The organism is Maribacter sp. IgM3_T14_3 (genome assembly GCF_049603095.1).
In the GTDB taxonomy this organism is placed as follows: Bacteria; Bacteroidota; Bacteroidia; order Flavobacteriales; family Flavobacteriaceae; genus Maribacter.
Genome location: NZ_CP187138.1, coordinates 749,729 through 865,071 on the forward strand (window position 1 = coordinate 749,729; position 115,343 = coordinate 865,071).

The 115,343-nt window shown below is 35.7% G+C and carries 96 protein-coding genes and 5 tRNA genes (2 of these 101 running past the window's edge); 38 read left to right on the forward strand and 63 right to left on the reverse strand.

Annotated elements, in window-relative coordinates:
• Together ACPF9A_RS03470 and bshC are read right to left on the reverse strand one after the other, a co-directional pair.
• Nucleotides 1-848, reverse strand: partial view of an ArnT family glycosyltransferase gene (locus ACPF9A_RS03470; RefSeq protein WP_424001687.1) — the 5' portion only. Its footprint begins 526 nt before the window's first position; only the first 848 of its 1,374 coding nucleotides appear in the window; the start codon lies at nucleotides 846-848; its stop codon lies beyond the left edge, outside the window.
• Nucleotides 849-851: 3 nt separating this feature from the next.
• Complete coding sequence (gene bshC / locus ACPF9A_RS03475) at nucleotides 852-2,456, reverse strand: bacillithiol biosynthesis cysteine-adding enzyme BshC (RefSeq protein ID WP_424001689.1); 1,605 nt, start codon at nucleotides 2,454-2,456, stop codon at nucleotides 852-854.
• Nucleotides 2,457-2,627: 171 nt separating this feature from the next.
• Here bshC and ACPF9A_RS03480 point away from each other — a divergent pair, with 171 nt between their 5' ends.
• The 5 genes from ACPF9A_RS03480 (at nucleotide 2,628) to ACPF9A_RS03500 (ending at nucleotide 10,171) form a co-directional block, all read left to right on the forward strand.
• Nucleotides 2,628-5,081 carry a M14 family metallopeptidase gene (locus ACPF9A_RS03480; protein ID WP_424001691.1) on the forward strand — a complete coding sequence of 818 codons (2,454 nt, stop codon included), beginning with the start codon at nucleotides 2,628-2,630 and terminating at the stop codon, nucleotides 5,079-5,081.
• A gap of 9 nt (nucleotides 5,082-5,090) precedes the next feature.
• Nucleotides 5,091-5,285, forward strand: a complete 195-nt coding sequence (locus ACPF9A_RS03485; protein ID WP_424001693.1) for a DUF4177 domain-containing protein — start codon at nucleotides 5,091-5,093, stop codon at nucleotides 5,283-5,285.
• Between the two features lie 241 nt (nucleotides 5,286-5,526).
• On the forward strand, nucleotides 5,527-7,890 hold the full coding sequence (locus ACPF9A_RS03490) for a DUF2339 domain-containing protein (RefSeq protein ID WP_424001695.1): 2,364 nt from the start codon (nucleotides 5,527-5,529) through the stop codon (nucleotides 7,888-7,890).
• Nucleotides 7,874-9,100, forward strand: a complete 1,227-nt coding sequence (locus ACPF9A_RS03495) for a DUF3999 family protein (RefSeq protein ID WP_424001697.1) — start codon at nucleotides 7,874-7,876, stop codon at nucleotides 9,098-9,100. Before ACPF9A_RS03490 ends, ACPF9A_RS03495 begins: the two co-directional genes overlap by 17 nt.
• Before the next feature lie 114 nt (nucleotides 9,101-9,214).
• Nucleotides 9,215-10,171 carry a lipid A deacylase LpxR family protein gene (locus ACPF9A_RS03500; RefSeq protein ID WP_424001699.1) on the forward strand — a complete coding sequence of 319 codons (957 nt, stop codon included), beginning with the start codon at nucleotides 9,215-9,217 and terminating at the stop codon, nucleotides 10,169-10,171.
• Nucleotides 10,172-10,173: 2 nt separating this feature from the next.
• Here ACPF9A_RS03500 and rimO read toward each other — a convergent pair whose 3' ends face one another.
• Complete coding sequence (gene rimO, locus ACPF9A_RS03505; RefSeq protein ID WP_424001701.1) at nucleotides 10,174-11,478, reverse strand: 30S ribosomal protein S12 methylthiotransferase RimO; 1,305 nt, start codon at nucleotides 11,476-11,478, stop codon at nucleotides 10,174-10,176.
• A gap of 51 nt (nucleotides 11,479-11,529) precedes the next feature.
• Between rimO and ACPF9A_RS03510 the strand changes: the two genes are divergently transcribed.
• Together ACPF9A_RS03510 and ACPF9A_RS03515 are read left to right on the forward strand one after the other, a co-directional pair.
• On the forward strand, nucleotides 11,530-12,717 hold the full coding sequence (locus tag ACPF9A_RS03510) for a serine hydrolase domain-containing protein (RefSeq protein WP_424001703.1): 1,188 nt from the start codon (nucleotides 11,530-11,532) through the stop codon (nucleotides 12,715-12,717).
• Nucleotides 12,718-12,803: 86 nt separating this feature from the next.
• Entirely contained in the window at nucleotides 12,804-13,406 is a 603-nt protein-coding gene (locus ACPF9A_RS03515; RefSeq protein ID WP_424001705.1) for a nitroreductase family protein, read from the forward strand.
• Between the two features lie 12 nt (nucleotides 13,407-13,418).
• On the opposite strand, the gene ACPF9A_RS03520 is transcribed toward ACPF9A_RS03515, so the two are convergent.
• From ACPF9A_RS03520 to ACPF9A_RS03590, 15 genes are all read right to left on the reverse strand, one after another.
• On the reverse strand, nucleotides 13,419-14,264 hold the full coding sequence (locus tag ACPF9A_RS03520) for a metallophosphoesterase (protein WP_424001707.1): 846 nt from the start codon (nucleotides 14,262-14,264) through the stop codon (nucleotides 13,419-13,421).
• 14 nt (nucleotides 14,265-14,278) lie between these two features.
• Nucleotides 14,279-15,958 (reverse strand): amidase family protein, encoded by a 1,680-nt coding sequence (locus tag ACPF9A_RS03525; protein WP_424001709.1) that lies wholly within the window; start codon nucleotides 15,956-15,958, stop codon nucleotides 14,279-14,281.
• An 8-nt stretch (nucleotides 15,959-15,966) separates the two neighbouring features.
• A complete protein-coding gene (locus ACPF9A_RS03530) occupies nucleotides 15,967-16,785 on the reverse strand; it encodes a DUF2911 domain-containing protein (protein ID WP_424001711.1) in 819 nt (272 codons plus the stop codon).
• Nucleotides 16,786-16,844: 59 nt separating this feature from the next.
• Nucleotides 16,845-17,801 (reverse strand): signal recognition particle-docking protein FtsY, encoded by a 957-nt coding sequence (gene ftsY, locus ACPF9A_RS03535; protein ID WP_424001713.1) that lies wholly within the window; start codon nucleotides 17,799-17,801, stop codon nucleotides 16,845-16,847.
• Between the two features lie 86 nt (nucleotides 17,802-17,887).
• Entirely contained in the window at nucleotides 17,888-18,040 is a 153-nt protein-coding gene (locus ACPF9A_RS03540; RefSeq protein ID WP_073245811.1) for a DUF4295 domain-containing protein, read from the reverse strand.
• A 36-nt stretch (nucleotides 18,041-18,076) separates the two neighbouring features.
• The gene (gene rpmG, locus ACPF9A_RS03545) at nucleotides 18,077-18,259 is read right to left on the reverse strand and encodes a 50S ribosomal protein L33 (RefSeq protein ID WP_027067805.1); all 183 of its coding nucleotides are present in this window, start codon (nucleotides 18,257-18,259) and stop codon (nucleotides 18,077-18,079) included.
• A gap of 21 nt (nucleotides 18,260-18,280) precedes the next feature.
• Nucleotides 18,281-18,520, reverse strand: coding sequence for a 50S ribosomal protein L28 (gene rpmB, locus ACPF9A_RS03550; RefSeq protein WP_079512565.1), 240 nt, complete (start codon nucleotides 18,518-18,520; stop codon nucleotides 18,281-18,283).
• Between the two features lie 69 nt (nucleotides 18,521-18,589).
• Nucleotides 18,590-19,840 carry a competence/damage-inducible protein A gene (locus ACPF9A_RS03555; protein ID WP_424001716.1) on the reverse strand — a complete coding sequence of 417 codons (1,251 nt, stop codon included), beginning with the start codon at nucleotides 19,838-19,840 and terminating at the stop codon, nucleotides 18,590-18,592.
• The gene (locus ACPF9A_RS03560) at nucleotides 19,840-20,178 is read right to left on the reverse strand and encodes an Hpt domain-containing protein (protein WP_424001718.1); all 339 of its coding nucleotides are present in this window, start codon (nucleotides 20,176-20,178) and stop codon (nucleotides 19,840-19,842) included. Before ACPF9A_RS03560 ends, ACPF9A_RS03555 begins: the two co-directional genes overlap by 1 nt.
• Nucleotides 20,178-20,789: a fumarylacetoacetate hydrolase family protein gene (locus tag ACPF9A_RS03565; protein WP_424001720.1), complete on the reverse strand. Its 612-nt coding sequence runs from the start codon at nucleotides 20,787-20,789 to the stop codon at nucleotides 20,178-20,180. The genes ACPF9A_RS03560 and ACPF9A_RS03565 overlap by 1 nt, the downstream gene beginning before the upstream one ends.
• Before the next feature lie 7 nt (nucleotides 20,790-20,796).
• Nucleotides 20,797-21,711, reverse strand: a complete 915-nt coding sequence (locus ACPF9A_RS03570; protein WP_424001722.1) for a carboxypeptidase-like regulatory domain-containing protein — start codon at nucleotides 21,709-21,711, stop codon at nucleotides 20,797-20,799.
• Nucleotides 21,712-21,713: 2 nt separating this feature from the next.
• Nucleotides 21,714-22,490, reverse strand: coding sequence for an exonuclease domain-containing protein (locus ACPF9A_RS03575; protein WP_424001724.1), 777 nt, complete (start codon nucleotides 22,488-22,490; stop codon nucleotides 21,714-21,716).
• Between the two features lie 226 nt (nucleotides 22,491-22,716).
• The gene (locus tag ACPF9A_RS03580; protein WP_424001726.1) at nucleotides 22,717-24,075 is read right to left on the reverse strand and encodes a dihydrolipoamide acetyltransferase family protein; all 1,359 of its coding nucleotides are present in this window, start codon (nucleotides 24,073-24,075) and stop codon (nucleotides 22,717-22,719) included.
• Nucleotides 24,076-24,166: 91 nt separating this feature from the next.
• Complete coding sequence (gene recR / locus ACPF9A_RS03585) at nucleotides 24,167-24,787, reverse strand: recombination mediator RecR (protein ID WP_424001728.1); 621 nt, start codon at nucleotides 24,785-24,787, stop codon at nucleotides 24,167-24,169.
• Nucleotides 24,788-24,943: 156 nt separating this feature from the next.
• Nucleotides 24,944-26,254, reverse strand: coding sequence for a M20/M25/M40 family metallo-hydrolase (locus tag ACPF9A_RS03590; RefSeq protein WP_424001730.1), 1,311 nt, complete (start codon nucleotides 26,252-26,254; stop codon nucleotides 24,944-24,946).
• 173 nt (nucleotides 26,255-26,427) lie between these two features.
• Here ACPF9A_RS03590 and ACPF9A_RS03595 point away from each other — a divergent pair, with 173 nt between their 5' ends.
• Entirely contained in the window at nucleotides 26,428-27,915 is a 1,488-nt protein-coding gene (locus tag ACPF9A_RS03595) for a sodium:solute symporter (protein WP_424001732.1), read from the forward strand.
• Here ACPF9A_RS03595 and ACPF9A_RS03600 read toward each other — a convergent pair.
• The 4 genes from ACPF9A_RS03600 to ACPF9A_RS03615 all read right to left on the reverse strand — a co-directional run bounded on the left by ACPF9A_RS03600 (nucleotide 27,912) and on the right by ACPF9A_RS03615 (nucleotide 31,783).
• Nucleotides 27,912-28,271, reverse strand: a complete 360-nt coding sequence (locus ACPF9A_RS03600) for a CoA-binding protein (protein ID WP_424001734.1) — start codon at nucleotides 28,269-28,271, stop codon at nucleotides 27,912-27,914. The two genes, ACPF9A_RS03595 and ACPF9A_RS03600, sit on opposite strands and share 4 nt — an antisense overlap.
• 404 nt (nucleotides 28,272-28,675) lie before the next feature.
• Nucleotides 28,676-29,686 carry a 3-oxoacyl-ACP synthase III family protein gene (locus tag ACPF9A_RS03605; protein ID WP_424001736.1) on the reverse strand — a complete coding sequence of 337 codons (1,011 nt, stop codon included), beginning with the start codon at nucleotides 29,684-29,686 and terminating at the stop codon, nucleotides 28,676-28,678.
• Nucleotides 29,687-29,803: 117 nt separating this feature from the next.
• A complete protein-coding gene (locus ACPF9A_RS03610; RefSeq protein ID WP_424001738.1) occupies nucleotides 29,804-31,114 on the reverse strand; it encodes an ABC1 kinase family protein in 1,311 nt (436 codons plus the stop codon).
• Nucleotides 31,115-31,129: 15 nt separating this feature from the next.
• Nucleotides 31,130-31,783 (reverse strand): TetR family transcriptional regulator C-terminal domain-containing protein, encoded by a 654-nt coding sequence (locus ACPF9A_RS03615; RefSeq protein ID WP_424001740.1) that lies wholly within the window; start codon nucleotides 31,781-31,783, stop codon nucleotides 31,130-31,132.
• A 370-nt stretch (nucleotides 31,784-32,153) separates the two neighbouring features.
• Here ACPF9A_RS03615 and htpG point away from each other — a divergent pair, with 370 nt between their 5' ends.
• From htpG to ACPF9A_RS03640, 5 genes are all read left to right on the forward strand, one after another.
• Nucleotides 32,154-34,040: a molecular chaperone HtpG gene (gene htpG, locus ACPF9A_RS03620; RefSeq protein WP_424001742.1), complete on the forward strand. Its 1,887-nt coding sequence runs from the start codon at nucleotides 32,154-32,156 to the stop codon at nucleotides 34,038-34,040.
• Between the two features lie 96 nt (nucleotides 34,041-34,136).
• Nucleotides 34,137-35,555, forward strand: a complete 1,419-nt coding sequence (locus ACPF9A_RS03625) for a hypothetical protein (protein WP_424001744.1) — start codon at nucleotides 34,137-34,139, stop codon at nucleotides 35,553-35,555.
• Nucleotides 35,556-35,709: 154 nt separating this feature from the next.
• Nucleotides 35,710-36,342 (forward strand): MOSC domain-containing protein, encoded by a 633-nt coding sequence (locus ACPF9A_RS03630; protein ID WP_424001746.1) that lies wholly within the window; start codon nucleotides 35,710-35,712, stop codon nucleotides 36,340-36,342.
• A 19-nt stretch (nucleotides 36,343-36,361) separates the two neighbouring features.
• On the forward strand, nucleotides 36,362-38,155 hold the full coding sequence (locus ACPF9A_RS03635; RefSeq protein ID WP_424001748.1) for a DUF885 domain-containing protein: 1,794 nt from the start codon (nucleotides 36,362-36,364) through the stop codon (nucleotides 38,153-38,155).
• A gap of 18 nt (nucleotides 38,156-38,173) precedes the next feature.
• Nucleotides 38,174-38,533 (forward strand): DoxX family protein, encoded by a 360-nt coding sequence (locus ACPF9A_RS03640; protein WP_424001750.1) that lies wholly within the window; start codon nucleotides 38,174-38,176, stop codon nucleotides 38,531-38,533.
• A gap of 52 nt (nucleotides 38,534-38,585) precedes the next feature.
• Here ACPF9A_RS03640 and ACPF9A_RS03645 read toward each other — a convergent pair whose 3' ends face one another.
• Nucleotides 38,586-39,170: a hypothetical protein gene (locus ACPF9A_RS03645; RefSeq protein ID WP_424001752.1), complete on the reverse strand. Its 585-nt coding sequence runs from the start codon at nucleotides 39,168-39,170 to the stop codon at nucleotides 38,586-38,588.
• 214 nt (nucleotides 39,171-39,384) lie between these two features.
• On the opposite strand from ACPF9A_RS03645, the gene ACPF9A_RS03650 reads away from it, so the two are divergent.
• Entirely contained in the window at nucleotides 39,385-40,257 is an 873-nt protein-coding gene (locus tag ACPF9A_RS03650; RefSeq protein WP_424001754.1) for an AraC family transcriptional regulator, read from the forward strand.
• 158 nt (nucleotides 40,258-40,415) lie between these two features.
• Nucleotides 40,416-40,694 carry a TIGR03643 family protein gene (locus ACPF9A_RS03655; protein WP_424001756.1) on the forward strand — a complete coding sequence of 93 codons (279 nt, stop codon included), beginning with the start codon at nucleotides 40,416-40,418 and terminating at the stop codon, nucleotides 40,692-40,694.
• Here the strand turns inward: ACPF9A_RS03655 and ACPF9A_RS03660 are convergent, their stop codons facing one another.
• The gene (locus ACPF9A_RS03660) at nucleotides 40,695-41,468 is read right to left on the reverse strand and encodes a S1/P1 nuclease (protein ID WP_424001758.1); all 774 of its coding nucleotides are present in this window, start codon (nucleotides 41,466-41,468) and stop codon (nucleotides 40,695-40,697) included.
• Between the two features lie 88 nt (nucleotides 41,469-41,556).
• Between ACPF9A_RS03660 and ACPF9A_RS03665 the strand changes: the two genes are divergently transcribed.
• The 8 genes from ACPF9A_RS03665 to ACPF9A_RS03700 all read left to right on the forward strand — a co-directional run bounded on the left by ACPF9A_RS03665 (nucleotide 41,557) and on the right by ACPF9A_RS03700 (nucleotide 50,572).
• Nucleotides 41,557-43,815 carry a transglycosylase domain-containing protein gene (locus tag ACPF9A_RS03665; RefSeq protein WP_424001760.1) on the forward strand — a complete coding sequence of 753 codons (2,259 nt, stop codon included), beginning with the start codon at nucleotides 41,557-41,559 and terminating at the stop codon, nucleotides 43,813-43,815.
• A gap of 86 nt (nucleotides 43,816-43,901) precedes the next feature.
• Nucleotides 43,902-44,753, forward strand: coding sequence for an SPFH domain-containing protein (locus tag ACPF9A_RS03670; RefSeq protein ID WP_424001762.1), 852 nt, complete (start codon nucleotides 43,902-43,904; stop codon nucleotides 44,751-44,753).
• A 1-nt stretch (nucleotide 44,754) separates the two neighbouring features.
• Nucleotides 44,755-45,261 (forward strand): hypothetical protein, encoded by a 507-nt coding sequence (locus ACPF9A_RS03675; protein ID WP_424001764.1) that lies wholly within the window; start codon nucleotides 44,755-44,757, stop codon nucleotides 45,259-45,261.
• Nucleotides 45,254-45,421, forward strand: a complete 168-nt coding sequence (locus tag ACPF9A_RS03680; protein WP_133688961.1) for an Arc family DNA-binding protein — start codon at nucleotides 45,254-45,256, stop codon at nucleotides 45,419-45,421. The genes ACPF9A_RS03675 and ACPF9A_RS03680 overlap by 8 nt, the downstream gene beginning before the upstream one ends.
• Nucleotides 45,422-45,483: 62 nt before the next feature.
• Nucleotides 45,484-47,682 (forward strand): DUF5916 domain-containing protein, encoded by a 2,199-nt coding sequence (locus tag ACPF9A_RS03685; RefSeq protein ID WP_424001766.1) that lies wholly within the window; start codon nucleotides 45,484-45,486, stop codon nucleotides 47,680-47,682.
• A gap of 1 nt (nucleotide 47,683) precedes the next feature.
• Nucleotides 47,684-48,487 carry a Cof-type HAD-IIB family hydrolase gene (locus ACPF9A_RS03690; RefSeq protein ID WP_424001768.1) on the forward strand — a complete coding sequence of 268 codons (804 nt, stop codon included), beginning with the start codon at nucleotides 47,684-47,686 and terminating at the stop codon, nucleotides 48,485-48,487.
• A gap of 33 nt (nucleotides 48,488-48,520) precedes the next feature.
• Entirely contained in the window at nucleotides 48,521-49,795 is a 1,275-nt protein-coding gene (locus ACPF9A_RS03695) for a DUF819 domain-containing protein (RefSeq protein WP_424001770.1), read from the forward strand.
• An 81-nt stretch (nucleotides 49,796-49,876) separates the two neighbouring features.
• The gene (locus tag ACPF9A_RS03700) at nucleotides 49,877-50,572 is read left to right on the forward strand and encodes a DUF4369 domain-containing protein (RefSeq protein ID WP_424001772.1); all 696 of its coding nucleotides are present in this window, start codon (nucleotides 49,877-49,879) and stop codon (nucleotides 50,570-50,572) included.
• Nucleotides 50,573-50,651: 79 nt separating this feature from the next.
• On the opposite strand, the gene ACPF9A_RS03705 is transcribed toward ACPF9A_RS03700, so the two are convergent.
• The 13 genes from ACPF9A_RS03705 to ACPF9A_RS03765 form a co-directional block, all read right to left on the reverse strand.
• Complete coding sequence (locus ACPF9A_RS03705) at nucleotides 50,652-50,921, reverse strand: hypothetical protein (RefSeq protein WP_424001774.1); 270 nt, start codon at nucleotides 50,919-50,921, stop codon at nucleotides 50,652-50,654.
• Nucleotides 50,922-50,980: 59 nt separating this feature from the next.
• Nucleotides 50,981-51,943, reverse strand: coding sequence for a type I phosphomannose isomerase catalytic subunit (locus ACPF9A_RS03710; RefSeq protein ID WP_424004415.1), 963 nt, complete (start codon nucleotides 51,941-51,943; stop codon nucleotides 50,981-50,983).
• 81 nt (nucleotides 51,944-52,024) lie between these two features.
• Nucleotides 52,025-52,432: a 6-pyruvoyl trahydropterin synthase family protein gene (locus ACPF9A_RS03715; protein ID WP_424001776.1), complete on the reverse strand. Its 408-nt coding sequence runs from the start codon at nucleotides 52,430-52,432 to the stop codon at nucleotides 52,025-52,027.
• Entirely contained in the window at nucleotides 52,432-52,962 is a 531-nt protein-coding gene (gene idi, locus ACPF9A_RS03720) for an isopentenyl-diphosphate Delta-isomerase (RefSeq protein WP_424001778.1), read from the reverse strand. The genes ACPF9A_RS03715 and idi overlap by 1 nt, the downstream gene beginning before the upstream one ends.
• Before the next feature lie 60 nt (nucleotides 52,963-53,022).
• Nucleotides 53,023-53,976 carry a PorP/SprF family type IX secretion system membrane protein gene (locus ACPF9A_RS03725; protein ID WP_424001780.1) on the reverse strand — a complete coding sequence of 318 codons (954 nt, stop codon included), beginning with the start codon at nucleotides 53,974-53,976 and terminating at the stop codon, nucleotides 53,023-53,025.
• Nucleotides 53,977-53,981: 5 nt separating this feature from the next.
• Nucleotides 53,982-56,003, reverse strand: a complete 2,022-nt coding sequence (locus ACPF9A_RS03730; RefSeq protein ID WP_424001782.1) for a gliding motility-associated C-terminal domain-containing protein — start codon at nucleotides 56,001-56,003, stop codon at nucleotides 53,982-53,984.
• Nucleotides 56,004-56,035: 32 nt separating this feature from the next.
• Nucleotides 56,036-64,768 (reverse strand): hypothetical protein, encoded by an 8,733-nt coding sequence (locus ACPF9A_RS03735; protein WP_424001784.1) that lies wholly within the window; start codon nucleotides 64,766-64,768, stop codon nucleotides 56,036-56,038.
• A 750-nt stretch (nucleotides 64,769-65,518) separates the two neighbouring features.
• Nucleotides 65,519-66,490 carry a right-handed parallel beta-helix repeat-containing protein gene (locus ACPF9A_RS03740; protein ID WP_424004417.1) on the reverse strand — a complete coding sequence of 324 codons (972 nt, stop codon included), beginning with the start codon at nucleotides 66,488-66,490 and terminating at the stop codon, nucleotides 65,519-65,521.
• Nucleotides 66,487-68,280 (reverse strand): SdrD B-like domain-containing protein, encoded by a 1,794-nt coding sequence (locus ACPF9A_RS03745; RefSeq protein ID WP_424001786.1) that lies wholly within the window; start codon nucleotides 68,278-68,280, stop codon nucleotides 66,487-66,489. Before ACPF9A_RS03745 ends, ACPF9A_RS03740 begins: the two co-directional genes overlap by 4 nt.
• Before the next feature lie 276 nt (nucleotides 68,281-68,556).
• Entirely contained in the window at nucleotides 68,557-69,147 is a 591-nt protein-coding gene (locus tag ACPF9A_RS03750; RefSeq protein WP_424001788.1) for a Calx-beta domain-containing protein, read from the reverse strand.
• 275 nt (nucleotides 69,148-69,422) lie between these two features.
• Nucleotides 69,423-71,363, reverse strand: a complete 1,941-nt coding sequence (locus tag ACPF9A_RS03755) for an OmpA family protein (protein ID WP_424001789.1) — start codon at nucleotides 71,361-71,363, stop codon at nucleotides 69,423-69,425.
• A 15-nt stretch (nucleotides 71,364-71,378) separates the two neighbouring features.
• The gene (locus tag ACPF9A_RS03760; protein ID WP_424001792.1) at nucleotides 71,379-72,332 is read right to left on the reverse strand and encodes a PorP/SprF family type IX secretion system membrane protein; all 954 of its coding nucleotides are present in this window, start codon (nucleotides 72,330-72,332) and stop codon (nucleotides 71,379-71,381) included.
• A gap of 11 nt (nucleotides 72,333-72,343) precedes the next feature.
• Nucleotides 72,344-76,747 carry an Ig-like domain-containing protein gene (locus ACPF9A_RS03765; RefSeq protein WP_424001794.1) on the reverse strand — a complete coding sequence of 1,468 codons (4,404 nt, stop codon included), beginning with the start codon at nucleotides 76,745-76,747 and terminating at the stop codon, nucleotides 72,344-72,346.
• Nucleotides 76,748-77,124: 377 nt separating this feature from the next.
• On the opposite strand from ACPF9A_RS03765, the gene ACPF9A_RS03770 reads away from it, so the two are divergent.
• Nucleotides 77,125-78,714, forward strand: coding sequence for a peptide chain release factor 3 (locus ACPF9A_RS03770; protein ID WP_424001796.1), 1,590 nt, complete (start codon nucleotides 77,125-77,127; stop codon nucleotides 78,712-78,714).
• A gap of 32 nt (nucleotides 78,715-78,746) precedes the next feature.
• Here the strand turns inward: ACPF9A_RS03770 and ACPF9A_RS03775 are convergent, their stop codons facing one another.
• The 25 genes from ACPF9A_RS03775 to ACPF9A_RS03895 form a co-directional block, all read right to left on the reverse strand.
• The gene (locus ACPF9A_RS03775) at nucleotides 78,747-79,061 is read right to left on the reverse strand and encodes a DUF3467 domain-containing protein (RefSeq protein WP_424001798.1); all 315 of its coding nucleotides are present in this window, start codon (nucleotides 79,059-79,061) and stop codon (nucleotides 78,747-78,749) included.
• Between the two features lie 56 nt (nucleotides 79,062-79,117).
• Nucleotides 79,118-83,416 (reverse strand): DNA-directed RNA polymerase subunit beta', encoded by a 4,299-nt coding sequence (gene rpoC, locus ACPF9A_RS03780; protein WP_424001800.1) that lies wholly within the window; start codon nucleotides 83,414-83,416, stop codon nucleotides 79,118-79,120.
• A 62-nt stretch (nucleotides 83,417-83,478) separates the two neighbouring features.
• Nucleotides 83,479-87,288, reverse strand: a complete 3,810-nt coding sequence (gene rpoB / locus ACPF9A_RS03785) for a DNA-directed RNA polymerase subunit beta (protein WP_424001802.1) — start codon at nucleotides 87,286-87,288, stop codon at nucleotides 83,479-83,481.
• A gap of 132 nt (nucleotides 87,289-87,420) precedes the next feature.
• Nucleotides 87,421-87,798: a 50S ribosomal protein L7/L12 gene (rplL, locus tag ACPF9A_RS03790; RefSeq protein WP_424001804.1), complete on the reverse strand. Its 378-nt coding sequence runs from the start codon at nucleotides 87,796-87,798 to the stop codon at nucleotides 87,421-87,423.
• A 51-nt stretch (nucleotides 87,799-87,849) separates the two neighbouring features.
• The gene (gene rplJ, locus ACPF9A_RS03795) at nucleotides 87,850-88,365 is read right to left on the reverse strand and encodes a 50S ribosomal protein L10 (protein ID WP_133688830.1); all 516 of its coding nucleotides are present in this window, start codon (nucleotides 88,363-88,365) and stop codon (nucleotides 87,850-87,852) included.
• Nucleotides 88,366-88,390: 25 nt separating this feature from the next.
• Entirely contained in the window at nucleotides 88,391-89,080 is a 690-nt protein-coding gene (gene rplA, locus ACPF9A_RS03800) for a 50S ribosomal protein L1 (protein ID WP_424001806.1), read from the reverse strand.
• Between the two features lie 18 nt (nucleotides 89,081-89,098).
• Nucleotides 89,099-89,536, reverse strand: coding sequence for a 50S ribosomal protein L11 (gene rplK / locus ACPF9A_RS03805; protein WP_133688828.1), 438 nt, complete (start codon nucleotides 89,534-89,536; stop codon nucleotides 89,099-89,101).
• Between the two features lie 78 nt (nucleotides 89,537-89,614).
• The gene (gene nusG, locus ACPF9A_RS03810; RefSeq protein ID WP_133688827.1) at nucleotides 89,615-90,166 is read right to left on the reverse strand and encodes a transcription termination/antitermination protein NusG; all 552 of its coding nucleotides are present in this window, start codon (nucleotides 90,164-90,166) and stop codon (nucleotides 89,615-89,617) included.
• Between the two features lie 8 nt (nucleotides 90,167-90,174).
• Nucleotides 90,175-90,363 (reverse strand): preprotein translocase subunit SecE, encoded by a 189-nt coding sequence (gene secE, locus ACPF9A_RS03815; RefSeq protein WP_133688826.1) that lies wholly within the window; start codon nucleotides 90,361-90,363, stop codon nucleotides 90,175-90,177.
• 57 nt (nucleotides 90,364-90,420) lie between these two features.
• A tRNA-Trp gene (locus ACPF9A_RS03820) sits at nucleotides 90,421-90,493 on the reverse strand.
• A gap of 98 nt (nucleotides 90,494-90,591) precedes the next feature.
• Nucleotides 90,592-91,779, reverse strand: coding sequence for an elongation factor Tu (tuf, locus tag ACPF9A_RS03825; RefSeq protein ID WP_424001809.1), 1,188 nt, complete (start codon nucleotides 91,777-91,779; stop codon nucleotides 90,592-90,594).
• Nucleotides 91,780-91,834: 55 nt separating this feature from the next.
• Nucleotides 91,835-91,906 (reverse strand) — tRNA-Thr (locus ACPF9A_RS03830).
• Nucleotides 91,907-91,978: 72 nt separating this feature from the next.
• A tRNA-Gly gene (locus tag ACPF9A_RS03835) sits at nucleotides 91,979-92,051 on the reverse strand.
• Between the two features lie 47 nt (nucleotides 92,052-92,098).
• Nucleotides 92,099-92,180 (reverse strand) — tRNA-Tyr (locus tag ACPF9A_RS03840).
• 27 nt (nucleotides 92,181-92,207) lie between these two features.
• Nucleotides 92,208-92,281: transfer RNA gene (locus tag ACPF9A_RS03845), tRNA-Thr, on the reverse strand.
• A gap of 104 nt (nucleotides 92,282-92,385) precedes the next feature.
• Nucleotides 92,386-92,688, reverse strand: a complete 303-nt coding sequence (gene hpf, locus ACPF9A_RS03850) for a ribosome hibernation-promoting factor, HPF/YfiA family (RefSeq protein ID WP_424001811.1) — start codon at nucleotides 92,686-92,688, stop codon at nucleotides 92,386-92,388.
• Between the two features lie 48 nt (nucleotides 92,689-92,736).
• Nucleotides 92,737-93,627: a tyrosine-type recombinase/integrase gene (locus ACPF9A_RS03855; RefSeq protein ID WP_424001813.1), complete on the reverse strand. Its 891-nt coding sequence runs from the start codon at nucleotides 93,625-93,627 to the stop codon at nucleotides 92,737-92,739.
• A 90-nt stretch (nucleotides 93,628-93,717) separates the two neighbouring features.
• Nucleotides 93,718-93,912, reverse strand: coding sequence for a 30S ribosomal protein S21 (rpsU, locus tag ACPF9A_RS03860; protein ID WP_027067859.1), 195 nt, complete (start codon nucleotides 93,910-93,912; stop codon nucleotides 93,718-93,720).
• A 100-nt stretch (nucleotides 93,913-94,012) separates the two neighbouring features.
• Nucleotides 94,013-95,182, reverse strand: a complete 1,170-nt coding sequence (locus ACPF9A_RS03865) for an acyl-CoA dehydrogenase family protein (protein WP_424001816.1) — start codon at nucleotides 95,180-95,182, stop codon at nucleotides 94,013-94,015.
• A 10-nt stretch (nucleotides 95,183-95,192) separates the two neighbouring features.
• A complete protein-coding gene (locus tag ACPF9A_RS03870) occupies nucleotides 95,193-96,071 on the reverse strand; it encodes a ComEA family DNA-binding protein (protein WP_424001818.1) in 879 nt (292 codons plus the stop codon).
• Nucleotides 96,072-96,080: 9 nt separating this feature from the next.
• On the reverse strand, nucleotides 96,081-97,769 hold the full coding sequence (locus tag ACPF9A_RS03875) for an alanine/glycine:cation symporter family protein (protein ID WP_424001820.1): 1,689 nt from the start codon (nucleotides 97,767-97,769) through the stop codon (nucleotides 96,081-96,083).
• Between the two features lie 88 nt (nucleotides 97,770-97,857).
• Complete coding sequence (locus ACPF9A_RS03880; RefSeq protein ID WP_424001822.1) at nucleotides 97,858-98,865, reverse strand: potassium channel family protein; 1,008 nt, start codon at nucleotides 98,863-98,865, stop codon at nucleotides 97,858-97,860.
• A gap of 3 nt (nucleotides 98,866-98,868) precedes the next feature.
• Entirely contained in the window at nucleotides 98,869-99,096 is a 228-nt protein-coding gene (locus ACPF9A_RS03885) for a PspC domain-containing protein (protein ID WP_424001824.1), read from the reverse strand.
• A gap of 11 nt (nucleotides 99,097-99,107) precedes the next feature.
• On the reverse strand, nucleotides 99,108-100,385 hold the full coding sequence (locus tag ACPF9A_RS03890; RefSeq protein WP_424001826.1) for a DUF2851 family protein: 1,278 nt from the start codon (nucleotides 100,383-100,385) through the stop codon (nucleotides 99,108-99,110).
• Between the two features lie 56 nt (nucleotides 100,386-100,441).
• Nucleotides 100,442-100,750 (reverse strand): rhodanese-like domain-containing protein, encoded by a 309-nt coding sequence (locus ACPF9A_RS03895; RefSeq protein ID WP_424001828.1) that lies wholly within the window; start codon nucleotides 100,748-100,750, stop codon nucleotides 100,442-100,444.
• A gap of 139 nt (nucleotides 100,751-100,889) precedes the next feature.
• On the opposite strand from ACPF9A_RS03895, the gene ACPF9A_RS03900 reads away from it, so the two are divergent.
• The 14 genes from ACPF9A_RS03900 (at nucleotide 100,890) to ACPF9A_RS03965 (ending at nucleotide 114,191) form a co-directional block, all read left to right on the forward strand.
• The gene (locus ACPF9A_RS03900; protein WP_424001830.1) at nucleotides 100,890-101,336 is read left to right on the forward strand and encodes a MarR family winged helix-turn-helix transcriptional regulator; all 447 of its coding nucleotides are present in this window, start codon (nucleotides 100,890-100,892) and stop codon (nucleotides 101,334-101,336) included.
• A 9-nt stretch (nucleotides 101,337-101,345) separates the two neighbouring features.
• Nucleotides 101,346-101,978, forward strand: coding sequence for an NAD(P)H-dependent oxidoreductase (locus ACPF9A_RS03905; RefSeq protein ID WP_424001832.1), 633 nt, complete (start codon nucleotides 101,346-101,348; stop codon nucleotides 101,976-101,978).
• A 29-nt stretch (nucleotides 101,979-102,007) separates the two neighbouring features.
• Nucleotides 102,008-102,589 (forward strand): YceI family protein, encoded by a 582-nt coding sequence (locus ACPF9A_RS03910; protein WP_424001834.1) that lies wholly within the window; start codon nucleotides 102,008-102,010, stop codon nucleotides 102,587-102,589.
• Between the two features lie 253 nt (nucleotides 102,590-102,842).
• Nucleotides 102,843-104,240: an anthranilate synthase component I family protein gene (locus ACPF9A_RS03915; RefSeq protein WP_424001835.1), complete on the forward strand. Its 1,398-nt coding sequence runs from the start codon at nucleotides 102,843-102,845 to the stop codon at nucleotides 104,238-104,240.
• A gap of 1 nt (nucleotide 104,241) precedes the next feature.
• A complete protein-coding gene (locus ACPF9A_RS03920; protein WP_424001837.1) occupies nucleotides 104,242-104,811 on the forward strand; it encodes an anthranilate synthase component II in 570 nt (189 codons plus the stop codon).
• A gap of 72 nt (nucleotides 104,812-104,883) precedes the next feature.
• Nucleotides 104,884-105,879, forward strand: a complete 996-nt coding sequence (gene trpD, locus ACPF9A_RS03925) for an anthranilate phosphoribosyltransferase (protein WP_424001839.1) — start codon at nucleotides 104,884-104,886, stop codon at nucleotides 105,877-105,879.
• 50 nt (nucleotides 105,880-105,929) lie between these two features.
• On the forward strand, nucleotides 105,930-106,715 hold the full coding sequence (gene trpC / locus ACPF9A_RS03930; RefSeq protein ID WP_424001841.1) for an indole-3-glycerol phosphate synthase TrpC: 786 nt from the start codon (nucleotides 105,930-105,932) through the stop codon (nucleotides 106,713-106,715).
• Entirely contained in the window at nucleotides 106,715-107,350 is a 636-nt protein-coding gene (locus tag ACPF9A_RS03935; RefSeq protein WP_424001843.1) for a phosphoribosylanthranilate isomerase, read from the forward strand. Before trpC ends, ACPF9A_RS03935 begins: the two co-directional genes overlap by 1 nt.
• 67 nt (nucleotides 107,351-107,417) lie before the next feature.
• A complete protein-coding gene (trpB, locus tag ACPF9A_RS03940; protein ID WP_424001845.1) occupies nucleotides 107,418-108,635 on the forward strand; it encodes a tryptophan synthase subunit beta in 1,218 nt (405 codons plus the stop codon).
• A 6-nt stretch (nucleotides 108,636-108,641) separates the two neighbouring features.
• Entirely contained in the window at nucleotides 108,642-109,406 is a 765-nt protein-coding gene (gene trpA, locus ACPF9A_RS03945; protein ID WP_424001847.1) for a tryptophan synthase subunit alpha, read from the forward strand.
• Between the two features lies 1 nt (nucleotide 109,407).
• The gene (locus ACPF9A_RS03950) at nucleotides 109,408-109,638 is read left to right on the forward strand and encodes a hypothetical protein (protein ID WP_424001849.1); all 231 of its coding nucleotides are present in this window, start codon (nucleotides 109,408-109,410) and stop codon (nucleotides 109,636-109,638) included.
• 273 nt (nucleotides 109,639-109,911) lie between these two features.
• Nucleotides 109,912-111,405, forward strand: coding sequence for a M20/M25/M40 family metallo-hydrolase (locus tag ACPF9A_RS03955; RefSeq protein ID WP_424001851.1), 1,494 nt, complete (start codon nucleotides 109,912-109,914; stop codon nucleotides 111,403-111,405).
• 103 nt (nucleotides 111,406-111,508) lie between these two features.
• Nucleotides 111,509-111,949 (forward strand): hypothetical protein, encoded by a 441-nt coding sequence (locus ACPF9A_RS03960; RefSeq protein WP_424001853.1) that lies wholly within the window; start codon nucleotides 111,509-111,511, stop codon nucleotides 111,947-111,949.
• Between the two features lie 157 nt (nucleotides 111,950-112,106).
• Nucleotides 112,107-114,191, forward strand: a complete 2,085-nt coding sequence (locus ACPF9A_RS03965) for a hypothetical protein (RefSeq protein WP_424001855.1) — start codon at nucleotides 112,107-112,109, stop codon at nucleotides 114,189-114,191.
• A gap of 72 nt (nucleotides 114,192-114,263) precedes the next feature.
• On the opposite strand, the gene ACPF9A_RS03970 is transcribed toward ACPF9A_RS03965, so the two are convergent.
• Nucleotides 114,264-115,343, reverse strand: partial view of a phosphoenolpyruvate carboxylase gene (locus ACPF9A_RS03970; RefSeq protein ID WP_424001857.1) — the final stretch only. Its footprint extends 1,467 nt past the window's final position; the window shows 1,080 of its 2,547 coding nt (coding positions 1,468-2,547); its start codon lies beyond the right edge, outside the window — the gene reads right to left on this strand; the stop codon is at nucleotides 114,264-114,266.

The following is a 115,343-nucleotide window of genomic DNA, read 5'->3' on the forward strand; positions in this document are numbered from 1 at the left end:
AGCCAATGTAATTTCTGCTTATTTAAACTTACGAATTTTGAGAAGTAGCCAATACCGACAGCTAGAAGTATAGGAAACAACAAAGCAAACAATGCTTTCCCATAAATTAAAATCGGCAGTAATGAAAATCCTGATTCAGCTTCTTCTGTTCCTATTTTCTCTTCAATACTAGACGCTAAGAAAGATTGAAATTCATCAGGACCCAATAACCAATATGCATGGCGACCAATTAATAGAACGGACACAAAAACTGACAACAATATTTTTGGGTTTAATATTATTGCTCTTAACTCTTCATCCCACAAAGCAACTACCGCGAAGGTTACCAGAAAAAATGCATAATTGTATTTCGCCATTATCCCTACTCCTGCTACAAAACCAAGCAACAGAAAATTTAGAATCGATTTTCGCTGCACCAAAAGCTGTATAATATAAAAAGAAGTGACAACGCATAAACACAGTAAACTGGTATGCGAAAGCCTTCGGAAGGTAAAGTCAATATACACAGGTATGAAGACCAATGCCAAAACAGCCAATTTAGAGATATCAGCGTCTTTAATTCTTATCCTAGAAAATCGATGCAGCATTAGTAATGTACCCGCGAATAATAGTCCCCTAAGAATAGAAAATGCTATTTTGCCTACACCAAATATAGAATTGAAACCATATTGTAACCAGGTATAAAGTGGTGGTTGATCATCATAACCCCAGCGAAGCCACTGCGAATAATACGCCTGTTCAGCATCTTCTAACTCTAAAGCACTTTTAAAAAATGTAATTAAGGTTATGGCTAAAAACGATAAAAAAGCAAGTAAGGTTATCTTATTAAGAGATACGTTCTTGCCCATCGTTTACTTTTGAGTAATTACAGTAAAGCTTAAATCTAACGGATTTAAGGCTTCAAATAACATTGGCACTAAGTCTTCGCCATAAGCCAAGTAAAACTCAGAAAAATTTAACTGACGCTCTTGAAGCGACTGGTTAGGGAAAATTTCATTCTGCAGCTCTGTCATTCGAACTACATGATCTTTTAATTTTCTTTTCTGAGCTTGTAATAATCTCTTCTCTAAAGCATTTAAGCCTTTTTTCTGCTTTACCTCTTGGGCTTTTACGGCACCTAAAAATGACTTATCGGTCTTTTCTGTAAGAGCATATAAATTTTTAAATTGCTCTTCTAGCAATTTCTTTTGTGGAGAAAAATCGATATCGATATTAGAAATTTCTCGAATCTTTTTATTGATTAGGCTGTTCTGCTTTAAAAATATGTCGGACTTTGAAATATTCATTCGCTCTAGCTTTTCAGCTTGCTTCTCGGTAATGATCAAAGCTGAATTTCTAACCAATAAAATTGGAAAAGGAACATTCATAGCTTCAAAAGCTGCCTTTAACTCTAACCAATACGCAATCTCTCCGCCTCCGCCTATATAACATAAGTTAGGCAAAATTACTTCTTGGTATAATGGTCTTGCAATTACATTAGGCGAAAACCGCTCTGGGTGAGCATTCATCTCTTCTACCAATGCTGCTTTAGTGAAAGAAATACTGGTATCATTGACTATATAGTGCTCCTTACTTTCTATTATTCTTTCACGAATTCCATCTTTTAAATAGAAATAATTGATTTCTCTCGGATTTACCTGCACCGGATAATCAGATGAAATTTGTTCTATTTCTTTAATGGTTTCTGATACTTTCTCGAACGCAGTTTGTTCAAAAATATCTTTCTTCATATACGGTATAAGCGTCTTTTTCAAGTCGATATCATCACCGTCAACAATAACCAATCCGTAATCTTTAAAAATTTCGTTTGCTAAAAACCGGATTGCATCCGTTAGGTTATCATGCTTCAGATATGCATTTTCAAACAATTCTTTTAACTTTTTAGCATTGTTACTGTCGCCAATGGTTTTAGAGTATAATGCAAAAACTTCCTCCAATCCTTCCGTAGGCAAATGCCCAACAGCACCAGATGCCTCTTTATTCCATTGAAATTTTAATCCCTTGAAATTAAAATAATTGATTTCGTCAAAATCATGATCTTCTGTCGCCATCCAATATATAGGCACAAAATTACTAGCTGGATATTGCTTTTTTAACTGCTTCGTTAAATTAATGGTAGAGATAATCTTGTATAAAAAGTATAGCGGACCTGTAAACAGATTTAACTGATGCCCTGTAACTATAGTAAACGTATTCTTTTCTTTTAACAGCTTAATATTAGCCGCCGTACCTTTAGAGGTATCGGTATTTTTATATTGATTCTGCATTGAAGAATACAATACATCTCGTTGATCTTGAGTAAAATGAGCACCTTTCTCTTCAATCTGTCCTTTAAATCCGTCAATATCGGGAAACCGATTGTATAAGGTGTTAAGCTTGGGATCCTTTGCAGTATAATCGCAAATTAATTTCGAAAAATAGCCTGTTTTTTCTAGGGGTAAACAATCAATATCCATATAAAAAGTAAATACTTGGTAAATATAAAACCCTTTCGTTTTACATTTCCTAAATATAAGTTAATTACCCGTAGTATTAAAGACCCATTTACTCGGTGAAATACATAGCAAATGGAAGTCATTTTGCATTTATTTTAATAGATTTGACTCACTCAGAACACAAATAACTATATGAAACTAATTCTACGAACCGCATTACTTTTTATCCCATTGTTAAGTTTGGCTCAATTAAAATCTCCGTCGGAGTTTTTAGGCTATGAACTAGGAACACAATTTACAAGACATCATGAAGTTGTTGATTACTATCAATATTTAGCAGATGCCGAGCCGCAACGTATGACGCTTATTGAATATGGTAAAACCAATGAACGCAGACCGCTTATACTGGCTACCATTTCTACAAAACAAAATATGCAAAACCTCGATACTATTCGAGAAGAGCACATGAAGGACTTAAATGGAGAAGGCTCGCCAGATAAAGCTATTGTATGGCTTAGCTATAATGTTCATGGTAATGAAAGTGTGAGTACCGAAGCTTCAATGCAAACCATATATGATCTTTTTACCAGCAAAAGCAGTTACTTAGAAAATACCGTGGTATTGATTGATCCTTGTATTAACCCAGATGGTAGAGATCGTTATGTAAACTGGTATAACCAGTTTAAAAATTCTCCAAACCAGGTTGATCCTAATAGTAAGGAACACCATGAAAACTGGTGGAGCGGGCGTAGTAATCATTACATGTTCGATTTAAATAGAGATTGGGCGTGGCTTACACAAGTTGAAAGTCAGCAACGTTTAAAGCAGTTTAATAAATGGTTGCCTCATGTACACGTAGATTTTCATGAGCAAGGTGTAGATAACCCTTATTACTTTGCACCTGCTGCAGAACCTTTTCATGAAGTAATAACCGATTTTCAAAGGGAATTTCAAGAAACTATTGGCAAGAACCACGCAAAATATTTTGACGAAAATGGCTGGTTTTATTTTACAAAAGAAGTATTTGATCTTCTTTACCCAAGTTATGGTGATACCTACCCAACCTATAATGGTGGTATTGGTATGACCTATGAGCAAGGTGGTAGTGGTCGTGCCGGTTTAGGCATTATTACTAGTATTGGAGATACGCTTACGTTAAAAGATAGAATTTCTCATCATCTAACAACTGGTCTGTCTACCGTAGAAGTTGCTTCTAAAAATGTTACTAAGTTAAACGATGAGTTCAAGAAATTTTACTTGAATAAAAATTTTAAATACAATAGTTACGTGCTGAATGGCAACCCAGATAAATTAGCTGCTTTAGCTAGTTTATTGGACAAACATGAAATTGAATATCAAGCAGGCACGAATGCCACTGTTAAAGGACACAGCTATACAACCGGTAAGGCTGGTTCAATAAAAAGTAGCGATAAAAGTTTGGTAATTTCATCAAATCAACCAAAAAGTACATTGGTTAAAGTGTTGTTCGAACCTATGGCGAAACTTAGCGATTCTGTTACTTATGACATTACAGCATGGTCTTTACCTTATGCGTACGGATTAGATGCTATCGCCAGTGAAAGCCTTATAAGTAAAACCTACCCGCCACATAACGGTACTGAATATGGAGTTTTAAAACCAGACAGTTACGCTTATTTATCAGACTGGAATAGCATGAAAGATGCTAGGTTCTTGGCTGAATTACTACGTAACAAAGTACGCGTTCGTTATGCGCACAAACCATTTACTTTAGATGGTATCTCTCATGAGCGCGGTACTTTGATTATTACAAAGAGTGATAATAAGCAGTTGAAAAATTTTAACGATATACTTAGAACAGCATCTGTAAATCATTCTAAAAACCTCATTTCGACAAACACAGGCTTTGTTGAAAGTGGAAAAGATTTTGGTTCTGGCTATGTTGATGTTATTCAAAGTTTGAACATTGCAGTGCTTTCTGGGGAGCCTACTTCTACGCTACGTTTTGGTGAAGTATGGAACTTTTTTGAACAGCAATTAGATTACCCTATTACTGTATTGGATGAAGATTATTTCGGCAAGGTAGACTTAAGCACCTACGATGTTTTAATTTTACCTGACGGATGGGGATATAACAGCTTTCTATCTACTCACATTAAAGAAAAAATAAAAGATTGGGTGAAGCAAGGCGGAAAACTAATTGTTATGGGTGGTGCAATTGATGCTTTAACTTCATCAGACAAAGATTTCGCACTTAAAGAAAAAGAAATTAAAAAAGATTCTACCAATACCATCGAATCTTTTGAAATATCTGAAAGAGAACAGATCAAATCTGCCATTACAGGCGCTATTTTTAAAGCGACCGTCGATAATACAAATCCGCTAGCTTACGGTTACAGCGATACTTACTTCACGTTAAAACTTGGCGTGCAATCATATAAATATCTAGAAAATGGTAGCGCTGTTTATTTAAGTGAAGGCGCCAACAAACCTGTTTCTGGTTTTGCCGGTAGCGAAGCACAAAAGAAAATTGCAGAAACCCTTATTTTCGGTACCGAAGAAATGGGTCGTGGACAAGTAATATACATGGTAGACAACCCGCTATTTAGAGGTTTTTGGGAGAACGGAAAGCTGTTTTTCGCTAACGCTTTATTCATGGTTAAATAAAAAAATAGTATGAAAGAATATAAAGTTGAAACGCTCATTTTTCGTTCTAAATTAACTTTTGATAGGAATTATTTAGCGAATTCATCAAATAAAGCGATTCAAGAAAAATTGAACGAATACGCGAAAAATGGATGGCGATTGGTATCTACCAACACTACAGAATATAGTATGGATATGTATGTTTATTTATATTTTGAAAAGTAAATAACTTCGGTACAAGACCGCTGAGCATTGAATTGAAAATTTAATTGGGATTTCGACACCAGCGTCTGAGCATTTAAATCTCGTTTATCGAGTAAATTTATCCTAAAATATATCCTTGAAACAGTTAAAATCGTTTCGGGGATATTTTATTTTATGGGTTCGCTATTTTTTTTCCAACATATTTAGATCTTTTGCGTTTAAATTAGAAGACCCTAACCTGTTAGGGTAAAAACCACCACCAATGCCAAACAATCAAGACCAAATAAATAATCTGATGCAGAAGTTAGAACTGCTTTTAAGAAAGCAGCAAGACTTTAATATTGAGGTTAATGAAATTAGAAGGGATATTCAGATTCTTAGAAATACCCAGGCGATAAAATTCAACGAAGAGACTACCAATCAAACAACTAAACCTCAAGAAGTAATTGTTGAAAAAGAAGCTGTTGTTGTCGATACAGTAGTAGAAATGGATACTGCCGCTACTACACCAATAGAAATTGACTCTGTACAAGAAGAACCCAAAATAATTTCTGAGAAGAAAATAAGTCTAGCAAAAGGTAAATCTAATCTTGAGAAATTTATTGGTGAAAATCTAATCAATAAAATTGGGATACTTATTACCGTAATTGGTGTTGGGATTGGTGCAAAGTACTCTATCGAAAATAATTTAATAAGTCCGCTAACCAGAATTATACTTGGGTATTTAGTAGGTATTAGCTTATTAGGATTCGGATTTAAGCTCAAAGCAAAATACCAAAGTTACAGTGCCGTGCTCGTAAGTGGTGCTTTGGCTATACTCTATTTCTTAACTTATATCGCTTATGACCTTTACGGATTATTCCCGCAGATGGTAGCGTTTGGTATTATGCTATTATTTACCGTTTTCGGTGTCGTAGCCGCACTTAATTACAATAAACAGATTATTGCACATATTGGTCTGGTCGGTGCTTATGCCGTACCTTTTCTGCTGAGTAATGATTCAGGTAATGTTACTGCACTATTTAGTTATATCGCCTTAATTAATATCGGTCTTTTGGTTATTTCCTTTAAGAAATACTGGAAAGCGCTTTATTACGTAGCCTTTGCTTTTACCTGGCTAATTTATGGCTCTTGGTATGTGCTCTCAAGTTCTAATGAAGATTTTACCATAGGCTTTACATTTTTAGCCCTATTCTTTTCTCTTTTCTATGCTACGTTTTTAGCGTTTAAATTAATAAAATCTGAAAAATTCCAAGTTGCCGATATTGTTCTGATTATGCTAAATTCTTTCATTTTTTACGGCTTTGGTATTGCCTGGCTTTATGATTATGAAGGTGGAGAATTTTATCTAGGTTTATTTACCCTCCTAAATGCAGTCATTCATTTTGCTATAACTGTAATTATATTCAAAAGAAAATTAGCTGATCGAAAGCTATTCTTTTTAACCTCTGGGTTTGTACTTACATTTATTACTATAGCCGTACCTGTTCAATTAGATGGTAATTGGGTAACACTATTTTGGGCTTTCGAAGCCGCCCTACTGTTTTGGATCGGGCGTACCAAAAAAGTAAAATTCTATGAATACCTTTCATATATACTAGTTGTATTGGCTTTCTTGAGCTTGACGATGGACTGGGCAGCAAGGTACTCGTATATGAATACCACAGATGAATGGAGCCTATTATTAAACACTACCTTCTTAACATCTATCCTTTGCGTTGCTGTCTTCGGATTCATGAATTATATTCAATCAAAATTCAACGCTGAAAAACCTTCTGTGGTTCAAAAATTAATGACAATTGGCATTCCTGCCTTATTTGTGGGTACCCTTTTCTTTGCCTTCTATCTTGAAATTGAACAGTACTGGACCAATGCTTTTCAAGCATCTAAAATAGACTTAACAGGTACTGATGGTTATTATCCAGATTTCAACTATAATCTTAAAGACCTTGAGGCTATTTGGTTAATACTTTATACCATGTTTTTCATTAGTGCTTTAAGCTTCATAAACATCATAAAAGTTAAAAACAAAGTTTTAGGAATTGTAGCCCTCGGTTCTGCTCTTTTAATAACTTTAATCTTTTTAACTAACGGACTCTATACGTTAAGTGAACTGCGTGAAAATTTCCTTACCCAAGAGCTTTCAGAATATTATAATATTGGGGCATATAACATATACATGCGCTATATCTCCTTTGCATTTCTGGCGTTTTTACTCTTCGCCATTTACAAATTAGCGAAACAAGAGTACATAAAAATCAATTATAAAATTCCGTTCGAGATTCTAATGCACACCGCAATTATATGGGTAACAAGTAGCGAGTTATTAAATTGGATGGATATTTCTGGGTCTGAACAATCTTATAAACTAGGACTTAGTATTCTTTGGGGATTCTATGCTCTTTTACTTATCGCTTTAGGCATTTGGAAAAAGAAAAAATACTTACGTATTGGCGCAATTGTGCTATTCTCCATCACGCTAATTAAGTTGTTTTTCTATGATATTTCATCACTGAATACTATTTCTAAGACCATCGTATTTGTATCGTTGGGTGTCTTATTATTGATTATTTCATTTCTTTACAACAAATACAAACACATTATTACAGATGAAACTAAACCATAGTCTTCTAACCATAATTGCATTTTTTACAATCACATTTTGCTTCGGACAGATGGATTCCTATTCTAAAAAAATAGAGTTAAAAGGAATAGATAGTCTTTGGCACGCTATCGAAATACCCAATGTCGTATTTGAAGATGTAAATACTAACATGAGCGATATTCGTGTGTATGGGGTTACCGCAACAGATACTATTGAAGCGCCATACCTGCATAAAGTTTCTAAAGCTGAAAATGCGAATTCTGAAATAGCGTTCAATTTATTAAATAGTGTTAATAATTCTAAAGGCTATTTCTACACTTACGAACTACCTAAGAGCGAAACTATTAATGAGATTCTATTGAACATTCAAGATCTTAATTTTAATTGGGAAGTTACCCTTGAAGGCAGTCAACAGCAGAAAGAGTGGTTCACTATTCTAGAAGATTATCGTATTCTATCTATTAATAATGACCAAACAAATTATTCATTTACCACATTAAAGTTTCCTGAAGCAAGCTTTAGATATTACAGAGTACTGATAAAAAGTGCCGAAAAACCGAATCTAACATCAGTAAACATTGTTAAAAAGGCAAAAAAAGCTGCGGAGTATCGTGATTATGATGTACAATCGTTTACCGTTTCTCAAGAAGACAAGAAAACCATTTTAGATGTTGATTTACAAAACCGTGTACCCCTCAACTTATTAGAACTAACTGTTGATGACAACATCGATTACTACAGATCCATCTCTATTCAATATTTAGTTGATAGTGTAAAAACTGAAAAAGGATACTTTAAAAATTTCAGCCCCTTAGCAACAAGAACACTTTCTTCTCTAGAAGATAATAGCTTTCAATTACCTGGCACACTAGCACAAAATCTGCGTATTATTATCTTAAATAACGATAACCAACCTTTAAAAATTTCTGATATAAAACTCAAAGGTTATGTGCATACCTTAACTACACGTTTTATTCAACCTGCTAACTATTATCTTGTCTACGGAAAACAATATGCGAACTCCCCTAATTATGATATTTCAAAAACTACAGTTTCTTTACCAAAGAATATTACAAAACTAGACTTTGGCAGCGTAGTAGAAATACCCAAACCAGAAACTGAAATAACCAATCCTATTTTCGAAAATAAATGGTGGTTGTGGGTAATTATGGGCGTAGTAATCGCTTTACTAGGCTATTTCACTATTGGAATGATGAAGAAGGAGCTTTAGTTTAACTAAAACTTCCATTCATTCTAAAAACTTTATCTAAACTTTTAGCGCCTATTATTTAACACTCACTAAAACAATTTAAAACCTTCATAAGATTTCATCGTAAGTAGTGTAATGAAAAATTACATTCTAATTCTATTCGTGGTACCTACGGTTCTTTTAAGCCAAAAAATAGACAATCTTGCCTCCTTCAGAGACATGGGCAGTGAAAGCTATTTCCGATTTAATTATGACAATGATTTTTTCGCTGCATCAGATAAAAATTACACTCAAGGCTATAGTTTTGAATATGCGAATCGAAGCTTAGCCAAGAATCCGGTAAATTATCTTTTCATTAAACCAAAGACCAGCTACTTCACATACGGATTGTCATTAGAACACATCGGCTATACTCCCAGCGATTTTGTTAGTCCCAATATTCAAATTGATGATAGACCCTATGCTGCTGCTATATACATTAAGAGTTTTGCTATTGCAACAGACACCATTTCTAAATCAAGATTATCTCAATCGTTAAGTATCGGACTAATTGGTCCCGGTGCTTTTGGCAGAGAAATGCAAACAGCAATTCATAAATTAATAGAAAATAAAACTCCCGGTGGATGGGACAATCAAATTCAGAACGATTTAGTCTTGAACTATAAAATCGGCTATGAGAAACAGATTTTCAATTATAAAAATTTAGGAAATATACAAGCAATAACTTCGCTACAAGTAGGGACCTTATTTACAAATACATCTTTCGGATTTAATTCTACTGTGGGACTATTAGACAATCCGTTTTCTAGAAATGGCACATATTCGAAATTTAAATTTTATGCTTTTGCACAGCCCACAGTTAATGTAGTTGGTTTTGATGCCACCTTGCAAGGAGGCATTTTTACCAATGATAATCCATATACCATTTCTTCGAAAAATATAGAAAGGTTAACCGCACAAATCGACTACGGACTCATACTTAAATACAGAAAACTGTATTTAGAATATACGCTAACAACGATTACAAAAGAATTTACTTCTGGTAATTCTGCCCATTGGGGCGGTTTTAAAGCAGGATTTCTATTTAATTAAACCTACACAACCGGTTCACCATAAAGGTCGAAGTCAGCCGCTTCAGTAATCTTAATATTTACAAACTCACCTTGCTTCACATAATGCTTAGCTGCATCTATTAAAACCTCGTTATCAACATCTGGAGAATCGAATTCCGTTCTGCCAACAAAGTAGTTACCCTCTTTACGATCTATAATACAACGAAAGGTCTTCCCTACTTTCTTCTGGTTCAATTCCCAAGAAATTTGAGATTGAATTTCCATGATAATATTGGCACGTTCTTGTTTTACCTCTTCTGGCACATCATCTTCTAATGAATATGCATGTGTATTTTCTTCATGACTATAGGTAAAGCAACCTAAACGCTCAAAACGCATGGCAACTACCCAGTTTTTAAGAATCTCGAAATCTTCTTCAGTTTCACCAGGGTAACCAACGATTAACGTAGTTCTAATAGTCATTTCTGGTACTGCAGCTCTAAATTCCTTAAGTAATTTGGTTGTTTTAGCTTCAGTTGTACCACGACGCATACTTTTAAGAATACGGTCAGATATATGCTGTAAAGGAATATCTAAATAGTTACAAACCTTTGGCTCTCTATTCATTACATCTAATACATCCATCGGAAAACCTGCAGGAAATGCGTAGTGTAAACGTATCCATTCTATACCTTCAACCTTTACCAAAGCTTCTAAAAGCTCGGCAAGATTTCTTTTCTTATATAGATCCAAACCATAATAAGTAAGATCTTGTGCAATTAAAATAAGCTCTTTAACACCTTTGGCCGCTAACTTTTCAGCTTCGGTTACCAAATTTTCAATCGGAGTACTTTTATGCTTTCCGCGCATTATAGGGATAGCACAGAAAGAACAAGGTCTATCACAACCTTCCGCAATTTTTAAATAGGCATAATTTTTAGGTGTGGTCGTTAAACGCTCACCTATCAACTCATGCTTATAATCTGCCCCTAGTGCCTTCAACAAACCCGGTAACTCACTTGTACCAAAGTATTCATCTACATTCGGAATCTCTTTTTGCAAATCTGGTTTGTAACGTTCACTTAAGCAACCTGTCACAAAAACTTTATCTACGATACCATCTTCTTTCTTTTGAACATATTCTAAAATGGTATTTACACTTTCTTCTTTTGCATTTGCAATAAAGCCACAAGTGTTAATAACAACTATGTTTCCTTCTTCTTCATGTACAACTTCTTTGTTGTTAGCCTTTAACTGGCCCATGAGTACTTCAGAATCATAAACATTCTTTGAACAACCTAGTGTTACTACGTTGATTTTGTTCTTCTTAAGAGTTTTTGTCCTCATAATTTAAATTGGGGTGCAAAAATACGATTTGGGTATTTAAAAACGTTAGATATGGACAAATTTACCTGTAATCTTTATTCGATTACAGTTTATCAATACCCAAATCTTAAATTAACCATGAAATTCTCCCAATATTTCAGCCTGCTTGCCCTATTATCAATTTTTGTTTCATGCTCAAGTGATTCTGAACCTACATCAGAAACTGGCAAAAGTGGAACACCGCCGGCAGTGGCACCGATACCAAGTACACCGTATTTTCCGCCCATTTCTAGAGCTAATGAATGGGAAACTATTTCTATGGAAAACCTAGGATGGAACGAAGACCAAGTAAGCAACTTGTATTTTTTCTTAGAAAACAACAACACTGATGCTTTTATCATTCTTAAAAATGGTAGAATGGTTATTGAAAAATACTTCGGCGATTTTAAGTCTGATGATAATCATGCATGGAATTCAGCCGGAAAAAATTTAACCGCTATGCTTACCGGTATTGCTCAAGAAGAAGAATTCTTAAAAATTACAGATTCTACTTCCAATTATTTGGGTGAAGGTTGGTCGAACATGCCGTTAGAGCAAGAGTACAACATTACCATTAAAAATCAATTGACCATGACTACCGGTCTTGATTATACCGTCGATAGTATTTTTTGTACAGACCCAGAATGTCTATCATATTTAAATGACCCTAGTTCTTTTTGGTATTATCATAATGCACCATATACGTTATTAGATGATGTAATTGCCAATGCTACCGATACTGATTTCAATTCATATTTCTCTTCAAAAATAAAAGAACCTATTGGCATGCAAGGTTTATTTATAAAAGTTGGTTACAACAATATATTCTATAGTTCTGCCAGAAGCATGGCCCGCTTCGGAATTTTGAACTTGAACCAAGGTAATTGGGACGGGACTTCGATTCTTTCTGATCAGAGCTATTTTAATGCTATGACAAATAGTTCTCAAGACTTAAATCTTTCTTACGGATATTTATATTGGTTAAATGGCAAAAGTAGTTTTAGACTTCCTAATTCTGTCGAAGAGTTTATGGGTAGTTTAGTTCCTAACGCCCCTGCAGATATGTATGCCGGACTCGGGTTAAACGATCAAAAACTTTATATGGTACCTAGCTTAGATTTGGTAGTGGTTCGTATGGGTGACGCTAGTAACGAAGAGCTTTTAGGGCCGTCTAATTTCGATAATGAACTTTGGGGATTGATTAATGCCATCATAGAATAGAACTTTCTTTTCTTTTTTAGCAACATCTTCTATTACTGGTGATTTTTAGAAAATAAGTATCCTTATTTTTGCATAAAATTATTAGGATGGATTTTAGAAGTATTGCCGAAAAAAGATACACTACCAAAAAGTTTGATGGGTCTAAGAAAATTTCTAATCCGCAGATCGACGACTTAAAACATATTTTAAAATTAAGTCCGTCTTCCATCAATAGCCAACCATGGTTATTTTCTTTTGTTTCTCATAAAGAAACAAAAGACGCTTTGGCAGAAGCTTCATTCTTCAATGCTCCGAAAATTAAAGATGCCAGTCATTTGGTAGTTTTTAGTGTTAAAGATAATCTTGAGCAATTTGAACGTCATGTAGAAAAAAACTTATCTGAAGGTTCGGTTAATTTTTACAAGCAATTTGTAAAAGAGCAACCTAAAGAAAAAACGATCAACTGGCTATCTCAGCAAGTATACATTACTCTTGGGTTCTTTTTAGCGGCTTGCGCGTCTATGGAAATAGATTCTACACCTATGGAAGGTATTGAGCCTGATAAGTATAAGGATATTCTAAAAATCGAAGATCACAAAGTCCTTTTCTCTGTTGCAATTGGATATCGTGATGCTGAAGATGGTAACCAGCCAGAATTAATAGGAAAATCTAGATTATCGGCTGAAGAGGTTATTCAGTCTATTGACTAATTCCGTAATTTATTAAACTTCTTTTGCCAATTCAAATACTGTAATTTCTGGCCTTACATTAAAACGTACTTGACGCAAACAACCCAAGGCACTATTGATATATAGGGTTCTGCCATCTTTTAAATCTTTAATACCAGCATCATAATTTTTATTTTTTACCGGTAATATCAATGCAGGCAGAAAAGGTGGTTTTACCTGTCCGCCATGGGTATGACCAGAGAGTATCCAACCTTTAAAATTATTCCAGACAGGCAGATCGCAAACATCTGGATTGTGACATAGGGCAATATTTGCTTTCTCGGGATTGTATTTTGCCGTAGCTTTTTCAGGATAAAAATTACTTCCCCAGAAATCGTCCATCCCTATAAAATTGAGTCCGTTTATTTCTACAGCATCATTTCGCAACATCGTCACACCCACATCTTCTAGGCTCTTCGTAATTTTTTGTGCCACATCGGCTTCAACAAAATCAATTCCGTAGTCATGATTTCCTAATATGCCAATGGTACCTAAAGTACCTTTAACCACATATTTAAGCACCTCTTGTAATTGATTTATTTGCTCATTATTTTCATAGGTTACATAGTCGCCCGTATATACCACAAAATCAGGTTGTAATTCTTGTGCTTCTTTAAATGACTCTATGATGTATTGATAATCGAAAGAATTACCAATGTGCACATCGCTTATTTGCATTACCGTTTTACCGACAAGATGATCGGGCAAATTTTTAAGGGGCATTTTTAAATGTACAAACTGCATCCAAAAAGGTTCTATTTGCCAACTATATAATCCCGTCAATACACCCAAACCAGTTACCCACCGAAAAGTCTTTTTTACAAAGCTTCGTCTTTTCATCTTAACAGGTTAATTTAATTCTGATAGTCTGCAGATATGACCCTTTTTGGAAATTTATCTTCATAAGATTTTCCTATACGTAATAGGTTAGCTTCTGAATATGGCTTTCCAATAAAGGTTAAACTTATAGGCTCGCCAGATGTTTTATATCCCATAGGTATTGTCAGAGCAGGATATTTAGCAACTGCAGCGTAACCAGCATGGTAATTATTAATCGATAAAACAGCATCTAGCTTGTACTTATCCATCGCTGTATCGAAGAAAGTTTGTCCATTTTTTTCAAGATTAGATTTTATTTCTTCCAATTGGGCAATTGTGGTAGTATCTGATAATATACCTTCAAACAATGCTTGCCCATAAGGAATTCTAACCAACGAATCTGCAATATTAAATGTCACCACATCTTTAATTGAAGTAATTTTTACTAACTCGGGATCGGTATTTTCTTTTAGATATTTCTTTAAATCATTTCGCATGTCAATGTTCAAAATGCTAAGAAATCCATCCATAGAAACCTCTGGTGGGGTAAATTCGATAATTGTTGTGCCAGCTTCTTTTAAATCTTCAACGGTATTTTTATAAATACTGTCGGTCTCCATCAGCTCTTTTATAGCCCCTAATCGCATTTCTGAAAAAGGTGTTGGGTGTAAGTATGAGGATAATATTCCCGGATAAACATCTTCTACAGAAGCCGAGTCTAACTCATCATAACCTAGCATGGCAGAAAGTAAAATAGCATTGTCCTTTACATTTTTAGTCATTGGCCCAGGTGTATCTAAGGTGCTTGAAATAGGCACAATACCCGATCTACTCAATACCCCAATAGTCGGCTTTAAACCTACAACAGAGTTTTGACTGCTTGGTGATAAAATAGAACCTGAAGTTTCTGTACCTACTGCAGCAACGGCATAATTGGCAGCTACCGAAGTACCACTACCTGAACTAGAACCGCCTGTTTCAAATATTCTTCGCCCGTACGGATTTAGAGTTTGACCACCATAAGCACTATACCCTACCGGGCAACCTGAACATAAAAAATATGCCCATTCACTTAAATTGACCTTACCTAAAATCAAAGCACCGTTATGTTTTAATTGCTGAACGATAAACGAATCATCAACTTCATTATCCATTAACGCAATTGAACCTGCAGTGGTTTTCATACCCAAGGTATTGATATTGTCTTTCAACAAAATAGGCATACCAAATATAGGGTGTTGAATTTGAGCGGTTACCCCCATTTCGTTCTGCTTATCTAGTTCTCGTGCTTGCGCTACTACATCTTTATTAAGAGCAATTACAGTATTTAAAGTAGTAGCATTATTCAACTCATATTTATAAATACGGTATAAATAAAACAGCACCAGATTTTCATAGGTTAACCTGCCCTCCTTAATATGATTTCTTATAACCAAAATGTCTTGTTCCAAAATCATAGGAAGCAGTTCTTTATATGCTGCTTCTGTCAGTTTAGAAACCTCTTCGTATAAAGGTGTAAATACTTCATTTTTATCTAACACCTTCGATTGAATCAACTTGTACTGCATACGACCATTTTCATGGTCTGCATTCGCAGCAACTTCTATAGAATCGTTATATGGGGTCCAAAGAATTACTTCCTCCTTTTTTGCGTCTTGCTCATTTTTGCAAGCACTTAACATGATGACGACTAATAATAAAAGATGCTTTTTCATACGGTTATTTATTTTTTACGAAGGGTTTTCCAATTGCTAATAGAATTCAGATTTAGGCGAACAAATTCATCTTTGCCCTCTATTTCAGCCAACTTCAAAGATATTTCAGCTGCTGTAATAGCTTCATTATATCTCAATAAATCTGCTAAAATCAATGATTTCACTCTATAAAAATAGTAAGTATTACCTGAATTTTTAATGGCCTCTTCAACATACCCAAGAGCTTTGTCTTGATGAATACCCTGCTCTTGATAATATCGTGCAATTTCGTAATAGGTTTGTGCTGTGGGTGAGTTAGCTAGTCTTTCATCAATCTGCAGTTGCATTATTGACTTGGTATCAAAAGACATAGGAACGGACACTTGCGTTGTTCCCCAATTTAAATTCATTACTGTACCGTTATGATCAAGACCATCGAAAGAAATCAAAAAACTTTCTTGAAAATCTAGGGTTTGCGTAGGTACGACCAGAATACGTAAAGCATCTTCATCTGGATTGTAATTTGTGCGACCATCGCCCCAATGTGTAGTGTTATTATGAAAGATAACTTGCCACTCCTTCTCTTCTGGAAAAGCATATAAAGCATATGTACCTTTTGAGAGTAGTTGATCGGCAATTAAAACATCGTTGCTAAATGTAATCTTGGTAGATTCATTGGCACCTACACGCCATATACGACCATAAGGAACCAAACCAGATTCGCCACTTTTACGCTTACCAAACAACGCACGACCCTTTGCAGATGGTCTTGAATATTCGACCGTAATCTTTGACAACCCTACTTCTTGCTCGACCTTAGAAAACGGACTAGCTTTTGGGTGGTTCATTTGCCCCCAACTAATAGTGCATAGTAAAAGAGGGAATATGAACCAGTAGTGCCTCAATTTTAAATTTTAAAGAATGAATCTACAAACTCGTGTTTATTGAATACCTGTAAATCTTCAATACCCTCGCCAACACCAATATACTTTACCGGTATTTTAAACTGATCAGAAATACCTATAACCACACCGCCTTTAGCAGTACCGTCTAATTTTGTGATAGCCAAAGCTGTTACCTCGGTCGCTTTTGTAAATTGTTTTGCTTGCTCGAATGCATTTTGACCCGTAGAACCATCTAGCACCAACAATACCTCATGCGGAGTGTCATCTACTACTTTCTGCATTACACGTTTTACCTTGGTCAGCTCATTCATTAAATTGACCTTGTTATGTAATCTACCAGCGGTATCTATAATTACAACATCTGCATCTTGTGTAACGGCAGAACTCAACGTGTCAAAAGCTACAGATGCAGGATCACTACCCATTTGTTGCTTTACTATAGGTACATCTACACGATCTGCCCATACTTGTAATTGATCAATTGCCGCTGCCCTAAATGTATCGGCCGCACCCAAAACAACTTTTAATCCTTGGTTTTTAAATCGATATGCCAATTTACCGATAGTGGTTGTTTTACCAACCCCGTTTACCCCAACCACCATAATTACATATGGTTTTTTGCCTTTAGGTATTTGAAGATCTATATCGTCTGTAGTATTGGTTTCAGATAAAAGACCTGCTATTTCTTCTCTTAGTATAGCATTCAGCTCATCGGTACCCACATATTTATCGCGCGATACCCTTGCCTCTATTCTTTTGATAATTTTTAAAGTAGTATCTACCCCTACATCTGAAGAAACTAAGACTTCTTCAAGATTATCTAGTACGTCATCATCTACTTTAGACTTGCCGGCAACAGCCTTTCCTAACTTAGAAAAGAAGCTGGATTTTGTTTTTTCTAAACCTTTATCTAAGGTTTCCTTCTTTTGAGAAGAAAATATTTTTTTAAATAAGCTCATTGTTCATCATATGGTTATTCAAATATAAAAATTAAAAAGCCCCTTTCGTAGGAAAGGGGCTTAATAACTACTAAAAGTAATTTTTCTTATTTCTTGGCAATCCAAGCATCAACCATTTCTGGTGCCATTACTTGCTCAACAAAAACGTAAGCACCTGATTTTGGTGACTTAACCATTTTTATTGCCTTTGTCAATCTTTTAGAACTTGTTTGTAAACTTGCTACGGTCTTCTTAGCCATGACTTATTTTTTTAGTGATTTTCTTAGAAGAAAAATCTATTTAATTTCTTTATGAAGGGTCATTCTCTTAAGAATAGGATTGAATTTTTTAATTTCCAATCTCTCAGGAGTGTTCTTCTTATTCTTGGTAGTGATATATCTTGAAGTACCTGGTTGACCAGATTCTTTATGCTCAGTGCATTCTAATATAACTTGTATTCTATTACCTTTCTTTGCCATCTTATCGCTCTATTTTCCAGATTACTTAATAACTAATCCTTTTGCTTTTGCTTCTTTCAAAACAGCAGATATCCCTTTTTTATTGATACTTTTTAAAGCTCTTGTAGAAACTTTAAGTGTTATCCAACGGTCTTCCTCTGGAATGTAAAAACGTTTTTTAGATAGATTTACATCAAATCTTCTTCTAGTTTTATTAATTGAAAACGATACGTTGTTTCCAAACATCGCCTTCTTACCCGTAATTTCACAAACTTTTGACATCGTACTGACTTTTTCTTTTAAACAGGGTGCAAATTTATATCTTTTTTATCGTTCCAACAACAATAAACATCACATTTTTAAAATTTCTTTTTGAAGCAACTCAAAAGCCTTATTTACAGACTTTTCCACAACCCTCTCACGAGTGCTTCCCATTTGAAATTCTTGTACAATTTTCGTCTTCGGTCCATCTATTGCAATAAATACTGTTCCTACCTTGGCATTTGAATCGCCTTTTGTAGGTCCTGCATTACCTGTTGTGGCTATTGCAAAATCGGTTTTCATCAATTCCTTTGCACCTTTTGCCATTGCTGTTGCCACTTCAGAACTTACTACAGAATGTTGCTCTATTAATTCTTTAGGCACCTTAAGCACGTTTATTTTAGCTTCGGTGGCATAACTGACCACCGTACCTTTAAAGTAGTTTGAGGCACCAGGAATCGATGTTATTCTTTCCGCAATTTTACCTCCCGTAAAACTTTCGGCAGTGGATAGCGTTAAATTTTTATCTGTCAATAATTTCGCGACAATTTCTTCTAAACTTTCATCATCTTCTAGTCCGTAAACAATATCCCTTATCAACGGATATAATTTATCAGACTCGGCATTCATGGCAGCTGCCAATTCATCATAATTAGGTCCTTTACCCGATAATCGCAACCGTACCTTACCCAAATTAGGTAAGTATGCCAATTTAATGTTAGAAGGTAAATTATCTTCCCAAGCCTCAATTCGAGCGGCAATTGCACTCTCACCTAAACCATAGGTTATTATCGTTCTATGAATAATATGTGGTCTTTTATAATAAACTGCCAATTTAGGAATTACAGATTCCGTCATAAGGTACTTCATCTCAAAAGGCACGCCAGGCATTGAAATGAATGTTACTTCATTTTGTCTGATCAGCATACCAGGTGCAGTACCGTTCGCATTATGTAAAACCTCGGCCTTACTTGGTACCAAAGCCTGCATTCTATTAATATCTGATATTGGGGTGTTGCTTATATATTTAGCAAACAGTTCTTCTACATGCGCCAATACTTCTGCATTCTCAATTAGTTCGTCATTGAAGAATTCGCACAGTGTGTGTTTGGTGATATCATCTTTCGTCGGACCCAGACCACCTGTAATTAAAACAACATCTACACGTTCTGATGCATCTTTAAAAGCCTTTAAGATATGTTCGCGGTCATCTTGAATCGAAGTAATCTGATATACCGAAATACCAATTTTATTCAGCTCTTTACCTATAAATGCGGAATTCGTATCAATAACTTGACCGATGAGAATTTCATCGCCAATGGTAATTATTTCGGCTAGCATTATAAGTGAAAATCGTTTTTTAACTCTGCTACAACCTGGTTGATATCAGTCTTGAGCAATGGAAATCTTTTCTCTATCTCAGCCATATTAGCCTCTTGCTTACCCAAAGTTTCTAGCTCTAAAGCTATGGCGCGGGTTTGCTCCATTCCGAGTAAATCTACATTTGGCTTAATCTTATGTGCAAGTTTACACACTTGATCATGGTCTTTTTCTAGCAGGGCTTTTTCTAAAGCTTCTAAATCTTCAGGTACTTCTTCCAAAAAAACAGCAATAACAGAATTTATAAAATCCTGATCACCTTCTGCCATCTCATTAATCTTATCCAGGTTATAAATCATTATTTAATTTTTAAGGTAAAAAGCTCTCTATTTTCCAAACTACCTGTAAGATAGTCATTTGGACTTATTTTGCCAACACCGGCAGGTGTTCCAGTAAAAATAATATCTCCTTTTTTCAACATAAAGAACGTTGAAACATAGGCGATTATTTCATCTATCTTCCAAAGCATAAAACTGGTATTGCCTTCTTGAACAACCTCATCATTCTTTAACAACTTAAAATTAAGATTATTGACATCTTTAAAATCTGTCTTTGGCAACCACTCGCCTATTACCGCGGCACCATCAAAACCTTTGGCTTTCTCCCAAGGCAGACCCTTCTCTTTTAATTTAGACTGTACATCTCTTGCTGTAAAATCTATTCCCAGACCAATCTCATCATAATAGGTAGGTGCAAATTCTTGGCTAATATGTTTGCCTACTTTTTTGATTTTTACCAAAACCTCAACTTCATAATGTACATCATTTGAGAATTCGGGAATATAAAAATCTTGCTGTTTTGGCAAAACAGAAGAATCTGGTTTTATAAAAACTACCGGTTCTTCGGGTCTTTCGTTCTTAAGTTCATCGATATGCGCAGTGTAATTTCTGCCAATACATATAATCTTCATACTTATTTTATCTTTTATTTGAAAATTTAAGACTTATCGCAGGTATCAAATTCTCATTATTACCTGGTGCTTTAATTGCAAAATCTGTCCATTCGCCCATACCATAAACCATTGTTTTAAAATTCTGGTTTTTTTGATAAACAGCAGCAAATGTAGGTGCAAAACGGTCTTCTACAACGTTCTTGATCGTAATAGCATGTTTATAGGTATTTGTGTACCAGTTATACGGAAGAAATATCCATTCTAACCCCACATATATACCTTCGTCAGGTATTCTAATGTTCATGCTCGATAAGTCGATAGAAACATAATCTTCTGTTTTTGAACTTTCTAATATGATACTTTTTCGAATGATATCGTTACTTGGTTTACGTGTGTCTTTATCTACATCATACAAACGAAGTCTAAATTTTGACGACTCTCTCTTAAACTGACTATTTTGCTGAACGTGAATGGTAATTTTCTCTAAATACTTTTTGGCAGCCCCAATATTCGGGAAGTATAACGCCAATACCCATGGAGTCTCTGCTGACGAAAAACCACTTTTAATACTATACGAACTAACTGGGTTTAACACTTGCGAATTTCCTAAGCTCTGAACAACGACCACCTCTTCAAGCTCAAAAGTTTCCTCTTGCATATATATCTTCTTTTTCTCTTTAATAACCCTCGCCGGCATAATAGTATCTTTGAAACCTAACGCCGATACATGCACATCTCGCTCTAAATAATCTTCGGGAACATCGATGTAAAAATACCCCTCTTCATCACTTGAAGTTCCTTTTAAGGTCTTTAAAAAACTAATATTGGCATACGGTACAGCCGTTTTTGTTTTATCATCATATACATGACCTTCGACCAAAACTTCTTGGGCATGACTTACCCCCATCATCAAAAGAAATATTACTAAACAAATGCGCATTTTTAACCTAATTTATTATTGAGTTTGCTCAGTTTAATTTGAGTAAGAATCTTTTTTGTGTACAATGGAAAATCGGCATTTAGCATCCAACCGAAATACCCTGGTTCATTTTCTAAAACCGCATGAACCTTTTTGCCTTTATGCTTACCAAAAGAGAATACCTCTTCCCCTTCTTCATCCATAGCTATAAAACCTGCGAAATCTACCGATTGCTTTCTTCTTGAGAATTCTGAAAGTTTTTTGATATTATTTTCAAGATCAGGGTATCTATCTAATTGAGAAAGCAATACTTCATACGTAGCATTGGTATCTGCCGCTGCACTATGCGCATCGGTTAAATCTTTATCACAATAGAATTTATAAGCTGCTTCTAACGTACGTTTTTCCATCTTATGAAAAATGGTCTGCACATCTACAGATACCGTATTTTTCATATCGAAATCGATATCTGCACGTAATAATTCTTCTGCCAATAAAGGAATATCAAATCGATCGGAATTGAATCCGCCTAAATCACTATCCTTTATAATCTTATAAATTTCTTTTGAAAGTTCTTTGAAAGTTGGTTCGTTAGCAACCTTTTCATTCGTTATACCATGAACGGCAATTACCTCTTCTGGTATTACCATCTCAGGATTAACTAACCATGTTTTACTCTCTTTATTACCGTTAGGGTAAACTTTTAATATCGCTATTTCTACAATACGATCTTTTGCTACATTGACCCCAGTTGTCTCTAAATCAAAGAAGCAAATAGGTCTGGTAAGCTTTAATTCCATACGTGTTCTACTTTTAACAAAGATACCCTTTCGTTTTTTAGACACATATAATTACTCGCTATTAATTTTTTGCCTCGAAATTTAGAAACTAAAATAATTTCAAAAAATTCAACACAATTAGTATGTTAAAATACTTCTCAAACCTTTATAAACCAATATAATATGCAAAAAAAGTCCGACAACACAAGAAGTATTGTCGGATTTTTAACTATAGATTTTTATACATCTAAATTTCTCGGTTTACATCCCACCCTTCAAGATAGTCGGCTACAGCTTTTGCGAACATACTACCTAAAGCACCGTTTACAACTCTATGATCATAACTGTGCGATAGATACATTTTACTACGAATACCAATAAAATCTCCTTCAGGAGTCTCAATTACTGACGGTATTTTTCTTATAGCACCTAACGCCAAAATACCTACTTGTGGCTGATTAATAATCGGTGTACCAAATACACTACCAAATGTACCTACATTAGTAACGGTATACGTACCTCCCTGAACTTCATCTGGTTTTAAAGCGTTATTTCTTGAACGATCTGCCAAGTCATTTATAACCTTGGCCATGCCTACCAAATTCAGTTGATCTGCATTTTTGATCACAGGAACGATTAAATTACCATCTGGTAACGCAGCCGCCATACCTATATTAATATTCTTCTTTTTAATTACGGTATCGCCATCTACTGAAATATTCATCATCGGATATTTCTTTAACGCCTTAGCTACCGCCTCCATAAAAATTGGAGTAAAAGTAAGTTTTTCACCTTCGCTTTTAAAGAACGCGTCTTTTAGCTTGTTACGCCAATTCACGATATTGGTTACATCAACTTCGATAAAACTTTGAACATGTGCAGATGTAGAAACACTGTCTGTCATATGCTTGGCAATTAATTTGCCCATTCGTGTCATCGGTATAACCTCATCGCCACGAGAAATTGGCATACTAGGTTTTTCGGCCGCAGGTGTTTCTGCTTTAGCAACTGGTGCCGCAGCTACGCTATCTTGCACATCTACTTTAGCAGGTGTAGCAACTTGTTCTACCGGCTTGGTAACTCCGGTTTTAACGAAGCTTAATATATCATCTTTGGTAACCCTACCATCTTTACCTGTACCAGGTATTGTTTCTAACACGTCGAAAGAAATACCCTCTTCTTTAGCTATGTTTTTAACTAACGGAGAATAAAAACGATCAGAGGCCCCACTTAAATGAACATTTGAAGTTTCTGCCCTAGCTTGAGCTACAGCCGATTCAGCTACAGCAACCATTTCTTCAAGAACTGGTTCTTGCTCCTTTTCTTCATTGACCATGTTCGAAACATCTGGTACATCTACATCATCACCAACTTGTATGATGGCCACGGTTTGCCCCACTTTGACAATATCATCAATATTGAAGCATTTTTCAATTAAAATGCCATCTACCTCGCTCGGCACCTCACTATCAACTTTATCTGTAGCAATTTCAAAAATGGCCTCGTCCATTTCAATCGTATCACCTACCTCTTTTAACCATGACGTTAATGTTGCTTCTGCAACACTCTCTCCCATACGTGGTAGTTTCAATTCAAATTTTGGCATATCGATAATTTAAAGCTTGTTTTGTTTATATTTTTTGCAAAAATAATAAAATAAATACCTTTTTATTGACATTTACTTGAAATTCAAAAAACTAATCTTGTCGAAAAGAACCCTCAAACGGCACTCTATTCAATATACTTCTTCCTAAAGTAACCTCATCAGCATATTCTAATTCATCGCCAACAGCTATACCCCTTGCAATTGTAGAGGTTTTTACAGCTAACCCTTCTATTTGTCTATAGATATAAAAATTGGTGGTGTCGCCTTCCATAGTTGAGCTTAATGCAAAAATTAATTCTTTTACGACGCCTTTTCTCACTTTATCTACCAAGGTTCCTATTTTCAAATTCTGAGGACCAATGCCCTCCATAGGTGATATTTTACCCCCAAGCACATGATACTTTCCTCTAAATTGACCTGTATTTTCAATGGCCATAACATCTCTAATATCTTCTACGACACATACTACTGCATCATCTCTTTTAGGGTTGGCACATATTTCGCACATTGTGGTATCTGAAATATTATGGCAATTTTCGCAAAATTGTATTTTACTTCTTAAATCTACCAAAGATGTAGAAAGATTTTCTGTTCGTTGCTCTGGCTGCTTCAATAAATGCAATACCAAACGCAATGCGGTTCGCTTACCGATACCTGGCAACTGCGAAACTTCATATACTGCGTTTTCTAATAATTTTGACGAAAAATCCATAGGCTTAATTCGGTATAAATTTACAACTAAACTTGAAAAGCATACCTCACCCTTTTCACAAAATTATTTAACATTTAAAAAGTTTAGAACATATAATTACTATACAGAAACCATCTTAATCAAGAAGTGTTTTCTATAAATCAGAAAATCTAAAAGTTATTTGTCATGACCAGCTTCGATCACCGTAAGTAATAATGCTAATTTTATGGCTTCTGCTCCATTTTCATTAACCCACCATTCATGAAGTGAATGTGCGCCGCCGCCAACGCCTCCTCTACCAATCGTTATTGCCGGAACACCTAAAGAAATTGGAATGTTACCATTTGTTGACCCTCTGGTAAGACTTGGTTCATACCCAAATAAACTAGTGGTACTAATGGCACGCTGCACTAACGGGGTATCTAACGAGAGTTCTCCAGATGGTCTGTCCCCAATCTTTATTAACTCTAATGAAATTTTATCATCAACTCCGGTATTATTATACTCCTCTAAAGCGGTCTGCATTGATTGTTTAAAAATAGCTTCTACCTCTTTTAATCTGCCACTATCTACTGACCGCATATCAACTTCCATCCAAGATTCAAAAGGAATAGAATTTACAGAAGTACCACCTCCCATTCTACCTATATTAAAACTTGTTTTAGCTCCTTCATCTGTAAATACTTTTGCATTCTCTGTAAATTCTTTTATTGCGAAACCAAGCGCATGATGAGGATTTGCCAACCCAAAAGCTCCCCATGAGTGACCTCCTTTTCCTGTGAATAAAGCTTTATATCTAACTGAACCCAACCCTGCATTATTAACCCTGCCAATAGCACCACCATCAATTGATATCCAAGAGTCTATTTTTACCGCACCATCTCTAAACAAATGCTTAACACCACGTAAATCTCCTAAACCTTCTTCACCCACTGTACCAACGAACCAAACATCTGCCTTGGTTTTTAAATCAGCCTTTTTCATTGCCTTAAAAACAGCAATTAACATAGAGAGCCCTCTGGTGTCATCACCTATACCTGGTGCGAATAGGGTATCTCCTTTCTTCTCTACTGTTACATCTGTACCTTCAGGAAAAACAGTATCTAAATGAGCATCTAAAACAACTATCTTACCACCATCTGTTCCTTTTTTAATTCCAATAACATTACCAACCTCATCTATTGATACGTTTTCTAAACCTGCTTCAATAAACATATTTTTAAACGCTTCTGCTCTTTTAGCTTCCATGAATGGCGGAGCCGGTATTTCGGTCAACTTAATTAAGTCTTTCTCCGTTTCATTTTCAATCGCGTCTATAAACTCAAAAGCACTTTTAATACTTTTATCTTTTAATAGCTTTCCAACCTCTTTGTTAATTTTTTTGTCCGCTATTATACTTTCCTGACCAATCAACACATTACTAACTAATAAACTGATTATTAATAAGGGAAGTAAAGCCCTGTTCTTTAAAAGAAATTCTCGTCGCATGATTAATTTAGTTTAGGATTTATTACTGTAAAAGGTATCAAATTTTAATGGGTAAAGAAATATTCGAATAGATTTTCATTTACTAATTAAAGTATTCTCAATTTAAACTTTAAGATTTTAAGTTATCGCACTACCTCCTGTAACTTTTTGTAATTTGCCGCAAATTTTACACCATGAACGCCTCTCATATTTTAATTTTAATTTCTGGTTACTTTGTTTTGCTTTTGATTATCTCCTATTTCACGGGCAAAAATGATACTAACGAAGATTTCTTTAAGGCCGGTAAGCAGTCGCCATGGTATTTAGTGGCTTTTGGTATGGTGGGTGCGTCTTTATCTGGAGTAACCTTTATTTCTGTACCGGGTTGGGTCGACGCTTCTCAGTTCAGCTACATGCAGGTTGTTTTTGGGTACTTTTTAGGCTACATGGTTACCGCGTTTGTACTTCTTCCTATTTATTACAAACAAAATGTTACTTCAATTTATCAGTATTTAGATGATCGCTTTGGTTTCGTAAGTTATAAAGTGGGCGCTATTTCATTTTTCATCTCTAGAGTTCTTGGTGCTGCATTTCGCTTATTTCTAGTGGCTATCGTTTTACAGCAATTCGTGTTCGATGCCTGGAACGTTCCTTTTGAAATTACCGTAATTCTGTCCATTTTACTTATTTGGATCTATACCTTTAAAGGTGGAATAAAAACAATTGTCTGGACCGACACCTTACAAACCCTATTTATGCTAGTATCTGTAGGGTTATCAATGTATTTTATATTGGATAAAATGGACTGGACCTTCATAGAATTTATAAACTCTGAAGAATTAGGACAGTATAGCAAGACCTTTTTTACTGATGACCTTTCTTCTAAAAACCATTTGGTAAAATCATTTTTAGGCGGAATGTTCATTACTATCTGTATGACGGGACTTGATCAAGACATGATGCAAAAGAACCTGACGTGTAGAAATCTGGGTGAAGCTCAAAAAAATATGGTCAGCTTTAGTATTGTACTAGTAGTGGTCACTTTTGTGTTTATGCTTTTAGGTGCATTGCTTTTTATTTACGCAGATACGCACAACATTTCATTACCACTTATGGACGGAACGCCGAAGTCTGATCTTTTATTTCCTGAAATTGCATTAAACAGTGGCTTAGGCATAACGGTTGCCGTTACGTTTATGCTAGGTTTAATTGCCGCGGCCTACAGTAGCGCAGACAGCGCACTTACCTCGTTAACTACATCATTTTGTGTGGATTTTTTAAACACCGAAAAAAAATCTGAACACCTAGCTAAAAAAACCCGCAGAATTACACACATTGGCATGAGTGTTTTGTTAATTCTAGTGGTCATCTCTTTTAAATATATATTGGATAAAAATGTAATTGATGGATTATTAACGGTAGCCTCATATACCTACGGACCGCTGCTAGGATTATTCTCTTTCGGAATTTTTACCAAACATCAAATAAAAGATAAATATGTTTGGATCGTTGCACTGGTATGTGTATCGATAATTCTCATTTTAGCGAAGTTGCCTACTGAGTATTTAGGTGGTTATATTTTCGGATATGAACTTTTGCCGTTGAATGGTCTGCTAACCTTTGTAGGATTATGGCTCATTCGTAAAAAAAAGACAATCACTAACATTACCGATATCGCCTAATATTGACCAGTACCCAAAAGCACCAAAGTACAAGCAATATCTACTTCTATACCGCTATTCTCCAATAGTTTATAGAACTCCAGATTTTCTGTACCAGGATTAAAAATTACCCTTTTAGGAGCCAAAGAAATTATACTATTATAATATTCTTCTTGTCTTTTTGGATTTATATATAGGGTAATTGTATGAATATCACTAATTTTGTGTAAATTATTGCTGATATTGACTCCTGAAACCTCACCTTCTCTCAATCCATAAGCTAAGGTTTCAACCCCCGAATCAACAAGTCTATGTATCGCTAAATTGCTATATCGATTTGGTTTTAAGGAGGCTCCGAATACTAGGGTCTTTTTCATGATAAAATAATGTTAAATAATATAAATTTTGTAACTAATTAGGCAATATTTCGTCTATTATTAAAGTTAGATACTCTGCGAGTATAAAGATTTTGTTGGTAACGCTATATGTTTATAGTTAATGGTTAGTGTTTAGTATAGCCTATCAGCATTTGAAGCCCGACTTCCAATTCATTTTGGAATGTTCGGGTTTCTTCTTTTAAAAGCTTTTCTAAACCTTTTGTTTACTTTAAATTATATTGAATATGAAATAATTACCTATTTCTAGTAACAATAGAACCGTAATCGCGTCTATTACTTTATATAGGGATATTTAATAATGAAGATTGGTTGGTTTTTTCTTATTGAGTAAAACTATATAGCACCCATAGCCAAAACTATGGGTGCTTTATTTTAGAGTATTATTACCATCTAATGATGACACTGCCCCAGGTAAAACCACTACCAAATGCAGCTAAAACTACTAAGTCTCCACTTTTCACCTTACCTTCTTCCCATGCCTCTGTAAGCGCTATCGGAATAGATGCTGCTGTAGTGTTACCATATTTCGTAATATTATTAAATACCTGGTCATCACTAAGCTGGAATTTCTTTTGAATAAATTGAGATATTCTTAAATTGGCTTGATGCGGAACCAATAAATCAATATCGGTAGCATTCAATTTATTTTTCTCTAAACCTTCTACTATAACCTCACTGAAACGAACAACTGCATTTTTAAATACAAATTGACCATTCATATGCGGATAATAAGATTCGTCATTAGGATCATTATCTTCAATGATATCAGTTACCCATCTATTACCCATACCAGGTGCAATCAAAGAAAGTTCTTCTGCATGCTGACCTTCTGAATGTAAATGAGTCGATAATATACCTTTAGTGTTATCTTCTTCTCTGGTCAAAACTGCCGCACCGGCACCATCACCAAAAATTACAGAAACTCCCCTACCTCGTGTAGTCATATCTAATCCATGAGAGTGAAGTTCCGAACCTATGACAAGTACATTTTTATACATGCCTGTTTTTATATACTGATCTGCAATAGAAATAGCATAGACAAAACCAGAACATTGGTTACGTACATCTAACGCACCAACGGTTTTAATACCTAAATCTCTTTGAACCAATACACCAGGACCAGGGAAATAGTAATCGGGACTCAAAGTAGCAAAGACGATAAAATCAATGTCGTCTTTATCGATACCCGCTCTTTCAATTGCAATTTTTGCAGATTTTACACCCATAGTTGTGGTGGTGTCGCCATCACCCTTAACTACATGTCTTCTTTCTTTTATACCAGTACGTTCTTGGATCCAGGCATCATTTGTTTCCATCACCTTTGACAAATCATCGTTTGTCACTACGTTATCAGGTACATAATGACCTAAGCCAATTATTTTTGAATTATACATAGTAATATTTTAATCCTGAAAAAGCTCAGGTAGAATTAGTGTTGCAATATAAACAACTATTAAGAATTCTATTTGAAAATATAACAATCATCTACTATCAATATGACAGTGGAATAATTAGCTCAAATATTTCTTGAAGTCATTCACTTTAATATTTGCCTTTAAATCATGTAGTAGATTATAAAGACCAAAGAAGGTACGGTTCATATACAAAAAGTGCTTTGAACCTCTATTACCATTCATTTTTCTTATTTGCTTATCAGAAGAAAATTGCTCGCCTAATGCTGCAATTTTACCCCAAAATACCTCGTCGCCGAAATCAAAATCTTCATTATGAAATGGTGATGTAAATAAGCTTAACAATTGATGAAATATAGATTTAAAAAATAATATTTCATCTGGCGAATCAGTAGCCATCAGTATTTCTAGCTCATATAGCTTCTCGGTAAATTTCTCATCATTTGATATTACCTCTGGTCTTGCCAATTCAAAATACGGTACATAAAAGGAATCTGGCACTTCTTTAATACAACCAAAATCAATAGCAATAAGCTCTTCACTACCATTTACCAAGAAATTACCAGGGTGTGGATCGGCATGTACTTTTCTCAACCCATGAATTTGAAACATATAGAAATCCCACAGGGCTTGCCCTAATTTATCGCCTGTAGCTTGAGAGAAACCTGTTTTTGTAAATTCGCTCAGGTGCTTCCCTGTCATCCAGTCCATGGTAATAATACGTGAACTTGATAGTTCGGTATAATATTTAGGAAAAATGATATTCGGTATCACCGAACATGCTTCAGTAATCTCTTTACTTTGTGCTACTTCTAGAATATAGTCTGTCTCTTCGACCAGCTTATTTTCAACTTCTTTAAAATATTTATCTGAATCTTTACCTTTAAGATTGAACATACGAATTGCAATAGGCTTCACAATCGCCAAATCGCTACTTATACTTTGCGCTACACCTGGGTACTGAATTTTTACAGCCAAATTTTTACCGTCTTTGGTAGCTTTATGTACTTGCCCTATACTAGCAGCGTTTATAGAATCTTTATCAAAAGTGTCAAAAACCTCTTCTGGGTATTTGTCTAAATACTTTTTAAATGTTTTTCGAACTAATGGCGCAGATAATGGGGGAACTGAAAACTGAGACAAAGAAAACTTCTCTACATATGCATTTGGCAGTAGATTCTTTTCCATACTTAACATCTGGGCAACTTTAAGCGCACTACCTTTTAACGATTTTAATCCGTCATATATATCTGCGGCATTATCTTCGTTTAATTCATCTTTTGTAGTATTTGGATTGATGATTTTTTTACCTAAATACTTGGCATAATTACCACCAATCTTAGCTCCGGTTTTCACCAGCTTACTTGCACGTTCTATCTTTCCGGTAGGTATTTTATCAAGTGTTTTCAAATCGTAGGGGTTAGATTAGGCAAAAGTTTCTTTGTACAGAAATTTCCCGAAGTCTAGAATATTCTCTAGTGGTGTGTTATCAAATACATCGAAAATAGTGTTTACAGATTTTTCAATAGCAACATCTGTTTTTTCAAAAGCTGCAGAATCATCCGATTTCCAAAAATTCATTAAAAACATAGTCTGTAACCATGCCCCTTCTGAAAACAATTGTGGATTGTGTTTCGTGATTTTTAAATTCTTGTTCGCATTACCATCTGCAATCAAGCCCTTAGAGAACTCTTTAATGTTTTTTCTAAGTCCTTTTAACTGCTCCATATTCTTAAATGAACCAGAAGCACATTCCATTATAAATAAGACGTAACTTCTATTTAGTGTCAATACTTCGAAGAACGTGTAGAAAAATGTAAGCATCTTATCTCTATTGGTAAAATCTTGATATTCTTTATTTTTCTCTATCACACTAACCGTGTTCATATAAAAAGTATCCCAAATTCCATTTTTAACAGAATCTATCGATCCAAAATGAAGATAAAAATCTGATTCTTCAATAGCATTTACTTTACAAAACTTATAGACTGTTTTTGGTACATGCTCGTTCTCTAAAACGTAGTCCATAAACATTGTTATAATCGTCTCTTTCGTTACTTTTTTGGCTTTTGTAGGCATATCAAATTATTTTTATATAAGGTACGATGCAGATTTGATAGTTAGCCGTTTTCATAAAACATTAGCTTTTATTTAGCAAAAACGTGCTATTAAAAAATAGCACGTTTTCAAAACAACCTAACCAATAAATAATCAACATGTGATTATGCTTAAAATTCTTTCTCATAGCACTTTTTCATAATCACACTACAAATATACATTATGTTTAACCTTTTTCAATATTTCATAAACAAAAAGATTTGTTAAACTTTTAAAGGCAGTAAACTGTCAGTTTGTCACATTAAGCTATTGTGGTATTTTTTTTGACCAATAGCAACGAACAATCATTATTAATAATGGCCGCACTAACTGTGGCATAAAAAATATAAAAATGGCAACAGGTAAAATTAATGTGTCCGTAGACAACATATTCCCACTCATCAAGAAGTTCTTGTACAGTGATCATGAAATTTTTTTAAGAGAGTTAATTTCGAATGCAACCGATGCAACCTTAAAGATGAAGCACTTGACCACAATTGGCGAGGCGAAGGTTGAATATGGCAACCCCATTATTGAGGTTAAAATAGATAAAGAAGGAAAGAAACTTCATGTTATTGACCAAGGTCTTGGTATGACAGAAGAAGAAGTTAAAAAGTATATTAATGAAGTGGCGTTTTCTGGCGCTGAAGAGTTTTTGAATAAATATGAAGACTCTGCAAAAGATTCAGGAATTATAGGTCATTTCGGACTTGGATTCTATTCTGCATTTATGGTTGCCCATAAAGTAGAGATTATTACCAAGAGTTATAAAGATGAACCTGCAGTGCAATGGTCTTGTGACGGTTCGCCTGAGTTTATAATGGAACCAGCTGAGAAAGAAACTCGTGGTACAGAAATCATTCTTCATATTGCAGATGATTCTACCGAGTTTTTAGAAAATGGTAAAATAGAAAGCTTACTTAGTAAGTATAACAAGTTTATGCCTATTCCGATTAAATTCGGAATGAGAACTGAAACTTTACCAAAACCTGAAGGAGCAAAAAAGGAAGATCCAGCACCTACACAAGAGGTTGATAACATCGTTAACAACCCTAACCCGGCGTGGACAAAGCTACCTGCAGATTTAAAGCCAGAAGACTATAAAAGTTTTTACAGAGAGCTTTACCCAATGCAGTTCGAAGAGCCTTTATTCCATATTCATTTAAATGTAGATTATCCTTTTAACCTTACTGGTATTCTATATTTTCCAAAACTATCTAACGATTTAAATCAGCAGAAAGATAAAATTCAGTTGTACCAAAATCAGGTATTCGTAACTGACAATGTTGAAGGTATTGTACCAGAATTTTTGACCATGTTACGTGGTGTTATCGATTCTCCAGATATTCCGTTAAACGTATCTCGTTCGTATTTACAGGCTGATGGTGCGGTGAAGAAAATATCTTCTTACATCACTAGAAAGGTAGCCGATAAAATGAACTCGTTGTTCAAAAATGATCGTGCCGAGTTTGAAGCAAAATGGAACGATATTAAAATCGTTATAGAATACGGAATGCTTTCTGAAGATAAATTCTTTGACAAAGCAGATAAGTTTGCCCTTTACCCAACAGTAGATGGTTCTTACTTTACGTTTGATGAGTTAATAGAGAAGATAAAAGAAACACAAACAGATAAAGACGGAAAAACGGTTATTCTTTACGCATCTGACAAAGAAGCGCAACACAGTTATATTGAAACTGCGAAGGCTAAAGGTTATGAAGTATTGTTATTGGATTCGCCAATTATCGGTCACTTAATGCAGAAGCTAGAAAGTTCTAAAGAGAATATTTCTTTTGCTCGTGTAGATGCTGATCATATTGATAAATTGATTCAGAAAGAGGAAACTCAAATCTCTAAATTATCTGATGAGGAAAAAGAGACTTTGAAGAAAGAATTGGAAGAAGCAATTACAGATAAAAGCTTTACGGTTCAATTAGAAGCTATGGATAGTGATTCTTCTCCGTTCACTATTACAGAGCCTGAGTTTATGCGTCGTATGAAAGAAATGCAACAGACCGGTGGCGGTGGTATGTTCGGTATGGGCTCTATGCCAGACATGTATAATCTGATCGTAAACACAAATCACCCATTGGTTAGCGAGTTTTTGAATACAAAGACAGCGAAGAAAAAAGAGCGATTGATCAATCAATCACTTGACTTGGCGAAGTTATCTAAAGGCTTACTTAAAGGTAAAGCTTTAACCGAGTTTATTAAACGTAGTTATGAGATGGTGAAGTAATTTCCATTTCTTATAATTTTGAAAAAGCCACTACATTATTTGTAGTGGCTTTTTTGTTAAATGTTGTTATCTTTCAGTTGAGAAACTACAAATTAAATGAGCACTAACTACCGAAGCGTCAATTTTAAAAAATTACTGGATAAGTTACAGCAAGAAAGTTGGCAATTAGAATTAATTATCTCTGGTTTTGCCATTTATGGGCTATTTGCTGCTAATGAGCCATTAGAATTAAAAGCCGCAGCAAGCTCTGTTGTAGAATCGGATCAATTTGGAATACTATGGGCTGTTATTCTTATATGCTGTCAAATATTTACTTTCAACTTGGTCGTACATGTGCTATTAAGAGGGCTATGGATAGGCGCAATAGGTTTAAGGTATGTATCTGGCGATATTAATTATTCAACACTAAATTATTCAGAGAAATTCACTTCGTACTTAAAGAGAAAAGTTGGCTCTTTTGATCAATATATTGCCAACCTCGAAACCTATTGTAGTATCATTTTTGCAGCTTCATTTTTAATGATTTTTTATGTTATCGGATTCTTTACCGTAACATTTAGTTTCGTTTTAATTACTCAAAGTTTCGAGCTTCTTACTTTTCTTCCAAAATGGGCGATACGGACCCTAATTATAGCACTAGTAATACCTTTTGTCCTTTCATCTTTAGTAGTTTTTATTGACTTTTTAGGTCAAGGATTTTTGAAAAAGAAAAAATGGACATCAACAATATATTTTCCAATATACTGGGTATTCAGCAAACTAACGCTATCCTTTTTATATCGCCCTTTAGCATATAATTTTTTAGATAATAAACTAGGTAAACGCTTAAGTTTTATAATACTCCCTGTATATCTTATAATCGTTACTGTTTCTTCGTTACAATATCGAAATTCGAATTATGTGAATTCTACAAATGATTCTTCTAAATTTCAGATATTAAGTGAGCACTATGATAATTTATCAATCGAAGAAGGGAAATTTATTAACACTGCCTCAATACCTTCAAAAATTATTGAAACTAAATACCTACCTGTTTTCTTAATATATAATGAAGAAATAGAAGATTTTATATTTGATAAAAACAACACCCTAAAACCTGAAGCCGACAAAAGAGGTTTTCAATCTTCATTAACTATTGAATTTAAAAGAGGATACAATGATGCTACTGGAATCAAAGATTCATTGAATTTAAAAGAATACCTTAAAACAGTAAATGAAATCTACAGCATAAAAATAGATTTAGAGAGATATGCCAGTGATTTTATTATAAGTTCAAACGCTAAAGAGAGATTAGGTTTTGAAACCTATTTAAATATTAAAAAGTTAGATGAGGGAAAACACATTTTAACCATAACAGGTCCTACTAAAGAGAATCCAATGAACCCAAAATCTAAGACCGTTGAGAAAGTTTTAGTCACCATTCCCTTTTGGTACTTCCCAGAAAATAGCTCATCACAAAACGCTCAAAATACTATCATATTAAAAGACACTGTAACAACTAATCAATACAAATAGTCTAATTTCTAAATTTAGAAATTAGCAAATATGAAGCATAAAAATCTATAGTTAATCATTTACATAAGCTGTTTTCAACCAATTTAATAACAGTTTGGTCAACTTTAGGTAAACCTTTTATAATAAATACTAGTGCTTTTTTTATCTTCACCACATGAATGTGATTTCAACGAACATAGGAGAAGCAGTAACTTTTGAATGGAACGGCGCCACAGAGCAAACCGGCATATTTAAATACCCAACTTCTAAAAGTTTATTTCTAACCAAAAATAACGTTAAAGATGACACTGTAATAGACCGTGTTCACCATGGTGGCACCAACAAAGCATGCTATCTTTTCTCTGCCGACTATTATGATTATTGGAAGAATCTTTACCCAGATTTAGAATGGGATTGGGGCATGTTCGGTGAAAACCTTACCATAGAAGGTCTTGATGAATCTAAAATTCGCGTCGGCGATATTTATAAGCTAGGCAAAGCGCTCGTGCAAGTTTCTCAGCCACGTGAACCTTGCTATAAACTAGGCATCCGTTTTGGAACGCAAAAAATACTTAAAGAATTTATTACCCATAATCACCCAGGTACCTACATAAAAATACTAGAAGAAGGTCATGTAGCTGCCGGTGATGAAATGATATTAGTTGAGCAATCTGAAAATACATTTACCTCTCAACAATTTTATGAATTGATGTTCGCAAAAGAAAAGTCTCAAGATTTGCTCGAACTGTTCATGACCAACGAAGCTGTACCGCAATACAAAAAGGACAGGTTCAAGAAATACCTATAATATTTTAATATTCAATTCAATGAAAAAATTAATCATACTACTTGCCCTAACTATTGGGCTACATACGCAAGCTCAATTAAAAACGAATGCCGAGGTCACGACCAATCCCACCATTCACAATATTGGCTTCATCACACTATTGGCACATTATTATGAAGATGGATTAAAATTGAATCCCCTAAACGCCACTTTTCAAGGTAATAATAGTTATAATGACACCTTACCTAACTTTCTTTCAGACGATTATAATAAAGAGCTGAAAAACTATTATACCAGCTATTTAAAAAAAGCTGAAAAATTTGATAATGCTCAACTATCGGAAAGTGAGCTCATGTCTAAAGCTATTTTAAAATGGGAATGCGAAGTTAATTTAGAGGGACTCGCTTTCGAACAATATACTCCGATAGATCAAATGTGGTCGATGAATTTAATGATGGGACAATTAGCTGGTGGCACAAGCGCGCAACCTTTTAAGACGACTGATGATTATATGAACTGGAGCAAGCGTTTAGAAGATTATGATGTTTGGTTACAATCCGCTAAAACTAAAATGCAAGCAGGTATAAAGTCTAAAAATGTTTTGCCGAAATCTCTTATTAAAAAAGTATTACCTCAACTGGCTAGTGTTGTTGATACCGAACTTGAAGACAACTTATTCTACAGTCCGATTAAAAACTTCCCTGCCGACTTTTCTGATTCTGATAAGCAAAGATTAACTGAAGTTTATACCGCTGTCATTACCGATAAAATAATTCCGGCATATAAAGAACTACATGATTTTATGGCTACCGAATATTTAGATGCAGGTAGAGAATCTAGCGGAATACAAGGCATACCAGATGGCGATGCCTATTATGCTTATCAGATTAAGTTATACACTACAACAAATATGACCGCTTCAGAAATCCATGAAATAGGATTAAAAGAAGTGGCTAGAATTAGTGCTGAAATGGAAGCTGTTAAAAAACAGGTCGGATTTAAAGGTGACTTAAAGGCGTTCTTCACAGAAGTACGTAACAAAAAAGAATTGATGCCATTTACCGACCCTCAACAGGTAGTTGAAAATTTTAACGCAATTCATAAAAGAATGATGCCTAAGGTAAATGCACTGTTCAGCAAACAACCTAAAACCCCTTTCGAAGTAAGACGAACTGAGGCTTTTAGAGAAGCATCTGCTAGTGCAGAATACAACCCAGGTTCTTTAGACGGTACCAGACCTGGTATTTTTTATGTCCCTATACCAGATGTAACATCATACAACATGTATTCTGATGAAGATTTATTTTTGCATGAGGCTATCCCGGGTCACCACTTTCAAATTTCACTTACCCAAGAAAATGAAGATTTACCACAATTCAGAAAGTCGTTATGGTATAGTGCGTATGGCGAAGGCTGGGCGTTGTATACCGAATCTTTAGGTAAAGAACTTGGTCTATATACCAATCCATATCAGTATTTCGGAATGTTGGGTGCTGAAATGCACCGAGCGGTTCGCTTGGTCGTAGACACCGGTTTGCATTCAAAAGGATGGTCGAGAGAAAAAGCGATTCAGTATTCTTTAGATAATGAAGCAGAGTCTGAAGCTAGTATTACTGCAGAAATTGAAAGATATATGGCCAACCCAGGTCAGGCATTATCATACAAAATTGGTCAGTTGAAAATTATGGAACTTCGCGCTAAGGCTAAAGATAATCTAGGTGACGATTTTGATATTAAAGTTTTTCACGAAAAAGTGCTTGAACTTGGTTGTGTACCATTAGCACTTCTTGAAGGACAAATTATGAATTGGATCAACGCGAACACCAAGGCGTAACTAGATAAAAATTTAACTATGACAGATGCCTGGCATTTATATCTAATGGCTGCAGTTTATATACTTGCAGGCATTATGCATTTTATAAAACCTAAAGTCTATTTAAGAATTATGCCAAGGTATTTACCTTATCATAAGCCGCTTGTTTTACTAAGTGGTCTAGCAGAAATAGTTTTGGGTATCGGTTTACTTTTTGAGCCTACAAGAACCATTGCTGTTTATGGTATCATAGCTATGCTAGTGGTATTCTTATTGGTACACTTTTACATGTTGTCTGGCGAAAAGGCAAGTGCAGGTTTCCCGAAGTGGTTGTTATTATTAAGGTTGCCATTACAATTTGGATTAATGTACTGGGCTTTCATGTATTTGAAAGTATAGAAAATAAAAAAGGGGACGCTCCCGTCCCCTTTTAAAATCAACTTAAATCAACTTAATTAACAACAAACTCTTCAGTATATGTTTTACCAGCAGACTTCACTGTTACCGTGTAAGTTCCTGGATAAGCATCTGTGAAATTGAATGCTTTCTCAACAATCATTTCATCTGTTACTTCTTGTGTAAATACTGTTCTACTTTCTGTATCGTAAACCTTTATAGATAAATCTGATTTATCTAAGTTTAAATAGTTCATGAAGATCATGTTATTAGTCTTTCTAAAGAAAGGCTTAATCTCTTCATCAGCTGCTACGATTTTCACATCATTGTTATCTAAAACAATTGTAAATGAATATTCTTTCATATTATCATCGGCAGATAGATAGTAGATACCATCTGTCAAATCTTTAAGGTTTAATTTCTTGCTAAATTGACCCTCGGTCATTTTTTCTGAATAAATAACATTTAAATCAGAATCCATTAATTTAACCTGTACACCATTTATAGATGCATCCATTGTCAAAACCACACTCTTGGCTTTACCTGCAGATAATAGGTTCAATTTCGGCTCTCTTGCCATGCCTGCTACTGTAGCTAACATAAAGGCAACAACTGTTGTGAATTTTACTAGGTTTTTCATAATAAATTATTTTAAGGGTTAATGATAATTTACTCTGCAAACATACAGCCGTAATAATGCTCTCACTACATCATATTTTCCCTATTTATGTTCTATTTTAACCACTTAGCATAGTCAATCTTACCCATTGGTTAAGATTCAACATATTTTAGTTAATTTTGCAAAGAACATACAAAACAAGATGTTTAATTTTATAGTATAAACCCAAAATACCATGGTAAAGCAAAAACCTACATTTGAAGCCATAAAGCCAGATTTCGGACATTCTTTTACATATCAGAAATTTGATGAACATAGATTGAACAAAAATAATCTGTGGCATTACCACCCAGAACTTGAACTGGTGTATGTCAACGGAGGATCTGGTAAAAGACAAATTGGTAGTCATATATCTTACTATACCAACGGCGACCTTATATTAATAGGTAGTAATCTACCTCATTGTGGATTTACAGATGCCCTAACCGGTAATACTAGCGAAACTGTAATTCAGATGAAGTTGGAATTCTTAGGACCTGATTTCTTTAATCTTCCTGAAATGAAGAAAATAGCAAGCTTATTTAATAGCGCTAGTGGCGGAATTGCCTTTTCTGGGAAGACAAAACGAAAAATAGGAGATAAAATGGAAGTTTTGGAATATCAGACCGATTTTCAAAGGCTACTTTCGATCCTTAATATATTGAATGAATTAGGGAATTCAGAAGATATGCGATTGTTGAATGCAGAAGGATTTTCTTTCACTACCGATGTGAAAGATAACGACCGTATTAATATCGTATTCAATCACGTCAAAAATAACTTTAAAGAAGAACTGACACTAGAAGAGATATCTTCTATGGTAAGCATGACCATACCTTCTTTTTGTAGGTACTTTAAGAAAATTACCAATAAAACCTATATTCAGTTCGTTAACGAATATCGATTGGTGCATGCTTCTAAACTTTTGGCAGAAAAACCAATGAGTATTACAGAAGTATGTTTTGAATGCGGATTCAACAACTTCTCTCACTTCAATAAATCGTTCAAAGCATTTACCGGTCAAAATCCGTCAGAATACCGCAATGAACTAAAAAATGTCATGGTGTAAAAGTTATACCTTATATATAGTACTAAAATTTAAAGCTTCTAGATGGTGTATTAATCTGCCCATTTAGAAGCTTTTTTAGTTGCTCTATTCTTTTAGAGTTATAAAAAAATCTTAACTATTCTTTGCAATTTATAATCATGTAGTACCTTTATACCGCTATGATTAAAGAATTTACAGAAAGAGAATTAGACCGTATTATAGAAATGGCTTGGGAAGACCGTACGCCATTCGAAGCCATTACTTTTCAATTTGGTATCAGCGAACAAGAGACTATTGAAGTCATGCGTCGCGAAATGAAACCAAGTAGTTTTAGAATGTGGCGAAAACGCGTTCAAGGTCGCGCTACAAAGCATGCTAAATTAAGATCTGATGAAACGGACCGTTTTAGATGCTCTAGACAGCGAGGTATTAGTGGTAATAAAATATCTAAACGATAATTATTTAAACGTTTCGTTTAAAACTGCAGCTAGGCGAACTCCGCCTTTTTGCAATTGGTCTGCAACAGTATCCCACCAATCATAATTGTATCGGTAGCTTAATTTTTCTCCAGTTTCTACCGAGGCATATACTTTTTCTGCCAATAAATGAGATTCTTCCACCCAATCAAGTAAACTTCCGCTCTGTAGAAAACTGATTTGTTGTTTCGACATTTCTGGATATTCGGTTGAAAGTTCCGTAAAACTCATTCCGTTATCATCGATCATATTAGAATCCCACACCCTATGTAAATTGGTACCACTACCAAACCATTGTAATTGTATATCGTTACCGCCTTTATCTTCTTCTCTACCTACATGCATAGGTTGATGTAAATCGCCAATTAAATGAACCAAAAATTTTAAATAAAAGGCTTTGTCCTCTTTACTACTATTTTCGTCTTTTATGATTTCAATACATGTATTTACCCCTTGTACCAAATCTCCATATTCATTCTTCTCGATTTCTGCATAAGTCTTACCAAAAGGTATATTCACATAATGCCAAGCACTGAACTTGCGATACGCTTTATCCGATTTTATTTCATCGCCAAAATTTGCTACCGCAGCTAAACTTTCACCCTCTAATAACTCGGTAATAGCACGTTTTGCCTTTTTGCTTAAATGCTGCTCGGCAACCTCACCAACCACTCTATGACCAGTTTTTGACCAATACATATCATTTGCAAAGGTGAAATTCGTTACCAAAAACAATAAAATAATACAATTCTTCATCACTAAAATTTTATCCAAAAATAGTACAACAAATTTTAAGGTATTGTTAAAACTTGGTAAGATTAAATTTATATCTGAACTTGCACAAATGAAGAAGAAGACGAGAAAATTAATAAAACGAAAACGGAGTATCCTAAAAATTATAGGCTTAGGTATTCTTGGGCTTTTTGGGTTATTTTTACTTTTTATAGGAAGTGTAAATTTAGGCTTATGGGGTAGCATACCCTCTAAAAAAGAACTCTCGAACTTTCAATATCAAATGGCATCTGAAGTCTACACTGCAGATAGTGTACTTATCGGCAAGTATTATTTGTATGACAGACAGCCCGTTGCTTACATCGATTTTCCTGAGGTATTAAAACAAGCCTTAATTTCTATAGAAGATGAACGATTTTATGACCACGATGGTGTTGATCTTAGAAGTTTAATTCGAGTAGGTTTTAAAACGGTGCTTTTGGGCGATAACTCTTCTGGTGGTGGTAGCACCCTAACGCAACAGTTAGCCAAAAATCTCTATCCTAGAAAAGAGCGCAATAAAACTAATATCATTGTTGATAAGGTGAAAGAAATGATCATTGCCAAAAGGTTAGAGAACATTTTCACAAAAGACGAAATACTTACCAATTACCTAAACACCGTTTCTTTTGGTGATAACACCTTTGGGATTGAGAGTGCTGCTTTAAAATTCTTCAATACTCAGACTAAAGATCTCAATGCCACACAAGCATCAACCCTTGTAGGCATGCTAAAAGCTACTTACGGCTACAACCCAAGAATATTCCCTGAAAAAAGTCTAGGCCGGCGTAATTTGGTATTACGTGCCATGTACAATAACAACTTTATTTCAGAGGAACAGGTGACGCAATTTTCTCAAGAAAAGCTTCAACTAGATTATAGAGAGTTTGATTATAATGCAGGAATAGCACCTTATTTCAGGGAAGAGGTTCGTAAAGAAATGCTACGTTGGATCGCCGAACAAAATGATGATACCGATTACAATATCTATACTTCGGGATTAAAAATTTATACGACCCTAAACTATAAAATGCAAAAATTGGCTGAAGAGGTAATGACAGTACACATGGCCGATCTGCAAAATAGTTTCGAAAAAAGTTATGGTTCTAACGCGCCTTGGTTAAAAGATAAAAAGTTGATGGAAAAAATAGCTAAGCGAACATCAACGTATAAAAGGTTACAGAAATCGGGCTTGTCTCAAGAGCAAATTGTCGATAGTTTATCTAATGACAAGCAGCCGAGAATATTCAATTCTTGGGACGGCGATAAAGAAATTAGTGCCAGTACTATGGATAGTATTCAGCATTATACCAAATTCTTGAACACCGGTTCTCTGGCTGTAGACCCTACAAATGGAGATATTCTAGTTTGGGTAGGCGGTATTAATTTTAAACAATATAAATATGACCATATTTCGCAAAGTAAGCGCCAAGTTGGTTCTACATTTAAACCTATTGTATACACCACTGCTGTTGAACAAGGTGTTTCACCTTGTACTTATTTTTCTGCCGAAGAAATTGAATATGACAATCTAAAAGGTTGGTCTCCTTCAAATTCTGGTAATAAAGATGAAGCATACCTCAACTATTCTATGGAAGAAGGTTTGAGTAATTCCATTAACACCATCGCTGTTAAAGTATTGGAGCAAGCCGGTATTGGAAATGTTTTAGACATGGCAAAAAGCATGGGTATTGAAGATAAGTTACCCAATGAAGCTTCTATAGCTTTAGGTACCGGAGAAATTAAAATTATCGATTTGGCTCAAGCTTATACCAGTTATGCCAATAATGGAAAGCATATTCAACCGATTTTAATCAAAAACATATCTAACCACAAAGACTCCGTTTTAGTGGAATTTAAGACCGAATTGAACGAAAAAGCCGCTTTTTCTAAAGAAACTAGTCAGATAATGATTGAAATTATGAAATCTACTGTTAATTCTGGAACGGCTGCTAGACTTAGAAATACATATGGACTCAAAAATGACATTGCCGGTAAAACCGGTACTACCCAAAATAATAAAGATGCTTGGTTTGTTGCCTTGACCCCAAAGTTGGTTCATATAACTTGGGTGGGTCTTGATCAACATGAAATCGGATTCAGTAATACCAGTATTGGGCAGGGTGCAAATGCCGCTCTACCCCTATTCGGACTATGGATGCAAGAGTTGAACAAAGACAAAGGTTTTGATAAATACACAAAAACTAGTTTTGAAAAACCTTCACCTTCCGTGTTAGAAGCATTGAATTGTGACCCCGTAAAACGCGACGGATTCTTTAAGCGTCTCTTTAAAAATCCGAATAAAAAGAAGAACAAAAAGTTTAATGGATAATCTATTTTTCAATCAAATTTGAGCTCGATCGTAATTTGTATTATTTAATTTGATATATTTATGATATCATTTTAATATCATAAATTATGAAAGTAGAGAAAATTCACAAAGCACAGAATGGCTACATAATGCTTTTTGTAGTCTTAGTACTATTAGTTGGGGGTATTGCACTTCTTAGAATCTATGTTGGTGCCTTTATGATTTTTGCCGCATTATTTATGTGTGCAGGGTTTGTATTGGTGAATCCGAATAGCTCAAGAGTTTTACTTCTATTTGGTAAATACATGGGTACGATCAAAGAGAACGGACTTTTCTGGGCGAATCCCCTATACACCAAAAAAAGAATTTCATTACGAGCTAGTAATTTTGATAGCGAGCGATTAAAGGTAAATGACAAACTTGGTAACCCAATTATGATCAGCACAATACTTGTTTGGCGCGTAACCAACACCTACAAAGCTGCTTTCGATGTTGATGATTATCAAAATTTTGTGCGTGTACAGACCGATGCTGCCGTGCGTAAACTAGCGAGTATGTACCCTTATGATAATTTTGCCGATGAAGGGCTTGACGAAGATATTACCTTAAGGTCTAGTGTAAACGAGGTAAGCGAGGCATTAGAGCAAGAGTTGCAAGAACGCCTTTCTATGGCAGGTCTAGAAGTGTTAGAAGCGCGTATAGGTTATTTGGCTTATGCGCAAGAGATAGCAAACGCCATGTTGAAAAGACAACAAGCTACAGCCATAGTCGCTGCGAGACATAAAATAGTAGAAGGTGCCGTTAGTATGGTTGAAATGGCTTTAGAAGAATTGAGTAAAAAGAATCTGGTAAATCTAGATGATGAAAGAAAATCTGCCATGGTAAGTAACCTAATGGTCGTTCTATGTTCCGATAAGGATGTTTCACCTATTGTAAATGCAGGCTCTTTAAATCATTAATATGAGAATCTTCAACGAAACTCAGCGTTTTACACAATGGTGGCTTCTACTGATAAACATAGCTTTGCTATTTTTGATGTTATATAGTTGTTATACCTGGTTGGTGTTGAAGGATGCCGTAGGTAATGTAGCGGCAGATGACCGAGTAGGTCAAACGATATTTATATTAGTAATTGCCCTTGTAATACCGCTGATATATGTTTTTAATTTAAAAACTACTATCGATGAAATCGGTATACATTATCAATTTATACCTATAAATTTTTCAAAAAAAATAATTAGGTGGCATGAAATTGAAAAATGCTTTGTACGTAAATACAGTCCCATTCGAGAATATGGTGGATGGGGTTACCGCGGTCTATCAGGAAAGAATAAAGCTCTGAATGTAAAAGGTAACAAAGGCATACAACTTGTATTAAAAAACGGTAATAAATTACTAATTGGCACTCAAAAAGAAAATGATGCAAAAATGGTAATAGAACGGTATTTCAAAATTAAAAATGAGTAAGAAAAAACCTTTTGCACTACGTGTTAACGAAGAAATGCTGCAAGCTATTGAAAAATGGGCTGCAGACGAGTTTCGTAGTACCAACGGGCAAATTGAGTGGATCTTAATGAAAGCATTAAAAGAGGCCAAAAGAGAACCCAAATCAAATAAACCTAATTGAGTTTGGCATTTATTTAACAAAACAAAATCTTAAATTTGGTCATCTAACAAACTCAAACCAAAATGACCAAATATTTAAGTACCCTCGTACTTATATTTTTCTGCTATTCATTACATGCACAAACCTCAGAAAAATCATTTGTTGTAAAAGAAACTAATGATAAAATTACGCCTGACGGAATTCTAGATGAACCTAGCTGGGAAACTGCTGAACAGGCAGATCAATTTTGGCAATACTTCCCATTAGACACGGTTCAATCGAAAAAACAAACCGAAATAAAAATGCTATATGATAATGACAACCTCTATGTAGGCATTACCATATATACTGCTGGTAACGATTATTCCATTCAATCTTTAAAACGAGATTTTAGAGCTGGTAACAGTGATAATATCACCTTACTTTTCGACACATTTAATGATGGTAACAATGCATTTCTCTTTGGTATCAACCCTTATGGCGTTCGACGTGAAGGTCTAGTTTCTGGTGGCGGACTTAATCTAAACGGTTTTACCATTTCATGGGATGTAAAGTGGCGCGGAGATTCTAAAATTTATGACGGATACTATACATCTGAAATGGTTATACCACTAACTGCATTTAAATTTAAAGAAGGTGAAACCAAATGGCGTTTCAATAGCTATAGATTTGATACCCAATCTAACGAAAATAGTACGTGGATGAATATTCCACAAAATCAGAATATATACGGACTCACCTTTATGGGCGATATGATTTTTGAGAAACCTTTAGGTAAATATCGTACTCCCCTAGCTATAATACCCTATGTAAATCTAGGATCCCAAAAAGACTTTGAACTAAACGAGGGCAACACCAAATTTAATGTCGGTGGCGATGCCAAAATCGCCATTGGTAATAGTATGAATTTGGATGTTACTATAAACCCAGATTTCTCTCAAGTAGAGGTTGATGACCAGGTAACCAACTTAACCCGTTTTGAAGTTTCGCTACCCGAGAAAAGGCAATTTTTTATAGATAATAGTGATCTATTCGGCAGTTTTGGGGGTGGTAGAGATGCTAATCCGTTTTTCTCTAGACGAATAGGTATTGCAAAAGACACTGCCGACAATAGCATCGAAAATAAAATTATTGGTGGTGTTCGTTTAAGTGGCAAAGTAACTCAAGGGCTTAGATTAGGCTTTTTAAACCTACAGACCGAAGAGGATCTAGACCAAAATATCGCGTCTAACAATAACACCATGTTAGCGCTGCAACAAAATGTATTCGGGCGTTCTAACATTGGCATGTTCTTTATCAATAGACAAACTTTTGAAGATTATGAATTTCAAGATCCCGATGACCGCTATAACAGAGTCGCAGGGATAGACTACAACCTTATTTCAGACAATAATGTATGGAACGGTAAATTCTATTTACATAAATCTTTTGCCCACAATGCCGGGAAAGCAAATCTTTCGTCGGGTGCATTCATGCAGTATAATTCTAGAAACTGGAACTTTTTTGAAGATATGGTTTATATAGGCGAAGATTTTAGGTCAGATCTAGGCTTTATTCGTAGAACTGATATTTTCAAAACGGCAACTATGATCGAGCGGGTATTCTGGCCAGAAGATAGCGCCCTTCAAAGTCATAGTTTTCAGTTTTTCCCTGTTATGACCTGGAGCCCCGAGAATGATTTTCTTCATACAGATTATGATTTAAATGGAGCCTGGGAATCGAAATTTAACGACCAATCTGAAATCAATGTTTCCTACACACATTCATACACCTATCTGTTTGACGAGTTTGACCCTACTAATTTAGATGATGCCATACCATTACCAAATGAAGTAGGCTACCATTATAATTTTGTTTCATTAGAATATCAATCAGATAGTAGAAAAAGATTTGCCTATTCTGTTGAACCTACCATAGGTAGCTTTTATAATGGGGACAGGTTCTCTCTTAGTGCAGAAATGTCTTTAAGATTTCAGCCAAAAATATTTTTATCTCTTGCAATGAACTATGATAAGATATCGCTACCAGAACCCTATTCTAGTACTGATATTTGGCTTATTAGTCCTAAAATTGACGTTACCTTTAGTAAATCTATTTTTTGGTCAACGCTGGTACAATATAGTAATCAAAGAGATAATTTAGGTTTCAACTCAAGACTTCAATGGCGATTTGCTCCTTTATCAGATTTATTTATTGTTTACAACGATAATTACTTTGTCAACTCATTCGAACCTAAATATCGTTCTATAAATTTAAAGCTCACCTACTGGTTAAATATTTAAAATGAAGTATAAAATTCTGTGTTCAGATTTAGACGGCACCTTACTTTCTACTAAAAGTGATGTTTCTAAAAATGCAATCGAACAAATTGGTAAAATAAAAAGTAAGACTAAAATCATACTTGTTTCTGCTAGAATGCCCGGTGCCATGTGGTATATACAAGAAGACTTAGGTATTACAGACCAACCCATCATTTGCTATAATGGGGCGTTGATTCTATCCGGAAACAAAGAACTTAATTCGGTATTTATCCCTATTGATATTTTAAAGACGATTTACGAGCTGTGTGCGGACTTAGAAGCTGACTTAGGATTATACTATAGTAATGAATGGTTTGTACCTAAAACTTCTCTACGTGTAGAAAAAGAAATTAAATACACCAAATCTACTCCTGTATTTCAAAACACCAAGCAGACATTGCAAAATTGGAAGGAACGTAACATCGGTGCTCACAAAATCATGTTGATGTGTACTAAAACCAGTGCCGATATATTGATGCCTATTCTACAAGAAAAACTCGGAGAAGCTCTTAATCTTTATCGGTCTAATGATACACTTATTGAAATTGCTCCAAAATCGGTATCTAAACTTTCGGCGATAAAATTACTCATGGGAGATCATGAATCTTTAGAAGATATTATCGCATTTGGCGATAATTATAATGATATTGAAATGCTTGAAAAGGTTGGTTTTGGCGTTGCCGTTGCCAATGCGAGAGACGAAGTAAAAGCGATTTCTAATTATATCACATTAGAGAATACTGCAGACGGAGTAGCCCATTATATAGCCAATAACTTGGTTAATTAACTATATTTGAAATTCGCAACTCACCAATAATTTATGCCAGATCTTATTACACAACCTTTAATTACCAACGATACTGTTGTCTTCGGGCTATTGGCTCTTTGCCTTGGTTTCATCTTTTATACATCAAGTTTAAAAACAGGATTCTGGAGTAAGTTTTACTCCGTAGTTCCAGCGGTACTTATGTGCTATCTGTTACCAGCGATATTGACCAGTACGGGTATTGTCTCTGATGAGATTTCAAATTTATATTTTATGGCAAGTAGGTATTTACTACCTGCAGCACTTGTTTTGATGACTTTAAGTATAGACATAAAAGCAATCTCCAATTTAGGATCTAAAGCTATTATTATGTTTTTAACTGGTAGCGTAGGTATCATTATTGGCGGACCAATTGCTATTCTTATTGTCTCTATATTTTCCCCGGATACCGTTGGTGGTAATGATTTTGATGCTATTTGGAGGGGTTTATCCACAATTGCAGGTAGTTGGATCGGTGGTGGTGCCAACCAAGCTGCTATGCTAGAAATTTTTCAGTACAATCCAGAAAAATATGGTGGTATGGTATTAATTGATATTGTAGTTGCAAATGTATGGATGGCTATCGTTCTTTTAGGTGTTGGTAAAACCAAACAGATTGACAAATGGCTAAAAGCGGATACTTCTGCTATTGAAACCTTGAAATTAAAGGTGACAGAGTTTACCGATAAAATTACTCGTGTGCCCACCTTAAACGATTATATGATTATGTTGTCATTAGCCTTTACCGCGGTTGGATTAGCACATTTTTTCGGAGACCATACCAGTACTTATTTGGAAAGTAATTTTGATGCTATTAGCGATAAAAAAAGTTTTCTTTCGTTCTTAGGATCTGCTTTCTTTTGGATGGTGGTTATTGCTACCTGTCTAGGAATAGCGCTGTCATTTACCAAAGCTAAAAATTATGAAGGTGCGGGTGCCAGTAAAATTGGTGGCGTGTTTATTTATATATTGGTAGCTACAATTGGTATGAAAATGGACTTAGGAAAAGTACTCGAAAACCCAGGATTGATTGCTATTGGTTTTATTTGGATTGCCATTCATGCCGGATTAATGATTTTGGTTGCCAAACTCATAAGAGCTCCCTATTTCTTTTTAGCAGTAGGTAGCCAGGCGAATGTTGGCGGTGCCGCTTCCGCACCTGTGGTCGCTGCTGAGTTTCACCCATCATTAACTTCTGTTGGTGTACTATTGGCTGTTTTAGGTTATGTAGTGGGTACCGGTGGTGCATTGCTCTGTGCCTATTTAATGGAGGTTGCATCTTCGTTATAACGATTCATATTTAATAACAAAATTAAGGTTGGCGTTCTTTATTATTAAATTTTATAGATATTTGCGCCCTAAATAAATAGAATGAAGAAATTATTATTTGTTGTTACTGCATTACTAGCATTAGGTTCATGCGGCGATAACCCAGAGGAGACCATGACTGTGAACGGTAAAATTAAAGGTCTTAAGAAAGGAACGCTTTATTTACAGCATGTACCAGACTCCGTTTTAATTACTGTTGATTCCGTTGCTATTAACGGGGATGGAAATTTTTCTTTTAAAACGGAATTAATGAGTCCTGAGGTATTCTATCTATATCTTGATAAAAAAGATAATAATACTATTAACGACCGTATAACTTTTTTTGCTGAACCAGGTATCATTACTATCAATACAGATTGGAATACTTTCGACACCACTGCAAAAATCACAGGTTCTGAAACTCAAGAAAAGTTAGAAGAATATAGACAAACCATGTCTGCCATTAACAAAAGAAACATTGAGATAATGATGAAGGCCGCCCAGCCAGAGAATGAACTTAGTCAAATAAGCATCGATTCATTAGAGAACATTAGTAATAGAAATACGCAAAGAGGTTATGCATTCGCCATAAACTTCGCACTGAACAACAAATCGTCGTTTATAGCGCCTTACATTGCTTTAAAAGAAATACCTGATGCCAACAACAAATATTTAGATTCTATATATAGTGTACTTTCACCAGAGGTTGCTGAATCGAAATATGGTAAAGAATTGGCTTCACTTTTGAAAAAGAATTAAATAGAACAAACCAATTTCTTATAAATAAAAAAGCATCCTAATATTTTAGGGTGCTTTTTTATTTTAAGGAAGAGGTAAACTACACTAAGTTATTAAGGTCTTCAACCAATTTAGTTGCTTTTGTTTCCAAATCTTTTCTTACATCTTTAAAATGTGCTTTCTTGTTCTCAACATCGTTTTTGTTGACTTTAGCAACTAATTCATCAAAAGATGAAATTGCCTCATCAATAATAGCGGTACCTTCTTTTGAATGCGTAGTTCCATTAGCAGCTTCAACTATATAAACACCTTCGATAATGTCACCAAGAACATTATTAATATCTTTCTTTAAATTTTTAATACTTGCCATCTCTAATTATATTTTTTGCAAAAGTACAATTTTTGAACTTCCGTATGGTTAATTAGGCCTTAAATAGTAACTTCTAATAGTTTAGCCCCTGTAGACTGTAATTTTATTTTTTGCGTAGATGCTGGTAACAGCGCTGTTTCTCCACTTTTAATTGAAACTTCACCTTCAGCAGTATTAATCTTAACTTCACCACCAACACACATAAAAATGGTGAACGAATCTCTTTGTGTAGTGTCTAAATCTAAATTCTCTGTAAGCTCTATGAAGTTGGTTTTGAAATAAGGACAATCTACCATGGTATTCACCTCATTTTTCTTATGACCGTAAGCGACTTTAAAATCGTCTTTCTTTTCATAATCGACAGCATCTAGTGCTAGTTCTGTATGTAACTCACGAAGATTACCATCTTTATCCTTTCTATTAAAATCGAAAACGCGATACGTAACATCAGATGTTTGTTGAATTTCTGCCAACATTACCCCTGCCCCAATAGCATGAATTTTACCTGTATTAATGAAGAAAGTATCTCCTTCTTTAACTTCCTCATAATTAAGAAGATCAAGCAAGGTATCATTAGCAATACTTTCAGCGTATTCTTCTTTGGTAACATCTTTGTTAAAGCCAACAATTAATTCTGCTTTAGGATCTGCATCCATAATATACCACATCTCAGTCTTACCGAAAGAATCATGACGCTCTTTCGCCAAGGCATCATTTGGGTGCAATTGAATGGACAAATCTTGTTTGGCGTCAATAAATTTTATAAGAATAGGAAATTCTTTTCCGAAGCGCTCTACAACACTTTTGCCTAAAAGCTCTTCTGCATTCGAATCTATAAGATCTTGAAGTGACTTACCTGCTAAACTGCCATTGGCAACAACAGAAATATCACCTTTAACCGTAGACAACTCCCAACTTTCGCCAGTAATATCACTTTCAATAGGTTTGCCAAAAACTTCCTTAAGCTTTGTACCGCCCCAAAGTCTTTCTTTTAAAATTGGTCTAAATTTCAGAGGATGTATCATTGTATGTTTTATTTATAGGTCAATTAAATCAGGTTTATAACGTATTTTAAAGATTTTTCTTACATTTTAATGTTTGAATTACCCAGAGAACGTTACAAAATTTCTAGGTGTTTCATATAATACCACTTCTAAATCGTGTGATTTTTGAATATGTGGTCTTAACTTTTGCCAAATAATTACCGAAATATTTTCAGCTGTTGGGTTTAACGTTTTAAACTCGGATACTTCAATATTTAAATTCTTGTGGTCTAAATAGTCTTCAATCTCTACTTTGATCAGATCTTTTAACACCTTCATATCCATAACAAAACCGGTTTCAGCATCTATCTCACCAGTAACGCTTACAATTAATTCATAATTGTGACCGTGGAAATTTGGGTTGTTACATTTTCCGAAAATTTCAGTGTTTTTACTGTCGTCCCAATCTTTTCTATATAATCGATGAGCGGCATTAAAATGTGCTTTTCTACTTACTTTTACTTTCATTATTTCGCTGGCATATTAAATAAATGTTCGTAAAATTTATCAAAGATAATCTTAAACCATGCTGTATATTCCTGAGAATTACTGGCGATGTCTTCTTTTATAGCTTCAGGCGACATCCATTTCCATGCCTCTACTTCATCAGGATTAATTTTTGGTTCTGCACTAAAACTACCAATCATTACATGATCTAGTTCATGCTCGGTTAAACCATTATCAAAAGGAGCTTTATATATGAAGGAAAATAATTCTTTTAACTCTGACACAAACCCCATTTCTTCTTGAAGTCTACGTTTCCCTGCTTCAATATTAGATTCACCTACACGCTGATGACTACAACAAGTATTCGTCCATAATAACGGAGAATGATATTTAGATGCCGCTCGTTGTTGCAGCATAATCTCACCGTTGTCATTAGTAATAAATACTGAAAATGCTCTATGTAAAACTGCCTTTTCATGGGCTTCCATTTTGGCCATAGTGCCTATTTGCTCGTTGTTTTCGTTTACGAGAATTACCTGTTCTTCCTTCATTACGTAAAAATAAGGCGTTTTACGTATTTTACGTAATGATGAATATATAAAAAGAAAAATCTAGAAGAAACGGGGAGATTTTAAGTTGTTCTTGGTCATGATGAAATCATATCTGAAAATTATTTCGAACGATCCATCATTGAAAGCAGTATTACCAAGATCTGTAGTTTCCTTATCATACGCTAAACCAATTAAAAACTTATTGGATACATTGAAACCCGCCATTCCACTAAATGCCGCATCCCATCTGTAGGCCGCTCCTAAAATAAATTTTTCGTTCAACATAAAATTTGCCGATATATCAACTTGTAACGGAGCACCTTGTACCACTTTTGTCAATAATGCCGGTTTAAATTTTACTGACTCATTTAGATCCCAAACATAACCAGTTATCAAATAAAGGTTCATTTGTTCTTTAGCCGTAGAAAGGTTGGTTTCTTGAAAATGCGATGTTTCTAAAAATCGAGGTACCGATAAACCTGCATAGAATCTTTCGGTATGATAATATACCCCAGCCCCAATATTTGGTGAAAGCCTATTATCAATATCTTGTTGCAAGGTTGGATCTGTTGTATACTGGTTTAATTCTGAAAACCTAACATCTAACAAGTTAGCACTAGCTTTTAATCCGAAACTTAATCTCCCTTCTTCCGAAGTCCAAACCGTATATGAAAAATCAATATCAAAATTAGTTTCTGAAGTAGGACCTATCTCATCATTTACGATCGATAAACCTAAACCTACTCCCCCATACCCGATTGGTGAGTGGGCATTGAAAGTCTGTGTAGTTGGGGCACCATCTAAACCTACCCATTGAGAACGATGCAAAGCACCAATACTAATATGCCCTCTAGAACCCGCGTATGCAGGGTTTACACTTATCGTGTTATACATGTACTGCGTATACTGGGCATCTTGCTGCCCATAAGAAAACACTCCAAAACAAACCGCCACTACTGCGACAGCTCGTTTTAGAAAATTCTTTTTAAGTATGTTTATATAGGTGTTCAACATTCTCATTATCTATTTATATATATGTAACCAGAGAGTGTTTTTGTTTCTCCGTTCGGCAATTCATAATCTAGAATATAGAAATATGTACCTACTGGTAATTTACTTTCCATGTCAACGGTTACCCTACCTTCAGACGTTCCGTCAAAGATGTTACCTTCGGTATCGTACGCTTTTGTCATATATACCGCTACACCCCATCTGTTATAGATTTTCAATGTATTCTTCGGGTAATTCTGTAAACCGTCTATTCTAAGAACATCATGAATACCATCACCGTTAGGTGTAATAACGTTGAAAACTTCTATTTCTTCTTCTAGCTGACCTAAATCTGAATCTAAGTAATTTGGTATACCATCATCATCAGAATCATCATCAACGTAATCTCCATTAAGATTGACGTCTTCATCACGAGTTTCTATACCATCATCGTCATCATCGGTATCCCTGTAATCAGATTCCTCATCGCTATCTGTATTTGGCAATTGTGCGTAAGGATCATCAATTTCATCATTGACATCTATATCAACTGAAATAGCACCTTCATAACCATCATCTAGTCCGTCATTATCTTTATCAGAACCAATGCTAACAACATCTGCTATACCATCATGATTATAGTCATGAGCTTCGATTGCATCTAACACATTATCATTATCACTATCCTCATCTAAATAATCAGGCAGGTTATCTCCGTCTGTATCCACGGGGAATAATCCAGTTAAACCATTAGCTTCATACGCATCATCTAACCCGTTGGTATTCGCGTCGATCCCTGAAGGTGGAATATAATCTGCCGTAGCCTGAGCTTCAACATTATCTGGTATACCATCGCCATCTGCATCGATATCTAAATAATCTGGGAAGCCGTCACCATCAGAATCTGTTGGATCGGTTGACGGGTCATTATCGCCATCTAAATTTAAGTCTTCAAAACTATCAACGATACCATCATCATCACTATCCATATCAACACCTGCAGGATTGATCATGATAGTTATAGTCGATGTGCTACAATTACCAACTGCATCACAAACCGTATAATCAAAAGCATCTGTGCCTAAATAATTATTATTCGAGAAGTATGTTGGAATATCATCGGATGGATCATTCGGTGTACCATTATCATCAACAGTTACCGAACCATTGGTTGGTTGTGTTACGCTGAATGTACCATCTGTAGGTAAATCATTATCATTTAATTGCCATGTATCTATTACTGTGATTGCATTGATATCTATAGCAATAGAATCATCGTTAGTATCTAATATTGGCAATACATCTATAGTTACGGTTGCCGAACTACAATCTCCATAGCCATTGCAAATCGTATAATCAAAAGTATCTGTACCATTGAAATCTACATCTGGAGTATAGGTTACTATATCATCCATAGGATTGTTTGGTGTACCACCATCATCAATAGTTACTGAACCATTTGCTGGATCTGTGGTTGTCAAAGCACCTACATCCGGTAAATCGGCATCATTACCATAAATATCTATAATTACTGGTACTTCTTCGTCTGTAGTTACAAAATCATCTTCTAAATCTGCAGCTTCAGGCAAACACACCACCGTAAAATTTGGTAGGCTAAACGTATTACCTGCTTTGGTTACTAGTGCAGTATATCTTACTACAGCATCGGTAGCAATTACCATGGGACTTAATTGATCCCCTAATAATGGCGGACTCCAACTTACCGAAGCAGTGCTTGGTACGTTAGAAGTAATATCCATAGTTACTTCATTGTCTGGATTATTACAATCGGTTACAATAAAGTAACCTGTGGCATTAGAACCACACAAAGTACCATCGTATGTTGCAAAATAAATACCTGGTTGGGTTACTTCGTAAAAAGAATCAGTACCAAGTACCGTTGCCGTGTCTGAAGCTTCATACCAACGAAAGTTATTTTGATCACTATCCGTTGGTGCCTGAAGTAAGAACTGGGCGTTAGATACCAACACTCCCAGTATCGTAGTTACGATACTGAGGAATATGGTTTTATATATATGCGTTTTTTTCAAATCGATTTGGGATCTATGCTTCAATTAGCTAATTATTGTGCTACAAAAACTACGTTGATCAATGTATTATAATCAGTTGGCGCTGCAATAACATCGTAAGTCATTATACCCGTTGCACTAACCGATACATTGGCAAATACCGTAGGGTCAAAATACGTAACATAGTAATATAATTCAGTATTTGTATACGTTGGTATTGCTGCTGGAGCACCTGCACTAACTACAGCCGGTGTACCATATTGAGTCATATACTCTGCATGTAAATCTATTGTTCTACCAGTACCTGTTGTTGCCACATCTACCTCTATAGAAGGCGGATAGAAAATATCAGGTCTAGTATTCGCAATCAAATATGGATCAGCTGATGTACCTGTACCAGTAACACTAATATCTGTGTCTGGCGCTGCTTCTACAATCGTTTCTGCACCGTTTGCTGTTGGTACAGAAAGGTTATAATTAATACCAGTTGGAGTTACTGTTACAGAACCATCTGTTGATGTTATTGTCTGTATTTCGTTATTCGAATTATTATCATTATCTGCGATTGAAACTGTACCACCACCATTAGACAAAGTAATATTAGTACCTGACTTAGAAAGCGTTTGAAGTTCATTTGATGGATTTGAATCAGCATCATTTACGTTTAAAGTAATTGCATTACCTCCAGTAATTGATATTTGACCTGCAGCACCTGTTGTTGCCAATGTTTGATCATCAGTTGCTGGATCACCTGCCGGACCTGTCGGACCCGTTGGACCTGTTTGTCCATCCTGACCATCCTGTCCTGGTTGACCTGCAGGTCCCTGTTGACCATCCTGACCGTTTTGCCCTGCTGGACCTACTGGGCCTTGTGGACCTGCTGGACCCGTTGGTCCTGTTGCGCCATCCTGACCATCCTGTCCTGGTTGACCTGCAGGTCCCTGTTGACCATCCTGACCGTTTTGTCCAGCTGGACCTACTGGGCCTTGTGGACCTGTCGCACCTGTTGCTCCATCATTTCCTGGTATTCCCTGTGGACCCGTTGCTCCTGTTGCCCCATCCGCTCCCGCTGGTCCTGTTGGTCCTTGTGGACCTGTCGCTCCGGTTGCTCCATCGTTTCCATCTACTCCCGCTGGTCCTACTGGACCGGCTGGACCTTGTGCTCCTGTTGCTCCATCGTTTCCGTCTGCTCCGTCTGCTCCGTCATTTCCTGGTATTCCCTGAGGACCCGTTGCTCCTGTTGCGCCATCCGCTCCCGCTGGTCCTACTGGACCTGTTGGACCTGTCGCTCCGGTTGCTCCATCGTTTCCGTCTGCTCCGTCATTTCCTGGTATTCCTTGTGGACCCGTTGCTCCATCGTTTCCGTCTGCCCCTGCTGGTCCTTGTGGACCTGTCGCTCCGGTTGCTCCATCGTTTCCGTCTGCTCCGTCATTTCCTGGTATTCCCTGAGGACCCGTTGCTCCTGTTGCGCCATCCGCTCCCGCTGGTCCTACTGGACCGGCTGGACCTTGTGCTCCCGTTGCGCCTGTTGCTCCATCATTTCCTGGTATTCCTTGTGGACCCGTTGCTCCGGTTGCTCCATCGTTTCCATCTGCTCCGTCATTTCCTGGTATTCCCTGTGGACCAGTTGCTCCTGTTGCGCCATCCGCTCCCGCTGGTCCTACTGGACCGGCTGGACCTTGTGCTCCTGTTGCCCCATCATTTCCTGGTATTCCTTGTGGACCCGTTGCTCCATCGTTTCCGTCTGTCCCTGCTGGTCCTTGTGGACCTGTCGCTCCGGTTGCTCCATCGTTTCCATCTGCTCCCGCTGGTCCTACTGGACCGGCTGGACCTTGTGCTCCTGTTGCTCCATCATTTCCTGGTATTCCCCGAGGACCCGTTGCTCCTGTTGCTCCATCGTTTCCGTCTGCTCCCGCTGGTCCTACTGGACCGGCTGGACCCTGTGCTCCTGTTGCTCCATCATTTCCTGGTATTCCCTGAGGACCCGTTGCTCCTGTTGCTCCGTCATTTCCATCTGCTCCCGCTGGCCCTACTGGACCTTGAGGACCTGTATCTGCATCAACCCATGTATATGTTCCCGAACCGTCTGTGGACAAAACTTGTCCGTTAGTACCACCATTTGGTAATTCTATTTCATTATTCGGATCGTTATCCGCATCGTCTACATTATCTACACCATCATTATCTAAAATGATAGAACCTCCATCTGCTAATGCAACCGTTGATGTTCCATCACCATTATTTGTTATTGTTGATGCTTGGAATGATACCGGTGCTCCGCTTTCATTTGTATACGTAAAGCTACCATCTCCATTATCCGCAAGGGTTGTTACAGTTTCTGATATTGTTACAGAAGCTACATTTAAATACAATGCACCATCTGTACCAAAGGCTAAATCGTTATTAGCATTAGTACTGATAAGATTAACCGATTCAGTTCCGCCACCATCGGTAATCTCAAGACTACCATCTGTAATAGCACTTCCTGTGTTGTATTCGTTTCCGATTTCTGAATCCGCATCATCAACATTATCTACTCCGTCGTTGTCAACCGTTACCGAGTTACCATCGATATCTTCGATAGTTGAAGTACCGTCACCATTATCTGCAACTGTTGTTATCTCGTTTCTTGGATCGTTGTCATTGTTCGTTGGGAAAGTAACCGATAAATCAAAATCATCATCCGTTCTTACTACCGCTACAGAACCATCGCCAGATGCTACTGTCTGAATCTCATTGGTCGGATTGTTATCCGCATCATCTATATTATCTACCCCGTCATTATCAACGGTTACCGAGTTTCCATCGATATCCTCGATAGTTGAAGTACCGTCACCATTATCTGCAACTGTTGTTATCTCGTTTCTTGGATCGTTGTCATTGTTCGTTGGGAAAGTAACCGATAAATCAAAATTATCATCCGTTCTTACTACCGCTACAGAACCATCGCCAGATGCTACTGTCTGTATCTCATTGGTCGGATTGTTATCCGCATCATCTACATTATCTACCCCGTCATTATCAACCGTTACCGAGTTACCGTCGATATCCTCGATAGTTGAAGTACCGTCACCATTATCTGCAACTGTTGTAATCTCGTTTCTTGGATCGTTGTCATTGTTCGTTGGGAAAGTAACCGATAAATCAAAATCATCATCCGTTCTTACTACCGCTACAGAACCATCGCCAGATGCTACTGTCTGTATCTCATTAGTTGGATTGTTATCCGCATCATCAACATTATCTACTCCGTCATTATCTACGGTGATTGTTCCTCCATCGGCTAAACCTATCGTGGAAGTTCCATCGCCATTGTCGGTAATCGTAGAAGCTTGGAATGATACCGGTGCTCCGCTTTCATTGTTATAGGTAAAGCTACCATCACCATTATCCGCAAGAGTTGTTATAGTCTCTGTTATTGTTACAGAAGCTACATTTAAATATAATGCACCATCTGTACCAAAGGCTAAATCGTTATTAGCATTACCACTGATAAGGTTTACCGATTCTGTACCGCCACCATCGGTAATTTCTAAACTACCGTCTGTAATTGTACTTCCTGTGTTGTATTCGTTTCCTATTACATTATCCGCATCATCAACATTATCTACTCCGTCGTTGTCAACCGTTACCGAGTTACCATCGATATCCTCGATTGTTGAAGTTCCATCGCCATTATCTGTTACATCTGCATTTGGTAAGGTAACTGTATTACCTGTAGTAATAGTTAATTGGTCTCCTAGAACACTAAGTGTTTGTTCATCTGTATTAACCAATGCTGACAAATCAATATCACTTGCTGTAGGATTGTTTGTAATATTTAATGTCTGCGTTAAAACATCATAAGTTAAATCTTGAATCTCATTGGTTTCATCTTCGTCTGTATCTGTAGAATTAACCGTATAATTTCCATTACCGTCATCATCAACAGTTACAGCACCTGTACCAGCAGTTACTGTTTCACTTAACGATGATAAATCGACATTTGTAGAGCTTCCTCTATCTATACCTATTTGTAGTTGATTTGCCCCATTTAATGTCGCTCCTGTCAAATTCTGATTATCACTGCTATTATTCGCCAAATCCGCAATAGCTTCTTCAACTGTTGTTTCGTTCACAGTATCTCCATCAACGTCAATAGGAGTTGCTAAATCTACTTCTGCCGCATTTTGAATTTCGTTAGTATCACTCTTATCACCGTCTACATAATCAACAGTGAAGTTTCCACTACCGTCATTGGTTACCGTGATATCATTTATTCCGATTACCGTTTCTCTATAATCTGATAAATCGATTGCAGTTGCAGTTGGGTCATTTGTTAATGTAAGATTATTTCCCGTTAATTCTAAATCTTGAATCTCGTTCGTATCATCATTTACATAAGGAGTTAAATCAACTGTAGAAGCATCATTGGTCAAACTTAAAATATTTGTACTGCTATTTAGCTCCAAATCTTGATTGTCACTGCTACTATTCGCTAAATCTGCAATAGCTTCCTCTACGGTTGTTTCATTAACCAAATCTCCATCAACATCTAATGGAGTAGCTAAACTAACTTCAGATGCATTTTGATCATCGGTACCATCAAAACTAGTAGTCGTAGTGTTTTCTGAAACATATTCGAAAATTCCATCACCGTCCGCATCACTTAAAGTAGTTACAGATTCATTAATATCTACAGCAGTTATACCTGGCTCAGAAATAGTTGCAATTCTGTTACCTGCAGTTGTGTTGTTTACACTTACATCATCATCGGCAAGATTATCTACATATGCCTTATTAACAGCATCGTTTGCATTTACAGGTGTACCTACATCGGTAATAACAATACCTCCAGCACTAGGGTCTCTTGTTAAAACATCTTCTAAATCTTGTAATTCGTTTTGATCATCTTTATCTAAATCTAATGCTTCACTTGCTGTGATTGCATCTGATAATTCCGTGTCCTTAGCGAAAGTATTATTCAAATCAACCCCTGTTGCACCAGGTGCAGGGTTCGTAAGCTCTAACGTAGTATTTGTTAATGATATATCTGAAAGTTCATTTTCTGGGTCTGGATCGGCATCTGGTGCTGCACTACCACCAACCTGTTGCCAAGTTGTTCCATCCCATGCGTATAATTGACCATTGTCTGTATCGACATAAGTATCACCGGAATTTACACCGTTTGTACTTGGTGGTCCTGATGCTAATACCGCTAATTCGTTAGTTTCATCTTCGTCTGTATCTGTAGAATTTACTGTGTAATTTCCATTACCGTCATCATCTACTGTTACAGCTCCTGTTCCTGCAGTTACTGTTTCACTTAATGATGATAAATCTACCGTTGTTGACGCTCCATTTTCAATATTAATCTGAAGTTGATTTGATTCATTTAAGTTAGCACCAGTTAAATCTTGATTATCACTACTATTAGCTACAATATCTGCTATTGCTTCTTCTACGGTTGTTTCGTTAACTAAATCACCATCAACATCTAATGGTGTAGCTAAATTAACCTCATCGGCATTTTGATTATCAGTATTTATGTCATTAGGGGACAAACTCTGCACTACACCTAATGCGTCAATAGTAAGTATTTGATCTGTACTTGAACCTGGGTTTACAGTTCTCAATTGCAGTTCATCGCCAAAACTTACTTGGCCTGTATTCGTATAGATGGAATAGTTATTGGCAGCACCTGAAATGTTACCGATACGCATACCGTAGTTATTATTGGTCGATAGATTAACTTGATTAGAAACATCAATACCATATAGATTTTCGAATGTAGCAGATCCACCTCTAATAGGCATTACATAAAGCCCCCTTACATTTGTAGCAGCACCTGTACCGCGAGCTATCGGTTGTGCCAATAGGGCGTTCATCTCGTTCACAATACCTGATTCAGCAATCGGTAAACCGTAAATACCGATTAAAGTACCTATTGTTCCCTCACCTTGATTCGTTGCGGCACCAGTTATGCCGAAAATAGTGTTTATTGAACTACCAGCAGTACCATCACCTACTGTTTGTGACCATATTCCACGTAAATTGACCAAAGAAGAACCGCTGTACCCTGGGTCTACTACCAGATTAGGCCGAAGGCCCGTATACCTAATATCGCCTGCGTTGGGATTAATTCTAAAATTACTTCTTTCAAACATTTGATCGGCGCTATTAGCGCCAAAAGCATCTGTAGAATATTTTTTAAAAATTGGTGCTTCAAAAGCCGTAACATCATCGAGTGTAGTGTCGAAATCTGAATCCATCATCCGCACTTTTCCATTATCACCTACAAAAACCGTGGCTCCATTGGCATCTGCTTGTTTTGCTAATATTCCATCCCCTGATGTCGCTGTGGTTGTGCCATCTATCCATTCGCCAGAATTAGATATGGCGTTCAAAGCTTCTTCTACATTGGTCTCATTAACGGTATCGCCATCAAAATCAGTTGGGGTTACCAAAGGAACTTCTTCAGCATTTTGATCATCTGTACCGTCAAAGGAGGTAGTTGTTGTATCTTCTGAGGTATAAGTATAAGTTATATTATCCGTTGTATTTAAAATTGTTACCGTTTCCAAATTCTGTACAGCGGCTGTAAGATCAATCTGCGTGGTTACACCATCTTCGTCCGTATAATCGATATTCGTGTTATCAGCATTTAAAGCGATAATTGTCAATGTTTCTAAATCAGTTACATCGATGATCGTATCAACACCATCTTCATCAGTATACGTAAATGTGCCGTCCGTATTGGCTACTACGGTAGTCAACGCTTCCAAGTTCGCTACGATTGCCGATAGATCTAATTGTGTTACTAATCCATCTTCATCCGTATAATCGATATTCGTATCATCCGCATTTAAAGCGATTGTTGTCAATGTCTCCAGATCAGTTACATCGATGATCGTATCAATGCCATCTTCATCCGTATACGTGAACGTACCGTCCGTATTGGCTACTACCGTAGTCAACGCTTCCAAGTTCGCAACGATCGCAGATAGATCTAATTGTGTTACTAATCCATCTTCATCCGTATAATCGATATTCGTATTGTCCGCATTTAAAGCGATAGTCGTCAAGGTCTCCAGATCTGTAACATCGATGATCGTATCAACGCCATCTTCATCCGTATACGTGAACGTACCATCCGTATTGGCTACTACCGTAGTCAACGCTTCTAAGTTCGCTACGATCGCAGATAGATCTAATTGTGTTACTAATCCATCTTCATCCGTATAATCGATATTCGTATCATCCGCATTTAAAGCGATTGTTGTCAATGTCTCCAGATCAGTTACATCGATGATCGTATCAACGCCATCTTCATCCGTATACGTGAACGTACCGTCCGTATTGGCTACTACCGTAGTCAACGCTTCCAAGTTCGCTACGATTGCCGATAGATCTAATTGTGTTACTAATCCATCTTCATCCGTATAATCGATATTCGTATCATCCGCATTTAAAGCGATAGTCGTCAATGTCTCCAGATCCGTAACATCGATGATCGTATCAATGCCATCTTCATCCGTATACGTGAACGTACCGTCCGTATTGGCTACTACCGTAGTCAACGCTTCTAAGTTCGCAACGATCGCAGATAGATCTAATTGTGTTACTAATCCATCTTCATCCGTATAATCGATATTCGTATTATCCGCATTTAAAGCGATCGTAGTTAAGGTCTCTAAATTTGCAACATCGATAATAGTGGCAACACCATCTTCATCTGTATACGTCAAAGTTCCGTCCGTATTGGCTACTAAAGTGGTTAGTGCTTCTAAATTTGAAACGATAGCCGATAGATCTAATTGTGTTACCAATCCGTCTTCATCCGTATAATCGATATTCGTATCATCCGCATTTAAAGCGATAGTCGTCAATGTCTCCAGATCAGTTACATCGATGATCGTATCAACGCCATCTTCATCCGTATACGTAAGTGTTCCGTCCGTATTGGCTACTAAAGTGGTTAGTGCTTCTAAATTTGAAACGATAGCCGATAGATCTAACTGAGTTACTACGCCGTCTTCATCCGTATAATCGATATTCGTATTATCCGCATTTAAAGCGATCGTAGTTAAGGTCTCTAAATTTGCAATATCGATAATAGTGGCAACACCATCTTCATCCGTATACGTAAGTGTTCCGTCCGTATTGGCTACTAAAGTGGTTAGTGCTTCTAAATTTGAAACGATAGCCGATAGATCTAATTGTGTTACCAATCCGTCTTCATCCGTATAATCGATATTCGTATCATCCGCATTTAAAGCGATAGTCGTCAATGTCTCCAGATCAGTTACATCGATGATCGTATCAACGCCATCTTCATCCGTATACGTGAACGTACCGTCCGTATTGGCTACTAAAGTGGTTAGTGCTTCTACCAGATTCAAACTCGATAAATCTGCAGTAACTATATTTCCATCTTCAATTTCTAATGACAGAATATTTGTAGATATATCAAAAGTGAAATTTTGCAATTGCTGATCATCAGTAGATGTCAATTCCCAAGTGGTTCCATTCCAATAATAAATAGTTCCTGTATCTGTATTAACATACAGATCTCCTAAATCTGCACCTGCAGGAGTTGTTACCCCTGGCGCTGATACATCGGTACCCTGCAGTACTTCACAATTACATTGGTCTTCTAGGGTCACAGTTGTCTGCGCCATAGAAATACCCGATATTAGTAAAGTAAATAGCACCATCATAAATTTAATGGTATTACTTAGGGTTGTAGCAGTTTGAGTCTTCATACTTTTATTATTCAATTCCACTTTCAAAAATTCGTTGGTCATATAGGTTTTTAAAAATGTGCTTTCCAGAATTATCCAATCCTTTTTTACGGCAAGGCGGATCATTGGTATTCACATTACACAAATATTCATTATAGGTAGTGCTCCTTAAAATAAATGTTGTGTAGACCAATATTTACGCTATATACCTCTATAAAGGTGAGGTTTGGGATTGTTAAATGTTTATGATTTTTGATTGTTGTTCGTCGAAGATGTGCTGCTATTCGGGTAGTTATCGTTACTGAGGAAAACTAAAAAATTTTCGATTTCCTTATTCAAACGACTAAAAAATTTGAATAAAAAGAACGTGTGAAAAGGTTGATTTTAATTCGAAATTTGATTTTTCCCAACCATTTTCTTTAGGTAGACACCCTTATTTTTATCATTACTAATACAAGAAAAAAATGAAATATAATTAGTTGGACTTTATGCGGTAAGGTAATTCGCTTGTTTCTTATTACAGTTCTAACTTTTACAAAAAGTCAGAATTTATAAATTGAACAACTGATCTAATTGTATTACCACACTCTACCAATGGCAAATGCGACTTATCTTGTTATAGTTTTACAACGTTAGTATGAACACGTTTAGAGTAAGAGTTACACTGGCCTTTATCATACCTATTATAACTTAATACGTCTTATACTTGTTTAAAGTCAAGATAGTATTGCACCAATTTTTAGACATAAAAAAGTGTGCTTTACCACTTGAAAATTAGGTAGTAAAGCACACTTTTTTTTATTTGAAAGAAAATTAATTTTTCTTTATCCTGTATGTTATTCTTCTGTTTGTAATTACTGTATAATTTTCAATCATGCTAAAAGGTGAAAATTCTGATGTTGAATTAGATAATGTAGACGTTGATGTTATGTAATTACCCACATTTATAGGTATTGACATAGGTATTGAAAACTTAAACTTATTTGTATTATCAGTGTTGTTATCCAAATCAGTATATGGTGTTACCATTGAAAACAAATCTGCCGCACTACCCTCGGTAACTGTAACAACATAAACTTGACCTTCACCGTAATCTGTAGATAAACCCAATTGATTATCTCCTTCGGTCGCTGTACCTTGATTTACATCGGTTAAAAATATTTCAATGGTAGCTCCTGGGCGTGACCAACCTTCTACCACTAAATTACCTCCCGACATAAATGCACCAGATATTATAGGAAAGTTTATTAAGCCATTAGGACCTGAATCTAAATCACCTAAATAATTTAAGGTGACTCCATCTCCCAGAGCATCTGATAGATCCAAATCAATACCTAAAGCAGGACTTGTAGTACCGTTAGCATAAATTGAATTTTGGGAAATTAAATTTCCGCTAGTAGTACCACCAGAAACAACAATTCCTGAGCCACCGTTAGACGCTATTAAATTTTTTGAAATGGTTGAATTATTACCGTCTAGTTTGATTCCTGCATTAGCAATGACTCCAGCACAAAGACCTCCGTTTTGTCCTGAAGTTAAAATGGTATTTTCATTAATCATTAAATTACCTGCATAGCCATCAGCATCAATACCAATTGCACCTGCTTTTTGAATTAAATTGCCAGTAATAGTAATACCTGAACCATTTTGAATCGTAATATTATCAAAGCACTCCAATGTACCGTTTTCTGTAATTTGATTTGCTTGAATTAGCGTACTCGTACCACCATTAATTAAAATACCTGCATCTGAAGCTGTAGCAATATAGTTATCGCTTATTACTATTTCACCACCACAACTTCAACGCCATAATCAATATTTCCAGAATTATTACCTAGCGCATTTACCCCAATAAGGTTATTTGTAACTAAAGCGCTACCAGAATTCGAACGAATACCTGCATTGTTATTTGCATAAACCGATACATTTCTAATTGTGGTATTTTGGGCTGCAATTCTTATGACGTCGCCTGCATTTCTATGAATCTGAATTTCCGGATTGTCGTAATTAGGTAATGTAATTGCCGAAACCCCAACTGTAGAGCCTCCAAGACCTGTCGTGCCAGTATTTGTATTTCCAGAATACGCGGTTTGTGTTCGTCCATCAAAACTTGTTGTATCATCTATAATTATAGATAGTGCAGAAGTATTGGGTATAAATATATCAAAACGACCTGATGCATAATTTGTATCAGCAACCCTACCCTGAGCATCACCTGAAGGTGGTATCATAAAAATAGATACATCTTCACCTGCTATTGGGTCAAATATTGAATTCGCCTCTATATCCAAACCTGTATTTCCTAGCGCATTTGAGTTGACTATAAATTGTTGTAATGACCCTTGCCCGTCAAAATTAGTATTAACAATGGTATTGAAGTTATAGCCAAAGTCTATATTACCAATTCCACTAAAAGCTATTACTATTGAGGATACACTTTGTGCTCCCAATAATATTCCCTCACCTGTATCTGTACCTGAAGGATTGGCACCACCCACCTCATTTATTACTGGGTTAAGTGTGGTTCCATCATAAGATGCTCTAAAAGTTTGAATTGGATAACAACTTACACACACGGCACCGCCCCCTCTATTTGATACCACACTAGAATTTATGACTCTAATAGAATAAGTTCCATTTGGCATACCCCCAAATGCATAATCTCCTGTACTATTCGTTATTGCAGTTTCAGATAGAGTGCCTAACGAATCATAGAGTTCTACAGTGGCTCCGGAAATAGCAATACCAGCTGAATTAATCTCATTTCTGCCATCACCCCCAAGGTAATTCACATCTTCAAAAACGGTACCTGAGATTAAATTCGAAGGCACTTTTAATAATACCGCACTAGAAATTACTAAATCTTGCCCTACATCTACATTGGCAGTAACTTGCGTATCTCCATTAATAATAAAGGAAGAGATATCATAGGTGTCTAAATCCAACCCAAAGACACCACTGTTATTAACACCTGAAATTCCATCATAAATTGTAGAGTTATAAGCATTGTTACCAGTTTGACCTCCGTCTCCGGAAAGCACAGTGGTAAGACCCAATTGATTAGTAATTGACAGTTCTTCGGGATTTGTTGATCCTGCACTAGAGCCATCTAATGTTGCATCCCCTTCATAAGATAAAAATGTTGCTTTACTACCCGTTGGGCTAATCGCAAAGAAGTTTTCTAAGGTAAACGAAGTTCCCGCGTTCTGGGTAATATCAAAACCATAATATAGCTGTAAAGTAGACGCCGGTAAAGAATCCTCTTCATAAAATATCATTAAGGACCAAGCTCCCAATACAGTTGCTGAGCTGCAATAATCGCTGCCATTATCTATATTCAAATCTGTTACATCAAAAATGTTAGTGGTTGGATCAGCAATATCATCAACAATATCTGTCACTTCTGCTATATAACCATAAAATTGACGATTAGTGAACAAGGCTCCATATATTAAATCAGCCTCTACCGACTGCCCTTCAAAGGTTACAAAATTATCAGGATTAGGGTTGGAATGCGACCAATACAAATAGGCTTTTTTAATGGATGAACCAGCAGGTATAGTTGAAGTGATCAAGCTAGAAGATGTTGTTGAAATAGAACATGGGTCAACCGTGTTGGATTGCGTTCTAAATGACCCACCTGCTACCGAATAGTCAAAACTACCACTTAAATCATCATATAAAGTTAATGGAACATCATTAGGTATAGGCGGATCCCCATCAATTATGGTCGCTGTTCCAAAATTGGCAATATCTACACCATTAGTGGTGTTTGAAAGTACTAAGAAAAAGTTCTCGCTGTTTTCTCCAAAAGAGTTATCTATCAGGTTTACAGTTACAATTTGCGACTGTCAGGCAGTTCCAGTAAAGGAAAGAGTTCCGTTGGTTGCGATATAATCAAAAACAGTAACTGCAGTGCCATCTGTAGTGGCATAATCTACAGTAAATGGGCTTGTATTTCCTCCATTATAAGTGACAGTAAAAGATGCTGTACCGTCTTCTTCTGTAACCGTAACATCACTTACCGTTAAATATGTCGAAGAACCTCTAAATCTTACTTGTGTTCTAGTACCCCCATTTGTTGATTGACAATTGAATTGATTTAATAAAATTCTTACTTGCCCATTTATAGGAGAAATAAAGGAAATTTCTGACTGTGTGGTTCCGCCAAAATCATCATTAAAATCTATAAAATTTGCACTAGTATCGTGTATGGTAAGTTGCGTATCCCAAGTTGAGAGACCTAAGGTTGAAACCGTGTAAAAACCACCAGCAACTACGTTCATTCTAAAGTATTCCCCACCTCGAAAACTTCCAGTAAATTGATTCGTATTAGTTGGTGTAACAATTGTGCCTGTATCATTTCCTCCAAAAGGGCACTGACCGTAAGTATAACTAAAGGACAATACTACTATTAAAAATATATTTACTAAGCTCTTCATAATTCAATTGTAAATTAACCCAGATTCTGATGATGAGTATATTGGGTAAATCTATTATGAATTAATGAACCTAGTAAATATTTGTTGTGTACACCTAAATTACTAACATGTGAGACTATAATTTTGCTGTTTACCGATGAATAGTAGAATTCATTGGGGTTATGATAACATTACTTCAAAGACAAACCTGTTTCAAAAGGAGATAGTAATATGAGCATAAAAAATGAGGAGCATCTAATAAAAAGATGCTCCTCATTTACCACTAATTCTAATTACTATTCTAAAATTATAAACTCTGATCTTCTATTGATATCGTGTTTAGCCGCAGAACACTTAACCCCATCTGAGCACTCGTTCAATAATTTAGTTTCACCATACCCTTCACTTACCAATCTGTCTTTCGATATGCCTTTTTTGATCATATAATTTACAGTTGACTCAGCTCTTTTTTGAGATAACCAAAGATTATAAGCTTCTGGGCCTCTACTATCGGTGTGTGCATTCACCTTAAGTTTTAAACTGGGATATTTCTCAAGCGCGGCAATTACTTTTTCAATTTCTACCTCAGAATCTTTTCTGATATTATATTTATCAAAGTCAAAATAAATAGTACTTAGCTGAAGTAATTTGGCTAAATCATCACCAAAACCAGCTGTAATTTGATCTCTTTCTAGGTAAAAATCTATGATTTTTGGCTTTCCATCAGATATTCCTATATACTCTTCGAAAGGCACATAACCTTCCATTAATGCTCTTACAAAATTGCCTTTATTACAATCTAGCTCTAAACTATAGTTTCCGTCAGAATCTGTAATTGTTGATAGTAACTCTTCATTGCTTTCATCGATAACCTTGATAGTTGCACCTACTAAAACCTCATTAGAAATTTTATCTCTTACGGTACCGGTAATTTTTTGAATACAGTCAAATTCTAAAGGTCTTGTTTCTGTAAAACTGTAAATATCATCATAACCCAAACCTTCTTCTCGATTTGATGCTACGTAGCCTGTTCTTAATTCTTCATTAAAAATAAACGTGAAATCATCACTGTTACTATTTACAGGTTTACCAACATTTAAAACTTTGCCGGTAAAATCTCCCCTTTTAATTTTAGTTGCAAAAACATCTAAACCCCCAAGCCCTGGATGACCATCTGAAGAAAAATATAATATTTCTTCACTTGTAATGTAAGGGAAAGTTTCTCTTGCTTCTGTATTAATGTTTGAACCTAAATTTTGAGGCGTACCAAACGAACGATCTTCATTAATAGCAACCATATACAAATCGGACTCGCCCAATGTACCTGGCATGTCTGAGACAAAATATAATGTCTTTTCATCAGGACTCAAAGCCGGGTTTGCAACAGAATAAGAATTACTATTAAAAGGCAACTCTTCGACTTCTCCCCAAATACCCTCATCTGTTAATACAGCTCTTAAAACCTTTAGTCTAACTATACCTTTATCGTCTTTTACGGTTTTCCTCTTTTCAGTGTTATTTCGTGTAAAATATATTGTCTGCCCGTCTTTAGTAACTACAGATGTAGACTCGTGGTAGCGAGTATTTACATTTTCATCTAATTTTTTTACATGATTTATAGATGAGCTATCCGCATTTACTTCATATAAATCTAAAAAGTCTTTTGCGTTCCAAGTATGACGATATCTCGCAAAATTACCTGTGTCTCTATCAGAAGAAAATATTAATCCCTCTTTATAAAATGAAGGTGCAAAATCTGAATATGGAGAGTTATATTCAAACGGACCTAAGTTATATCTGCCAGAATTTTTCTCAATTTCTGACATAAAATCACGGTCGTCATTAAATGCATTCGCACGACCATCACTTTTTGTGATTTCCATAAATTTATTCATGACATCACTTGAAGCATCATAATCGCCTAAAGTTTTAAGAGACTGCGCATATTTAAAATAATCTTCTGCAGTTATTTCTGCCGAATACTCTGCTACTAGTTGCTTATAAGTTTCAGCAGCATCTTTATAATCGGCGTTATAATAGTATGAATTACCTAATTTTCTTAGTAAATCTGCCGATACAAATCCTTTATCTAATACCTTTTTATAAATATCTATTGCCGGACTAAAAGAATACGAATCGAACTTTTCGTTTCCTTTTTGAATAAGACGTTCTTGAGCTTTAGTTAATCCGTGAAAGAATAACAACAATACTAAAATAAACTTGAATTTATGTTTCATATATAAGTTTGCCATTTAGAAAAAACGAGGTGAAACCAATCTTTGAAATGATTTTACCAATTCATATCTTAAGAGAACTTCAAATGATCCATCGTTGAATTGAGTACCTCCCAAATCTGTTGTTTCTCTATCATATGCTAGACCAATCATAAATTGGTCTGAAATTTGGAAACCCGCCATTGCACTTACGGCAGCATCCCATCTATATGCTGCGCCAAAAGTAAATTTCTCATTGAACATGAAGTTTGCAGAGAAATCAACCTGTAATGGTGCTCCCCCAACAACTTTAGTAAGTAACGCAGGCTTAAATTTTAAATTCCCATTTAAATCAAAAACGTACCCAGTAATTAAGTAGAAATTAATTCTCTCTTTTGATAAAAACTGTACACTATTAGCATCTCTTTGAGAATTATCGAAATGTTCTGTTTGAAACAAATTCGGAGCTGAAAGTCCCGCATAAAAAGCATTGGAATGATAATAAAGACCTACACCAACATTTGGTGAAAATCTATTTTCTATATTATCAGCATCAACAGGTTCAGAATCAAAATTACGAAGTTGATTAAAATCTAAGTTTAACAAGTTACCGCCCGCTTTTAGTCCAAAAGACAATTTACCCTCTGCCGAAACATCAATAGTATAAGACACCACAGCATCGAAGTATGTTTCTTGAACCACGCCATTCCCTATCTCATCATTAACAATCGAAACACCATAACCAAGTTTACTATTTCTAATAGGTGACTGAATATTTAATGTTTGGGTTTTTGGTGCTCCTTCCAGACCTACCCATTGAGATCTATATAACCCTGTAATGCTTAACTGGCCTCTAGAGCCCGCATAAGCCGGATTGACGCTCATTGTATTGAACATATACTGAGTATACTGCGCATCTTGCTGGGCAACGGCGCTACTAAACATTAGCAACAAACCTCCAAACAGGATTAAAAACTTATTTTTAATATTCATATTTTATACTATTATCTACTAATATACAGATATTCACTATCTACTTTATTTACTCCTTCAAAGGTAGTATAATCAAATATATAGAAATATATTCCGGCCGGAAGATAATCATCTGTACTTAACGTAGACCTACCTCTTGATCTACCATCAAATACATTATTTTGATTATTGTAATTTTCACCTTCGTAAACAGCAACTCCCCATCTATTAAATATCTTTAAAGTGCTGTTGCGAATCTTATCTACACCTCTAATGAATAAGAACTCATTTCTACCATCTCCATTTGGTGTTACCATTTGATTTACTTCAATTGGGTCGTCGTCTGTTTCTGTAGGATTATTATCAACAACTATAATTTCTACCGTAGCCGTGTCACAATTTCCTTCCACATCACATACCGTATATTCTATAACATCGGTTCCTTCAAAACCATCGTTAGGTGTATATGTAATCGTATCATCAGAAATATCATCGGGAGTTCCCCCATCATTGATTTCAACAGTACCGTTTGATGGGTCTGTTACAGTTAACGTACCATCTGTCGGAATACCAAAATCATTATCTAAAATATCAATGTCGATTGGAGTATCTATTGGTGTAGATACTGAATCGTCTACAACATCTAGAGCTATCGGTTCACCTACAGTAATTGTTACAGTTGCCGTGTCACAATTACCTTCTGCATCACATACCGTATATTCTATAACATCGGTTCCTTCAAAACCATCGTTCGGAGTATACGTAATCGTATCATCTGAAATATCATTGGGAGTTCCCCCATCATTGATTTCAACAGTACCGTTTGATGGGTCTGTTACAGTTAATGTTCCATCAGTAGGAATACCAAAATCATTATCTAAAATATCAATGTCGATTGGAGTATCCATTGGTGTAGATACTGAATCGTCTACAACATCTAGAGCCACCGGTTCACCTACAGTAATTGTTACAGTTGCCGTGTCACAATTACCTTCTGCATCACATACCGTATATTCTATAACATCGGTTCCTTCAAAACCATCGTTAGGTGTATATGTAATCGTATCGTCAGAGATATCATCTGGAGTTCCTCCATCATTGATTTCAACAGTACCGTTTGATGGATCTGTTACAGTTAATGTTCCATCAGTAGGAATACCAAAATCATTATCTAAAATATCAATTTCTATTGGAGAATCGACAGGTGTTGCTACAGAATCGTCTACAACATCTAAAGCTACAGGTTCACCTACAGTAATAGTTATCGTAGCCGTATCACAGTTACCTTCAGTATCACAAACCGTATACTCGATAGTTTCCGTTCCTTCGAAACCATCATTTGGTGTATATGTAATCGTATCGTCAGAGATATCATCTGGAGTTCCTCCATCATTGATTTCAACAGTACCGTTTGATGGATCTGTTACAGTTAATGTTCCATCAGTAGGAATACCAAAATCATTATCTAAAATATCTATATCGGTTGGAGTAGCTACTGGGGTAGAAACCGAATCATCTACAACATCTAGAACTACTGGCGTACCACTATCCGGGTCTAAATAATCAGGTGTACCATCATTATCGGTATCGTCATTTGTAGGATCACCATCATTGTCAGCATCCTCGTCAGGTGTATATATTCCGTCACCGTCATCGTCCAAATCTCTATAGTTAACATCTTCGGTACCATCGGTATCAGGTAAATCGTTCGCAGGATCGTTGATCTCATCGTTGACATCGAAACCGTCATTAACATCTGAACCTTCATAACCATCGTCCAATCCATCACCATCGGTATCTACACCTGTAAAAGTTTGATCAGGGATTCCATCAAAATTGAAATCGTTACCCTCATTATTATCTGGAACAGAATCGTTGTCACTATCCAAATCAAAGTAATCAACATTGTCAGTTCCATCTGTATTTACTGGCGTAAGTCCTTCGGGATATGCACTATTCACACCATCGTTAGATGTATATGTAGCAGCATCGTCGTCGTTTGGCGCAATATATCCGTCAGTAGTCTGAGCCTCTACGTTATCTGGAATTCCATCGTTATCGCTATCAATATCCAAATGATTTGGCTTTCCGTCATTATCTGAATCTAATGGATTAGTTAAAGGATTATTGTCTCCATCTAAATTAGAATCTTCAACCGTATCCAATATTCCATCATTGTCATCATCAAGGTCGGCACTGTCAGGAACTCCATCGCCATCTGTATCAGGACCTGTATTGGTGTCCGGATCTAAATAATCAGGAGTACCATCATTATCGGTATCGTCATTTGTAGGATCACCATCGTTGTTAGCATCCTCGTCAGGTGTATCAATACCATCACCGTCATCGTCCAAATCTCTATAATTTACATCTTCAGTACCGTCGGTATCAGGCAAATCATTTGCAGGATCGTTGATCTCATCGTTGACATCGAAACCGTCATTTACATCAGATCCCTCATAACCATCGTCCAATCCATCACCATCGGTGTCAACATTTGTAAAGGTCTGGTCAGGGATTCCGTCAAAATTGAAATCGTTGCCCTCATTATTATCTGGAACAGAATCGTTGTCACTATCCAAATCAAGGTAATCAACATTGTCGGTTCCATCTGTATTTACTGGCGTAAGTCCTTCGGGATATGCACTATTAACACCATCGTTAGAAGCATACGTAGCAGCATCGTCGTCGTTTGGTGCAATATATCCGTCAGTGGTCTGAGCCTCTACGTTATCTGGAATTCCATCGTTATCGCTATCAATATCTAAATGATTTGGCTTTCCGTCATTATCTGAATCTAATGGATTAGTTAAAGGATTATTGTCTCCATCTAAATTAGAATCTTCAACCGTATCCAATATTCCATCATTGTCATCATCAAGGTCGGCACTGTCAGGAACTCCATCGCCATCTGTATCAGGACCTGTATTGGTGTCCGGATCTAAATAATCAGGAGTACCATCATTATCGGTATCGTCATTTGTAGGATCACCATCATTGTTAGCATCCTCGTCAGGTGTATCAATACCATCACCGTCATCGTCCAAATCTCTATAATTTACATCTTCAGTACCATCGGTATCAGGCAAATCATTCGCAGGGTCGTTGATCTCATCGTTGACATCGAAACCATCAATTACATCAGAACCTTCATAACCATCGTCCAAACCATCGCCATCGGTATCCACACCGGTATAGGTCAGGTCAGGTATTCCGTCAAAATTGAAATCGTTGCCCTCATTGTTATCGGCAGCAGAATCGTTGTCACTGTCTAAATCTCTATAATCAGGCTCTGAATCACCATCAGTATTAACCATGTCAACACCTTGATCTCCTGATCCTTCATAAGCATCGTCAAGACCATCTTTATCGCTATCTAAACCTGATGGAGGCATATAGCCGCTAGTCGATTGTCCTTCAACATTATCTGGTATGCCGTCATTATCAGAATCGATATCTCTATAATCTGGCTTTGAGTCATCATCTGAATTAAATTGAGGTTCAATACCTCCTTGACCATATACTTCATCTAGACCATCACGCGTGCTATCAATACCATCTGGTGCAACATAACCAGCAGTTGATTGAGCTTCATAATTATCTAAAATTCCATCATTATCAGAATCTATATCATGAAAATCAGGAATTCCATCACCGTCAGTATCTATAGGAGACAACCCAGCTTCATAAGAATCATCAATACCATTGTTATCATTATCACCAATTGGCGGAATATACCCTTCAGAAGTTTGAGCCTCTACTTTATCTTTAATACCATCATTATCAGAATCAAAGTCTCTATAATCAGGGTATTGATCACTATCGGAATTAATGGGAACTATACCAAAACCAAAACTACCTTCATAAGCATCATCTAAACCATTTTGGTTCACATCGATACCTAAGGGAGCAACATATTCCAGATAAGGTTGAGACTCAACATTATCACGTATTCCATCAATGTCAGAATCGACATCCAAAAAATCTACAATTGCAGCTCTATCAGAGTTTATGGGAATAATTCCAAATCCGTAAGAACCTTCATATGCATCATCTAGACCATTGTTATTATTGTCTACTCCTAAAGGTGCAACATATGACGACGTGCGTTGACCCTCGTAATTATCCAATATACCATCTCCATCAGAATCAATATCCAAATAGTTAGGAATACCATCTCCATCTCTATCTGAGGGATTGGTCAAAAAATTGCCATCTCCATCTTCATTTTGATCTTCCATTGTATCCAGAATACCATCATCATCTTTATCAATATCTTCTACAGATTGTTCAAACACCTGAATAGATGGAATTTTCTCCTTAGATTCTAATGCAAAGATCTGATTTCCGAAAAGAAAAATAATTGATAGACTGAATAGAAATGAAAATCTTTCGGTTCTATAACCGTAAATTTTTATAAAAGTAATTTTACCCATAAGTGTTAGTGTTTTACTAATCACCATGGCATTTTGTAGTGTTTTTAATATTCGCTTTTAAGAAAGTGGGGCAATCTTATTAAACGTTGCTAAGATAAATCATAATTGAATCAACTCAAATTCTTTTTCGATTAACCAAGGAATTAAATAGGTAATCGACAGAAAAAGAAGTCTTTTTAATTAAGAATATTTAACATTTCAATTTTATTTACGATGAAATCTTAGTAAAAGATCATAGAATATTGAAAATATTAACCTTTAAAAATCTAACAACCACTTAATAAAACAAATACAAAAAAATAACAATTTAAAATTATCATACCTACAACCTAAATGTTAAGAATTGAATTTATATTACTTTTGCACAAATTTTGTATATGACCTTTAAGCAAGAAATAGAACGCAGAAGAACCTTCGGAATAATTTCTCACCCAGATGCAGGTAAAACTACATTAACTGAGAAATTACTATTATTTGGTGGTGCGATACAAGAAGCAGGTGCTGTGAAAAATAATAAGATTAAAAAAACAGCAACTAGTGATTTCATGGAAATTGAAAGACAACGAGGTATTTCTGTTGCCACTTCTGTTCTTGCATTTAATTATAAGAATAAGAAAATTAATATTCTTGACACCCCTGGTCATAAAGATTTCGCAGAAGATACTTTTAGAACGTTAACTGCAGTTGATAGTGTTATTGTTGTTATCGATGTTGCAAAAGGCGTGGAGGAACAAACGGTTAAATTGGTTGAAGTTTGTAGAATGCGTAAAATACCGATTTTGGTATTTATAAATAAAATGGACAGAGAAGGTCAAGATGCTTTTGACCTACTTGATGAATTAGAGCAAAAATTAGGTCTTTCTGTAACTCCTTTAAGCTTCCCCATAGGTATGGGATATGATTTTAAAGGTATCTACAATATTTTCGAGAAGAATATAAACCTATTTAGTGGCGATAGTAAGAAGAATATTGAAGAGACAATAGCCTTTGATGATGTAACCAATCCTGAGTTAGATAAAATTATAGGAAGTAAGGCAGCAACGGAATTAAGAGATAACCTCGAATTGGTTAGAGGTGTTTATCCTGATTTTGATAAAGAGCTTTATTTGAAAGGAGAACAACAACCTGTATTTTTTGGATCTGCACTAAATAACTTCGGAGTAAGGGAGCTTTTAGATTGCTTTATTCAAATTGCCCCTACTCCACGCTCAAAGAATGCTGAAGAACGCCTTGTAGAAGCTAACGAAAAAGAAATGACAGGTTTTGTCTTTAAAATTCATGCTAACATGGACCCTAAGCACAGAGACCGTCTTGCATTTATAAAAATCGTCTCTGGTACTTTTGAGCGTAACAAACCATACTTACATGTAAGGCATGGTAAAAACCTTAAGTTCTCGAGTCCTAATGCATTTTTTGCCGAAAAGAAAGAAATAGTAGACATCTCTTATCCTGGAGACATTGTAGGTTTACATGATACAGGAAACTTTAAAATTGGAGATACATTAACTGAAGGTGAAAATTTACACTACAAAGGCATACCTAACTTCTCTCCTGAACATTTCAGGTACATTAACAATGCAGACCCTATGAAGTCTAAACAACTAAATAAAGGTATTGATCAATTGATGGATGAAGGTGTTGCCCAATTATTTACCTTGGAATTAAATGGTAGAAAAATAATAGGAACTGTAGGGGCATTACAGTTTGAAGTGATACAGTATAGACTAGAGCATGAATACGGCGCAAAATGTAGCTACGAAAATTTTAATGTATATAAAGCTTGTTGGGTTGGTACCGAAAATAGAAAAACAGATGAATTCAAAGAATTTGAACGTGTAAAACAAAAATTTTTAGCAAAGGATAAAAAAGGACAATTGGTATTCTTGGCCGATTCACAATTTTCGCTTCAAATGGCAAAGCAAAAATATCCATCGGTAAAACTTCATTTTACTTCTGAATTTGAATAAAAAAATCCCAACTTATAAAGTTGGGATTTTTTTTATGCTTCACCAATCGGACCAAAATTCATTGGTATCGATGGCTGCTCATAATCTTTTATAGTACCATTAGCTTTTTCAAACCGCTGTACATTATCATTCAATGCTTTTAAAAACTTCTTAGCATGTTGCGGAGTAAGTATAATTCTACTCTTGACCTTTGCTTTTGGAGCTCCAGGCATCATACTAATGAAATCAACTACAAATTCTGAAACTGAATGATTGATAATAGCTAGATTAGAATAAATACCTTCTGCCATCTTCTCGTCCAATTCAATATTTATTTGCTTTTGATTCGGATTCTTATTGCCACTCATACTTTTATTATATTAAAAAAATAACCCCCAAATAAAATTTGAGGGTTATTATAAAATTAGAATCTTAATGCCTCTTTTCTGGCCATTATTTCATCGTATTCTTCCTTTGATCCAACGATAATGCTATCGTAGTCTCTCATACCCGTACCAGCCGGAATTTTATGACCAACGATTACATTCTCTTTAAGACCTTCTAAATAATCTATCTTACCATTTACAGCAGCTTCATTTAAAACTTTAGTCGTTTCTTGGAACGATGCTGCAGAAATAAACGATTTCGTCTGTAGCGATGCTCTAGTAATACCTTGAAGAATTGGAGTTGCAGTTGCCGATACAGCATCTCTTGCTTCAACCAACGCCTTATCACCACGTCTTAATAGCGAATTCTCATCTCTCAACTCACGAGGAGTAACGATTTGACCTGCCTTAAGGTTAGCAGAATCACCTGCTTCCATAACTACTTTCTTACCGAAAATCTCATCATTTTCCGTAATGAATTCATCTTTATGAATCAATTGATTCTCTAAGAAGATAGTATCACCTGGATCTTGAATTCTTACTTTACGCATCATCTGTCTAACAACTACTTCGAAGTGCTTATCATTAATCTTTACACCTTGTAACCTATAAACTTCTTGAACTTCATTTACTAAGTACTGTTGAACAGCAGAAGGACCTTTAATTGCTAAAATATCTTCTGGTGTAATTGAACCATCTGATAATGGCATACCAGCTCTTACATAATCGTTCTCTTGTACTAAAATCTGATTAGAAAGTTTTACAAGATATTTCTTCACTTCACCTAATTTAGATTCAATGATGATTTCTCTATTACCTCTCTTAATCTTACCAAAAGAAACAACACCGTCAATTTCAGAAACAACAGCAGGGTTAGATGGATTTCTCGCTTCGAATAATTCAGTAACTCTTGGTAGACCACCAGTAATATCACCCGCTTTTGCAGATTTACGTGGAATCTTAACCAAAATTTTACCTTCTTTAATCTTATCGCCATCATCGACCATAATATGCGAACCTACCGGTAAGTTATATGAGCGTAATGTTTCTCCTTTAGCATCTTGAATCAATAATGTTGGAATCAACTTCTTGTTTCTAGATTCAGAAATAACTTTTTCTTGGAAACCTGTTTGCTCATCAATTTCAACTTGGTACGTAACACCTTGATCAATATTTTCATAAGCTATCTTACCTGGGAATTCAGAAACTATAACACCGTTATATGGATCCCAAGAACAAATAACATCTCCTTTATTAACCTTAGCGCCGTTTTCAACAAATAACTGAGAACCATAAGGTATATTACCAGTACTTAAAGTAATACCTGTTTTAGCATCAACAATTTTTATTTCACTTGTTCTAGAAATTACAATTTCAGCAGGCTGACCATCTGATCCTTCTCCAGTAACTGTTCTTAAGTCTTCAATCTCGGCAACACCAGAGAATCTTACTTCTAACTTATTATCTTCAGAAATGTTACCAGCAATACCACCCACGTGGAATGTTCTAAGTGTAAGCTGTGTACCTGGCTCTCCAATTGATTGAGCAGCTACAACACCTACAGCTTCACCTCTTTGTACCATCTTATTTGTAGAAAGGTTTCTACCATAACATTTAGCACAAATACCTTTTTCGGCTTCACAAGTCAATGCAGAACGAACTTCAACTTTCTCGATTGGGGAAGCTTCAATTCTTTTTACATCTACTTCCATTATCTGTTGACCACCACGAAGAACTAATTCTTCTGTCATTGGGTTATAAACATCATGTAATGATACACGACCTAAAATTCTTTCCCCTAAGCTTTCAACAATCTCTTCATTCTTTTTAAGTGCCTGAACTTCAACACCTCTTAGAGTTTCACAATCTTCAGTGTTAATAATTACATCTTGAGATACATCTACCAACCTTCTTGTTAAATACCCAGCATCTGCCGTTTTCAAAGCGGTATCTGCAAGACCCTTACGTGCACCGTGCGTTGAAATAAAGTATTCTAAAATCGAAAGACCTTCCTTAAAGTTAGAAAGAATCGGGTTTTCAATAATTTCACCACCACCTGCAGTAGATTTTTTAGGCTTAGCCATTAATCCACGCATACCGGTCAACTGACGAATTTGCTCCTTAGAACCCCTTGCACCAGAATCAAGCATCATATATACAGAGTTGAAACCTTGTTGATCCTCACGAATACGTTTCATGGCTAACTCTGTCAACTGTGCGTTTGTCGATGTCCAAACATCAATAACCTGATTATATCTTTCATTGTTTGTAATAAGACCCATGTTGTAGTTGGCCATAATACCATCTACTTGAACATTTGCCTCACCAATCATATCCATTTTCTCAGCAGGAATAATAATATCCCCTAAACTAAAGGATAATCCACCTTTAAAAGCGAACTCATAACCCATCGTTTTAATTTTATCTAAGAAAGCAGCGGTAACTGGTACACTTGTAACAGCCAAAATATCACCAATGATATTTCTTAAAGCTTTCTTATTTAAAACTTGGTTGATATAACCAGCTTCTTCAGGAACGAAATTGTTAAATAATACACGACCAACAGTGGTAGGTATAATTTGATTAACCAATTCCCCTTCTTCATTAAAGTCTTTAGTTCTAACCTTAATACCTGCGTTAAGGTTTACTTTACCTTCATTAAAAGCAATTTCTACTTCTTCAGGTGAGTAAAAAGTTAACCCTTCACCAATAACTGGTACTTCTGGTGTTGATTTACGCTCTTTGGTCATATAATACAGACCCAATACCATATCCTGTGATGGTACCGTAATTGGAGAACCATTCGCAGGGTTTAATATATTCTGAGAAGCAAGCATTAATAATTGCGCTTCTAAGATTGCCTCTGGCCCTAATGGTAAGTGAACCGCCATTTGATCCCCATCGAAATCCGCATTAAATGCAGTACATGCCAATGGGTGAAGACGAATCGCTTTACCTTCTATTAATTTAGGCTGGAAAGCTTGAATACCTAAACGGTGTAATGTAGGGGCCCTGTTTAATAAAACTGGGTGACCTTTCAATACATTCTCTAAGATATCCCAAACTACAGGCTCTTTTTTATCTATAATTTTTTTCGCAGATTTAACTGTTTTTACAATTCCTCTTTCAATTAGTTTTCTAATTACGAAAGGCTTGTACAATTCAGCAGCCATATCTTTTGGAAGACCACATTCGAATAAGTTCAATTCTGGCCCTACAACAATTACCGAACGTGCAGAATAATCAACACGCTTACCAAGTAAGTTTTGACGGAAACGACCTTGCTTACCTTTTAAAGAATCTGAAAGAGACTTTAATGGTCTATTAGATTCAGTTTTTACAGCAGATGCCTTTCTTGTGTTATCGAACAAAGAATCTACAGCTTCTTGAAGCATACGTTTTTCATTACGTAAAATTACTTCTGGTGCCTTAATCTCAACTAATCTTTTTAAACGGTTATTACGAATAATTACCCTTCTATAAAGATCATTTAAATCGGAAGTCGCAAAACGACCACCATCTAATGGCACTAATGGACGTAATTCTGGTGGAATAACCGGAATTACCTTCATAATCATCCATTCTGGCTCGTTTTCTCTATTCTCTTGAGATTCTCTTAGAGCTTCTACAACCTGTAAACGCTTTAACGCCTCAGTTTTACGTTGCTTAGAAGTTTCTGTATTTGCTTTATGTCTAAGCTCAAAAGAAAGTTCTTTAAGATTGATTCTACCTAACAAATCAATTAAACACTCTGCTCCCATTTTAGCGATAAACTTATTTGGGTCAGAATCTTCTAAGTACTGATTTTCTTGAGGAATAGTTTCTAAAATATTTAGATACTCTTCTTCGGTCAAGAAATCCATTTTCTGAATTTCTTCTCCTTCAGGACCTTTAGCAATACCCGCTTGAATTACTACATAACGTTCGTAGTAAATAATCATATCCAATTTCTTGGAAGGTAAACCTAATAGGTATCCTATTTTGTTAGGTAAAGAACGGAAATACCAAATGTGAGCAACTGGCACTACCAAGTTGATATGACCTACACGATCTCTACGTACCTTCTTCTCTGTAACCTCTACACCACAACGATCACATACGATACCACGGTAACGAATACGTTTGTATTTACCACAAGCACATTCGTAATCCTTAACAGGACCAAAAATACGCTCACAGAACAAACCATCACGTTCTGGTTTGTGAGTTCTATAGTTAATTGTTTCAGGCTTTAAAACTTCACCTCTAGATTCTGCCAAAATAGATTCTGGCGAGGCTAATCCTATTGAAATTTTATCGAACCTTTTTATTGGGTTATTATCTTTTATTCTAGCCATAATAGCGTGCTGATAATGTTTTAATTTGTTTTACTTAATAGTCTTCAATATAAAATATTGAACTATTCCTCAAGTCTAATATCCAAACCTAATCCCTTAAGTTCGTGCATTAAAACGTTGAAAGATTCTGGTAAACCAGGCTCAGGCATTGTTTCACCTTTAACGATCGATTCATAAGTTTTAGCTCTTCCGATGACATCATCAGACTTCACTGTTAAAATCTCACGTAAGGTTGCCGATGCACCATAAGCTTCAAGTGCCCAAACTTCCATCTCTCCAAAACGCTGACCACCAAATTGAGCTTTACCACCCAAAGGTTGTTGTGTTATTAATGAATATGGTCCTATAGAACGAGCATGCATCTTATCATCTACCATGTGTCCAAGTTTCAACATGTAAATCACACCAACTGTTGCTGGTTGATCAAAACGTTGTCCAGTTCCACCATCATATAAATATGTATGTCCAAATCTTGGAATACCAGCTTCGTCGGTATACTCATTAATTTGATCTAAAGTCGCACCATCAAAAATTGGTGTTGCATACTTTCTACCAAGCTTAAGACCTGCCCAACCTAATACTGTTTCATAGATTTGACCAATGTTCATACGAGATGGTACACCTAACGGGTTTAGAACGATATCTACAGGAGTTCCATCTTCTAAGAACGGCATATCTTCATGACGTACTATTCTAGATACAATACCTTTGTTACCATGTCTACCTGCCATTTTATCACCAACTTTTAGCTTACGCTTTTTAGCAATATATACTTTGGCTAATTTCATAATACCAGCCGGTAATTCATCACCAACAGATATTGTAAACTTATCTCTTCTCAAGTTACCTTGTAAATCGTTAAGTTTAATTTTATAGTTATGAAGTAAATCAGCAACTAATGTATTTGTATCATTATCTGTTGTCCAGCTTCCACCAACTAAGTGAGCGAAGTCATCTACAGAATTTAACATTTTCATTGTGTACTTCTTACCCTTAGGTAATACTTCTTCACCTAAATCGTTAAGAACACCTTGAGAAGTTTTACCATTTACTATAGTAAATAATTTCTCAACAAGAACATCTTTCAATTCTTGGAATTTTACTTCGTATTCCAATTCAAGCTTAGAAAGTTCTTCTTTATCTTCTGAACGTTTTCTCTTATCCTTTACAGACCTAGAGAATAATTTCTTATCAATTACTACCCCTCTTAACGAAGGTGAAGCTTTTAACGAAGCATCTTTTACATCGCCAGCTTTGTCACCAAAAATAGCACGTAATAATTTTTCTTCAGGTGTTGGATCAGATTCCCCTTTTGGAGTAATCTTACCAATTAGAATATCGCCAGGTTTTACCTCGGCACCAATTCTAATCATACCATTTTCATCAAGATCTTTGGTTGCCTCTTCTGAAACGTTTGGTATATCATGTGTAAGTTCTTCAGCTCCTAATTTGGTATCTCTAACTTCCAAAGAATACTCATCAACATGTATAGATGTGAAGATATCTTCACGAACAACTTTTTCAGAAATTACGATCGCATCCTCAAAGTTGTATCCTTTCCATGGCATAAATGCCACTACAAGGTTTCTACCTAGTGCTAATTCACCTTTTTCAGTTGCATAACCCTCACAAAGTACTTGCCCCTTCTTAACTCTATCTCCTTTTTGAACAATTGGCTTTAGGTTAATATTGGTTCCTTGGTTTGTTTTTCTAAACTTGACAAGGAAATAGGTCTTACTATCTTCTTCAAAACTGATTAATCTTTCTTCATCGCTTCTATCATACTTGATAGTAACTTTTTGAGCATCTACATACTCAATAACCCCATCGCCTTCTGCATTGATCAATACTCTTGAATCTGATGCTACTTGACGCTCTAAACCTGTACCAACAATCGGTGATTGTGGTTTCAATAAAGGAACAGCCTGACGCATCATGTTTGATCCCATCAAAGCCCTGTTCGCATCATCATGTTCCAAGAATGGAATCAGAGATGCAGATATAGATGCAATTTGATTAGGAGCAACATCGGTATACTGAATTTCTGACGGATCTACAACAGGGAAATCTCCTTCTTCTCTTGCAATAACCTTTTCAGCATCAATAGTACCATCTTCTTTCATTGGAATGTTCGCTTGCGCAATTTTCATTCCTTCTTCTTCCTCTGCACTTAAGTATGTAAAGTTCTTATAATCAACAACAGAATTTGTTACTTTTCTATATGGTGTTTCTAAGAAGCCCATTGGGTTTACTTTAGCAAACACAGACAATGAAGATATCAAACCAATGTTTGGACCTTCAGGAGTTTCAATAGGACATAAACGACCGTAGTGTGTATAGTGAACATCACGTACTTCGAAACCTGCACGTTCTCTAGATAAACCACCTGGACCTAATGCCGAAAGTCTTCTCTTGTGCGTAATCTCTGCTAATGGATTCGTTTGATCCATGAACTGAGATAACTGATTCGTACCAAAGAAAGAATTAATTACAGAAGACAATGTCTTTGCATTAATTAAATCAATAGGTGTAAATACCTCATTATCACGAACGTTCATACGCTCACGAATAGTTCTAGCCATACGAGCTAAACCTACACCAAACTGTTGAGATAATTGCTCACCAACAGTACGTACACGACGGTTAGAAAGGTGATCAATATCATCAATCTCTGCTTTAGAATTGATTAATTCAATTAAATATTTAATAATAGTTATGATATCTTCTTTGGTCAAAACTTGTTTGTCCATTCCAATATCCAACTGTAATTTCTTGTTCATTCTGTAACGACCAACTTCACCTAAGTTGTAACGTTGATCAGAAAAGAATAATTTGTCAATAATACCACGTGCTGTCTCCTCATCTGGCGGCTCAGCATTACGCAATTGACGGTAAATATGTTCAACGGCTTCTTTTTCAGAATTCGTTGGATCTTTTTGAAGTGTATTATGAATAATTGCGTAATCAGATTGCGCATTATTTTCTTTATGTAAAAGAATAGTCTTTACATCAGCATCAATTATTTCAGTAATGTGCTCTTTTTCAAGAATTGTATCTCGATCAAGAACAATTTCATTACGCTCAATAGAAACTACCTCACCAGTATCCTCATCAACAAAATCTTCATGCCAAGTGTTCAAAACTCTTGCCGCTAATTTGCGACCAAGCACTTTTTTAAGTCCGGCATTAGAAACTTTAACTTCTTCCGAAAGGTCAAAAATCTCTAATATATCTTTATCACGCTCAAAACCAATAGCTCTGAACAATGTAGTAACCGGTAATTTTTTCTTTCTATCGATATAAGCATACATAACGCCATTAATATCGGTAGCAAATTCTATCCAAGAACCTTTAAAAGGAATTACCCTTGCAGAATATAATTTTGTTCCATTTGCATGGAATGACTGTCCAAAGAACACACCAGGAGAACGGTGTAACTGAGAAACAACAACCCTTTCTGCACCATTGATAACAAAAGTACCACTTGGAGTCATGTAAGGAATCGTACCTAAATACACATCTTGTACGATTGTCTCAAAATCCTCATGTTCAGGATCAGTACAATACAACTTTAAACGTGCTTTTAAAGGAACGCTGTAAGTAAGACCACGTTCGATACATTCTTGAATAGAATATCTTGGTGGATCTATAAAATAATCTAAAAATTCCAATACAAACTGATTTCTTGTATCAGTGATCGGAAAGTTTTCCATGAAGGTGTTATAAAGACCTTCGTTACCTCTTTCATCTGACTTAGTCTCTAGTTGAAAAAAGTCTTGGAAAGATTTAATCTGAATATCCAAGAAATCCGGGTAATCCGGTGTGTTTCTTGCGGAAGCGAAGCTTATTCTTTCAGTATTATTTGTGAACATCTACGGACAGTGTTTTGATCGTGAGTACTAAATGAGTAGTATACCTCTTAATATACCTAATTCTATAAAAAGGCTTAGGTCTAACCGCAAAAAGCGAGAAGACCTAAACCAAAAATAATATGGTTGTTGCTATTATTTAAGCTCAACTTCTGCTCCAGCTTCTTCCAATGATTTTTTGATACCTTCAGCTTCGTCTTTAGTAACACCTTCTTTAATTGCTTTTGGTGCGCTATCAACGATATCTTTCGCATCTTTCAAACCTAAACCAGTTAATTCTTTAACCAATTTAACAACTGCTAATTTAGAAGCACCTGCTGCTTTCAAAATTACATCGAATTCAGTTTTCTCTTCTGCTGCTTCACCAGCATCTCCACCACCAGCTGCTGCCACTGCAACTGCTGCTGCTGCAGGCTCAATACCGTATTCATCTTTTAATATAGTAGCTAACTCGTTTACTTCTTTTACCGTAAGGTTAACCAATTGCTCTGCGAAATCTTTTAAATCTGCCATTTTCTATCGTTTAATAAAATTTTTAAAATATACTTAGTTAATTGTGCGTTCTTATCTTTCAGATAATGTTTTAAGGATTCCAGCAAGTTTACCACCACCAGATTTAAGTCCTGAAATAACATTCTTGGCTGGAGATTGTAACAATCCAATAATTTCGCCAATCATTTCTTCTTTAGACTTAATGCTAACTAAAGCATCCAAGTTTTCATCACCTATGTAAATTGCTTCTTCTACAAAAGCTCCTTTTAATAAAGGTTTTTTAGATTTCTTTCTAAAGTTCTTTATCAATTTTGCAGGGGCATTGGCAACATCAGAAAACATAAGAGAAGTATTCCCTTTTAATGTTTCTGGTAATTCACCAAATTCTTTGTCTGAAGCTTCCATTGCTTTTGCAAGCAATGTATTCTTAACTACAGCTAGTCTAATATTAGCTTTAAAGCAAGCTCTTCTTAAATCAGAAGTTGTACCTGCATCTAAACCTGAAATATCAGCCACATAAATTGTGGTGCTATCTGCCAACTGCGTAGTCAAATCTTTTATAACGTTTGCTTTTTCTTCTCTTGTCATACTTTTAATTTTTAACTACCAGCTGTTAAACTGACTTTGGATCTAATTGCAAACTAGGGCTCATTGTACTAGACATGAAAATAGTTTTCATGTAAACACCTTTTGCCGCTGTTGGCTTCAATTTATTCAAAGTATCTAACAACTCCTTAGCATTATCCGCGATTTTATCAGCAGAAAAAGAAGCCTTACCAATCGCAGCATGTACGATACCTGTTTTATCAACTTTAAAATCTATCTTACCTGCCTTAACTTCAGCTACAGCTTTAGCCACATCCATAGTTACAGTTCCTGTTTTTGGATTAGGCATTAAACCTCTTGGTCCCAAAACACGACCTAAGGGACCTAATTTACCCATTACACTTGGCATTGTGATAATTACATCAACATCTGTCCAACCGTTTTTAATTTTTTCCAAATACTCATCTAACCCTACATAATCAGCACCTGCTTCTTGAGCCTCTGCTTCTTTGTCTGGTGTTACCAAAGCTAAAACCTTAACATCTTTACCAGTACCATGAGGTAGCGTAACTACACCACGTACCATTTGATTAGCTTTCCTTGGATCTACACCCAAACGAACTGCTAAATCTACAGATGCGTCAAATTTTGTATTGGTTATCTCTTTTATTAAAGCTGAAGCTTCAGAAACAGAGTATAATTTATCTTTCTCTATTTTAGAATGCGCTTCTTTTTGCTTCTTAGTTAACTTTGCCATTTAATTACTTTTAAGATTTTAAAAAGGTTTCTTTCCTGCTACCTTCATACCCATAGAACGTGCAGTACCCGCTATCATACTCATAGCAGATTCTACTGTAAATGCGTTAAGGTCAACCATTTTATCTTCGGCTATTGCCTTGATTTGGTCCCAGGTAACACTACCTAATTTTACTCTGTTAGGTTCGCCAGATCCTTTTTTAATCTTAGCCGCTTCCAATAGCTGAATTGCCGCCGGTGGAGTTTTTACAACGAAGTCGAAAGACTTGTCTTTGTAAACGGTGATAACAACTGGTAATACTTTACCTGGTTTATCCTGTGTACGAGCATTAAACTGCTTACAGAATTCCATAATGTTAACACCAGCAGCTCCTAAGGCAGGTCCAACCGGTGGCGATGGATTCGCTGCACCTCCCTTAACTTGTAGTTTAACTACTTTACCTATTTCTTTTGCCATTGTTTAAAATTAAATTGAAAGTGTGTTTTCGGAAGCAACACTACTTTAATTATATGTATGTAACACTTATATTAATACTTATACTTTCTCTACTTGCATATAGCTAAGCTCTAATGGTGTTTTTCTACCGAAAATTTTCACCATAACCTCAAGCTTACGTTTTTCTTCATTTATCTTCTCAACAGTACCATTGAAGCCATTAAAAGGACCATCAATTACTTTTACCGTCTCACCAAACACAAATGGGATAGCTACACTATCTGTATTCACAGCTAGTTCATCTACCTTACCAAGCATTCTGTTTACTTCATTTCTTCTTAATGGAACAGGGTCACCCCCTTTAGTTTCCCCTAAAAACCCTATAACATTTGTTATAGATCTGATTATGTGAACCATTTCACCACCTAAATTGGCTTTTACCATAATATATCCAGGAAAATAAACTCTTTCTTTGTTTATTTTCTTTCCATTTCTGATTTGCACAACCTTCTCGGTAGGAACAAGAACATCTTCTAAATAGTCAGAGAAACCATGACGCTCTACTTCACTCTCAATGTATCCTTTGATTTTATTCTCTTGACCACTAACAGCTCTTACAACGTACCATTTTTTTTCTAATACTTCTGACATAGTCCTATTTAGTTTAAAACGTAGTTGAAATAAGATTTAATCACTTTACTAAAGACCGTATCTACACCCCAAGTAGCCAAAGCAAAAAGGATAGAAAACACAGCTACAATAACCATCAAGTTTGATGATTCTGCACGTGATGGAAGAGTAACACTATTCCTTAACTCTTCAACGGATTCTTTTATATATGTGAACATTTAAATTCTGTTTTACAATTTCAACAAATAGGATATCTCACCCAAACTCTATTGCTGCACGGGAGGAGAGACTCGAACTCCCGACACCTGGTTTTGGAGACCAGTGCTCTACCAACTGAGCTACACCCGTATGAACGATGAACTTAATCACCTATTCTATTATTTGCATGTAAAGGTGTCCCGCTTGAGCAAGACACCCTTATACACAATACTCTAATTAGATTAAAATTAATCTATAATCTTAGTTACCTGACCAGCACCTACTGTTCTACCACCTTCACGGATAGCGAAACGTAAACCCACGCTTAATGCGATTGGCTGAATCAATTCAACTATAATTGTAAGGTTATCACCAGGCATAACCATTTCAACTCCTGCAGGAAGTGCAATGTTACCTGTTACATCAGTTGTTCTTACATAGAACTGTGGGCGGTAATTATTGTGAAATGGTGTATGACGACCACCTTCTTCTTTTTTCAATACATAAACCTCAGCTTCGAATTTAGCGTGCGGCTTAACAGAACCTGGCTTACAAATTACCATACCTCTAGTAATTTGAGACTTTTCAATACCTCTTAATAAGATACCAACGTTATCTCCAGCTTCACCTCTATTTAATATTTTACGGAACATCTCAACTCCAGTAACAGTAGAAGTTAATTTTACAGCACCCATACCAATAATCTCAACAGGATCACCAGTGTTAGCAATACCAGTTTCTATACGACCAGTTGCAACAGTACCACGACCAGTAATTGTAAATACATCTTCAACAGGCATCAAGAAAGGCTTATCAACATCTCTTGGAGGTAATTCGATCCAGCTATCAACAGCATCCATCAATTCCATTACTGTATCAACCCATTTTTGCTCACCATTCAATGCACCTAATGCAGAACCAGCGATTACAGGCCCATTATCACCATCATACTCATAGAAAGAAAGTAATTCTCTTACTTCCATCTCAACAAGCTCGATTAATTCCTCATCATCAACCATATCCACTTTATTCATGAATACAACCATTCTAGGAATACCAACCTGACGACCTAAAAGGATATGCTCACGTGTTTGTGGCATAGGACCGTCTGTAGCAGCAACAACTAATATAGCACCATCCATTTGAGCAGCACCAGTAACCATGTTCTTTACGTAATCCGCGTGACCAGGACAGTCAACGTGAGCGTAATGACGATTAGCTGTAGAGTACTCTACGTGTGAAGTGTTAATAGTAATACCTCTTTCTTTTTCTTCAGGAGCGTTATCGATAGAATCGAAACTTCTCATTTCAGAAAGACCTGCGTTTGCCAAAACAGTTGTAATAGCAGCAGTTAATGTAGTTTTACCGTGATCCACGTGTCCAATAGTGCCTATATTTAAGTGCGGTTTGGAACGATCGAAAGTTTCCTTTGCCATGTTTAATGAATTTTATTCTTAGTTTATATTAGTGTACAAATTTATACCTTAAATGAGCCAATGACGAGAATTGAACTCGTGACCTCTTCCTTACCAAGGAAACGCTCTACCCCTGAGCTACACCGGCGTAAAGTGTCGAACCCACCCTTTGAGGCAGATTCCTGCCTTCGCAGGAATGACATTACTGTCAAATTTATAGAGCGGGAGACCGGGTTCGAACCGGCGACATTCAGCTTGGAAGGCTGACGCTCTACCAACTGAGCTACTCCCGCTTATAATATTACAATATTTCAATAATTTTCTTTGAATAAAAGTTTTGTGGGGAGAGCAGGATTCGAACCTGCGAAGACGTAGTCAGCAGATTTACAGTCTGCCCTCGTTGGCCGCTTGAGTATCTCCCCTCAAACTAATATTTTAAAGAACTTAAGAGCCGATGGAGGGACTCGAACCCACGACCTGCTGATTACAAATCAGCTGCTCTAGCCAGCTGAGCTACATCGGCTTGTTTTACAACTTTTATCGTCATAAAAAAGCCCGCTATTTCTAACGGACTGCAAATGTATACTAGTTTTTTGTTTATTCAAAATAAATTTTGAAAAATTTTTATCATGCTTGTAATCTTATTTTCTCTTTTTGTTTTATTAGCCTACGTTCCAGCGAACTACAGGCAGAGTCTACAGCCTCTTCAAATGATTTACATTGCTTTTTAACGACAAATTTATCTTTGGGTATCGTAATTTTAATCTCCACTATTTTATTCTCTTTCGAACTTGTATTCTCCACTTTCATATAAACATCAGAGCTAATTACCTTAGAATAAAAGGTTTCCACCTTATCTAGTCTGTTTTGAAGAAAATTAATCAACTTACTGTCTGCATTAAAATTTACCGATTGCGTATTTACTTTCATAGTCAGAAAATTTATGGCCTACTAAAAATCAGCCTGATTATACAAAATTTATTTACCCCCTCTCGGATGTGCCTTTGCATGAACTTTTTTTAACTCAGCTATACTATTATGCGTGTACACCTGGGTAGAAGCCAAACTAGAATGGCCCAACAACTCTTTCACAGCATTCAAATCTGCACCCTTATTCAAAAGATGGGTGGCAAAGGTGTGCCGTAGAATATGCGGACTCGTCTTTACCTTCGAGGAAACCTCTCTAAAATACTTTTTTATTAATCTATAAACAAGTGTTTCGTACAATTTATTGCCCGATTTAGTCAAGAACATTATTCTTTCGTCAACCAACTCATTCAATTCATCTCGCCTAATGAGATATCCTTTAAATTTATCTTTAGTTTCTGCTAGCATCGGTAATATTCGCTCTTTATTACGTTTACCTAAAACTTTAATAGTCATGGTTTCAAAATCAACATCGGTTACTTTCAATGCTATAACCTCTGCCCTACGCATACCTGTTACATACAACACATGAATTAACAACTCATCTCTAACACCCTCAAAGTCATCGGAATATTCTATTTGCGTTAATACATTTTCCATTTCGGTCTCTGAAAAAGGTATTTCAACTTTCTTGGCCGTTTTTAATGCTTTATGCTTATTTAAAGGATTGACATCTGTTTGCCCTATTTTTTGGAGAAATTTATAATATGCCTTTAATGATGCTATTTTTCTATTTATAGAGCGATTATTAATTTTTCTTTCAGATAATTCTACGATCCAAAAACGAACGATATTATACGCTATGGTATCTATGTCATCTATTTCATAACTAGACCTGCAAAACATGCTAAATTCAGAAATATCCTTTTCATACGCATTGGTTGTATGCGCTGAATAATTTTTTTCTAAAGCGAGATATGAAATAAATTCTGCTAAAAACATAATCTAAAGGTATTAAAGTTTTAAGTCGGTTGAATTTTAAGCAAAAAAAAACCCGCAATTTGCGGGATTTTTTATTTTCTAGTACAAAGCCTAAATTTCTTCTTGATCTCTTAGACCTTGAATATATTCTGCTTTTTGTATTTGTGCTCTACGAACAACTGATGGCTTATTGAACTGTTGACGCTTACGTAACTGTCTCATTGTACCTGTCTTGTCGAACTTACGTTTGAAACGTTTTAAAGCTCTATCGATGTTTTCTCCTTCTTTTACTGGTATTATTAACATGGGCTAAACCTCCTCTCTTTTGTGATTAAGGCTGCAAATATAACAACTATATTGAAACAGACAACCTTTAAACTGATTTTTAAAATTTTAATTTAGACAACTATACTGTAGCTGGCTTATATTCTTTCTTATCAATAATGATTTTAGAAATAATCTCTCTTAATATTTCTGATGTTCCACCACCAATAGGTCCTAATCTACTATCTCTGAAATTACGTGCCATAGGGTAATCTTCAATATAACCGTAACCACCTAAGAACTGCAAACATTCGTAAGCGACCTCGTCAGCCACTTTGGTAGATTTTAATTTAGATATGGTCGCCTCTTTAACTACATATTGCCCTTTATCAAGTCTATAGGCAACAGAATAATTATATTCTTTACACATATCTATATCGGCATGTAGATCTACTACCCTATGTCGTAATGCTTGAAATTGATTAATAGATTTACCGAACGCTTCTCTTTCTGACATATAATTTAGAGCATAGTCTAAAGCATGTTCTGAACGTGCATGAGCGTTAACACCCATTATTAATCTTTCTAAAGCAAAATGCTCCATTATATATGAAAAGCCCATATTTTCAACACCCATTAGATTCTCTACAGGTATTTTAACATTATCGAAGGCTAATTCTGCAGTATCTGAAGCTCGCCAACCTAATTTATTTAATTTGTTAGCCGTTACCCCTACACTATGGCGATCTACAGCAAAAATACTGATACCCTTATGCCCTAATTCAGGATTTGTTTTTGCCGCTACAATCATATAATCGGCATACACTCCATTGGTAATAAAAGTTTTAGATCCGTTCAACACATAATGATCACCTTGCTTAATCGCAGTTGTTCTCATTGCAGCCACATCACTACCCCCAAAAGGTTCAGATATACAAAGACACCCGATTTTGTCGCCATCTACACTAGGTCGTAAATATTTTTCCTTTAAAAAAGAATCTGCTTCTTTATTTAAGTGAGTCATCGCCAAATATGCGTGAGCCCACATTGCAGCAGCAAATCCGCTAGAATTTATTTTTTGTAATTCTTCTAAAAAGATAATTGTATAAAAAAGATCAAGACCAAGACCACCATCTTCTTCAGGAGTTGCCAGACCGAAATAGCCCATATCACCAAATTTCTTCCAGATGAACCTTTCTATGGTTCCAGTTTCTTCCCATTTATCGATATGAGGAACAACTTCTTTCTGTAAAAAATCTTTTAGGCTGGCCCTAAATAGTTGATGTTCTTCGGTGAAGTACATACTTTGCATAGCGTTTTTTTTATAACGACAAATATAAAGTAATTCTATCAATTCGTTCGGACGGAAATTCTTCTATTTTTAATAATTCGTTCAAAGATTTAATACTTCCGTTGAGATTACGATAATTTACTATGCCCTGAGCTACATGTTTTTGAAGATATATCAATTTAGCCAGTTCTTCAACTGTTGCCGTATTTACATTTATTTTAGTAATATTTGGCTTGCTTATCACCTTAAATTCCTTCAATGCCTTATTTACAACTTCTTCTTCTAGACCATAAACATCAAATAACTGATCTGCAATTAAAAATCCGCCTAAGCGGTCTCTAAATTTTATAATTCTTGCCGACAATTTTACCCCTATACCATTAATTCGCTGTAACTCTTCTGCAGTAGCTGTATTTAAATCTTTATAAACGACTTTTTTATCGAGAGGTTTACTTGTGTACGTATTTTTAAATTTAGGACTCTTACGGTTCGTATTTTGAGTCCATTCTGGAAATTTGAAGTACTTAGAAATACTGCTCAACAAAGAATCGGAGACTTTTGTCACATTTTGAAATTCTTCTGCTGAATTTACAAACGCATCTTTTTTTCTAAATTCATGTAACCGATCAATTTCTTCAACCGACATACCCAGTGTATACCCTTTAAAATCGGTAATGTAATTCGGATTGAAGGGATATACCTTTACCGAATCTTTCTTAGAAGCTATTGTTTTTAATGAATCAATTTTAGACTGTATAGCTTTTTCTAAAACCAAAGGATATGATTGATGAACAGAATTGGACTGATATAAATAATACCCCAATTGAATAATAATCAAGAAAAATAACAAAAAGAAAATCCCACTTCGTTCTTGTTTGTTGAACTTGAAGTGGGATTTAAATAAATTCATGCTAAAAACTTAATCTTCTATAGCATCATACTTTAGCTTAATGGCATCTAAGTATCTGTTCAATTGCTTTTTCACTACAGGGAATAAAAAGAATAGACCTACCATATTCGGGAATACCATTGCGAATATCATTGCATCAGAGAAATCCCAAATAGATTTCATACTTGCCGCAGCACCGATAACGATGAATGTACAGAACAGTAATTTATAAACAATATCAGCCGTTCTACCACGTCCGAATAAATATTTCCAAGATTGTAATCCGTAATAAGACCATGATATCATTGTTGACACAGCAAATAATACCACTGCGATAGTTAAAAATACATTTGAATAAGGAATATATTCAGCAAATGCTACAGCAGTAATACCTGCACCTTCATAAGCAACACCGTCAATTAAAACTGAACCGGTACCATCGCCACCATAAGTAAAAGCACCACCAAAGTTAAAGATGATAATTACGATTGCAGTCATTGAACAAATAACTACCGTATCTATAAATGGTTCTAACAATGCCACTAAACCTTCTGAAGCGGAATATTTAGTTCTAACAGCTGAGTGCGCGATGGATGCAGAACCTGCACCTGCTTCATTTGAAAATGCAGCTCTTTTAAATCCTACCAATAACACACCTATAAGACTACCTACACCTATTGCAGTTGGCTTAAATGCCTCATCTATGATTAAAGCTATGGCATCATCTACTAATGCATAATTACTTATTATAATGTACAAGCAAGCAACAACATACATAACAGCCATAAATGGGACCACTTTTTCTGTCACTTGAGCAATACGTTTAATACCGCCAATTATTATTACACCGACTAGAATTGCCAAAACAAGACCAACTATTGCACCTGCCGCGGTACTCTGCCAATTAAAAAGCTCTTTTATAACAATGGTAGCTTGATTAGACTGTGCAGCGTTACCTCCACCAAAAGAACCTCCGATACAGAAAATTGCAAAAATTACAGCAGCAACTTTACCTAAATTCTTGAAACCTCGTTCTTTTAATCCTTTACTTATGTAATACATAGGCCCACCATAAACAGTACCATCTTCGCCTACATCTCTATACTGCACCCCTAGTGTACATTCAACAAATTTTGTTGACATACCTAAAAGTCCACAAATAATCATCCAAAACGTTGCACCAGGGCCACCTAGCGCTATTGCCAATGCAACACCCGCTATGTTACCATTACCAACTGTACCAGAAACTGCAGTTGCCAGGGCTTGAAAATGACTTACCTCACCATCTGAACTCTCATCTCTAATCGTGTCAATTATATCTCCATCAACAGCAAGATCATTTTCTAAGCTAACGAGATGGTCTTCAATATCTACATTGGTTAAATCTTGACCTTGAGCAATACCATCCTCTCCATATAATTCTTTTGCACCATGCTTTTCAATATCCTCGTATTTTCCACGTACTGTATTTATTGCCTTACCGAAAAATCGAATATTCGGAAAGCCAAAATATAATGTAAAAAACAGCGCACTACCCACCAATAAAACCAATACGAAAGGAATATCTGGATCGTGCCAAACGTTGAAGAAAATGACCGCCGAGAAGAAATCTGAAATTGGCTTGAAGGCTTGATCAATTTGTTGATCCAATCCTTGTTCTTGAGAAAAAATTAAAATAGGAAATAAAAAAGTAAACAGAGTTAGAAGTTTAGACTTCATAAGTTAAAATTTATTTTGAATTAGTCAGTTAGTCTAGCAATATCATAAAAATAATGGATGCAATCAAATATAAACGACAGAAAGATAATTATTCTATATTGAACATTTCATTCAATTTCTTTATTTGCTCTGGTCTACCTAAAACAATGACCTTACTTTTAGGCTGAAGTTTCATGTCTGCTTCCGGATTTATTATATAATCACCATCTGGAGAAATGTACCCTATTATTGTACATCCTGTTTTTCTACGTAAATCTAAATCTCTCAACGAATTACAATCAATCTGATTAGCAAAATCTTCAATGGCCACTTCTTCTAAATTAGTCGTATGTTCACCCTCCATAGAAAGCTTGTCCATAAAAGTTATAAGATCTGGCATAACTACCAATGAAGCCATATGATCGCCTCCAATTTTATCTGGCATAATTACCTTATCGGCACCTGCTAAGAATAGTTTCTTTTGTGAATTGACCAAAGATGCACGACTGATAATAAAAAGACCCTTTTTTAATTGTCGCGCCGAAAGCACTACAAATAAGTTGGCAGCATCATCTGGCAATGTCGCTATTAAATATTGTGCCCGCTCAATACCAGCTTCTAATAAAACATCGTCATCATTGGCATCGCCTTCAATAAAAAGAATATCTTCTTCATATCTTTCTATCACCTCTTTATCTTTCTCAATAACGACAAAAGGTCGCTTATAAGCTTTTAGCCGCTCTGCCGCTTGCATACCATTTCGACCAAAGCCGCAAACGATTACATGCTGATTTAAATTTGCGATGGCATTCTTCATTTTCTTCTTTTTTAGCAGTTCTACTGAATTTCTGGAGAGTAGGTATTCGGTAACTATCGATATAGCGAAACCAACAATAAATACACTTGTAACAATAAGAATTATGGTAAATATCTTGCCTTCTGGTCCCATTGGCCTTACTTCTGAGAAGCCTACAGTGGTTACCGTTATTATGGTCATATACAAGGCATCGACCCAAGAGTAGTCTGCAACAAATCTATATCCTAATACACCAAAAGCCAAAACCATTAGCATTAAGGTTAATGCCAAATAAATTTTAGACCGAAATAATTGCATCATAATTTATAAATCAAAAACAGAATTTCGTTTCGTGTAAATTAAATCTTTTATTCTTAGCCAAAAAGCCAAGAATAAATACAGCGCAAACCCAAAACCAACTGTTACAAATGTGAGATAAATGAAAGAGGTTCTAACCACCCTTGCCCTTATGCCCAAACGCTCGGCAATTCTGCCACACACCTCAAATCCTCTTTTCTGAAAATAATGTAGTGTTGTATAGAATATGTTCATGGGTGATAAAATTAGACTTTTAAATTCATTAAAGATGCCCCTACAGCACAATCTAAACATTTGTCTTTTTTACAGTAATTATTATATAACTGTAAATAGGTTTGAGAATCTTTGGCATTATCTATAGGTGCCCCTAGTTTCTCAAAGTTACCAATTATACTGTTTTCTTCTTTTTTTACTACAGACATCATTTTAAATAATGTTTCATAATCAACATTGCCCTTATAACGTTGATATGAAAATTTCAAAGGAATGATTGTATTAATCAATAGTAAGTTCAAAAACGGATCGGTCAATCTCTTTTTGCTCTTTTTTGAAATCTTCCCAAAATTAAAATGCGTATCCCAATAATCTGCCGTTTCTACATTTAATATTTCAGCCAAGTTGGGTGTTTCATTTTCAATCAACGCATGAAACAAATTATTATTTTCGGCATATATAGCACTTAATTGCGCTAAACGTATCGTTGGAAAATTTGGCGGTCTAAGTCTGAAAAATTCTGGAGATTTAAATACGGAAACCAAAGCAAACTTGTGTTTTAAAAATGTATACTCTCTTATAAGGTTTTTAGAATACAGATCTTCTTCATGTATACCGTTTAACAAATTTGCTTGCCCAAATAGCAAACTTGACATTTCTAATGGCTTTTTGTGTAATTTTCTAATGATAGAAAAATCAATTGATTTTCCAATTTCAACGAAGACCTCACCATTGATTTTAGAACCAAAAGTCTTTAATAACATTAAAAACAAAACCTGTTCCCAATTATTATTAGTCTGTTCTAGCAACTGGCTTACAAAAATAGATTTCTGCTCTAAACGCTCAATAAACAAGCGATCTAACCAATTGTTTTTAGTAAATGGATCTACACCTATAAATTCTCTTTCACAATTTATGAACTTGTAATTTTTACTATCAAATAATTGTTGATAGGATTCTAGCATGCTCATGGGTATGTAATTTTTAAGTGACAGCGTTGCAATTTCACTACCATCTTTTCTAAAGACAGATACATCATCTTCCCAAACAACATGTAATATTACATTGTCATAATTAGAATCTTCTTGGTGATTATGAGCATACCAATCTGAAGATTTTATATGAATCTCTACATTACCCGCCCATAATTGACCACTAAGCTCTACTTGTGCATTAAAGAAATCTGGACCACTTAAATGATTATGGGCGCCTGTAGCCAAAACACGTACCGACTCACCCATTGTAGAAATGAGTCCGTTAATGGGATACTTTTTATACTTCCATATAAAATGAAGCAAATCTTCCTTCATTTTATAAAAATAAAAAACCCACCGTTAAGCGGGTCTATTTTCTGAAAGAAATAAAATTATTCGGTTTCTCCTTCCCAGTTCATAAACCCACCTTGAAGGTTAAAAGCTTTGTCAAAACCTAAACTATTCATTATTGCGCAAGCTTGTCCGCTTCTATTGCCAGACCTACAGTACACATAATAATTTTTTGTTTTGTCCAATTTTTCTAGCTCGGCAACGAACTCTTGTCCTTTGTAAATATCTATATTTATAGAATTCGGAATTATACCTTCTTCTATTTCTTCTTCTGTTCTTACATCGAGAATTACTGCATTAGGATCTTTCTCTAATTGCGCTTCCCAATCTTGTTGTGATAAATCTGCCATAGTTTAAATTATATACCGTAAAAATAATCGATTTTTCTTTATCTGATTCTCTCATATTTTTTTAACAAAAATTTAATCAACTTGTTAAACAGAATATCGAAATAAAAATTACATTTGTATATACAATTATTGTATCAACATGAATGTAGAAGAAATTATTAAAACAAACCAGGCAATGCCGTTAGAAAAACGGACACTTATTCATATGGCATTGGTTGCAAATAAAATTGAAGAAGAAATAGCAACGGTACTTAAACCTTTTGATGTTTCTATTCAACAATTTAATGTTTTAAGAATTTTAAGGGGACAAAACGGCAAACCTGCTAATCTTTCTACTATTAATGAGCGCATGGTTACCAAAATGAGTAACACGACGCGTTTGGTCGATAAGTTAATTTTAAAAGATTTTGTCAATAGAACTATATGTTTAAAAAACAGAAGAAAGGTTGAAATAGTTATCACCGAAGGGGGCTTGAATGCTCTGAACAAAATTGATGGAATACTTTTTGAAGCAGAGAAAAGAATACTTAAAAACTTTGCCGAAACCGAATTGCATGAATTGAATGAATTATTAAATAAATTTTAATTAAAAGTAATGGATAAAGTTTTAGATAAATTAAACTGGCGTTATGCCACAAAAAAATTCGACAGCTCTAAAAAAGTGAGCAAAGAGAATTTAGAGACATTATTAGATGCTGCTAACTTAACAGCTTCTTCATATGGTTTACAGCCCTATGAATTTTATGTTATTGAAGATGCCGATACAAAATTAAAATTAAGAGCTGCTTCATATGACCAATCTCAAATTACAGATTCATCATACGTTGTAGTTTTAGCCAATAAGCCTACTTTTGATGATACCTTGATCGATGATTACATTGCCAACATTATGAAAATTAGAGGAATATCTAAAGAAAATCTTGAAGGTTTTTCGCAAACTATGAAGTCTAGTCTTTTAGGTTTGCCTGACGCTAACAAAAACACTTGGACATCTAACCAAGCTTACATCGTATTAGGTAATTTAATGACCATAGCCGCTGAAATGGAAATTGATACCTGCCCTATGGAAGGTTTTGATAAAGCCCAGTACAATGAAATTTTAGGTCTTACCGACAAAGGTTTAAATGCTGCGGTAGTTTTAGCCGTTGGCTATAGATCTGCTGAAGATGACACACAAAATTACCCTAAGGTTAGATATTCTAAAGAACAAATTATTACACATATATAAATTAAACACAATCATTTAAAATTAGAAACATGAAAAAATCATTATTAAGTTTAGCATTCGTAGCTGTATTTGGATTTAACGCTACAGCCTCTACACCAATTGATGGAGAGAAAAAAGAAATTAAAGTTAGCGAGAGTACCGTCACTTGGAAAGGTTACAAGGTTACAGGATCTCATGATGGTAGCATTAATCTTAAATCTGGGCACCTAGAAATGAACGGTAAAAAATTGACCGGTGGTGAATTTGTAATCGATATGACTTCAATTACTTGTACTGACTTAGAAGCAGGTCAAGGAAAAGAAAAATTAGAAGGTCATTTACAGTCTGCTGACTTCTTTGGTGTTGAAAGCAACCCAACTTCTAAGTTGGTTTTCACTTCTGTAACAGCTATGAATGATAACTCATATACAGTTACAGGAGACTTAACTATTAAAGGTATTACAAAGCCCGTAACCTTAGTGGTTTCTATGTTTGAAAATAAGGCTACCGCTACTATGAAAGTTGATAGAACTAAATTTGACATTAAATATGGTTCAGGAAGCTTTTTTGATGATTTGGGAGACAAAGCTATCTATGACGATTTTGATTTAGTAGTAGACTTAGCACTATAAGTTTTTCTAAAAGAATCGAATTACAACAATTTAAAATCCCTTTGATAAATTTCAAAGGGATTTTTATTTTTGACTAGGTAAAGTTTGATAGTTTAAATTTCCTTTTTATATTTGATGCTCAATGAAAAATTTAATAGCAAATACTTGGTGGTGGAACAACTTACGAAAAACATCGTGAGCAAAGCATCATTGTAGTAAAACTATATAAAGGCTTGTCATCACGACAAGCCTTCTTTATTTTATAAATGTACCTATGACCTATCAATTTAAGACATATCATAAAAAAATTCTTGCCGATACCATGACGCCGGTAAGTGTTTATTTGAAAATAAGAGACCGGTTCCCTAATAGCATCTTATTAGAGAGTAGTGATTATCACGCCAATAACAATAGCTTTTCATACATCTGCTGCAACCCTATTGCATCTATTAAAGTAGAAAATGAGATTATTACAAAGCAGTTTCCCGATGGTACAGTTGAAGAGACTCAAATTACTACAGATACTAATGTTGTTGGTGTTATTGATACATTCAGTAAAACATTCAAGGCAGATACTAACGACTTTAAATTTATAAATAATGGCCTGTTCGGCTATATGGCTTATGATGCCGTTCGTTATTTCGAAGATGTAGCTATATCGGTTAAAGATGACTCAGTTCATATTCCAGATATTTACTATGCGGTATATCAAAACATTATTGCTATAAACCATTATAAGAACGAAGCTTATCTTTTTGCGCATTGCTATAACACAGAGAATAATATTCCTGAACTAGAACAACTGTTAAGTATTAGAAATTTTGCCACGTATAACTTTAAAATAGAAGGTGACAGAGAATCTAATCTAGAAGATGAAGAATATAGAAAACAAGTCGATTTAGCTAAAAAGCATTGTCAACGTGGCGATGTTTTTCAATTGGTGTTAAGCCGTCGTTTTTCTCAAGGTTTTAAAGGTGATGAATTTAATGTTTATAGAGCTTTACGCTCAATTAATCCTTCGCCATATTTATTCTATTTTGATTACGGAGATTTTAAAATATTCGGTAGTTCGCCTGAAGCTCAATTGATCGTTAGTGATGGTAAAGCTGAAATTCACCCTATCGCAGGTACTTTTAAAAGAACCGGTAATGATGAACAAGATGCGCAACTTGCTAAAGAATTAAAAACCGACGATAAAGAAAATAGTGAGCACGTAATGCTAGTAGATCTTGCACGTAACGACCTTAGTAGAAATGGTAGTGTGGTACAGGTCGAAAACTATAGAGAAGTACAGTTTTTCTCTCATGTTATTCACCTCGTTTCTAAAGTTACTGGAATGAAGAAAAGCGATATACCTACCATGAAAGTGGTAGCTGATACTTTTCCTGCCGGTACATTGAGTGGTGCGCCGAAACATATGGCCATGCAACTTATTGAGAAATATGAAAAAACAAGTCGTGGGTATTATGGTGGTGCTATCGGTTTCATGGATTTCTCAGGAAACTTCAACCATGCCATTATGATCAGAACTTTTTTAAGTAAAAATCATAAACTGCATTATCAGGCTGGCGCCGGATTGGTAGCTGCATCAAACCCAGAAAACGAACTACAAGAAACATATAATAAACTAGGCGCTTTGACCAAGGCATTAGAAATAGCTGAAGACATTTAAGATGAAGAAAATATTAGTTATAGACAATTACGATAGTTTCACTTATAACCTAGTACATTATTTAGAGGAGTTAGGTTGCGAGGTTATTGTAAAACGTAATGACCAACTTACCCTAGAAGAGGTTGATGCTTTTGATAAAATTGTGCTTTCTCCAGGTCCTGGTATTCCTGATGAAGCGGGACTATTAAAACAAATCATCGAAAAATACGCACCTACCAAAAGTATATTCGGTGTTTGTTTAGGGCAACAAGCTATTGCTGAAGTTTTTGGTGGTACGCTAATTAATTTAGATGAAGTGTACCACGGTATTGCCACTAAAATAAAAATCATAAAGGAGGATGTGATTTTTGAAGGGCTGCCTAAAGAAATTGAAGTAGGTAGATACCATTCTTGGGTGGTGAATCCTGATTTGCCAGAAGTTTTAGAAGCTACTTCTGTAGATGAAAACGGACAAATAATGTCGCTACGTCATAAAACTTATGATGTTCGCGCGGTACAATTTCACCCAGAATCAGTGCTTACTCCACAAGGAAAAAAGATGCTAAAGAATTGGTTGAATGCTAAGGCATAGTAATAAGTATCAAGTACTAAGTGATAATAACTTCTTTGCACTAAATACGAACTGCGTAATACTTTTAAAAAAATGAAAGAGACACTAAATAAACTTATAAATCACGAAATACTTTCCAAAGAAGATGCGAAACGCATTTTGGTAAATATTGCGAAAGGTGATTACAATACCAGTCAGATCGCGGCATTTTTAACCGTATACATGATGCGTAGCATAACTATTGAAGAGTTAGAAGGATTTAGAGATGCATTATTAGATTTATGTTTGGCGGTAGATTTATCTGCTTATAACCCTATTGATCTTTGCGGTACTGGTGGTGATGGCAAAGACACATTTAATATTTCCACTTTAGCATCTTTCGTTACCGCTGGTGCGGGAGTAAAAGTTACCAAACATGGTAATTACGGAGTTTCTTCTACATGCGGTAGTAGTAATGTGATGGAATTTCTAGGGATAAAATTCAGCAACGACGCTGGCTTTCTTGAAAAATGTATTGCTGAAGCTGGTATCTGTGTTTTACACGCTCCCCTATTTCACCCTGCCATGAAAAATGTGGCTCCTATCCGTAAAGATTTAGGGGTGAAAACGTTTTTCAACATGCTCGGCCCCATGGTAAACCCTGCGTTTCCAAAGAACCAAATAGTAGGTGTTTTCAATCTAGAGCTTGCTCGTATGTACGGATACTTATATCAGAAAACTGACAAGAATTTTACCGTTCTACATGCTTTAGATGGTTATGATGAAATTTCTTTAACCGGAAATACTAAAACCATTTCTAACCATACAGAAAGCATGCTAAAACCATCTGATTTTGGAGTGAAGCAAATTAAGCAAAGTGATATTGTTGGTGGAGATTCTATTGATACCTCTGCCCAGATATTTTTAAATGTTTTACAAGGTAGAGGTACCGAGGCACAGAATAACGTTGTTTGTGCTAATGCTGGTATTGCTATTGCAACGGTAGAAGATTTGACACCACTTCAAGGTTTTGAAAGAGCTAAAGAATCTTTACTAAGTGGAAAAGGGTTGGCAGCACTGAAGAAAATACAAGAATTGAGTAAAAATTAGAACAAAGCTTTGTCCTCGAATTAATGAGGTTATAAAAGAAGATATATTTTATGAACATTTTAGATAAAATAGTAGCCGATAAACGAAAAGAAGTTGAGTTGAAAAAATCGATTATTTCCGTGTCTCAATATGAAGCTTCTGTGCTTTTTGAAAGTAAAACAAACTCTTTGGCTCAAGCACTAAAAAATAGTGACACAGGCATTATTGCGGAATTTAAACGTCGATCTCCGTCCAAAGAAAGTATTAATCAAAATGCAAATGTTGGGCAGGTTGCTAAAGGTTATGAGAATGCCGGAGTTTGCGGTATGAGCGTACTTACAGATATTAAATATTTTGGTGGCTCTATTGAAGATTTAATTTTAGCACGTGCATCGGTTAAAATTCCGTTGCTACGTAAAGAATTTATTATCAGTGAATATCAAATTATTGAAGCCAAGGCAAATGGTGCCGATGTTATTTTACTCATCGCTGCCATACTTACTAGGCAAGAAATTAAAACATATTCTGAATTGGCTAAAAGCTTAGGCTTAGATGTATTATTAGAGGTACATAACGAAGAAGAACTTCATAAATCTATTATGCCAAGTTTAGATATGCTAGGTGTAAACAATAGAAACTTAAAGACTTTTGAGGTTACTTTAGAGACTAGTAAAGTACTTTCTAAGCTGATACCCGACGATTTTGTAAAGGTATCTGAAAGCGGAATAAGCTCTATCGACGCCATCAAAGAATTAAAGCCATTTGGCTACCAAGGTTTCTTAATCGGGGAGAATTTTATGAAGACAGATAACCCTGGTAAAAGTGCGATTCAATTCATCAAAAACTTGAAAAACTAATGAAACTGAAAATTTGCGGAATGAAACTGAATACGGCTGAAGTTGCACAATTGCGACCAGACTATTTAGGCTTTATTTTCTGGGAACCTTCTTCTCGGTTTTTTGAAGGTGAGATCCCTGAACTTCCGCATACTATAAGTAAAGTAGGAGTTTTTGTTGATGCTGAACTAGACTATATTATCGAAACAACAATAAAAAATCAATTACAAGGGCTGCAATTACACGGTCATGAAACCCCAGAGTACTGTTCTAAAATTTCTTCCGAATTAAAAAAATTAAATCATAAAGTCGACGTCATAAAAGTCTTCTCAATCAAAGAGGAATTTAACTTTGATGTATTGAAACCATATGAAAATGTGTGCGACTATTTCCTTTTTGATACTAAAGGAAAATTACCTGGTGGTAATGGATATACATTCGACTGGTCTGTTCTAAAAAATTACCCATCTACCAAACCTTATTTTTTAAGTGGAGGTATTGGTCTAAATAATCTGGATAAGATTAACGAGTTTATGAAAACACCTGAGTCTAAATACTGCTTTGCCATTGATGTTAACAGTAGTTTTGAAATAGTGCCAGGATTGAAAAAAATTGAAGAATTGAGCGAGTTTAAAAAAGTAATTAATATACAGTAATACGTTTATCATATTTTATTTTACCTAAAAAAAGAATTCATACGCAGATTATTAAGATTTAAAAGAGATGCAAAAAGAAGATAGAATCAATTCCCACATAGGCGGCTTTAATGCTGACGAAAAAGGATACTACGGTGAATTTGGTGGTGCCTTTATACCTGAAATGTTGTACCCAAATGTAGAAGAGCTGCGACAAAATTATTTAAAACTGATGTATGAAGATTCTTTTCAAAAAGAATTCAATCAGCTTTTAAAAGACTACGTTGGTAGACCTTCTCCGCTATATTTTGCAAAACGTCTTTCTGAAAAGCACGGTTGTAAAATATATTTAAAAAGAGAAGATCTTAACCATACAGGTGCCCACAAAATCAATAATACTATCGGTCAAATTCTTATGGCTCAAAAATTGGGTAAAACTAGAATTATTGCCGAAACAGGTGCCGGTCAACATGGTGTTGCCACTGCTACTGTATGTGCTTTAATGGGCTTAGAATGTATCGTTTACATGGGTGAAATCGATATTGCTCGTCAAGCCCCTAATGTTGCCCGCATGAAAATGCTTGGCGCTGAAGTACGACCAGCAAAATCTGGTAGTAGAACTTTAAAAGATGCCACAAACGAGGCTATTAGAGATTGGATTAATAACCCTGTAGACACCCATTACATTATTGGTTCTGCAATTGGTCCGCATCCCTACCCAGATATGGTTACGCGTTTTCAGTCTGTAATTTCTGAAGAGATAAAATGGCAATTGAAAGAACAAGAAGGGCGAGAAAATCCTGATTATGTAGTAGCTTGCATAGGTGGTGGCAGTAATGCTGCTGGCACTTACTATCATTTCTTAGATGAACCTGAAGTTGGTATCATTGCCGTTGAGGCTGCTGGTAAAGGAATAAATTCTGGCGAAAGTGCAGCTACATCTGCTCTTGGTAAAGTAGGTATAATTCATGGTTGCAAAACTATGTTGATGCAAACTCTAGATGGTCAAATTACCGAACCCTACTCCATTTCTGCTGGATTAGATTACCCTGGTGTGGGGCCTATGCATTCACATTTATTTAAATCTGGTCGTGCTGAATTTTACTCGGCTACCGATGATGAAGCTATGGCCGCAGGATTAGAATTATCGCAACTAGAGGGTATTATACCTGCTATTGAAACGGGACACGCATTTGCAATTTTTGAACATAAAAAATTCAAAAAAGATGACGTGGTTGTTATCAGTCTTTCTGGTCGTGGAGATAAAGATTTGAACACATATATTGATTATTTTAAGCTAGCATAACCTATTATGAGCAATAGAATTACAACAAAGTTACAAGAAGACAAAAAGCTTCTTTCTATATATTTTTCGGCTGGTTACCCTGCATTGAACGATACCGTTCAAATCATTCAAGATTTGGAAGAGAACGGTGTAGATATGATCGAAATAGGATTACCATTTAGCGATCCTCTTGCCGACGGACCAACTATTCAAGAGAGCTCAACCGCTGCCTTGAGAAATGGAATGACGACAGAAATACTTTTTAACCAATTAAAAGATATTCGCAAAACGGTTTCTATCCCTTTAATTATTATGGGATATTTTAACCCGATGTTACAATATGGTGTGGAAGCCTTCTGTAAAAAATGTCAAGAAATTGGTATTGACGGATTGATTATGCCTGATTTACCTTTAGATGTGTACAAAGAGGATTATGAGGCAACTTTTAAAAAATACGGACTCATAAATGTTTTTCTAATTACGCCGCAAACGAGCGATACTCGTATTCGCCAAATTGACGATGCTTCTAACGGATTCATCTATATGGTAAGTTCAGCTAGTGTTACTGGTTCAAAATCGGGCTTTGGTCAAGAACAAGAAAGTTATTTTGAGCGTATTGCGGCAATGAATTTAAAAAACCCACAAATAGTAGGTTTCGGTATTAAAGACGAAGAAACTTTCAAGCAGGCAACTAAAACCGCCAAAGGTGCTATTATAGGTTCTGCTTTTATTAAGCATTTGACTGCTAATGGAACTGATAAAACTGCTGAGTTCACCAAACTAATACGATAATTTGAAAGAGTTCATAAACAATTGGAAACTAATTATTCTACTATGCCTTACCTTAGGTTTAGCACCCTTTTTTCCTGAGCCACATATTGTAGGCAAATTAAAATGGATTTTTGGTGGCGCTAAAGGCATGGCTTTTATGGATTGGTTTGATGTTGTATTACATGGCTTTCCATTTATACTTTTAATCCGTGTTATTATTATAAAAGTGGTCAACTTAAAAGCTGGTAAATAAATCATTAATATAAATTTTATTGATATCTACATTTTAAATTACTGAAAAAGGTTGACCAAAACGGGCAACCTTTTTTATTTAGAACCTACTACTTAAAATGGACTTAATAAGCTAGCCTTGCCTTAATAACACTAATGACATACAACAACTAAGAATAACTTTTAATTTGCTTCATTCATCATATAGAAAAACTTAACAAATGCCACTATCTAATTAGCGTTCCAAATCCCTTCGTTTTGCTTACATTTAAAGAATATATTCACGAGAACGAACATGAAAAAATTATTTACGTTTCTACTATTTTTATCACTTTACTCAGGCTACTCGCAAGACTCTGTTCTTATAAAATCTAAAGTTGCCAATGCTATTGCCGAATTAAGAGAATTTGTTGCCATACCAAACGATGCCTTAAACGCAGATGATATAGATACTAACCTCTATTGGCTAAGAAAAAAATTTACCGAACGCGGCTTCAATAGTACCATTTTAGAAACAGAAGGTTTACCTCTTTTCTTTGCAGCTTTGCCGATGGATGATAATAAACCTACCATCTTATTTTACATGCATTTAGATGGTCAATCTGTTGACGCTACCAAATGGGATCAGCCAGATCCTTACACAGTGGTACTGAAATCTAAAACTGATGATGGTTGGAAAAAAGAATCGTTTTCAGATTTAGATGATGATATTAATTATGATTGGCGACTTTTTGGCAGATCTACTTCTGACGATAAAGGACCTATTGTTATGTTCTTAAATGCTATTGATGCACTTAAAAAAGACGGTATTGAAATACCTTATAATGTAAAGGTAATTTTAGATAGTGAGGAAGAGAAAAGTAGTGCTCCCTTACCGCAAGCTGTACGCACCTATAAAGATTTACTTAAAGCTGACTTCTTAGTCATTAATGATGGTCCGGTGCATGTTTCTGGCAAACCGACCGTTGTTTATGGTTGTAGAGGTATCACTACATTATCTATCACCACTCACGGACCAATAAAACCTCAGCATAGCGGCCATTACGGAAATTACGCCCCTAACCCTGGTTTTCAATTAGCGCAACTATTAGCAACTATGAAAGATGCTGATGGCAGAGTTTTAATCAAAGGATATTATGACGGAATTACCTTAGATGAAGCAACTTTAGACATATTAAAAAGTGTACCAGATAATATCGAAGAGATCAATAAAAATTTAGCAATTTCTACTCCTGAAAAAGTAGGAAGTTTTTACCAAGAAGCATTACAATACCCTTCGTTAAATATTCGCGGATTAGGTTCTGGATGGATAGGTGATCAGGCTAGAACTATTTTACCGGCTACTGCAACTGCAGAATTAGACTTACGGCTAGTACCAGAATCTGATGGCACCAGACTTAAAAAACTAGTAAAAGAGCATATCAAAAATCAAGGCTTTCATATTATGAGTACCGAACCAACTATGGAAGACCGTTTGAAATATTACAAGATAGTTACCATTAAAGAAGGTACCGTTACAGATGCCTTTCGTACAGATTTGAATAATCCGTTTGGGAACAGCATTGTAAAAACTATGGAAACTAAATTCGGAGAAAAGCCTGTTCAAATAAGAATAATGGGTGGTACGGTTCCTATTTCTCCGTTTATCAATGAATTGAAAATTCCGGCATTTATTGTACCTATGGTCAACCCAGATAATAATCAACACAGCCCTAACGAGAATTTAAAAATCGGACAGATTGCCTATGGTATCGAAACATTTTATGCTCTTTTGAGTACTAAAATGTAATATTCTGCCACATTAGAAATTATTTACAGTCTTTTAAATAAATGCCGATTCTTCTGCCTTCATCTAGCAAAATTATCGGCATAATAATTGAATTAAGACTGTTATGATATTAAAAAAGCATCCTTGGTTATTTTTACTTTCCATTTTAATCTTAACTACAAGTTTTAAAGTAGACAATTCTATAGTAACTGCTGATAATAAATACTCAGCAGAGCGATTGCCCACAATGGTTGAATCATTGCAACATGGCGAATATTATACCATACAAATTACTTCTATTGGTTGTTTTCATGGCAAACGCCAAATTATTACCGTTTTAAATAAAGAAGGTATTTTAACTGCAAGCTTGAATAATAAAAGAAAAATTCTTTCTCCATCGGATGTTAATGAACTTATTCATTTTGAACTTCAACTGAGAGAAATACCATTAGGAGGTTGCACGACCGTAGACACCTATAGTCTTAGCAATGCCTACGAAAATTTTACAATTAGCGATGGCACTTGTAATTGGCAAGGGTATAAAACACTACTTGCCATTTTTTAAATACACAAAAGCGACCATCTTACTAATGGTCAAATTAGTCAACACTCCATAAATATCACGAAAGTATCACAAGAGTTATCACAATAAGTTGATATTCTTGTGATTACCTTGTTATATGAATTTTATTCATTTGTCTGTAACCAAAAAAACAGAACATATGAAAAATTTCAACTTTTTATCAATTTTAATGCTTTTGCTGATTATAGCAAGTTGCTCAGATGACGACAATGCCGTATCCAACGTAATCATACCAGCATCGGGTGACATTGCCGGCGGACCCTTTACTTTTTGTGTAGACGGTGTACCTGATATGGTAAGTGGCATAACCCTTAACAGTGAAAGCGCTACAGGTACTAGCAGCACATGGGTAATTACTGATGACCAGAATACTATTCTTGGTCTACCACCAACTTTAGAGGCAGTACAAGGTCTTGATTTTGACGCTGCGGGTGCAGGTACTTGTTTTATTTGGTACCTAAGATATGAAGAAGGGCTAACTGGACTCGAAATGGGTTTGAACACTAATGGTTTTGAAGGCTCTTTTGATTTGTCGAACGCTATTAAGGTACAAAGAAATGAAACCATGGCAGGTGTTCTTGCGGGTGGCCCTTATGAATTTACCGTAGATGGAAAAGCTGATTTCGTTACCGATATTTCTTTAGATGGAGAAAATGCAATAGGTAGCAACAGTACTTTTGTCATTACCGATGATCAATTGAACATTCTTGGATTACCACCTACATTAGATGCTGTCAAAGAAGTTGATTTTGATATGGCCGGTGCGGGTGTTTGCCTTATCTGGTATTTACGATATGAAGATGATTTAATCGGTGCTGAAGCGGGTATGAACGCAGGCAAACTTGAAGGCTGCTTTAGCTTATCTAACGCTATTAAAGTTACTCGATTAGATGCTGCAAATGCTGGAACAATTTCTGGCGGACCTTTTAATTTTTGCGTTGATGGTGAAGTAGATAATGTTTATGATATAACACTAGACAATACCGAAGCTAAAGGAAGTAATAGCAGCTGGGTTATTACAGATGAACAAGGGAAAATTTTAGGTCTTCCACCTACATTAGAAGCAGTAGAAGGGGTGAATTTTGATGGAGCAGGTGCTGGTACTTGCTTAATATGGTATTTACGCTATGAAGGTGAATTAAACGGACTAGCTGTTGATATGAATGCAAATGACCTACAGGGTAATTTTAATTTATCTAATTCAATTGAAGTGGTTAGAAGCAAAACAGAAGCAGGTGTTTTAACTGGCGGTCCATATAAATTCTATGTTGATGGTGAAGCTGACTATGTAACCGATATTATGCTAGATGCCTCTGAAGCCTCTGGAACAAATAGTACTTGGGTTATTACCGATGAAGAATTGAATATTCTTGGTCTTCCACCAACAATAGATGCCGTTAAAGGCGTAAACTTTGATGCTGCCGGTGTTGGTACTTGTTTGATCTGGTATTTAAGATATGAAGATGGTTTAGAAGGTGCAGCCATGGGCAATAACGCTGCAGACTTAACCGGATGCTTTGATCTGTCTAACCCTATTGAAATTCAAAGAGTACAAGGTGTAAATGCAGGTACTTTAGAAGGTGGTCCGTTTAGCTTCTGTGTTGATGGTGAAGTAGACAATGTTTATGGTATTACATTAGATAATTCCAACGCATCAGGTACTCAAGACACTTGGGTCATTACCGATGATCAAGGAAAAATTCTAGGCCTACCTCCTACTCTTGAAGCTGTTGAAGGTGTGAATTTTGATGGAGCAGGTGCAGGAACTTGTCTAATATGGTACGCACGTTACGAAGGTGAAATTACAGGACTTGCGGTAGATATGAATACAAATAATGTTACAGGAAATTTTGCACTATCGAATCCATTAACGGTGGTAAGAACAAAATCTGAAGCAGGTACAATTACGGGAGGTCCGTTTGAATTTATCGTAGATGAAACTGCTGATTTTGTAACTGGTATTTCTCTAAGTAATGCAAATGCTTCTGGAGCAAATAGTTCTTGGATTATTACCGATGAATCTGGTAAAATACTTGGATTGCCACCAACTTTAGCGGATGTAAAAGCTTTGGATTTTAACGCTGCCGGAGAAGGAACATGCTTTATCTATTACATTAGATACGAAGATGGATTAACAGGTATGGAACCTGGCTGGACATTTGATGAATTCAATGGTTGCTTTGATATTTCAAACAATATAAAAGTGGTTCGCAAGGTTCATTAAACCAAAATATATTCAATAAAAAAGGCTCTGTAAATTTACTTACAGAGCCTTTTTAAATTTTACTAAAAGATGTTATGCCGAGTTTCTACTTGCATTAATATTGCCATAAAGAGAACGGGTTACTATTTTCTCGTATAGTTCTTTATACTCTGTACCCTCACCTATTCTTTGAAGTGCGTATTGCTGTATGACCAATAACGGTAAAACAATATTCTCCCTAATTTTAATAGACTCCCTAGATATAGCCTCTTTTTGCATTAAAATATCCATGCCTGATAATTTTAATAGCATACTTTTAGAAAGCTGATATTCGGCATGTAATATTTCCCAAAAGGCACCGTATTCTTCATTCTCTTTCATATAGCTAGTCAATTCAAAATAGCATTTGGTAAGACTCATCATACTATTCATCATTAAAGCTTGAAAAAACGGGACTTCTTCATAAATTCTTTTGGCTTCATCAAATCTGCCATCATCCTCTAAGTTTTTAAGAGCAGTACCGATACCATAATAACCGGGTACGTTTTGTTTTAACTGACTCCAAGAACCCACAAAAGATATGGCACGTAAATCTGATAACTCTAGCTTTGCTTTGTTTCCTCTTTTACCTGGTCTACTACCAATATTCGCTTTTGTATAGTACTTAAGTGTACTCATATTTTCTAAATATGGCATAAACTTATCATGATGTTTTAAATCGTCATACTTTTTAAAACTCATTTCAGACATTTCTTCTATAAGGGCTCTATCTGCATCTGAGATTACAATTTCTTTTTCAAGTATGGTATTTGACAAACCAGCCGTTAATAACTGCTCACTATTATAAATGAACTGTTCTTTTGTACCGTAAGTACTGGTTATGGTTTGCCCTTGAATGGTAAGTTGAATTTCATTATTTGCAACCTTATTGGTCTGCGCCGCATAAAAACGATGTGTTTTACCACCACCTCTTGCTGGTGGACCTCCCCTACCATCAAAGAATATAGCTGCTATATCATGTTCATCGCAAACCTCTGAAAGTTCTTCCTTAGTTTTTAATATAGACCAGTTCGCTTTTAAGTAACCACCATCTTTGGTTCCATCAGAGAAACCAAGCATAATAGACTGCTTATTGTTTCTATTTGTAACGTGCGCTTTATATTCTGGTAAATT

Excerpts from the sequence above, each read along its gene's own strand:
- bshC (WP_424001689.1), bottom strand. The coding sequence starts at position 2,456 with ATGGATATTGATTGTTTACCCCTAGAAAAAACAGGCTATTTTTCGAAA.
- ACPF9A_RS03480 (WP_424001691.1), top strand. The coding sequence starts at position 2,628 with ATGAAACTAATTCTACGAACCGCATTACTTTTTATCCCATTGTTAAGT.
- ACPF9A_RS03485 (WP_424001693.1), top strand. The coding sequence starts at position 5,091 with ATGAAAGAATATAAAGTTGAAACGCTCATTTTTCGTTCTAAATTAACT.
- ACPF9A_RS03490 (WP_424001695.1), top strand. The coding sequence starts at position 5,527 with ATGCCAAACAATCAAGACCAAATAAATAATCTGATGCAGAAGTTAGAA.
- ACPF9A_RS03495 (WP_424001697.1), top strand. The coding sequence starts at position 7,874 with ATGAAACTAAACCATAGTCTTCTAACCATAATTGCATTTTTTACAATC.
- ACPF9A_RS03500 (WP_424001699.1), top strand. The coding sequence starts at position 9,215 with ATGAAAAATTACATTCTAATTCTATTCGTGGTACCTACGGTTCTTTTA.
- rimO (WP_424001701.1), bottom strand. The coding sequence starts at position 11,478 with ATGAGGACAAAAACTCTTAAGAAGAACAAAATCAACGTAGTAACACTA.
- ACPF9A_RS03510 (WP_424001703.1), top strand. The coding sequence starts at position 11,530 with ATGGACAAATTTACCTGTAATCTTTATTCGATTACAGTTTATCAATAC.
- ACPF9A_RS03515 (WP_424001705.1), top strand. The coding sequence starts at position 12,804 with ATGGATTTTAGAAGTATTGCCGAAAAAAGATACACTACCAAAAAGTTT.
- ACPF9A_RS03520 (WP_424001707.1), bottom strand. The coding sequence starts at position 14,264 with ATGAAAAGACGAAGCTTTGTAAAAAAGACTTTTCGGTGGGTAACTGGT.
- ACPF9A_RS03525 (WP_424001709.1), bottom strand. The coding sequence starts at position 15,958 with ATGAAAAAGCATCTTTTATTATTAGTCGTCATCATGTTAAGTGCTTGC.
- ACPF9A_RS03530 (WP_424001711.1), bottom strand. The coding sequence starts at position 16,785 with ATGAACCACCCAAAAGCTAGTCCGTTTTCTAAGGTCGAGCAAGAAGTA.
- ftsY (WP_424001713.1), bottom strand. The coding sequence starts at position 17,801 with ATGAGCTTATTTAAAAAAATATTTTCTTCTCAAAAGAAGGAAACCTTA.
- ACPF9A_RS03540 (WP_073245811.1), bottom strand. The coding sequence starts at position 18,040 with ATGGCTAAGAAGACCGTAGCAAGTTTACAAACAAGTTCTAAAAGATTG.
- rpmG (WP_027067805.1), bottom strand. The coding sequence starts at position 18,259 with ATGGCAAAGAAAGGTAATAGAATACAAGTTATATTAGAATGCACTGAG.
- rpmB (WP_079512565.1), bottom strand. The coding sequence starts at position 18,520 with ATGTCAAAAGTTTGTGAAATTACGGGTAAGAAGGCGATGTTTGGAAAC.
- ACPF9A_RS03555 (WP_424001716.1), bottom strand. The coding sequence starts at position 19,840 with ATGCTAGCCGAAATAATTACCATTGGCGATGAAATTCTCATCGGTCAA.
- ACPF9A_RS03560 (WP_424001718.1), bottom strand. The coding sequence starts at position 20,178 with ATGATTTATAACCTGGATAAGATTAATGAGATGGCAGAAGGTGATCAG.
- ACPF9A_RS03565 (WP_424001720.1), bottom strand. The coding sequence starts at position 20,789 with ATGAAGATTATATGTATTGGCAGAAATTACACTGCGCATATCGATGAA.
- ACPF9A_RS03570 (WP_424001722.1), bottom strand. The coding sequence starts at position 21,711 with ATGCGCATTTGTTTAGTAATATTTCTTTTGATGATGGGGGTAAGTCAT.
- ACPF9A_RS03575 (WP_424001724.1), bottom strand. The coding sequence starts at position 22,490 with ATGGAATTAAAGCTTACCAGACCTATTTGCTTCTTTGATTTAGAGACA.
- ACPF9A_RS03580 (WP_424001726.1), bottom strand. The coding sequence starts at position 24,075 with ATGCCAAAATTTGAATTGAAACTACCACGTATGGGAGAGAGTGTTGCA.
- recR (WP_424001728.1), bottom strand. The coding sequence starts at position 24,787 with ATGGATTTTTCGTCAAAATTATTAGAAAACGCAGTATATGAAGTTTCG.
- ACPF9A_RS03590 (WP_424001730.1), bottom strand. The coding sequence starts at position 26,254 with ATGCGACGAGAATTTCTTTTAAAGAACAGGGCTTTACTTCCCTTATTA.
- ACPF9A_RS03595 (WP_424001732.1), top strand. The coding sequence starts at position 26,428 with ATGAACGCCTCTCATATTTTAATTTTAATTTCTGGTTACTTTGTTTTG.
- ACPF9A_RS03600 (WP_424001734.1), bottom strand. The coding sequence starts at position 28,271 with ATGAAAAAGACCCTAGTATTCGGAGCCTCCTTAAAACCAAATCGATAT.
- ACPF9A_RS03605 (WP_424001736.1), bottom strand. The coding sequence starts at position 29,686 with ATGTATAATTCAAAAATAATTGGCTTAGGTCATTATGTACCTGATAAC.
- ACPF9A_RS03615 (WP_424001740.1), bottom strand. The coding sequence starts at position 31,783 with ATGCCTACAAAAGCCAAAAAAGTAACGAAAGAGACGATTATAACAATG.
- htpG (WP_424001742.1), top strand. The coding sequence starts at position 32,154 with ATGGCAACAGGTAAAATTAATGTGTCCGTAGACAACATATTCCCACTC.
- ACPF9A_RS03625 (WP_424001744.1), top strand. The coding sequence starts at position 34,137 with ATGAGCACTAACTACCGAAGCGTCAATTTTAAAAAATTACTGGATAAG.
- ACPF9A_RS03630 (WP_424001746.1), top strand. The coding sequence starts at position 35,710 with ATGAATGTGATTTCAACGAACATAGGAGAAGCAGTAACTTTTGAATGG.
- ACPF9A_RS03635 (WP_424001748.1), top strand. The coding sequence starts at position 36,362 with ATGAAAAAATTAATCATACTACTTGCCCTAACTATTGGGCTACATACG.
- ACPF9A_RS03640 (WP_424001750.1), top strand. The coding sequence starts at position 38,174 with ATGACAGATGCCTGGCATTTATATCTAATGGCTGCAGTTTATATACTT.
- ACPF9A_RS03645 (WP_424001752.1), bottom strand. The coding sequence starts at position 39,170 with ATGAAAAACCTAGTAAAATTCACAACAGTTGTTGCCTTTATGTTAGCT.
- ACPF9A_RS03650 (WP_424001754.1), top strand. The coding sequence starts at position 39,385 with ATGGTAAAGCAAAAACCTACATTTGAAGCCATAAAGCCAGATTTCGGA.
- ACPF9A_RS03655 (WP_424001756.1), top strand. The coding sequence starts at position 40,416 with ATGATTAAAGAATTTACAGAAAGAGAATTAGACCGTATTATAGAAATG.
- ACPF9A_RS03660 (WP_424001758.1), bottom strand. The coding sequence starts at position 41,468 with ATGAAGAATTGTATTATTTTATTGTTTTTGGTAACGAATTTCACCTTT.
- ACPF9A_RS03665 (WP_424001760.1), top strand. The coding sequence starts at position 41,557 with ATGAAGAAGAAGACGAGAAAATTAATAAAACGAAAACGGAGTATCCTA.
- ACPF9A_RS03670 (WP_424001762.1), top strand. The coding sequence starts at position 43,902 with ATGAAAGTAGAGAAAATTCACAAAGCACAGAATGGCTACATAATGCTT.
- ACPF9A_RS03675 (WP_424001764.1), top strand. The coding sequence starts at position 44,755 with ATGAGAATCTTCAACGAAACTCAGCGTTTTACACAATGGTGGCTTCTA.
- ACPF9A_RS03680 (WP_133688961.1), top strand. The coding sequence starts at position 45,254 with ATGAGTAAGAAAAAACCTTTTGCACTACGTGTTAACGAAGAAATGCTG.
- ACPF9A_RS03685 (WP_424001766.1), top strand. The coding sequence starts at position 45,484 with ATGACCAAATATTTAAGTACCCTCGTACTTATATTTTTCTGCTATTCA.
- ACPF9A_RS03690 (WP_424001768.1), top strand. The coding sequence starts at position 47,684 with ATGAAGTATAAAATTCTGTGTTCAGATTTAGACGGCACCTTACTTTCT.
- ACPF9A_RS03695 (WP_424001770.1), top strand. The coding sequence starts at position 48,521 with ATGCCAGATCTTATTACACAACCTTTAATTACCAACGATACTGTTGTC.
- ACPF9A_RS03700 (WP_424001772.1), top strand. The coding sequence starts at position 49,877 with ATGAAGAAATTATTATTTGTTGTTACTGCATTACTAGCATTAGGTTCA.
- ACPF9A_RS03705 (WP_424001774.1), bottom strand. The coding sequence starts at position 50,921 with ATGGCAAGTATTAAAAATTTAAAGAAAGATATTAATAATGTTCTTGGT.
- ACPF9A_RS03715 (WP_424001776.1), bottom strand. The coding sequence starts at position 52,432 with ATGAAAGTAAAAGTAAGTAGAAAAGCACATTTTAATGCCGCTCATCGA.
- idi (WP_424001778.1), bottom strand. The coding sequence starts at position 52,962 with ATGAAGGAAGAACAGGTAATTCTCGTAAACGAAAACAACGAGCAAATA.
- ACPF9A_RS03725 (WP_424001780.1), bottom strand. The coding sequence starts at position 53,976 with ATGTTGAACACCTATATAAACATACTTAAAAAGAATTTTCTAAAACGA.
- ACPF9A_RS03735 (WP_424001784.1), bottom strand. The coding sequence starts at position 64,768 with ATGACCAACGAATTTTTGAAAGTGGAATTGAATAATAAAAGTATGAAG.
- ACPF9A_RS03750 (WP_424001788.1), bottom strand. The coding sequence starts at position 69,147 with ATGAAGAGCTTAGTAAATATATTTTTAATAGTAGTATTGTCCTTTAGT.
- ACPF9A_RS03755 (WP_424001789.1), bottom strand. The coding sequence starts at position 71,363 with ATGAAACATAAATTCAAGTTTATTTTAGTATTGTTGTTATTCTTTCAC.
- ACPF9A_RS03760 (WP_424001792.1), bottom strand. The coding sequence starts at position 72,332 with ATGAATATTAAAAATAAGTTTTTAATCCTGTTTGGAGGTTTGTTGCTA.
- ACPF9A_RS03765 (WP_424001794.1), bottom strand. The coding sequence starts at position 76,747 with ATGGGTAAAATTACTTTTATAAAAATTTACGGTTATAGAACCGAAAGA.
- ACPF9A_RS03770 (WP_424001796.1), top strand. The coding sequence starts at position 77,125 with ATGACCTTTAAGCAAGAAATAGAACGCAGAAGAACCTTCGGAATAATT.
- ACPF9A_RS03775 (WP_424001798.1), bottom strand. The coding sequence starts at position 79,061 with ATGAGTGGCAATAAGAATCCGAATCAAAAGCAAATAAATATTGAATTG.
- rpoC (WP_424001800.1), bottom strand. The coding sequence starts at position 83,416 with ATGGCTAGAATAAAAGATAATAACCCAATAAAAAGGTTCGATAAAATT.
- rpoB (WP_424001802.1), bottom strand. The coding sequence starts at position 87,288 with ATGTTCACAAATAATACTGAAAGAATAAGCTTCGCTTCCGCAAGAAAC.
- rplL (WP_424001804.1), bottom strand. The coding sequence starts at position 87,798 with ATGGCAGATTTAAAAGATTTCGCAGAGCAATTGGTTAACCTTACGGTA.
- rplJ (WP_133688830.1), bottom strand. The coding sequence starts at position 88,365 with ATGACAAGAGAAGAAAAAGCAAACGTTATAAAAGATTTGACTACGCAG.
- rplA (WP_424001806.1), bottom strand. The coding sequence starts at position 89,080 with ATGGCAAAGTTAACTAAGAAGCAAAAAGAAGCGCATTCTAAAATAGAG.
- rplK (WP_133688828.1), bottom strand. The coding sequence starts at position 89,536 with ATGGCAAAAGAAATAGGTAAAGTAGTTAAACTACAAGTTAAGGGAGGT.
- nusG (WP_133688827.1), bottom strand. The coding sequence starts at position 90,166 with ATGTCAGAAGTATTAGAAAAAAAATGGTACGTTGTAAGAGCTGTTAGT.
- secE (WP_133688826.1), bottom strand. The coding sequence starts at position 90,363 with ATGTTCACATATATAAAAGAATCCGTTGAAGAGTTAAGGAATAGTGTT.
- tuf (WP_424001809.1), bottom strand. The coding sequence starts at position 91,779 with ATGGCAAAGGAAACTTTCGATCGTTCCAAACCGCACTTAAATATAGGC.
- hpf (WP_424001811.1), bottom strand. The coding sequence starts at position 92,688 with ATGAAAGTAAATACGCAATCGGTAAATTTTAATGCAGACAGTAAGTTG.
- ACPF9A_RS03855 (WP_424001813.1), bottom strand. The coding sequence starts at position 93,627 with ATGTTTTTAGCAGAATTTATTTCATATCTCGCTTTAGAAAAAAATTAT.
- rpsU (WP_027067859.1), bottom strand. The coding sequence starts at position 93,912 with ATGTTAATAATACCAGTAAAAGAAGGAGAAAACATCGATAGAGCTTTA.
- ACPF9A_RS03865 (WP_424001816.1), bottom strand. The coding sequence starts at position 95,182 with ATGCAAAGTATGTACTTCACCGAAGAACATCAACTATTTAGGGCCAGC.
- ACPF9A_RS03870 (WP_424001818.1), bottom strand. The coding sequence starts at position 96,071 with ATGAATTTATTTAAATCCCACTTCAAGTTCAACAAACAAGAACGAAGT.
- ACPF9A_RS03875 (WP_424001820.1), bottom strand. The coding sequence starts at position 97,769 with ATGAAGTCTAAACTTCTAACTCTGTTTACTTTTTTATTTCCTATTTTA.
- ACPF9A_RS03880 (WP_424001822.1), bottom strand. The coding sequence starts at position 98,865 with ATGATGCAATTATTTCGGTCTAAAATTTATTTGGCATTAACCTTAATG.
- ACPF9A_RS03885 (WP_424001824.1), bottom strand. The coding sequence starts at position 99,096 with ATGAACATATTCTATACAACACTACATTATTTTCAGAAAAGAGGATTT.
- ACPF9A_RS03890 (WP_424001826.1), bottom strand. The coding sequence starts at position 100,385 with ATGAAGGAAGATTTGCTTCATTTTATATGGAAGTATAAAAAGTATCCC.
- ACPF9A_RS03895 (WP_424001828.1), bottom strand. The coding sequence starts at position 100,750 with ATGGCAGATTTATCACAACAAGATTGGGAAGCGCAATTAGAGAAAGAT.
- ACPF9A_RS03900 (WP_424001830.1), top strand. The coding sequence starts at position 100,890 with ATGAATGTAGAAGAAATTATTAAAACAAACCAGGCAATGCCGTTAGAA.
- ACPF9A_RS03905 (WP_424001832.1), top strand. The coding sequence starts at position 101,346 with ATGGATAAAGTTTTAGATAAATTAAACTGGCGTTATGCCACAAAAAAA.
- ACPF9A_RS03910 (WP_424001834.1), top strand. The coding sequence starts at position 102,008 with ATGAAAAAATCATTATTAAGTTTAGCATTCGTAGCTGTATTTGGATTT.
- ACPF9A_RS03915 (WP_424001835.1), top strand. The coding sequence starts at position 102,843 with ATGACCTATCAATTTAAGACATATCATAAAAAAATTCTTGCCGATACC.
- ACPF9A_RS03920 (WP_424001837.1), top strand. The coding sequence starts at position 104,242 with ATGAAGAAAATATTAGTTATAGACAATTACGATAGTTTCACTTATAAC.
- trpD (WP_424001839.1), top strand. The coding sequence starts at position 104,884 with ATGAAAGAGACACTAAATAAACTTATAAATCACGAAATACTTTCCAAA.
- trpC (WP_424001841.1), top strand. The coding sequence starts at position 105,930 with ATGAACATTTTAGATAAAATAGTAGCCGATAAACGAAAAGAAGTTGAG.
- ACPF9A_RS03935 (WP_424001843.1), top strand. The coding sequence starts at position 106,715 with ATGAAACTGAAAATTTGCGGAATGAAACTGAATACGGCTGAAGTTGCA.
- trpB (WP_424001845.1), top strand. The coding sequence starts at position 107,418 with ATGCAAAAAGAAGATAGAATCAATTCCCACATAGGCGGCTTTAATGCT.
- trpA (WP_424001847.1), top strand. The coding sequence starts at position 108,642 with ATGAGCAATAGAATTACAACAAAGTTACAAGAAGACAAAAAGCTTCTT.
- ACPF9A_RS03955 (WP_424001851.1), top strand. The coding sequence starts at position 109,912 with ATGAAAAAATTATTTACGTTTCTACTATTTTTATCACTTTACTCAGGC.
- ACPF9A_RS03960 (WP_424001853.1), top strand. The coding sequence starts at position 111,509 with ATGATATTAAAAAAGCATCCTTGGTTATTTTTACTTTCCATTTTAATC.
- ACPF9A_RS03965 (WP_424001855.1), top strand. The coding sequence starts at position 112,107 with ATGAAAAATTTCAACTTTTTATCAATTTTAATGCTTTTGCTGATTATA.